At 73.2% G+C, this 113,686-nt stretch carries 102 protein-coding genes (1 of these 102 cut by a window edge); 48 read left to right on the forward strand and 54 right to left on the reverse strand.

Annotated elements, in window-relative coordinates:
- Positions 1–251: 251 nt before the first annotated feature.
- On the forward strand, positions 252–650 hold the full coding sequence (locus M8C17_RS27935) for an RDD family protein (protein ID WP_252419553.1): 399 nt from the start codon (positions 252–254) through the stop codon (positions 648–650).
- A 96-nt stretch (positions 651–746) separates the two neighbouring features.
- Here the strand turns inward: M8C17_RS27935 and M8C17_RS27940 are convergent, their stop codons facing one another.
- Entirely contained in the window at positions 747–1,433 is a 687-nt protein-coding gene (locus M8C17_RS27940) for a DUF4191 domain-containing protein (protein ID WP_252419554.1), read from the reverse strand.
- 206 nt (positions 1,434–1,639) lie between these two features.
- Here M8C17_RS27940 and M8C17_RS27945 point away from each other — a divergent pair, with 206 nt between their 5' ends.
- Positions 1,640–1,810 (forward strand): hypothetical protein, encoded by a 171-nt coding sequence (locus tag M8C17_RS27945; RefSeq protein WP_252419555.1) that lies wholly within the window; start codon positions 1,640–1,642, stop codon positions 1,808–1,810.
- Between the two features lie 122 nt (positions 1,811–1,932).
- On the forward strand, positions 1,933–4,830 hold the full coding sequence (locus tag M8C17_RS27950; protein ID WP_252419556.1) for an AAA family ATPase: 2,898 nt from the start codon (positions 1,933–1,935) through the stop codon (positions 4,828–4,830).
- Positions 4,831–4,845: 15 nt separating this feature from the next.
- On the opposite strand, the gene M8C17_RS27955 is transcribed toward M8C17_RS27950, so the two are convergent.
- Both M8C17_RS27955 and lipA read right to left on the reverse strand, forming a co-directional pair.
- Positions 4,846–6,453: a hypothetical protein gene (locus M8C17_RS27955; RefSeq protein WP_252419557.1), complete on the reverse strand. Its 1,608-nt coding sequence runs from the start codon at positions 6,451–6,453 to the stop codon at positions 4,846–4,848.
- Between the two features lie 62 nt (positions 6,454–6,515).
- Positions 6,516–7,511 (reverse strand): lipoyl synthase, encoded by a 996-nt coding sequence (lipA, locus tag M8C17_RS27960; RefSeq protein ID WP_374559408.1) that lies wholly within the window; start codon positions 7,509–7,511, stop codon positions 6,516–6,518.
- Between the two features lie 458 nt (positions 7,512–7,969).
- Between lipA and aspS the strand changes: the two genes are divergently transcribed.
- Positions 7,970–9,256, forward strand: a complete 1,287-nt coding sequence (aspS, locus tag M8C17_RS27965) for an aspartate--tRNA(Asn) ligase (RefSeq protein ID WP_252419643.1) — start codon at positions 7,970–7,972, stop codon at positions 9,254–9,256.
- A gap of 71 nt (positions 9,257–9,327) precedes the next feature.
- On the opposite strand, the gene lipB is transcribed toward aspS, so the two are convergent.
- Entirely contained in the window at positions 9,328–9,969 is a 642-nt protein-coding gene (gene lipB, locus M8C17_RS27970) for a lipoyl(octanoyl) transferase LipB (RefSeq protein WP_252419559.1), read from the reverse strand.
- A gap of 61 nt (positions 9,970–10,030) precedes the next feature.
- Positions 10,031–11,857 (reverse strand): DUF2079 domain-containing protein, encoded by a 1,827-nt coding sequence (locus tag M8C17_RS27975; RefSeq protein ID WP_252419560.1) that lies wholly within the window; start codon positions 11,855–11,857, stop codon positions 10,031–10,033.
- 207 nt (positions 11,858–12,064) lie between these two features.
- On the opposite strand from M8C17_RS27975, the gene M8C17_RS27980 reads away from it, so the two are divergent.
- Positions 12,065–13,276 carry a PHB depolymerase family esterase gene (locus tag M8C17_RS27980; RefSeq protein ID WP_252419561.1) on the forward strand — a complete coding sequence of 404 codons (1,212 nt, stop codon included), beginning with the start codon at positions 12,065–12,067 and terminating at the stop codon, positions 13,274–13,276.
- 50 nt (positions 13,277–13,326) lie between these two features.
- Here the strand turns inward: M8C17_RS27980 and M8C17_RS27985 are convergent, their stop codons facing one another.
- Both M8C17_RS27985 and M8C17_RS27990 read right to left on the reverse strand, forming a co-directional pair.
- A complete protein-coding gene (locus tag M8C17_RS27985) occupies positions 13,327–14,226 on the reverse strand; it encodes a TIGR01777 family oxidoreductase (protein WP_252419562.1) in 900 nt (299 codons plus the stop codon).
- A gap of 103 nt (positions 14,227–14,329) precedes the next feature.
- A complete protein-coding gene (locus tag M8C17_RS27990; protein ID WP_252419563.1) occupies positions 14,330–15,328 on the reverse strand; it encodes an aldo/keto reductase in 999 nt (332 codons plus the stop codon).
- 56 nt (positions 15,329–15,384) lie between these two features.
- On the opposite strand from M8C17_RS27990, the gene M8C17_RS27995 reads away from it, so the two are divergent.
- Complete coding sequence (locus M8C17_RS27995) at positions 15,385–15,795, forward strand: MerR family transcriptional regulator (RefSeq protein WP_252419564.1); 411 nt, start codon at positions 15,385–15,387, stop codon at positions 15,793–15,795.
- Between the two features lie 25 nt (positions 15,796–15,820).
- Here M8C17_RS27995 and M8C17_RS28000 read toward each other — a convergent pair whose 3' ends face one another.
- The 3 genes from M8C17_RS28000 to M8C17_RS28010 all read right to left on the reverse strand — a co-directional run bounded on the left by M8C17_RS28000 (position 15,821) and on the right by M8C17_RS28010 (position 18,375).
- Positions 15,821–16,327 carry a hemerythrin domain-containing protein gene (locus M8C17_RS28000; protein WP_252419565.1) on the reverse strand — a complete coding sequence of 169 codons (507 nt, stop codon included), beginning with the start codon at positions 16,325–16,327 and terminating at the stop codon, positions 15,821–15,823.
- A gap of 92 nt (positions 16,328–16,419) precedes the next feature.
- Entirely contained in the window at positions 16,420–17,760 is a 1,341-nt protein-coding gene (locus tag M8C17_RS28005; protein ID WP_252419566.1) for a low temperature requirement protein A, read from the reverse strand.
- 45 nt (positions 17,761–17,805) lie between these two features.
- A complete protein-coding gene (locus M8C17_RS28010; protein ID WP_252419567.1) occupies positions 17,806–18,375 on the reverse strand; it encodes a TetR/AcrR family transcriptional regulator in 570 nt (189 codons plus the stop codon).
- 149 nt (positions 18,376–18,524) lie between these two features.
- Between M8C17_RS28010 and M8C17_RS28015 the strand changes: the two genes are divergently transcribed.
- Positions 18,525–19,460, forward strand: a complete 936-nt coding sequence (locus tag M8C17_RS28015) for an SDR family NAD(P)-dependent oxidoreductase (protein ID WP_252419568.1) — start codon at positions 18,525–18,527, stop codon at positions 19,458–19,460.
- Positions 19,461–19,540: 80 nt separating this feature from the next.
- Here M8C17_RS28015 and sucB read toward each other — a convergent pair whose 3' ends face one another.
- A complete protein-coding gene (gene sucB, locus M8C17_RS28020; RefSeq protein ID WP_252419569.1) occupies positions 19,541–21,382 on the reverse strand; it encodes a 2-oxoglutarate dehydrogenase, E2 component, dihydrolipoamide succinyltransferase in 1,842 nt (613 codons plus the stop codon).
- A 66-nt stretch (positions 21,383–21,448) separates the two neighbouring features.
- Positions 21,449–22,840, reverse strand: a complete 1,392-nt coding sequence (gene lpdA / locus M8C17_RS28025; protein ID WP_252419570.1) for a dihydrolipoyl dehydrogenase — start codon at positions 22,838–22,840, stop codon at positions 21,449–21,451.
- Between the two features lie 178 nt (positions 22,841–23,018).
- On the opposite strand from lpdA, the gene M8C17_RS28030 reads away from it, so the two are divergent.
- Positions 23,019–23,348 carry a hypothetical protein gene (locus M8C17_RS28030; protein WP_252419571.1) on the forward strand — a complete coding sequence of 110 codons (330 nt, stop codon included), beginning with the start codon at positions 23,019–23,021 and terminating at the stop codon, positions 23,346–23,348.
- A 62-nt stretch (positions 23,349–23,410) separates the two neighbouring features.
- On the opposite strand, the gene M8C17_RS28035 is transcribed toward M8C17_RS28030, so the two are convergent.
- The gene (locus M8C17_RS28035; protein WP_252419572.1) at positions 23,411–24,985 is read right to left on the reverse strand and encodes a leucyl aminopeptidase; all 1,575 of its coding nucleotides are present in this window, start codon (positions 24,983–24,985) and stop codon (positions 23,411–23,413) included.
- A 162-nt stretch (positions 24,986–25,147) separates the two neighbouring features.
- On the opposite strand from M8C17_RS28035, the gene gcvT reads away from it, so the two are divergent.
- Complete coding sequence (gene gcvT / locus M8C17_RS28040; protein ID WP_252419573.1) at positions 25,148–26,278, forward strand: glycine cleavage system aminomethyltransferase GcvT; 1,131 nt, start codon at positions 25,148–25,150, stop codon at positions 26,276–26,278.
- A gap of 19 nt (positions 26,279–26,297) precedes the next feature.
- On the opposite strand, the gene M8C17_RS28045 is transcribed toward gcvT, so the two are convergent.
- The 4 genes from M8C17_RS28045 to M8C17_RS32055 all read right to left on the reverse strand — a co-directional run bounded on the left by M8C17_RS28045 (position 26,298) and on the right by M8C17_RS32055 (position 32,159).
- Positions 26,298–27,587 carry a DUF2314 domain-containing protein gene (locus M8C17_RS28045; RefSeq protein WP_252419574.1) on the reverse strand — a complete coding sequence of 430 codons (1,290 nt, stop codon included), beginning with the start codon at positions 27,585–27,587 and terminating at the stop codon, positions 26,298–26,300.
- 65 nt (positions 27,588–27,652) lie between these two features.
- The gene (locus tag M8C17_RS28050; RefSeq protein WP_252419575.1) at positions 27,653–28,426 is read right to left on the reverse strand and encodes an adenosylcobinamide-GDP ribazoletransferase; all 774 of its coding nucleotides are present in this window, start codon (positions 28,424–28,426) and stop codon (positions 27,653–27,655) included.
- Positions 28,416–30,329 (reverse strand): bifunctional adenosylcobinamide kinase/adenosylcobinamide-phosphate guanylyltransferase, encoded by a 1,914-nt coding sequence (locus M8C17_RS28055; protein WP_252419576.1) that lies wholly within the window; start codon positions 30,327–30,329, stop codon positions 28,416–28,418. Before M8C17_RS28055 ends, M8C17_RS28050 begins: the two co-directional genes overlap by 11 nt.
- Before the next feature lie 60 nt (positions 30,330–30,389).
- On the reverse strand, positions 30,390–32,159 hold the full coding sequence (locus M8C17_RS32055) for a protein kinase (protein ID WP_308209597.1): 1,770 nt from the start codon (positions 32,157–32,159) through the stop codon (positions 30,390–30,392).
- Positions 32,160–32,305: 146 nt separating this feature from the next.
- Between M8C17_RS32055 and M8C17_RS28065 the strand changes: the two genes are divergently transcribed.
- Positions 32,306–32,506, forward strand: a complete 201-nt coding sequence (locus M8C17_RS28065) for a hypothetical protein (RefSeq protein ID WP_252419577.1) — start codon at positions 32,306–32,308, stop codon at positions 32,504–32,506.
- On the forward strand, positions 32,506–33,303 hold the full coding sequence (locus M8C17_RS28070) for a site-2 protease family protein (RefSeq protein ID WP_252419578.1): 798 nt from the start codon (positions 32,506–32,508) through the stop codon (positions 33,301–33,303). Before M8C17_RS28065 ends, M8C17_RS28070 begins: the two co-directional genes overlap by 1 nt.
- 63 nt (positions 33,304–33,366) lie before the next feature.
- Here the strand turns inward: M8C17_RS28070 and M8C17_RS28075 are convergent, their stop codons facing one another.
- From M8C17_RS28075 to M8C17_RS28085, 3 genes are all read right to left on the reverse strand, one after another.
- Complete coding sequence (locus tag M8C17_RS28075; protein ID WP_252419579.1) at positions 33,367–34,365, reverse strand: aldo/keto reductase family protein; 999 nt, start codon at positions 34,363–34,365, stop codon at positions 33,367–33,369.
- Positions 34,366–34,407: 42 nt separating this feature from the next.
- Entirely contained in the window at positions 34,408–39,267 is a 4,860-nt protein-coding gene (locus tag M8C17_RS28080) for a WG repeat-containing protein (protein WP_252419580.1), read from the reverse strand.
- 381 nt (positions 39,268–39,648) lie between these two features.
- Positions 39,649–40,209 carry a helix-turn-helix domain-containing protein gene (locus M8C17_RS28085; protein WP_252419581.1) on the reverse strand — a complete coding sequence of 187 codons (561 nt, stop codon included), beginning with the start codon at positions 40,207–40,209 and terminating at the stop codon, positions 39,649–39,651.
- Between the two features lie 99 nt (positions 40,210–40,308).
- Between M8C17_RS28085 and M8C17_RS28090 the strand changes: the two genes are divergently transcribed.
- Both M8C17_RS28090 and M8C17_RS28095 read left to right on the forward strand, forming a co-directional pair.
- The gene (locus M8C17_RS28090) at positions 40,309–41,013 is read left to right on the forward strand and encodes an AzlC family ABC transporter permease (protein ID WP_252419582.1); all 705 of its coding nucleotides are present in this window, start codon (positions 40,309–40,311) and stop codon (positions 41,011–41,013) included.
- Entirely contained in the window at positions 41,007–41,315 is a 309-nt protein-coding gene (locus M8C17_RS28095) for an AzlD domain-containing protein (protein ID WP_252419583.1), read from the forward strand. The genes M8C17_RS28090 and M8C17_RS28095 overlap by 7 nt, the downstream gene beginning before the upstream one ends.
- A gap of 7 nt (positions 41,316–41,322) precedes the next feature.
- Here M8C17_RS28095 and M8C17_RS28100 read toward each other — a convergent pair whose 3' ends face one another.
- The 3 genes from M8C17_RS28100 to nadA all read right to left on the reverse strand — a co-directional run bounded on the left by M8C17_RS28100 (position 41,323) and on the right by nadA (position 44,869).
- On the reverse strand, positions 41,323–41,916 hold the full coding sequence (locus M8C17_RS28100) for a DUF3043 domain-containing protein (RefSeq protein WP_252419584.1): 594 nt from the start codon (positions 41,914–41,916) through the stop codon (positions 41,323–41,325).
- A 185-nt stretch (positions 41,917–42,101) separates the two neighbouring features.
- Positions 42,102–43,457, reverse strand: a complete 1,356-nt coding sequence (gene murA / locus M8C17_RS28105) for a UDP-N-acetylglucosamine 1-carboxyvinyltransferase (protein WP_308209598.1) — start codon at positions 43,455–43,457, stop codon at positions 42,102–42,104.
- Positions 43,458–43,669: 212 nt separating this feature from the next.
- A complete protein-coding gene (gene nadA / locus M8C17_RS28110; RefSeq protein ID WP_252419585.1) occupies positions 43,670–44,869 on the reverse strand; it encodes a quinolinate synthase NadA in 1,200 nt (399 codons plus the stop codon).
- 68 nt (positions 44,870–44,937) lie between these two features.
- Between nadA and M8C17_RS28115 the strand changes: the two genes are divergently transcribed.
- From M8C17_RS28115 to M8C17_RS28125, 3 genes are all read left to right on the forward strand, one after another.
- Positions 44,938–46,077, forward strand: coding sequence for a glycerate kinase (locus tag M8C17_RS28115; RefSeq protein WP_252419586.1), 1,140 nt, complete (start codon positions 44,938–44,940; stop codon positions 46,075–46,077).
- 181 nt (positions 46,078–46,258) lie between these two features.
- A complete protein-coding gene (gene erpA / locus M8C17_RS28120; protein WP_074313193.1) occupies positions 46,259–46,627 on the forward strand; it encodes an iron-sulfur cluster insertion protein ErpA in 369 nt (122 codons plus the stop codon).
- A gap of 209 nt (positions 46,628–46,836) precedes the next feature.
- On the forward strand, positions 46,837–47,814 hold the full coding sequence (locus M8C17_RS28125; protein ID WP_252419587.1) for a carbohydrate kinase family protein: 978 nt from the start codon (positions 46,837–46,839) through the stop codon (positions 47,812–47,814).
- A 27-nt stretch (positions 47,815–47,841) separates the two neighbouring features.
- Here M8C17_RS28125 and M8C17_RS28130 read toward each other — a convergent pair whose 3' ends face one another.
- Together M8C17_RS28130 and M8C17_RS28135 are read right to left on the reverse strand one after the other, a co-directional pair.
- Positions 47,842–48,075, reverse strand: a complete 234-nt coding sequence (locus tag M8C17_RS28130; protein ID WP_109820182.1) for a sulfurtransferase TusA family protein — start codon at positions 48,073–48,075, stop codon at positions 47,842–47,844.
- Positions 48,072–49,223: an aminotransferase class V-fold PLP-dependent enzyme gene (locus M8C17_RS28135; protein WP_252419588.1), complete on the reverse strand. Its 1,152-nt coding sequence runs from the start codon at positions 49,221–49,223 to the stop codon at positions 48,072–48,074. Before M8C17_RS28135 ends, M8C17_RS28130 begins: the two co-directional genes overlap by 4 nt.
- Positions 49,224–49,491: 268 nt before the next feature.
- On the opposite strand from M8C17_RS28135, the gene coxB reads away from it, so the two are divergent.
- Positions 49,492–50,463 carry a cytochrome c oxidase subunit II gene (gene coxB, locus M8C17_RS28140; RefSeq protein WP_252419589.1) on the forward strand — a complete coding sequence of 324 codons (972 nt, stop codon included), beginning with the start codon at positions 49,492–49,494 and terminating at the stop codon, positions 50,461–50,463.
- 9 nt (positions 50,464–50,472) lie between these two features.
- A complete protein-coding gene (locus M8C17_RS28145; protein ID WP_252419590.1) occupies positions 50,473–50,898 on the forward strand; it encodes a cytochrome c oxidase subunit 4 in 426 nt (141 codons plus the stop codon).
- A gap of 114 nt (positions 50,899–51,012) precedes the next feature.
- On the opposite strand, the gene M8C17_RS28150 is transcribed toward M8C17_RS28145, so the two are convergent.
- From M8C17_RS28150 to M8C17_RS28165, 4 genes are all read right to left on the reverse strand, one after another.
- Complete coding sequence (locus M8C17_RS28150; protein ID WP_252419591.1) at positions 51,013–51,219, reverse strand: hypothetical protein; 207 nt, start codon at positions 51,217–51,219, stop codon at positions 51,013–51,015.
- A 153-nt stretch (positions 51,220–51,372) separates the two neighbouring features.
- Positions 51,373–52,419 carry an anthranilate phosphoribosyltransferase gene (gene trpD, locus M8C17_RS28155; protein ID WP_252419592.1) on the reverse strand — a complete coding sequence of 349 codons (1,047 nt, stop codon included), beginning with the start codon at positions 52,417–52,419 and terminating at the stop codon, positions 51,373–51,375.
- Between the two features lie 89 nt (positions 52,420–52,508).
- Positions 52,509–52,904, reverse strand: a complete 396-nt coding sequence (locus M8C17_RS28160; RefSeq protein WP_252419593.1) for a hypothetical protein — start codon at positions 52,902–52,904, stop codon at positions 52,509–52,511.
- A 106-nt stretch (positions 52,905–53,010) separates the two neighbouring features.
- Positions 53,011–53,988, reverse strand: a complete 978-nt coding sequence (locus M8C17_RS28165) for a cytochrome c oxidase assembly protein (RefSeq protein WP_252419594.1) — start codon at positions 53,986–53,988, stop codon at positions 53,011–53,013.
- Between the two features lie 108 nt (positions 53,989–54,096).
- On the opposite strand from M8C17_RS28165, the gene M8C17_RS28170 reads away from it, so the two are divergent.
- The 5 genes from M8C17_RS28170 (at position 54,097) to M8C17_RS28190 (ending at position 59,262) form a co-directional block, all read left to right on the forward strand.
- Positions 54,097–54,696: a heme-copper oxidase subunit III gene (locus tag M8C17_RS28170; RefSeq protein WP_252419595.1), complete on the forward strand. Its 600-nt coding sequence runs from the start codon at positions 54,097–54,099 to the stop codon at positions 54,694–54,696.
- Between the two features lie 72 nt (positions 54,697–54,768).
- Entirely contained in the window at positions 54,769–55,605 is an 837-nt protein-coding gene (locus M8C17_RS28175) for a cytochrome c (RefSeq protein ID WP_252419596.1), read from the forward strand.
- Positions 55,606–55,669: 64 nt separating this feature from the next.
- Positions 55,670–56,752 carry a ubiquinol-cytochrome c reductase iron-sulfur subunit gene (locus tag M8C17_RS28180; RefSeq protein ID WP_252419597.1) on the forward strand — a complete coding sequence of 361 codons (1,083 nt, stop codon included), beginning with the start codon at positions 55,670–55,672 and terminating at the stop codon, positions 56,750–56,752.
- The gene (locus M8C17_RS28185; protein WP_252419598.1) at positions 56,749–58,380 is read left to right on the forward strand and encodes a ubiquinol-cytochrome c reductase cytochrome b subunit; all 1,632 of its coding nucleotides are present in this window, start codon (positions 56,749–56,751) and stop codon (positions 58,378–58,380) included. Before M8C17_RS28180 ends, M8C17_RS28185 begins: the two co-directional genes overlap by 4 nt.
- Before the next feature lie 192 nt (positions 58,381–58,572).
- Positions 58,573–59,262, forward strand: a complete 690-nt coding sequence (locus M8C17_RS28190) for a DUF4142 domain-containing protein (RefSeq protein WP_252419599.1) — start codon at positions 58,573–58,575, stop codon at positions 59,260–59,262.
- Positions 59,263–59,334: 72 nt separating this feature from the next.
- On the opposite strand, the gene M8C17_RS28195 is transcribed toward M8C17_RS28190, so the two are convergent.
- From M8C17_RS28195 to M8C17_RS28215, 5 genes are all read right to left on the reverse strand, one after another.
- Positions 59,335–59,622 (reverse strand): Lrp/AsnC family transcriptional regulator, encoded by a 288-nt coding sequence (locus tag M8C17_RS28195; protein WP_074313163.1) that lies wholly within the window; start codon positions 59,620–59,622, stop codon positions 59,335–59,337.
- A 79-nt stretch (positions 59,623–59,701) separates the two neighbouring features.
- Positions 59,702–60,598 carry a sugar phosphate nucleotidyltransferase gene (locus M8C17_RS28200; RefSeq protein ID WP_252419600.1) on the reverse strand — a complete coding sequence of 299 codons (897 nt, stop codon included), beginning with the start codon at positions 60,596–60,598 and terminating at the stop codon, positions 59,702–59,704.
- The gene (locus M8C17_RS28205) at positions 60,595–61,137 is read right to left on the reverse strand and encodes an NUDIX hydrolase (RefSeq protein ID WP_252419601.1); all 543 of its coding nucleotides are present in this window, start codon (positions 61,135–61,137) and stop codon (positions 60,595–60,597) included. The genes M8C17_RS28200 and M8C17_RS28205 overlap by 4 nt, the downstream gene beginning before the upstream one ends.
- A gap of 53 nt (positions 61,138–61,190) precedes the next feature.
- Positions 61,191–62,984 (reverse strand): bifunctional (p)ppGpp synthetase/guanosine-3',5'-bis(diphosphate) 3'-pyrophosphohydrolase, encoded by a 1,794-nt coding sequence (locus M8C17_RS28210; RefSeq protein ID WP_252419645.1) that lies wholly within the window; start codon positions 62,982–62,984, stop codon positions 61,191–61,193.
- 129 nt (positions 62,985–63,113) lie between these two features.
- Positions 63,114–64,868 (reverse strand): DEDD exonuclease domain-containing protein, encoded by a 1,755-nt coding sequence (locus tag M8C17_RS28215; RefSeq protein ID WP_252419602.1) that lies wholly within the window; start codon positions 64,866–64,868, stop codon positions 63,114–63,116.
- Positions 64,869–64,996: 128 nt separating this feature from the next.
- Between M8C17_RS28215 and M8C17_RS28220 the strand changes: the two genes are divergently transcribed.
- From M8C17_RS28220 to M8C17_RS28235, 4 genes are all read left to right on the forward strand, one after another.
- Positions 64,997–66,451 (forward strand): NYN domain-containing protein, encoded by a 1,455-nt coding sequence (locus M8C17_RS28220; RefSeq protein ID WP_252419603.1) that lies wholly within the window; start codon positions 64,997–64,999, stop codon positions 66,449–66,451.
- 187 nt (positions 66,452–66,638) lie between these two features.
- Positions 66,639–66,857 carry a hypothetical protein gene (locus tag M8C17_RS28225; RefSeq protein WP_252419604.1) on the forward strand — a complete coding sequence of 73 codons (219 nt, stop codon included), beginning with the start codon at positions 66,639–66,641 and terminating at the stop codon, positions 66,855–66,857.
- Positions 66,858–67,012: 155 nt separating this feature from the next.
- The gene (locus M8C17_RS28230; RefSeq protein ID WP_252419605.1) at positions 67,013–68,272 is read left to right on the forward strand and encodes a M48 family metallopeptidase; all 1,260 of its coding nucleotides are present in this window, start codon (positions 67,013–67,015) and stop codon (positions 68,270–68,272) included.
- Entirely contained in the window at positions 68,269–69,393 is a 1,125-nt protein-coding gene (locus M8C17_RS28235) for a glycosyltransferase family 4 protein (protein WP_252419606.1), read from the forward strand. Before M8C17_RS28230 ends, M8C17_RS28235 begins: the two co-directional genes overlap by 4 nt.
- A 12-nt stretch (positions 69,394–69,405) precedes the next feature.
- Here the strand turns inward: M8C17_RS28235 and M8C17_RS28240 are convergent, their stop codons facing one another.
- The 7 genes from M8C17_RS28240 to M8C17_RS28270 form a co-directional block, all read right to left on the reverse strand.
- On the reverse strand, positions 69,406–69,921 hold the full coding sequence (locus tag M8C17_RS28240; RefSeq protein WP_252419607.1) for a 1-acyl-sn-glycerol-3-phosphate acyltransferase: 516 nt from the start codon (positions 69,919–69,921) through the stop codon (positions 69,406–69,408).
- Positions 69,891–70,535, reverse strand: coding sequence for a TetR/AcrR family transcriptional regulator (locus M8C17_RS28245; protein ID WP_252419608.1), 645 nt, complete (start codon positions 70,533–70,535; stop codon positions 69,891–69,893). The genes M8C17_RS28240 and M8C17_RS28245 overlap by 31 nt, the downstream gene beginning before the upstream one ends.
- A 199-nt stretch (positions 70,536–70,734) precedes the next feature.
- On the reverse strand, positions 70,735–72,393 hold the full coding sequence (locus M8C17_RS28250; protein WP_252419646.1) for a bifunctional diguanylate cyclase/phosphodiesterase: 1,659 nt from the start codon (positions 72,391–72,393) through the stop codon (positions 70,735–70,737).
- Between the two features lie 79 nt (positions 72,394–72,472).
- Positions 72,473–73,282, reverse strand: coding sequence for an SAM-dependent methyltransferase (locus tag M8C17_RS28255; protein ID WP_252419609.1), 810 nt, complete (start codon positions 73,280–73,282; stop codon positions 72,473–72,475).
- A gap of 188 nt (positions 73,283–73,470) precedes the next feature.
- Positions 73,471–74,139: a response regulator transcription factor gene (locus M8C17_RS28260; protein WP_007072219.1), complete on the reverse strand. Its 669-nt coding sequence runs from the start codon at positions 74,137–74,139 to the stop codon at positions 73,471–73,473.
- Positions 74,140–74,146: 7 nt separating this feature from the next.
- Entirely contained in the window at positions 74,147–75,838 is a 1,692-nt protein-coding gene (locus tag M8C17_RS28265) for a GAF domain-containing sensor histidine kinase (protein ID WP_252419610.1), read from the reverse strand.
- A 14-nt stretch (positions 75,839–75,852) separates the two neighbouring features.
- Complete coding sequence (locus M8C17_RS28270; RefSeq protein ID WP_252419647.1) at positions 75,853–77,667, reverse strand: long-chain fatty acid--CoA ligase; 1,815 nt, start codon at positions 77,665–77,667, stop codon at positions 75,853–75,855.
- 175 nt (positions 77,668–77,842) lie between these two features.
- Between M8C17_RS28270 and M8C17_RS28275 the strand changes: the two genes are divergently transcribed.
- The 6 genes from M8C17_RS28275 (at position 77,843) to M8C17_RS28300 (ending at position 83,206) form a co-directional block, all read left to right on the forward strand.
- Entirely contained in the window at positions 77,843–78,298 is a 456-nt protein-coding gene (locus tag M8C17_RS28275) for an SRPBCC family protein (protein WP_252419611.1), read from the forward strand.
- Between the two features lie 31 nt (positions 78,299–78,329).
- Positions 78,330–79,022: a hypothetical protein gene (locus tag M8C17_RS28280; protein WP_252419612.1), complete on the forward strand. Its 693-nt coding sequence runs from the start codon at positions 78,330–78,332 to the stop codon at positions 79,020–79,022.
- A gap of 78 nt (positions 79,023–79,100) precedes the next feature.
- On the forward strand, positions 79,101–80,048 hold the full coding sequence (locus tag M8C17_RS28285; protein WP_252419613.1) for an ROK family glucokinase: 948 nt from the start codon (positions 79,101–79,103) through the stop codon (positions 80,046–80,048).
- A gap of 11 nt (positions 80,049–80,059) precedes the next feature.
- Positions 80,060–80,764, forward strand: coding sequence for an endonuclease/exonuclease/phosphatase family protein (locus tag M8C17_RS28290; RefSeq protein WP_252419614.1), 705 nt, complete (start codon positions 80,060–80,062; stop codon positions 80,762–80,764).
- 114 nt (positions 80,765–80,878) lie between these two features.
- On the forward strand, positions 80,879–82,285 hold the full coding sequence (locus tag M8C17_RS28295) for an NAD(P)/FAD-dependent oxidoreductase (RefSeq protein ID WP_252419615.1): 1,407 nt from the start codon (positions 80,879–80,881) through the stop codon (positions 82,283–82,285).
- Positions 82,286–82,393: 108 nt separating this feature from the next.
- Positions 82,394–83,206 carry an alpha/beta hydrolase gene (locus M8C17_RS28300; protein ID WP_252419616.1) on the forward strand — a complete coding sequence of 271 codons (813 nt, stop codon included), beginning with the start codon at positions 82,394–82,396 and terminating at the stop codon, positions 83,204–83,206.
- A gap of 18 nt (positions 83,207–83,224) precedes the next feature.
- Here M8C17_RS28300 and M8C17_RS28305 read toward each other — a convergent pair whose 3' ends face one another.
- From M8C17_RS28305 to M8C17_RS28320, 4 genes are all read right to left on the reverse strand, one after another.
- Entirely contained in the window at positions 83,225–84,706 is a 1,482-nt protein-coding gene (locus M8C17_RS28305; protein ID WP_252419617.1) for a trehalose-6-phosphate synthase, read from the reverse strand.
- 170 nt (positions 84,707–84,876) lie between these two features.
- Positions 84,877–85,722 (reverse strand): DUF308 domain-containing protein, encoded by an 846-nt coding sequence (locus tag M8C17_RS28310; protein WP_252419618.1) that lies wholly within the window; start codon positions 85,720–85,722, stop codon positions 84,877–84,879.
- Between the two features lie 1,134 nt (positions 85,723–86,856).
- A complete protein-coding gene (locus M8C17_RS28315) occupies positions 86,857–87,405 on the reverse strand; it encodes a hypothetical protein (protein WP_252419619.1) in 549 nt (182 codons plus the stop codon).
- 142 nt (positions 87,406–87,547) lie between these two features.
- A complete protein-coding gene (locus M8C17_RS28320; protein ID WP_252419620.1) occupies positions 87,548–87,763 on the reverse strand; it encodes an AlpA family transcriptional regulator in 216 nt (71 codons plus the stop codon).
- Between the two features lie 157 nt (positions 87,764–87,920).
- On the opposite strand from M8C17_RS28320, the gene M8C17_RS28325 reads away from it, so the two are divergent.
- From M8C17_RS28325 to M8C17_RS28335, 3 genes are all read left to right on the forward strand, one after another.
- On the forward strand, positions 87,921–88,172 hold the full coding sequence (locus M8C17_RS28325) for a hypothetical protein (RefSeq protein ID WP_252419621.1): 252 nt from the start codon (positions 87,921–87,923) through the stop codon (positions 88,170–88,172).
- A gap of 138 nt (positions 88,173–88,310) precedes the next feature.
- Positions 88,311–89,354, forward strand: coding sequence for a hypothetical protein (locus M8C17_RS28330; RefSeq protein ID WP_252419622.1), 1,044 nt, complete (start codon positions 88,311–88,313; stop codon positions 89,352–89,354).
- Positions 89,355–89,832: 478 nt separating this feature from the next.
- Positions 89,833–90,525 carry a 1-acyl-sn-glycerol-3-phosphate acyltransferase gene (locus M8C17_RS28335; protein WP_252419623.1) on the forward strand — a complete coding sequence of 231 codons (693 nt, stop codon included), beginning with the start codon at positions 89,833–89,835 and terminating at the stop codon, positions 90,523–90,525.
- A 25-nt stretch (positions 90,526–90,550) separates the two neighbouring features.
- Here M8C17_RS28335 and M8C17_RS28340 read toward each other — a convergent pair whose 3' ends face one another.
- Positions 90,551–91,621 (reverse strand): MerR family transcriptional regulator, encoded by a 1,071-nt coding sequence (locus M8C17_RS28340; protein ID WP_252419624.1) that lies wholly within the window; start codon positions 91,619–91,621, stop codon positions 90,551–90,553.
- A gap of 115 nt (positions 91,622–91,736) precedes the next feature.
- Positions 91,737–95,309, reverse strand: coding sequence for an adenylate/guanylate cyclase domain-containing protein (locus M8C17_RS28345; protein ID WP_252419625.1), 3,573 nt, complete (start codon positions 95,307–95,309; stop codon positions 91,737–91,739).
- Between the two features lie 161 nt (positions 95,310–95,470).
- Here M8C17_RS28345 and M8C17_RS28350 point away from each other — a divergent pair, with 161 nt between their 5' ends.
- Positions 95,471–95,668 carry a hypothetical protein gene (locus M8C17_RS28350; RefSeq protein ID WP_252419626.1) on the forward strand — a complete coding sequence of 66 codons (198 nt, stop codon included), beginning with the start codon at positions 95,471–95,473 and terminating at the stop codon, positions 95,666–95,668.
- Positions 95,669–95,753: 85 nt separating this feature from the next.
- Here the strand turns inward: M8C17_RS28350 and M8C17_RS28355 are convergent, their stop codons facing one another.
- On the reverse strand, positions 95,754–96,446 hold the full coding sequence (locus M8C17_RS28355) for a Crp/Fnr family transcriptional regulator (RefSeq protein ID WP_030337710.1): 693 nt from the start codon (positions 96,444–96,446) through the stop codon (positions 95,754–95,756).
- A 294-nt stretch (positions 96,447–96,740) separates the two neighbouring features.
- Between M8C17_RS28355 and M8C17_RS28360 the strand changes: the two genes are divergently transcribed.
- From M8C17_RS28360 to M8C17_RS28380, 5 genes are all read left to right on the forward strand, one after another.
- On the forward strand, positions 96,741–97,238 hold the full coding sequence (locus M8C17_RS28360; RefSeq protein WP_252419648.1) for a polyadenylate-specific 3'-exoribonuclease AS: 498 nt from the start codon (positions 96,741–96,743) through the stop codon (positions 97,236–97,238).
- A 90-nt stretch (positions 97,239–97,328) separates the two neighbouring features.
- Complete coding sequence (locus M8C17_RS28365) at positions 97,329–97,832, forward strand: pyridoxamine 5'-phosphate oxidase family protein (RefSeq protein WP_252419627.1); 504 nt, start codon at positions 97,329–97,331, stop codon at positions 97,830–97,832.
- Positions 97,833–98,001: 169 nt separating this feature from the next.
- Complete coding sequence (locus M8C17_RS28370) at positions 98,002–99,030, forward strand: 6-phosphofructokinase (protein ID WP_252419649.1); 1,029 nt, start codon at positions 98,002–98,004, stop codon at positions 99,028–99,030.
- Positions 99,031–99,101: 71 nt separating this feature from the next.
- Positions 99,102–99,920 (forward strand): pyrroline-5-carboxylate reductase, encoded by an 819-nt coding sequence (gene proC, locus M8C17_RS28375; RefSeq protein ID WP_252419628.1) that lies wholly within the window; start codon positions 99,102–99,104, stop codon positions 99,918–99,920.
- A 56-nt stretch (positions 99,921–99,976) separates the two neighbouring features.
- Positions 99,977–100,327 carry a DUF2203 domain-containing protein gene (locus M8C17_RS28380; RefSeq protein ID WP_252419629.1) on the forward strand — a complete coding sequence of 117 codons (351 nt, stop codon included), beginning with the start codon at positions 99,977–99,979 and terminating at the stop codon, positions 100,325–100,327.
- Positions 100,328–100,437: 110 nt separating this feature from the next.
- Here M8C17_RS28380 and M8C17_RS28385 read toward each other — a convergent pair whose 3' ends face one another.
- Together M8C17_RS28385 and M8C17_RS28390 are read right to left on the reverse strand one after the other, a co-directional pair.
- Entirely contained in the window at positions 100,438–101,085 is a 648-nt protein-coding gene (locus tag M8C17_RS28385) for a class F sortase (RefSeq protein ID WP_252419630.1), read from the reverse strand.
- Entirely contained in the window at positions 101,082–101,951 is an 870-nt protein-coding gene (locus M8C17_RS28390) for a DUF4397 domain-containing protein (protein ID WP_252419631.1), read from the reverse strand. Before M8C17_RS28390 ends, M8C17_RS28385 begins: the two co-directional genes overlap by 4 nt.
- Before the next feature lie 177 nt (positions 101,952–102,128).
- Between M8C17_RS28390 and M8C17_RS28395 the strand changes: the two genes are divergently transcribed.
- Positions 102,129–103,730, forward strand: coding sequence for a glycosyltransferase 87 family protein (locus M8C17_RS28395; RefSeq protein ID WP_252419632.1), 1,602 nt, complete (start codon positions 102,129–102,131; stop codon positions 103,728–103,730).
- A gap of 27 nt (positions 103,731–103,757) precedes the next feature.
- On the opposite strand, the gene M8C17_RS28400 is transcribed toward M8C17_RS28395, so the two are convergent.
- Positions 103,758–104,432 carry an NADPH-dependent F420 reductase gene (locus M8C17_RS28400; protein ID WP_252419633.1) on the reverse strand — a complete coding sequence of 225 codons (675 nt, stop codon included), beginning with the start codon at positions 104,430–104,432 and terminating at the stop codon, positions 103,758–103,760.
- Positions 104,433–104,529: 97 nt separating this feature from the next.
- Here M8C17_RS28400 and M8C17_RS28405 point away from each other — a divergent pair, with 97 nt between their 5' ends.
- On the forward strand, positions 104,530–105,384 hold the full coding sequence (locus tag M8C17_RS28405) for a GNAT family N-acetyltransferase (protein WP_252419634.1): 855 nt from the start codon (positions 104,530–104,532) through the stop codon (positions 105,382–105,384).
- 25 nt (positions 105,385–105,409) lie between these two features.
- Here M8C17_RS28405 and M8C17_RS28410 read toward each other — a convergent pair whose 3' ends face one another.
- Positions 105,410–105,901 carry a glutathione peroxidase gene (locus M8C17_RS28410; RefSeq protein WP_252419635.1) on the reverse strand — a complete coding sequence of 164 codons (492 nt, stop codon included), beginning with the start codon at positions 105,899–105,901 and terminating at the stop codon, positions 105,410–105,412.
- 167 nt (positions 105,902–106,068) lie between these two features.
- Here M8C17_RS28410 and M8C17_RS28415 point away from each other — a divergent pair, with 167 nt between their 5' ends.
- The 4 genes from M8C17_RS28415 to M8C17_RS28430 all read left to right on the forward strand — a co-directional run bounded on the left by M8C17_RS28415 (position 106,069) and on the right by M8C17_RS28430 (position 110,998).
- Positions 106,069–107,682, forward strand: a complete 1,614-nt coding sequence (locus tag M8C17_RS28415; protein ID WP_252419636.1) for a glycosyl hydrolase family 18 protein — start codon at positions 106,069–106,071, stop codon at positions 107,680–107,682.
- A gap of 179 nt (positions 107,683–107,861) precedes the next feature.
- Entirely contained in the window at positions 107,862–108,371 is a 510-nt protein-coding gene (locus M8C17_RS28420) for a nuclear transport factor 2 family protein (protein ID WP_252419637.1), read from the forward strand.
- Positions 108,372–108,451: 80 nt separating this feature from the next.
- On the forward strand, positions 108,452–109,858 hold the full coding sequence (locus M8C17_RS28425) for a class II 3-deoxy-7-phosphoheptulonate synthase (protein WP_252419638.1): 1,407 nt from the start codon (positions 108,452–108,454) through the stop codon (positions 109,856–109,858).
- A 108-nt stretch (positions 109,859–109,966) separates the two neighbouring features.
- The gene (locus tag M8C17_RS28430; RefSeq protein WP_252419639.1) at positions 109,967–110,998 is read left to right on the forward strand and encodes a low specificity L-threonine aldolase; all 1,032 of its coding nucleotides are present in this window, start codon (positions 109,967–109,969) and stop codon (positions 110,996–110,998) included.
- 94 nt (positions 110,999–111,092) lie between these two features.
- Here the strand turns inward: M8C17_RS28430 and M8C17_RS28435 are convergent, their stop codons facing one another.
- Both M8C17_RS28435 and pknB read right to left on the reverse strand, forming a co-directional pair.
- Positions 111,093–111,959 (reverse strand): deoxyribonuclease IV, encoded by an 867-nt coding sequence (locus M8C17_RS28435; RefSeq protein ID WP_252419640.1) that lies wholly within the window; start codon positions 111,957–111,959, stop codon positions 111,093–111,095.
- A gap of 1 nt (position 111,960) precedes the next feature.
- Positions 111,961–113,686, reverse strand: the 3' portion of a protein-coding gene (gene pknB / locus M8C17_RS28440) for a Stk1 family PASTA domain-containing Ser/Thr kinase (protein WP_252419641.1). Its footprint extends 257 nt past the window's final position; the window shows 1,726 of its 1,983 coding nt (coding positions 258–1,983); its start codon lies beyond the right edge, outside the window — the gene reads right to left on this strand; it ends in the stop codon at positions 111,961–111,963.

Below are 113,686 nucleotides of genomic sequence, written 5' to 3' on the forward strand. Positions count from 1 at the left end.
GCACGTCCACTGGGTGGCTAGGCTTCTGGCGACGCTATGGCCGGGGGGTTGCCCGGCCGTGTCTCCTGTGTTTCTGCCGTGTTACGTCCCTCGCGGAGCGTCAGCGACGCACTCCCGCCGCCCTCGGCCTGCCGCGAACGCCGTACCGACTGCGCCAGTGTAAAGACATCTGGTGCGATTGGCCCGATTCAGCACGGAGCGGTGGGCGGCACCCGGAAGCCGAAATCCCGACGCGGATACCCTTGGCTGTTGTGACCAATCCGCACGCCCCGGCAGCGCCCGCCACCGACGCCACCTTCACCCCGCCGAGCCTCGGTCGGCGGTTCGGGGCGCTGATCATCGACTGGGTGCTCTGCCTGCTGGCGGCCAACATCTTCGCCGACCCCGTGCGTGACGGCTGGGCGCCGGTGCTGGTGCTGGTCCTCGTGTACGCCATCTTCCTCGGCCTGTTCGCGCAGACGCCGGGCATGTACATCACGAAGATCCGCTGCGTGGGCTGGGCCGACGGCGGCCGGATCGGGCTGCTCCGAGGGCTCATCCGAGGCCTGCTGCTGGCCCTCGTCGTTCCCGCGCTGATCATGGACGAACACCGCCGGGGCCTGCACGACCGCCTCACCGACTCGGTCATCGTCGACGCGCCCCGCCGCTGATACGCCGGGCGACCGCCGGCAGGGTCGGGGACGCGGTGGAGCCGACAGCAAAGAGCCGGACCCGTGGGGTCCGGCTCTCTGGGGCGTACCGCAGGGTCAGCGGCCCCGCGACTGGCGGAAGGTGCCCGGCGGCCGCATGTTCTTCGGGATCGCGCCCTTGGGCATCTGCGGCCGGGCGGTGAGCGCCTTGAGCCGCTTGTCCAGCGAGTTGACGTCCTTGCCGGAGAGCGCGCGGGGCAGGCGCAGCAGCGTCGTGCGCAGCTTGCGGATCGGCAGCTCGCCCTCGTCCTGCCCGATCACGTAGTCGTGCAGCGGGGCGGAGCCGATCACCTTGGACAGCCGCCGCTTCTCCTGCCCGAGCAGGCCACGCACCCGCTGCGGGTTGCCCTCGGCCAGCAGGATCACGCCGGGCCGGCCGATCACCAGGTGGACCATGTCCATCTGCGTGGTCGAGCTGACGGCCGGGGTCACCCGCCAGTCGCCGCGCATGTTCTCCATGATCTGCGCCGCCGCGCCGGGCTGCCCCTCGGCGGCGTTCATCATCGCCTTGTTGGACCGCAGGTTCAGCACGATCAGCACCGCGAGCAGGACGAACAGGATGCCGATCGGGAGCCAGATCCAGCTCCAGAGGATGACCGCGACCACGGTGAGGGCGAGCGGGATGAGCACCGCGGCGGCGACCAGCGGCGCGAACCACCGGTCCTGCTTGGCGGTGAACTGGAACACCATCCCGATCTGCTTCAGCCGCTGGCCGAACGAGACCTTCTCCTGGGGCTTTGCCATGCCGCAGAGTCTAGTGGGCGCCGCCGGCTTCGTTGATCCGCGTCCGGGTGCCGGCCGGCTGAGTACCTTACGTCGACTCAGACGTTTCCGGCCGGCGCGTAAGGAGGGTGGCGCCGGGGAAGATCAGGCGGTGTGCTCATGCCCGGTCGGGGCCTTCAGGCGAAGAGTCATGGTCAGCAGATGACGACGACCTGAAGGAGCCCGACATGTTCGGCAACGACGCGGAATTCCTGCTCTCCCTGCACCACACGCACGCCGCCGAGCTGCGCGCCGAGGCGGCGGCGGACCGGCTCGCCAGGTCGCTGGCGCGTCGCGTCGGCCACGGTTGGCTGGGCCGGCACCAGCAGGTGTCCCGCAGCAGCGATGCCCGCCGGTGATCGTGACCGTGCCGCCGGCACCACCGGCCGGTGGTGCCGCGCCTGCCGAGACGGCCCCGCCGCCCGGTCACCGCCCGATCGGCGGGGCCGGTGGCGGCGGCCGTCATGGCATGCTCGTTCCCGTGACCGTACGTGCCGCCAGCTCCGTCCTCGTCGGCCGCGACCGGGAGAGCGCGGCGCTGCGCGACGCCCTCTCCCGCGCCCGGGCGGGGGAACCGACCACCGTGCTGGTCGGTGGCGAGGCGGGCGTGGGTAAGACCCGGCTGCTGGAGGAGTTCGCCGGCTGGGCGACCGACACGGGTGCGCGCGTGCTGGTGGGCCAGTGCCTGGAGCTGGGCGAGGCGGGCCTGCCCTTCGCCCCGTTCGCCGCCGCCCTGCGCGCGGTGCTGCGCGCCGACGGTGCCGAGGTCTTCGCCGGCTACGAGGCGGAGTTCGCCCGACTGCTGCCCGAGCTGGGCCGGGCACCGGCGGCGCAGGCGGCACCGGTCGCCGCGCCGCTCACCGACGCCCCGCGCGGCTACCTGTTCGACCTCGTCGCCGAGCTGTTCCAGCGGCTCGCGGACGACCGGCCGCTGGTGCTGACGATCGAGGACCTGCACTGGGCGGACCGCTCCACCCGGGATCTGATCGGCTTCCTGGTTCGGGCCGCCCGGCCGGGTCGGCTGCTGCTGGTCTGCACCTACCGCACCGACGAACTGCAGCGTGGGCATCCCCTGCGCCCCTTCCTGGCCGAGCTGGACCGGGCCCGGGGCGTCGAGCGGGTGGAGGTGGGCCGCCTGGACCGGGACGGCACCGGCGCGATCCTCGCCGACCTGCTCGGCTTCGAACCGGCCGCCCGGGCCGTCGACGACGTCCACGACCGCACCCAGGGCAATCCCTTCTTCATCGAGGAGCTGGCCGTCGCCGGCGACCCGCTCGGCTGCGCGGCACTTCCCGAGACGCTGCGTGACCTGCTGCTGGCCCGCGTGGACCGGCTGCCGGAGCCGGCCCAGCGGGTGCTGCGGATCGCCGCGGCCGGTGGCAGCCGCTTCGCCCACGACCTGCTCGCCGAGGTCGCCGGGCTGCCGGACGCGGAACTGGAGGACGCGCTGCGCGCCGCCGTGGCCGCCCAACTCGTGGTGGCCGACCCGGACGGCGACTACGAGTTCCGGCACGCGCTGGTCCGCGAGGCCGTGCACGACGAGCTGCTGCCCGGCGAGCACGCCCGGCTGCACGCCCGGTTCGCCGCCGCCATCGAGGCCCAGCCCCACCTCGTCGCCGCCGGCCGGGCCCCGGCCGAGATCGCTCACCACTGGTACGCCGCGCACGATCACCCCCGGGCGCTCACCGCCGCGCACGTCGCCGCCGCCGCGGCCGCCGACCGGTACGCGTACGCGGAGCAGCGCCGACTGCTGGAGCGGGTGCTCGAGCTGTGGGAGCTGGTGCCCGACGCCGCCGACCGGCTCGGCATGGACCACCTGGCGTTGCTGGAGCAGACCCTCGACGCGGCCGTCACGGCCGGTGACTTCAGCCGGGCGATCACCCTGACCCGGGCCGCACTGGCCGAAGTGGACGCCGACTCCGCGCCACTGCGCGCGGCCCGCCTGCTGGTTCAGCGGGGGCGGCTGCTGGCCCTGCTCGGAAAGAGCGACGGCAGCAGGGAGCTGGGTGAGGCGTACCGGCTGGCGGTGGGCGGCCCGGCCGGCGTGGAGCGGGTACGGCTGCTCGGTGACATCGCCGCGCACCTGGTGCGGATCGACCCCCCGCAGGCGGCGCAGGTCGCTGCCGAGGCGAGCGCCGACGCCGAGGCGATCGGCGCGGACCTGGCGTTGATGCCCACCCGGATCGCCCTGCTCTGCCACGGCGAGCGGGACCTCGAAAGAGGGCTGGCAGAGCTGCGCCGCGCCGAGTCGGTGGCCCGCGCGGCCGGGGACGCGCCGACCCTGGTGCTCGCCAAGGTGTACCAGTCGGACGTGCTCTGCGAACTGGGCCACTACGCCGAATCCGCGGAGGCGGCCGCCGGCGGCGTGGCCGAGGCGCGTCGGGTGGGCATCAGCCGATCCACCGGGGCGTACCTGCTGTCGAACCGGGCCGAAGCACTGATCGCGCTGGGCCGGTGGGACGAGGCCGCGGCGGTGTGCGCGGAGGCCGCCCGCATCGATCTGTCCGGCGTCACCGAGCTGCACTGGCTCCAGTTGGCCGCCGGGCTGCGGCTGGCCCGTGCCCACCCGGGCGCCGACGAGACGGTCGGTCGGGCGCTGGCCTTCCTCGGTCGGCCCTACCTGTGGCCGAACCATCGGCTACCGCTGCACGAGTTGGGCATCGAGTCGGCGCTGGCAGCCGACGACAAGGTCGAGGCCGTCCGGGTGGCCCACGTCGCGCTGGCGGACGAGAGTCTGCCGCGGATGCCCCGCGAGGGTTGGCCGGTGCTCAGTGCCGCCGCCCGCACCGCCGCCCGCGTGGGCGACCGGGAGCTGGCCGCCGCCGTCGCGGCGCTCGCCGCCGACCTGCCCGCCCGGCATCCGGCCGCGCGGGCGCACGCCGCCCAGGTCACGGCGCTGCTCGCGGCCGGCGATCAGGCGCTGCCGGCATGGCGGGCGGCGGTGGACGCGTGGCGCGTCGACGGGCAGCCGTATCCGCTGGGTCGGGCGTTGCTGGCGCTGGCCGAGGCGGCGGCCGCCGCCGGCGAGCGGGACGAGGTGGCGGCGGCCGTCACCGAGGCCGCCGAGATCGCCCGGCGGCTGGGTGCGACGCCGCTGGCCGAGTCGGCCGCCGTCCTGGCCCGCCGGGTCGGCCTGCGCGGGTCGGGTCAGGTCGGCCCCGGTGCCGAGCTGCTGACCGCTCGGGAGCGGGAGGTGCTGCGCCTGGTCGCCGAGGGACACAGCAACAGCCGCATCGCCGAGCGGCTGTTCATCTCGCCGAAGACGGCCAGCGTGCACGTGTCCCGGATCATCGCGAAGCTGGGTGTGACCAACCGGGTGGAGGCCGCCGCGCTGGCCCACCGCCTCGGCCTGCTCACCGAGCCGGCCGTACCTCGCTGACCGGCGCGCGGGCCGTCAGGCGCGGGGCAGGTAGATCCGCCAGCCGTCGACGGTGACCAGGTCCAGGCTGCCCGGGGCGGCGCGCAGCCGGTCGTCGAGCCGGGCCGCCAGCGCTGAGTCGACCGGCGCGACCCAGGCCGGTGCCGCCGCCCGCTCCACCTCCCGCCGGTACGCGGGGTAACGGTCGAAGCCGGGACGGAGTGTGTCGTCGACGACCGCGCAGACCACGTCCTCCGCGCTGGCGAAGGTGAGCCGGTTGCAGGTCCAGTAGCCGGCGAGCACGTGCCGTACGCCGAGCTGCCGCAGGGTGGTCACCAGCTCGGCGTGCCGGGCCTCGGCGGCACTGCTCGCCGGTGCGGTCTGCGTGGCGCCCCAGGTGGCGTGGGCGGCGGTGCCCACCGTGGCGGCGAGCACGACCAGCGCGACCGTACGGAGTGGCGTCAAACCGGTCGTGCGTCGGGCAGCCGCCCACAGTGGCCAGAGCAGCGCGGGCAGGGAGATGAGCAGGCAGGACAGGTAGCGGGAACTCTCCACCGGGGTGAGCCCGGCGGCACTGCTCACGGTGTACGCGACGAGGGTGACCACCGCGGCCAGCACGAGAGCCAGCCGCATCGCCGGCGCTACCCGGGACGACGGGTCGACCGTGGCGGTGGTCGGCCGGCGCATGGTCCGCCAGGCGGTGCCGGCGGCGACGGCCAGCAGCACCGGCAGTGCCAGCGCCCACCACAGCTGCCAGTCGGCGCACCGCCCCGGCCCGCAGAACCCCATGCCCAACGGCGGGCCGAGCAGCAGCCCGCCGTGCAGCCGGTCCGCCCAGCCCGCGCTGGCGTTCGCCCCGCCGGCGGCGAGCACCGCGTGCAGCGGGTTCCGGCCGGTCAGCAGGCTGTGTACGAGCAGCGGGGCCGCCCCCAGCACGGCGGCGGCTCCGAGCAGCACCCAGGCCGCCCCGCGCACCTCGTGGCGACGGAACGCGACCAGCACCGCCCCGGTGGCCACGACGTACGGCAGCACCAGTGGGTCGACCCAGAGCATCAGCCCGGCCAGGAAGCCCCACGCCCCCCAGCGGAGGAGCCGCCACCCCGGCCGGCCGGCGGCCAGGTCCAGGGCGAGCAGGGCGAGCGCCACCCCGACGGCGTTCATCTCGGGATAGCCGCCGCCGGCGATGAGCTGGTTCTTGACCACCCGGTCGGAGCCGAGGGCGAGCAGCGCCACCACGAACAGCCCGAACCAGCGGTCCCCGGTCAGCCGCAGCGTCAACCGCCAGGCCAGCAGCAGGAAGACGGCGTACAGCAGCAGTGTGGGCAGCCGCAGGCCGAGCAGCGACGGCCCGCCGGCCAGGGCGAACACCGGCGCGGCGAGGTAGGCCTCCAGCGTGCCCATGTACTGCTGGCCGTAGAACCAGACCGGGAAGTTCTCTCCCCGGGCGATGTGCAGCGCGGCCAGGCCCATGGTGGCCTCGTCGCTGTTCGTCGGGGGCGCGGCGTGGCCCAGCAGCCAGAGTCGGTAACCCACCCCGGCGAGCAGGGCCAGCCCGGTGAGCCAGCCGACCAGGCCGAGGCGCGCACCGGGCCGGGGACGCGGTTGACCCGCGCCGCGTGGCTGCTCGCGTACCCCGACGGTCATCGCACGATCATGGCACCCGCCCGCCGGGCGACGGGGCCGCCCGGCCGACAGGCCGGTCGGGGTCAGCCCGCGGTGGCGACCGGGGCGCCGGCGCGGGCGTCGAGCGCCTGCCGGTAGAGCCGGCCGGCCCGGTACGACGAGCGCACCAGCGGCCCGCTCATCACCCCGGCGAAGCCGATCTCCTCGGCCTCCTCGCGCAGCTCCACGAACTCCTCCGGCTTGACCCAGCGGGTCACCGGGTGGTGCCGGGGCGAGGGGCGCAGGTACTGCGTGATGGTGATCAGCTCACAGCCGGCCTCGTGCAGGTCGCGGAGCGCCTGGGAGACCTCGGCCCGCTCCTCGCCCATGCCCAGGATGAGGTTGCTCTTGGTGACCAGACCGTCGGCGCGGGCCTGCCGGATCACGTCCAGCGAGCGGTCGTAGCGGAACGCCGGCCGGATCCGCTTGAAGATGCGCGGCACCGTCTCGACGTTGTGTGCCAGCACCTCGGGGCGGGAGCCGAAGACCTCGGCCAGTTGCTCGGGAACGGCGTTGAAGTCCGGGATCAGCAGCTCGACGCCGCAGCCGGGCTGGAGGGCGTGGATCTGCCGGACGGTCTCGGCGTAGAGCCAGGCGCCGCCGTCGGGCAGGTCGTCACGGGCGACGCCGGTGATGGTGGCGTAGCGCAGCCCCATCGAGACCACCGACTCGGCGACCCGGCGGGGCTCGTCGGCGTCGAACTCGGCCGGCTTGCCCGTGTCGATCTGGCAGAAGTCACAGCGCCGGGTGCACTGGTCGCCGCCGATGAGGAAGGTCGCCTCGCGGTCTTCCCAGCACTCGTAGATGTTGGGGCAGCCGGCCTCCTGGCAGACGGTGTGCAGCCCCTCGCGCGAGACGAGCCCGCGCAGCTGGGTGTACTCCGGCCCCATCTTGGCCTTGACCTTGATCCATGGCGGCTTGCGCTCGATCGGCGTCTCGGCGTTGCGCGCCTCGATCCGCAGCAGCCGACGCCCCTCGGGGGCGGCCGTTGCGGTGCGCGCTGCCTGGCCGGTCGTCGGCGCGGAGTGCTCGATCGTCACGAAAACGAGCCTACGCCGGACGGCCACCGTCTATGTGCGTCAGGCGACCGGCATCACGCCGCGGATGTTGTGACGCCCGACACCGACGGGTCGAAAATACGCGTCACACTCACGTCGGTCGGCTGCTACCGTCACCGGCAACAGCGACGACGGAGCCGAGTAGCGCACCGACCCGCCAGTCCAGAGAGCCGCCGGTGCTGAGAGGCGGTCTGGCGCCGGTGCGCGAAGACCCTCCCGAGCTGCGGGAAGAACGGTTGCGGGGCCTCATCTCCGTGCCCAGTAGAGCCCGCCCGGCTGGCCCCGGTCATCAGGCGACGAACGAGGCTCCCGCTCCGGCGGGGGCGAAGGTGTGGTGGCACCGCGAGGTTCCCGCTCGCCCACACCTCCCTGGGGCTGATGCGACGCTTCGCCTCCCCGGGGCGGCGAAGGCGTCGCGATTGACCGAGGAGCAGCCCACCATGCAACGCGTCCTTTCCCACCACCTGCACCTCCACGTCGGCACGACCGTGCGGATCGCCGGCTGGGTGCACCGCCGCCGGCTGCTGAAGTCGGTGGCGTTCCTGATCGTGCGGGACGCCGCCGGCCTGGCCCAGGTCGTCGTCACCGACCCGGCCGCCCGCGCCGACCTGGAGAAACTCACCGAGGAAACCGTGGTCGAGGTGGTCGGCACGGCCACCGCGAACGGCACCGCGCCCGCCGGGGTCGAACTCACCGACGCGACGGTACGCCCACTCGGCCCGCCCGCCGTGCCGCCACCGTTCGACCTGTACCGGCCGGCGCTCACCGCGAGCCTGCCCACCCAGCTCGACCACGCGCCGACGGCGTTGCGGCACCCCACCCGGTCGGCCGCGCTGCGCGTCTCGGCGGCCGCCGTGGCCGGGTTCCGGGCCACGCTCGACGCCCGGGACTTCGTGGAGATCCACACTCCGAAGGTGGTCAGCTCGTCGACCGAGAGCGGCGCCAACGTGTTCGCCCTGGACTGGTTCGGCCGGCCCGCGTACCTGGCCCAGTCACCGCAGTTCTACAAGCAACTGATGGTCGGCGTCTTCGAACGGGTCTACGAGGTGGGGCCGGTGTTCCGGGCCGAGCCGCACGACACCGTCCGGCACCTCGCGCAGTACACCTCGCTCGACGCGGAGCTGGGGTTCGTCGCCGACCACCGGGACGTGATGCGCGTGTTGCGCGACGTCGTGGCCGGGATGCTGGGCGCGGTGGGCGAGCGGGCCGCGGGTGCACTGGCGACGCTCGGCGTCGAGGCGCCGGCCGTGCCGGCGGAGATCCCGGCGGTGCACTTCACCGAGGCGCTGCGCATCGCCGGCGCACCCGAGGACGAGCCGGACCTCGCGCCCGCCCACGAGCGGGCACTGGGGGAGTGGGCCCGCCGGGAGCACGGGTCGGAGTTCCTCTTCGTCACCGGCTACCCGATGGCGAAGCGACCCTTCTACACCCACCCGGACCCGGCCCGGCCGGCGTACTCGAACGGTTTCGACCTGCTCTTCCGTGGCCTGGAGCTGGTCACCGGCGGGCAGCGGCTGCACCGGCACGCCGACTACCTGGCGGCGCTGGCGGCCCGCGGCGAGCCGGTCGAGCCGTACGCCGGGTATCTGGACGCGTTCCGGCACGGCATGCCACCGCACGGCGGCTTCGCCATCGGCCTGGAGCGCTTCGTGGCCCGCCTGGTCGGCGCGGCCAACATCCGGGAGGTCACCGCGTTCCCGCGCGACCTGCACCGCCTCACGCCGTGAGGAAGGCGCACGGGCCGGGGCGCGATGCCCCGGCCCGTGCGCCGGCCCTGTTTGCTCAGACCTCGACGTGCTCAGACCTCGACGAGGGTGGACAGTCGACGCTCGACCACCGGCAGCACGTCGGCGACGGTGATCGTGCGGCCCAGCTCGGCGGTGAGCGAGGTGACGCCGGCGTCCCGGATGCCGCACGGCACGATCCGGTCGAAGTACGTCAGGTCGCAGTCGCAGTTGATGGAGAAGCCGTGCAGGGTGACGCCCCGGGCCACCCGGATGCCGATGGCGGCCACCTTGCGGGCCGGCCCCCGGTCGTCCTCGGGCACCCAGACCCCGCTGCGCCCCTCGACCCTGCCGGCGGCCAGGCCGAACTCGGCGCACACGTCGATCAGCAGTTCCTCGGTGCGGCGCACGTAGGCGACCACGTCCACCGGGTCGGGCAGCCGGAGGATCGGGTAGCCGACGAGCTGCCCCGGCCCGTGCCAGGTGATCTTGCCGCCGCGGTCCACGTCGACGACCGGGGTGCCGTCCGCCGGCCGGTCCCACGGCTCGGTGCGCTTGCCGGCGGTGTACACGCTCGGATGCTCCAGCAGCAGCACGGTGTCGCCGCGCTCGCCGGCCACCACCGACTCGTGCAGGCGGCGCTGCTCGTCCCAGGCGGCCTGGTATTCGAGCAGGCCGGCACGAACGGCCGTCAGGCCGGAGGTCGTCGTCGTCACGCCCCTCAGCGTAGTCCCGCCAGCGGCTCGGATCCCTGGTGAGCCGCCTCACCGCGGCGGGTCAGGACGACGGAACGCGCCAGAGCCAGACGTCGTCCACCCGTTGCGGTTCCCCGAACAGGGCGGTGGCGGTACGCCGGACCGCCTCCTCGTCGACGTCGAACTTCGCGCCGTGCACCTCGTCGGCGAGGACCACCGTCTCGATCCGCCAGTGCCGCAGGTCGGAGCGCACCTCCCGGATGGTGCCGTCGGTGACGATCGGCACCAGCCCGGTCCGGCCGGCCTGGTCCATCAGCGCGCTCAGGGTGCGTGGCACCGGCCCGATCCGGCCGCGCCCGTCCGGGCCGCCGGGGCCGAGGAAGAACCCACCCGGTATGGCGAACTCACCGTGCCCGTGCGACAGCGCGTACGCCTGCCAGCGCTGACCGTCGGGGTAGATGTCCACGGTCAGCGGCAGCGGGGTGAGCACCCCGCCGGGGGAGACGTACTCCCGCCAGGTGCCGGCCGTGATGAACTGCGGGATGGGCTCCCGCTCGCGGGTCAGCAGCGGGGTGGGCAGCAGCGGCAGCAGGGCCACCGCGAACCCGAGCGCCCAGGCCAGCTCCGTGGAACGGTGCCGGGGTGGCGCGGCGCGTAGTTGATCGACGGTGTACGCCAGCAGCACGCCGATCACCGGCGCGACGACCAGGGCCAGCCGGGCGGGCAGCGCGGCGTTCACCACCGGCAACTGCCCGAGCAGGTCGAACGGCATCGGCAGGTCGGTGCGTCGCCCGTCGACCTTCGCCACCGGGCCGAAGGAGAGCACCGTGAAGATCAGCGCGGTGGCGCCCAGAGCCCAGAGGACGGCCCGGCGGCCGGCGTCGGCGCGCCGCCAGAGCGCGACGAAGCAAACCACGGCGAGCACGAGCAGCGGGATCCCGAAGAACGAGTTCTCCTCGGTCGGGTTCGGCGCCAGCGCGGTGCCCAGCCCGGCCTCGCCGGCCAGCGAGCGGCGCGGGAAGGCGGCGAACGCCGCGATGTCCTCGGAGTGGATCACGGGGTCGAAGCCGGTGCCGTGGAACCGCTGCGGCCCGGCGAAGTGCAGCCACAGCGGGTACGACAGCAGCACGCCGGCCACCACCGCGGTCACCCCGAGCCCGCGCAGGAAGGTGGGCAGCGCGGCCCGCGCCTCGTCCCGGTGCGTCGGGTGCACCGCCCAGACGGCGACGAACACGCCGAGCGCGAGCGCGGTGAAGAACAGGCCCTCGGCGGCGATCGAGAACGCCACCGCGACCGCGACGCCGAGGATCACCCCGTCCCGCAGCCAGTGCCCGGGGCGGCGCAGCGCGAACAGTCGCCAGATCAGCAGCGGCACCAGCCAGCCGGCCGTCCAGTTCAGGTGGGCGTTGGCGTGCGAGACCATGCCGGGGGAGTAGGCGATGAACAACGCGCCGATCCCGGCGGCCAGCCCGCTGCGGACAAGGTGCCGGGAGAGCAGCCAGTACCAGGCCAGCGCGGTGGCGAACAGGTTCAGGGTGAGGATCACCAGGAAGGTCGCCGGCGGCCCGATCAGGTACGTGAGGGGGGCGAAGACCACCGCGTACACCGTGATCGAGGTGTTGACCGCGAGGTTGACCCCGTCCGGGACGTTGATCAGGTACGTGAAGAGCGGGTTGTCCCCGTGGGTGACCGCGTGCCCGCCGAAGGCCAGCAGCCACTCGAAGAGCGCCTGGTCGCTGGAGTTGACGGTGATGGTGCGCAGGTTCGGGTCCCGCCACAGCCCGCTGGTCACCCAGACGGCGAGGGCGAGCGCCACCAGCACGACGATCAGGTCGGCCCGGCGGTCCCGGGCGGCGCGCGGCGGTGACGCGGGTGCGGGCCCGGTGGCCAGCGACGGGGAGGACGGCACGCAGCGGACGTTACCAACCGGACCTGGACCGGCCGGTCAGACACGGAACCTTCGGGCGCACAACCCTCCACGAGTGGGCCGGATCGACAGCACATCTTCATAGAGATGAATGTGTGAGTGTGCCCCATGTCATAGCAACGACACATCGACGTAACGTCTCGGCAACTCGACCGTGACCCAGTTCACAATCCGCCCCGGGAGGCCGCCGTGCGCCGCTCCTCATCCCTGCTCACCCGGCTGACCGGCGTGGTCGCCGGGCTCGTGCTCGCCGCCGCCGGCGTCGTCACCCTCGCCGTGCCCGCCCAGGCCGCCAGCCTCACGGCGGTCGCCAGCTTCGGATCCAACCCCGGCAACCTCGCCATGTACGCCTACCGGCCGGACAACATGCCGGCCAACGCACCCGCCGTGGTGCTGCTGCACGGCTGCACGCAGAACGCGTCCGGCTACTTCACCAACTCCGGCTGGCGCAAGTACGCCGACCAGTGGGGGTTCGCGCTGATCGTGGCGGAGCAGAAGTCCGGCAACAACGCCAACGCCTGCTTCAACTGGTTCGAGACCGGCGACACCGCCCGGGGGCAGGGTGAGGCGTTGTCGATCAAGCAGATGGTCGACCACGCCAAGGCGAACTTCGGGGTGGACGGCAACCGGGTCTTCGTCAGCGGCCTCTCCGCGGGTGCGGCCATGAGTTCCGTCATGCTCGCCACCTACCCGGACGTCTTCGCCGCCGGGTCGATCATCGCGGGCATCCCGTACCGGTGCGCCACCAGCATGGTCAACGCGTTCAGCTGCATGAACCCGGGCACGGACAAGAGCCCGGCCGCCTGGGGCGACCTGGTCCGTGGCGCGTACTCCGGCTACACCGGCCGGCGGCCCCGGGTGGCCATCTGGCACGGCACCTCGGACACCACGGTCGCCCCGCTCAACGGCACCGAGTCGCGGGACCAGTGGACCAACGTGCGCGGGGTCTCGCAGACCCCGAGCAGCACCTCGTCGCTGCCCGGCGGCACCAGCCTGGAGGTGTACGGCAACGACGACGTACGGCTCTACCGGGTCTCCGGCATGGGCCACGGCACCCCGGTCGACCCGGGCTCCGGCGCCGACCAGTGCGGCACCGCCGGCGCGTACTTCCTCGACACCATCTGCTCGACGTACCGGGACGCGCTCTTCTTCGGGCTCAACGGCGGCGGGACCAACCCGACTCCCACGCCAACGGCCACCCCCACCCCGACGCCCACGCCGACCACGCCGGCGACCTGCGTGACCGCCACCAACTACGCGCACGTCACCGCCGGTCGGGCCTACCAGTCCGCGGGCTACGCGTACGCGAACGGCTCCAACCAGCGGATGGGCCTCTACAACACCTTCTACACCAGCGCCCTCAAGCAGACCGGCCCCAACTACTGGGTCGTCGGCTGCTGACCCACCACCGCGCGAGGGCCCTTCCCGACCCGACGGGAGGGGCCCTCGCGTCACGCGGTCAGCGCGGCGTGCAGGGCGGAGGAGAGGTCGGGGTGGTGGTAGGGGTAGCCGGCCCGGGTGAGGACGCCGGGGTGGACGCGGGTGCTGGTGAGTGCCTCGTGGGCGAAACCACCGAGGGCCGCCTTGAGGGCCAGCGCCGGGATCGGGATGATCGCCGGCCGGTGCAACTGCCGGGCCAGTTCCCGCGTGAACTCGGCGTTCGTCACCGGGTTCGGCCCCACCACGTTCACCGGGCCGGCGATGTCGTCGCGGTCCAGCAGGAAGCCGACCGCGTCCAGCCAGTCGGCCATCGAGATCCACGGCAGCCACTGACGACCACTGCCGAGCCGGCCGGCGATGCCCAGCCTGAACGGCAGCAGCTGCGGCTTGAGGAGCCCACCGTCGCGGTGCAGCGGCAGGCCGGTGCGCAGCCGCACCACGCGTACCCCGGCGTCCTCCGCCGGCCGGGTCGCGGCCTCCCAGACCCGGCAGACGTCGGCCAGGAAGCCCTCACCGGCCGGGGCGTCCTCCTCGACGACCCGGTCGCCGGTGTTGCCGTACCAGCCCACCGCCGACGAGTTCAGCAGCACCCGCGGACGGTCGGCGGCCGGTAGCCCGGCGATGGTGATCGCCAGGGTGCTGCTCGTGTCCACCCGGCTGGTACGGATCAACCGCCGGTAGTCGTCGTTCCACCGCTTGTCGCCGACCCCCGCGCCGGCCAGGTTGACCACCACGTCCGACTCGGCGAGGGTCGCCGGGTCGAGCTGCCCGGCGGACGGATCCCACCGCCGCTCCCGCGCGTCGCGCGCCGGCCGGCGGACCAGCCGGGTGACCTGGTGCCCGTCGGCCGAGAGCCGGTCGACCAGTCGGGTGCCGAGGAAGCCGGACGCGCCGGCCAGAAGGATCCGCATGCCCCCATCTTCGCCCAGAACTCCGCCGGCGGATGCGCGAGGACTCCAGAGGGGAAACCAAGCCGATTCTGGTGGCCGGAGCGACCGGGACGGCCCCCGGTGGTCAGGCCACGTGGGCCGGGCGCAGGTCGGCCAGCAGTCGCTCCACCTCGGTGTACGCCTCGGCGCTCAGCGGGCCGAGCGTCAGGGTGGCCAGGTTCTCCTCGGCCTGCGCGACCGTACGCAGACCGGGGATCGGTACGGTGCGCGGGCTGCGTGCCAACAGCCAACCGAGCGCGCCCTGGGCCAGGGTGCGCCCGTCGGCGGTCAGCGCCGCACGGACCTGTTCGACCCGGGCCGCCCAGCGTGGCGTCGGCCGGCCGTCGGTGAACCACTCCAGCCACTCGGGTGCGCGCCCACGTACGTCGTCGGTGCCGACCGCCCGGGTCGACCCGGTGAGCAGCCCCATCGCCAGCGGCCCACGGTTGAGGCTGGCCAGGTCGTGGCTGTCGCAGACCGCCAGCACCGCCGCGTTGTCCCGCAGCACCGACTCGTCGTGCTGGATGGCGGCGCAGTGTGTGCCGGCCGCAGCGAAAGCCTCCGCCGAGGCCGGGTCGTCGGTGCTCCATCCGTACGCCCGGATCTTGCCCTGGTCGACCAGGGCCTCCAGCGTGCCGACCAGGTCGAGCGCGGCGGGCACCGGCAGTGCGTTGATGTGCAGTTGGTAGAGGTCGACGTGGTCGGTGCCGAGCCGGCGCAGCGAGTCCTCCAGGCTGCGCACCGCGAAGGCCGGGCTGGCGTCGGTGCCGAGCGCCCGCCGGGTGGCCTCCTCGCTGACGTTGCCGAACTTGGTGGCGATCACCGCGCTGTCCCGCCGGCCGGCCAGGGCTCGGCCGAGGATCCGCTCGCTGTGCCCGGCGCCGTAGTTGCTGGCGGTGTCGAACAGCGTCACCCCGAGGTCGAGCGCGCGGTGGATGGTGCGGATCGACTCGTCGTCGTCCACCTCGCCCCAGCCGAACGGCTGCCCACCGTCGCCCCAGAGCGGACCGCCGGTCGCCCAGCACCCCATCCCGATCGCGCTCACCTCGATGCCGCTGCGTCCCAGCGTCCGTGTCGTCGTCATGCCGGCCAGCTTCCAACCTGGAGTGCGCTCCAGGTCAAGCACTAGCATCGCGGGACATGAGCGGTTACGCCCCTTCCGAAGCCGCCCGGCGCAGCGGCTTCAGCCTGGACACCCTCCGCTACTACGAGAAGATCGGCCTGCTCGCCGACGTGGGCCGCACGGCGGGCGGCCAGCGGGTCTTCACCGACGACGACCTGAGCTGGTTGGTGCTGTTCCGCTGCCTGCGCGACACGGGGATGCCGATCGCCCAGATGTGCCGCTACGCGCAGCTGGCCCGGGAGGGCGAGCACACCGCCGACCAACGGCGTGAGCTGCTGAAGCGACACGCGGTGCGGGTGGAGGAACAGATGCGCCTGCTCCAGCGTCAGTACGACCACCTCCGGGAGAAGATCCGTTTCTACGAGCGGCTGCCCGGCCCGGCCCCGGAGGCCGGGCAGCCGGCGGAGGCCGCCCGGCCCGTGCCGTAGGTCGGTTCGGGCGGCCGGGCGGCCGTCAGCCGGCGGGTCGCGGCGGCGCGGTCAGGCCGAGGAGGTCCTCGGCGGTTCCGGGCCGGCCGGTGAGCGCGTTCAACGCGGCGACGAGCCGCTTCTCCTCGTACCGGAAATGCGACTCCAGCAGCGCGGCCAGCCCGTCCAGCTCGGCGCGCAGCTGGGCGGCCGGCACTTCCGTCGCGTCGTCCAGCAGCTCCTCGACCCGCGCCAGGATTCCCGCCACCACCTCGTGGTCGACGATCAGGTTGTCGATCACCGGGCGCAGTTCGGGGACCTGGTCGGCCAGGAGCCGGAAGGCGCCGCCGTCCTCGCCGGTGTGGTGGCGGCCGAGGGCGGCGCAGAAGGTGAGGCAGTGGGCCCGCAGATCCCGCGACGGGCGGGCATCGGGGGTGGTGTCGCCGAGGCTCGCCCGGAGGCGGGCGAGTTCCGCGCTGAGCCAGAGGTGGAGCTCGATCATCTGATTGCCGACGGCGGCGAGCCGGCCGGCCGGTGAACCGATTGGGTGCACGTTGATCCCATGCTGTCCCCGCGCCTCCATGCCCACGGCGGCCTTCGTGCCGGGTGCACCGCGACGCTGGGCCGTAGCCTATCCCGGGACGGTCACGGGGTGGTGGGCTCGTCGGGTTCCCTGAGGTCGTGCCAGCGTGCCCGGAAGTCGGCCTCGTGGGCCTCGTGGGTGGTGCGCTCCTCGAAGACGGCGCGGCGCAGCGCGTGCCGGGACCCCGACATCACCAGCACCTCGACGGCCACCAGCGCCACGCAGATGGCGGTGAGGAGGCCGAGTGCGCCCAGCGCCGGCAGGTGCTGCCCGATCGGCAGGGCCGCCACCAGAACCACCAGCACGCCGATCCGGGTCCAGGTGACGGTGTGCAGGGTGCGCAGCTGGAACAGCAGGTTGGCCGCGAGGTAACAGATCACTCCGCCGAACAGCATCGGCACGGCGGGCCCCTCGATCCGTTCGGCGGCTCCGCCGGCCGGGTCGGTGATCTGGTGCAGGATCTCCTCGCTGCCGATCGAGAAGAGGATCACCGCGGCGATCATCGGAAGGTAGAGGTACGCGTACGCGTCGCGGGCCATCGCCACCCGAGGGCTGCCCTCCGCCGCATGCAGGGCGATCCGGGCGGCCGGGCCGACGAAGTCGAAGTGCGCCCACCACAGGGCGGCGGTGAAGAAGATCCCGAGCGTCGCGGCGGCCACCGCCGGCCAGGTGACCGGCTTGCCGACGAGCAGGTTGCCACCCACGCCCACGGAGATCACCGACTCGCCCAGCGCGATGATCAGAATGAGGTCGTAGCGCTCCGTCCAGTGCTCGGCGCTGGTCACCCCCCAGCCCCAGGTGCCGACGATGAAGCCGGTGGCGTACTGGACCAGCACCACGGTGATCCACAGGGCGTCGCGGACCATCGCGGCCCGGTCGGGGTCGGCGATCTGTGGCGGGATCAGGGCGGCGGCCAGCAGCAGCACGATGCTCAGCGCCAGCTCCGGGGCGAAGCGGCGCAGTTGCCGGCGTTCCTGCGGGCTGTCCCGCACCACATGCTGATAGAGGATCATGTGGACGGCCCGGACCACGACGTAGCTGATGGCCACCAGCATCGGGCCGGCGGCGCCGCCCCTCGGGTCGTTGAACGCCTGCGGCAGCGCCAGCGCGAACGCGAACAGGGCGGCCATCGCGATGACCATGAGCACCGGCACGTAACCCTCGCCGAGCCGCACCCGGGTGGCGACCAGGCTGTGCACCACCCAGATCCACCAGAGCACGGCGAGCACCAGGCCGGCGTGCAGCAGTTGCCGGCCGGAGATGTTCGCGGCGGTCGCCCGGGTGATGATGAAGAACGAGAAGACGAAGACGAGGTCGAAGAACACCTCGAACTTGTCCACCCGGGCGCCGGGAGCGATCGGGACGGCCGGACCCAGCCGTCCACGCCGCCGGTAGCCGCCCACGGTCCCACTCTGGCAGCGTCCGGTCCCGCCGGAGGTCGGAACGGGTCAGCTCGTCGGCCGGTGCCGCAGACCGTCCATCAGCAGGTCGAGCAGTCGGTCGGCCTGTGCGCGCTCGCCGGAGGCCAGGGAGATGCCGCTCAGGCCGGCCAGCACGTCGCCGGTTTCGACGTCGGCCCGGAGGGTGCCCGCGGCGATGCCCGCGTCCAGCAGCCGGCCCAGCGCCTCCAGCAGGCGGTCGCGGCTCTGCGCGTACGGGTTGGTGCCCGCGGCGATCACCAGGCGCAGGGCGTCGGACATTCCACGCTTGGTGGTGAGGTAGTCGATGAACCGGGACATCCAGCCTCGGAGCGCCCGATCCGGCGGCAACCGGTCGAGCAGCTCGCGGGAGGCGTCGCAGAGCTTGCCCAGCTCGTTGCGGTACGCCGCCTCGACCAGCGCCTCCCGGGTGGGGAAGTGGCGGTAGAGCGTGCCGATGCCCACGCCCGCCTCCCTGGCGATGGCGTCGAGCGTTACCTCCGGCCCGGGGCGGGAAAACGCCTGGACCGCGGCCTTCAGCAGTCGCTCGCGGTTGCGCGCGGCGTCCGCCCGTAGTGGGCGGGGGCCGGTGTCCGGCACGTCTCCTCCTTGGCTGGTACGGACCGACGGGCGCACCCCGCAGTGGTATCCGGAGGACACTCCGGTTAGTCTCGACCGTAGCGGAGGATCCTCCGCTTCCATCGTAGTGGCGGGCCTGTCGGTCCGCCCCACCCCGACAAGGATGGATCATGACGACGAGCACCCCGATCACCACACCGTTCACCCATGACTCCACCGCCATGGACGTGATCCAGGGCGTGGACCTCGGCGGGCGGCGGGCGATCGTCACCGGCGGGTCGTCCGGCATCGGTGTCGAGACCGCCCGCGCCCTGGCCAGCGCCGGCGCGCAGGTCACCCTGGCCGTCCGCAACACCGACGCCGGGCACCGTGCCGCCGACGACATCACGGCGAGCACCGGCAACGACCGCATCCTGGTCGCCCCACTGGACCTCGCCGACCAGGGCTCGGTGGCGGACTTCGTGGCCAACTGGGACGGCCCGCTGCACATGCTGGTCAACAACGCCGGCATCATGGCCGCACCCGAGATGCGGACCCCGCAGGGCTGGGAGATGCAGTTCGCCACCAACCACCTGGGGCACTTCGCGCTCGCCACCGGCCTGCGCCCGGCGCTGGCCGCCGCCGACGGGGCACGCATCGCCTCGGTCAGCTCCGCCGCCCACCTGCGCTCACCGGTGGTCTTCGAGGACATCCAGTACGAGCGCCGGCCGTACGAGCCGTGGGAGGCGTACGGGCAGTCCAAGACGGCCAACGTGCTCTTCGCCGTGGAGGCGACCCGGCTCTGGGCCGACGACGGCATCGTGGCCAACTCGCTGATGCCCGGGGCGATCCAGACCAACCTCCAGCGCTACGTCACCGAGGAGGAGCTCAACCGGCTGCGCGCGGGCAACGCGGCGGCCTGGAAGACCGTCGAGCAGGGCGCCGCCACCTCGGTGCTGGTCGCCGCGTCGCCACTGATCGACGGAGCCGGCGGGCGGTACTTCGAGGACTGCCAGGAGGCCGGCCTGGCCCAGCCCGGCGAACGGCGCGGCGTCGCCGCGTACGCACTGGACCCGGAGGCCGCCGAGCGGCTCTGGCAGGTCTCGACCCAGCTGCTCAAGGGCTGAGGTCCCGCCCGCTCCACCACCAACGACGAGAAGGGCGCCCCGGTCGACGACCGGGGCGCCCTTCTTCGGTTGGCTCGGGATCAGGCCAGGCCCAGCTCCGACTCGAAGTTGCCGGCCTCCAGCCGCTCCTTGACCGAGGTCAGGAAGCGGGCCGCGTCGGCGCCGTCGATCAGCCGGTGGTCGTAGGACATGGCCAGGTAGACCATCGACCGGACCGCGATGACCTCACCCAGCTCCGGGTCGTTGACCACGACCGGCCGCTTCACCACGGCACCCGTACCGAGCATCGCCGACTGCGGCGACGGCACGATCGGAGTGTCGAAGAGAGCACCCCGGCTGCCCGTGTTGGTCAGCGTGAAGGTCGCCCCGGCCATCTCGTCCGGGGTGATCTTGTTGGCCCGGGTGCGCTCGGCCAGGTCGGCGATCCGCTTGGCGATGCCGCCCATGTTGAGGTCACCGGCGTTGTGGATGACCGGCACGAGCAGCCCGCGCTCGGTGTCCACGGCGATGCCGAGGTGCTCGGCGGCCGGGTAGGTGATCGTGCCGCCGTCCAGGTCCATGCTGGCCTGGATGATCGGGTGGGTCTGGAGCGCCTCGATGGCGGCGAGGGCGAAGAACGGCAGGAAGGACAGCTTCACGCCGTGCTTGGCCTGGAACGAGTCCTTGGCCTGGGCCCGCAGCTTGGCAACCTTGGTGACGTCGACCTCGACGACCGTGGTCAGCTGCGCCGTCTCGTGCAGCGACTGCTGCATCCGCTTGGCGATGGTCGCCCGGATCCTCGGCAGCTTCTCCGTGGTGCCCCGCTTGGCGCTCGGCTGCGGCTTCGCGGCCGGCTTGGCCGGAGCCGCCGACGGTGCCGCGGCGGCCGGCTGCGGCGCGGCGGGAGCGGCCTTGGCCGCCTTCGCCTTCTCCGCCGCCTCCAGCACGTCCTGCTTGCGGATCCGGCCACCCACACCGGTGCCGTTCAGCGAGGACAGGTCGACGCCGTGCTCACTGGCCAGCTTGCGGACCAGCGGCGTGACGTAGCCGGCGGCCTCCTCGCCGCCACCCTGGGCGGGCGCGGTGGGGCGCTGCGGCGCCGGGGTCGGCGCGGACGGCTGGGCGGCCTGCTCGGCCTTCGCCGGCTGCGCGGCCTGCTCGGTCTCCGCGGCCGGCTCGTTGTACGACATGCCGGGGGTCGGCTCCTCGACCTTCGGCTCCGGCTTCGGCTCGGCCTTCGGCGCTGCCGCCGCAGGCTCGGGCTTCGGCTCGGGCTTCGCGGGTGCGGGGGCCGCGCCGGAGACGCCGATGATCGCCAGATCGGCGCCGACGGCGGCCGTCTCGTCCTCGGCGACCTTGATCTCCAGGACCGTGCCGGCGACCGGAGACGGGATCTCCGTGTCGACCTTGTCGGTGGAGACCTCCAGCAGCGGCTCGTCGACCTCGATGGTCTCGCCGACCTGCTTCAGCCAGCGGGTGACCGTACCCTCGGTGACGCTCTCGCCCAGGGCCGGCATCTTCACCGCGGTGCCCTCGCCCGACGAGGCGGCGGCCGGAGCCGGCGTCTCGGTCGGCGCCTCGTCCTGGGCCACCTCGTCGGCGGTGCCCTCGGCGGCGGCCGTCGGCTCGGCGGCCGGCTCGACCGACTCGGCCGGGGCCTGCTGCTGCTCCTGCGGGGCGGCCTCGCCGCCACCGGCCGACTCGCCCTCACCGGCGATGACGGCCAGCTCGCTGCCGACCTCGGCGGTCTCGTCCTCACCGACCACGATCCGGCTCAGCACGCCCGCAGCGGGCGACGGGATCTCGGTGTCGACCTTGTCGGTGGAGACCTCGAGCAGAGGCTCGTCGACCTCGACCGTGTCGCCCTCCTGCTTGAGCCAGCGAGTGACGGTGCCCTCGGTGACGCTCTCGCCGAGCCGGGGCATGGTGACCGATACCGGCATTTTCTCCAGACTCCTTCATTCCCCTAGGGGATCTTCGCCCGTCGCCGGACGCCGCGGTTTGAATGATCAGGCGTGCGCGTGCAGCGGCTTGCCGGCGAGGGCCAGGTGCGCCTCGCCCAGGGCCTCGTTCTGGGTCGGGTGAGCGTGCACGAGCTGGGCGACCTCGGCCGGGTAGGCCTCCCAGTTGTAGATGAGCTGCGCCTCACCGATCAGCTCACCCACCCGGGCTCCGACCATGTGCACGCCGACCACCGGGCCGTCCTCGACCCGGACCAGCTTCACGAAGCCGGTGGTCTTGAGGATCTGGCTCTTGCCGTTGCCGCCCAGGTTGTAGTTGTACGTCTTGACCTTGTCGGCGCCGTACTGCTCCTTGGCCTTCGCCTCGGTGAGACCCACCGACGCCAGCTCCGGGTCGCTGTAGGTGACGCGCGGGATGCCGACCTCGTCGATCACGGCGGGGGTCTGCCCGGCGATCTCCTCGGCGACGAAGATGCCCTGCTGGAAGCCCCGGTGTGCGAGCTGGAGGCCGGGCACGATGTCGCCGACCGCGTAGACGTTCGGCACGCTGGTGCGCAGTCGCTCGTCGGTCAGCACGTAGCCGCGGTCCATCTTGACGCCCTGCTCCTCGTACCCGAGGTTGGCCGTGTTCGGGCCGCGACCGACGGCGACGAGCAGCAGCTCGGCCTCGACGGTCTCACCGCCCTGGATGGTCAGCTTGACGCCGCTCTCGGTCTTCTCGACCTTCTCGAACGGCTTGCCGACCTTAAAGTTGATCTTCCGCTTGCGGAACGCCCGCTCCAGCGCCTTCGACGACTCCTCGTCCTCGGCGGCGACCAGCCGGGGCAGCGCCTCGACGATCGTCACGTCCACACCGAAGGACTTCCACACGCTGGCGAACTCGACGCCGATGACGCCGCCACCGAGGACGATCACCGACGACGGCACCCGGTCCATGGTGAGGGCGTGGTCGCTGGTGATGATCCGCTCGCCGTCGACCTCCAGGCCGGGCAGGCTCTTGGCGTACGAACCGGAGGCCAGGACCACGTTGCGGCCGGTGTAGCGCTTGCCGTCCACCTCGACCACGTTCTTGCCGACCAGCTTGCCGGCACCCGCCACGAAGGTGATGTTCTTCGAGCCACCGACCAGGCCCTGCAGGCCCTTGTAGAGGCGGGAGACCACGCCGTCCTTGTACGAGTTGACCCCGGCCATGTCGATGCCGATCAGCTCGGCCTTCACACCGAACTGCTCCGACTCGCGGGCCTGGTCGGCGATCTCCGCCGCGTGCAGCAGGGCCTTCGTCGGGATGCAGCCGTTGTGCAGGCAGGTGCCCCCGAGCTTGCCCTTCTCGATCAGCGCGACGGAGAGGTCCAGCTGGGCGGCGCGCAGCGCCGCCGCGTAGCCGCCGCTGCCACCTCCGAGGATGACAATGTCGAAGGTTGCGTCGTTCGGCTCGCTCACGCTCAACTCCCAGGTCGCGTCACTGCATCGGGGGTCACGGAGGGGTAACACGGACACACCCCACCTCGGTCATCTTGTCACCACTGGGCACAGGGTGCGTACCGAGGTGCCCAACGACACGTCGGCGACACGTACCCTTGGCACCGATGTCGATGACAGAACATGGGGGAGAGGTCCGGTGGGGTTGTTCCGCCGCCGCAAGCAGGCGCGTGTGCCGAGCCATGACCGCGCCGCCGATCGTGGCGACCTGGACCATCTGGAGAACTTCGTCCGGAGCCGGCGCGGCGTCGAGGCGTTCATCGAGCCGAGGACGACGGTGACCGAGACCACGGTCATCCTGATCGCCGACGACGGGGAGTGGACCCGCCGGCGCATCGACGGCCCGGACGGCGCGCGCCGCTTCGCGTACCGGATGGGCATCCCCGTGTACGACGTGCGGCTGATGGGCTACCCGCAGCGGATGCGCGACTTCAACGAGCGCCGCAAACGCCGCCCCGAGCTGTACTGAGACGACGACCGGGGCGCCTCCCAGCAGGGGGCGCCCCGGTCGTCGTCGAGGTCAGGTGGCGGTCAGCCGTTGACGGCGACGTCCTCCACCAGCTGCACGAGGGTACGGACCGGGACGCCGGTGCCACCCTTGGTCCAGTAGCCGATCGGCTCACCCGAGTGGTAGCCCGGCCCGGCGATGTCGATGTGCGCCCAGGCCACGTCGTCGGTCACGAACTCGCGCAGGAACACGCCGCCCTGCAGCATGTGACCGGCCCGGTCCATCCCGGCGTTGACCTGCGAGATGTCCGCCACCTCGGAGTCCATGCCCTTGCGCACGTCGTCCGGCAGCGGCATCGGCCAGGCCGGCTCGCCGACGGCGTCGCCGACCGTCCGGACCCGCTCGCACAGCTCCGGGGTGCCCATCACGCCGGCCATCCGCTTGCCCAGCGCGATCACCTGGCCGCCGGTCAGGGTGGAGGTCTCGAACAGGTAGTCGGTGCCGTCCTCGCAGGCGCGGGCGATGGCGTCGGCCAGGATCATCCGGCCCTCGGCGTCGGTGTTGAGCACCTCGACCTTCTTGCCGCTGTACATGCTGATCACGTCGCCCGGCCGGTAGCTGGTGCCCGACGGCATGTTCTCCGCCATCGGCAGGTAGGCGTTGACCGCCACCGCCGGCTTGAGCGCGGCGATCGCCAGCATGGCCGCACCCACCGCGGCGGCGCCCGCCATGTCGGACTTCATCTCCCACATGCCCTGCGCCGGCTTGATCGAGATGCCGCCGGTGTCGAAGGTGATGCCCTTGCCGACCAGCGCGACCCGCTTGCCGTTGCCGCCGCCCTCCGGCGTGTAGGTCAGCTTCACCAGCCGCGGCGGGGCCTCCGAGCCCTGCCCGACGGCGATGATGCCGCCGTAGCCGCCGGCGGCCAGCGCCGCCTCGTCCAGCACCTCCACCCCGAGGCCCGCGGCACGGGCGGCGTCGGCCACCGCGTCGGCGAACGACGGCGGACGCAGCTCGTTCGGCGCGGTGTTCACCCAGTCCCGGCTGAGCCGGACCGCGCCGGCCACCGCCTGCGCCCGGCTGATCTCCGCCTGGGCGCCCGCGTCACCGGCGTCCGGCACCGCGACCAGCACCTCGGCGACCGGCTCCCGCCGGGCCGGCTGCGGGCGGGTCTTGTAGCCGGCGAACCGGTACCCGCCGAGCAGCGCGCCCTCGGCGACCGCGCGCAACGCGGCCGGCGCGTCGGCGTCGTCCGGCAGCGGCATGGCCAGCGCCACCTTCGCCGCGCCCGCCAGTGCGCGGATCGCCGCGCCGGCCGCCCGGCGCAGCGTCTCCGGGGCCGGAGCGGCACCCGACGGCTCCGGGCCGAGCCCGACCGCCGCGACCACCGGGGCGGTGACCGTGCCCAGGGTGGCCAGCTTGATCACCTCGCCGGGGCCACCGGTCGCGCCGAGCAGCGCCAGCGTCTCGGTCAGCTTGCCGTCGAACGCGGCGGCGATGCTCTCCGCGCCGCTGGCCAGCAGCAGGGTGCCGGCGAGGCCGCTGGTGGCGCCCTGCTCTCCGGTCTGGCTGTGCACGCCGATCACGATCGCGTCGACGGCGAGCTCCGCCGGGTCGGTGTCGACCAGGCTCAGGATGGTGGTGCGGGGTGATGTCACTGAAGCTACTCCGGGCGGGCCGGGCCGGTCGCGGCGTCGCGTACCGGCGGTGAAGGTCTCCGGCGGAACCTACCCGCCGGACGTCAGGGCTGTCCCGTCGATGGCGCTGACAGGGTCCCGCCGATGCTAACCAGCGGCGTTGCCCCCGGTAAGTTGCCACCCATGACCGACGTGACCTCCGCCGCCGCCGAGACCCGGCTGCGCCGTTCCCCGCTGCACGAGCGGCACACCGCCGCCGGCGCCAAGTTCGCCCCCTTCGGGGGCTGGGAGATGCCGCTGGAGTACGCCGGCGGCGGGGTGCTCAAGGAGCACACCGCCGTGCGTACCGCGGTGGGGGTCTTCGACGTGTCGCACCTGGGCAAGGCCCGGGTGAGCGGCCCCGGCGCGGCCGAGTTCGTCAACGCCTGCCTCAGCAACGACCTGGGCCGGATCGGCCCCGGTCGGGCGCAGTACACGCTCTGCTGCGACGACGCCACCGGCGGCGTGGTGGACGACATCATCGCCTACCTGTACGCCGACGACCACGTCTTCCTCATCCCGAACGCGGCGAACACCGCCGAGGTGGTGCGCCGGTTGCGTGCCGCCGCCCCCGAGCAGGTGACCGTCACCGACGAGCACGAGGCGTACGCGGTGCTGGCCGTGCAGGGCCCGCGCTCGGCGGAGTTGCTGACCACCCTCGGTCTGCCCACCGAGCACGGCTACATGAGCTTCTCCGCCGCCAGCCTGGCCGGGGTGGAGCTGACGGTGTGCCGTACCGGCTACACCGGCGAGCTGGGCTACGAGCTGGTGGTACCGGCCGAGCACGCCGTCACGGTCTGGGACGCGCTCTTCGCCGCCGGCGAGGGCGTCGAGCTGCGTGCCTGCGGCCTGGCCGCCCGGGACACGCTGCGCACCGAGATGGGCTACCCGCTGCACGGGCAGGACCTCTCCCTGGAGATCAGCCCCGTGCAGGCCCGCTCCGGCTGGGCGGTGGGCTGGGACAAGCCGGCCTTCTGGGGCCGCGACGCCCTGCTCGCCGAGAAGACCGCCGGCCCTCGGCGCACGCTGCGCGGCCTGGTGGCCGTCGACCGGGCCATTCCCCGGCCCGGGATGACCCTGCACGTCGGTGACGCGCAGGTCGGCACGGTGACCAGCGGCACCTTCTCGCCGACCCGCAAGCAGGGCGTCGCCCTGGCCCTGCTGGACACCGACGCCAAGCTCGCCGACGGCGACGTCGTGGACATCGAGATCCGCGGCCGCCGAGCCCCCATGCAGATCACCAAGCCCCCCTTCGTCACCCCCTCGGTGAAGTAACCGGGGGTGGGGCCGGGGGTCAGGGGGTGGGGGGTTCGCCGGAGTCCAGGACGGCCTGGGTCCAGCCGCCCTCGATGACGCCGGTGCCGTCCAGCACCGCCCAGTCGACCACGTCGGCCGCCTCCACCACGACCGGGGCGCCGATGCGGACCGAGGGGTCGCTGGCCGCGTCGCTGGCGCTGACACCGACGATCCGCTCCGGGGCGTCCCACGACGTGACACCCGCCCACACGTACTCCGGGCCGTCGTCGCCGGGCAGGCCGTACTTGACCACCAGTTGCGACTCCGCCGGCAGTTGGCCGGCCACGAACCGGGCCCGGGCGTCACCCAGCGCGGCGCGGGCGGTGGCGACCGCCCGACTCATCGCGTCACCGGAGCGGGCGTAGCGCACGTCCGGCTGGATTCCCGCGAACAGCGTCGCGCAGGCGGCCGCGTAGTAGCGCCCGTCGGGACCGGGATGCCCCAGCGGCGGGCGCAGGCTGAGGAACGAGTCGGCCTCCGGGTCGGTCGCCGGGTCCAGCTCCAGGCGCAGCAGCACCGGAGCGGTCGCGCCGTGCTGGTCCGGGTTGCCGTACGCCACCGCGATGTCGTGCCCGGTCACCGTGGCCAGCACCGGCAACTGCACGAACGCCGGCACCTCCTCGCCGTTGAGCCCGTCGGTCCAGTCCCGCAGCAGCCGCCGAGCCGCCCCGGTCATCACCGCACCCCAGGCCCGGGTGAGGTGGTCGGGCACCCCCTGGGTCTGCAACTCCAGCAGTCCGAAGCGGCGCAGGCCCTTGGTGGTGAACCACAGACCCTCCACATCCGAGGAGTACGGCACCAGCACCCAGTCCACCAACCGGATCCGGCCCTGCTCGTCGGGCAGCGAGCGCAGCGCGGTCGCCGGGTCGAGGAACTGGAGGCCGAAGACGTCCACCACGTCGCTGTCGACGGACTCCGCCACCGCCGCCGCGACCGCGCGGGCCGACCACTCGTGCGCCGGCGGCCAGCCCGGCCGGTACTCGGCCTGCACCACCACCAGGTGGCTCGCCGCGGCCAGCCGCGCCAACTGCGCCTCGGTGGCGCCGAACGCGGTGAGCAGATCCGGCGGCAGCTCGGGGAACTCCGTGATCGGCCGGGTGTCCACGCTCATCAGCGGGCTGTCGAGCATCTGTCGGGCCAGGCCGTGCACCGGTTCGGCCAGCCGGCCGGTCAGGGCCGCCACAGCGGTCTTGGGGCTGACCTTCGGCAGCCCGGCCATCGGCACCAGGTAGGTCGCGCTGAGCGACTCCGGAACCGGTACGGGCAGGAAGTCGTCCGTGATGAGCATTCTTGTCCCCCGGTGGCGGCGCCGGTGCTGTCGAGGCGAACGCTACCCGGCCCGCCTCGCCCGGTTCAGCCGGACAGCACCAGACCCAGGTAGACCAGCGTGGTGACCACCTCGACGGTCGCGCCGAGCACGTCGCCGGTGATCCCGCCGAGCCGGCGTACCACGTGGGTGAGCAGCGGCACCGCGACGGCGAGCGCTCCGGCGACGGCCAGTGGCCCCTGCCACGGCCGGCCCGGCACCGCGGGCACCGCCAGCAGCACGACGGCGACCGCGCCGGCGGCCAGCGCCAGCGGGCCGACCGTTCCGGCCACCATGGCTCCCAGGCCGTCCGGCCGGGCCGCCGGTACGCCCCGCCGGCAGGCCACCGTCACGCCCAGCCGCCCGGCGGCGGTCGCCGTGACCACCGCCGCGACGCAGGCGGGCCAGGACCGCCCGGCGAGCTCGGCGAGTGCCGCCGCCTGCACCAGCAGGACCACCACCAGGGCGACCACCCCGAACGGGCCGACGTCCGGCTTCTTCATGATCTCCAGCGCGGCGGCGCCCCGCCGGTACGAGCCGAGCGCGTCCACGGTGTCGGCCAGCCCGTCCAGGTGCAGACCTCGGGTCAGCAGGGCGGCGGCGCCCACCGTCACGCCGGCGGCCACCAGCGGGGGAGCGAGCGCACCGGCCAACAGCAGGACACCGGCCAGCAGCGCGCCGAGCAGCACCCCGACCGCCGGGGCGAGCGCCATCGCGGTGCCCGCCACCGGGCGGTCGATCCGCCCGGCCCGCACCGGCAGGATGCTGAACGTGGTGACCGCCAGCCGGGCCCCCGCGGCGAGCCGCGACTCAGCCGGCACGCCAGCCCGACGCGGCCTGCTCGTCCGCCCCGGTGGTGGCCGGGCCCGGTCCGTCCGGTTCGGGCTCGACGAACTCCGGGTCGGTGTACTCCGGCTCGGTGGGCTCCGGGGCGCCGGACTCCGGCTGCTCGTGGTCCGGCTCTCCGGTGGCCAGCGACGGGTGGACCGGCAGCGCGGCGGCCAGCGCCAGCACCGAGCGCAGCAGCGGGAGCGCGACCAGCGCGTTCGCCCCCTCGCCGAGGTCCAGCCGCAGGTCGAGCAGCGGGGTGATGCCGAGCACGTCGGCGGCCAGCCGCACCGCCGGGTGCCCGCCGTGGTCGGCGAGCAGGCACCAGTGCCGCGCCTGCCCGGCCAGATCGCGGCTGACCATGCCGGCGGCCAGGCCGACCGGCCCGTCCAGCAGCACCGGTACCCGGCGGGCGGTGGCCCCGAGCAGCACGCCGGTGGCGACCGCCACGTCGCCGCCGCCCAGTTCGGCCAGCACGTCCTTGGCGCTGCGCGGGGAGCGACGGGTGCGGTGCAGCGCGTCGCGTACCGTCGCGCAGCGGATCATCCAGGCCGCGTCGTCGATCTCGCCGGAGTCGGTGATCACCCGGCTGAGCACGGCCTGCGGCTCGGCGCCCGCCGTGGCCGCCAGCACCGCCGCGGCGGCCGCCTCGGTGCCGGCGCCGCACGCGCCCAGCACGAGCAGCTCCACGCCGGCGTCGGCGGCCTGCTCGGCCAACCGCCAGCCGTAGCGCAGTGCGGACTCCACCTGCTCCGGGGCGAGCGCCGGCTGGTCCTCGATCGGGGCGGCGGCCGGAGTGTCCACCACCTGCAGGCTGGCACCACTCTCGGCGGCCAGCCGGGCCAGCGCACCCTGGCCGGCGCGGGCCTGCGCGGCCCGGCGCGCCGAATCCCCGGCCACGGCGCCGGCGGACGCCCCGCCGGCGTGGTCGCCGTGCAGCAGCAGCACCCGTACCGAACTCCAGGCGACCGGGGTCGGGGTGCCCTGGGTGGCCGCGGCGAAGCCGACCACCCGGTCGAGCACGCCCAGCCCGGCACCGGGAACGTCGAGGGTGGCCAGCCGGTCCACCGCCTGCGGCCCGGTGTGCTCGTCGGGCATCGGCAGCTCCATGCCGGGCTGGATGACCAGCCCGGTGGCCACCATCGGCAGCGCCATGGTCGGTGCGGCCCAGGGGTTGCCGGGCTCCTGGTTGGGGGCGACCGGCGGCGTGTGGGTCAGCACGTCCGGCAGCTGCACCTCGGGGGTGGGCTCGCTGTCGGCCAGGCTGACGCCGACGGGCGCGGAGACGACCGCCCCGGAGCCGACCGACGCCGTCGCGGTCGCGGTCTCCGACGTGCTCGCGGGTGCGACGGCCGGCTTCAGCCAGACCGGCTGACCGGCGACCACCAGCACCACCGCGTCGCAGGCGTCCGCCACCGCGCGGTTGGCCGCGCCGAGCGCGTCGGTGAACGCCCGGCCCAGCGGCGTGGTCGGCACCAGTGACAGCCCCACCTCGGGGCTGACCAGCACCACCCGTGCCGAGCACCCGCGCAGCGCCTCGGCCAGCTCGGCGATCGTCGCGAGGTCGTCGGCGGGCTGGTGATCCGGGTCGAGCAGCACCGTCACCCAGCCGCCCAGGTCGTCCACGAGCAGCGTCTCGTTGGGCTGGGCGGACTCGAGCACGTCGGCCAGACGCCGCGGGTCGGCGGCGGTCTCCTCGGTGGTCCAGCTGCCCGGCCGTCGGGCGCGGTGCGCCGCGAGCCGGGTCGCCCACTCGGTGTCCTCCGGGTCCCCCTCGGGCGCGGTGGCGAGGTAGCGGACCACCGGCGCGTCGGTGACCAGGGACTCGGCGAACTCGGACTTGCCGGACCGGATACCGCCGAGCACCAGGACCGTGTTCCACCCGTCAACGGACATGCCCGTACCTTAAGGCCGCCCGGTGTCCCGCTGCCTGCCGGCCCGGCGCTCGCGATGTGGTCAGCCGCAGTGTTCGAACCCGCTGCCGTAGCTGACCCCGCCGGTGGCGCCGCCCCACTTCACACACTTTCCGGCAGCGCTGGCCCGTACCGGCCCGGCGTAGTAGTCGAAGGACCCGCTGTCGGTGCTGCGGGTACCCCCCTGCACCTCCAGGTACGCCGAGACCGCCGACCGTGTGCCGACCGCGGTGTCCTTGAGGGTGACCACGCAGTTGGCGCCGCTGCCGGAGTGGTAGAGCAGGTAGACCCGGCCCTTGCGGCGGCCGTCACCGCCGGTCAACGTCGCCGAGTCGATCACCTGGTAGCCGCTGCCGCACGCCTGCGCCGCCGTGTACGGGTTGGGCCGCTCCACCGGGCTGCCACCGGACGTCGGCCTGCTGCTGGCGGACCCGGTGGGTGTGCTCCCCGGTGCCGTGGTGCGGGGGGCCGGGTCACCGCTGGCCGGCGCGCCGGGTTCGCCGCCGGTGCCGGTCGGGTCGGCGGTCGCGCTGCGGCTGGCGCCCGGCGTGCCGCTCGGCCGGAGCCCCGGGGTGGTCGCGTCGCCGCTCGGCGCCGGGACGTCCGAGGCCGACGCGGACTCGCCGGCCAGCGCCGGCGGAAGCTCCCTGCCGCCGGGCTCCCCGTCGGGTCGCAGTACCGCCACGGCCACGGCGACCAGCGCGACGAGGGCGACCACACCGGCGCCGACCAGCAGTGGCAGACGCCGTCCCGCCGAGCCCGGCCGGAGCGCGTCCTCCCGCGTCGGCCGGGTCCCCGTCGGTTCGCTCGCCAGGGCGACGAGGGGACGGGGGTCCGTCGGCGGGGCCGGCGTCGGCGCGGACGGCGGCGCGGGGGTCGGCGACGCGGGGGTCGGGACGGGCGGCGGGGTCGGGATCGGGGCGCCCGGGGTGGGGGCGGCCACCGCCCACGGTGGGCGGGCGGCGAGCGGGATGCTGGCCAGGGTCGCGTCGCGCGCGTCGGCGGCGGCGCCAGCCAGCTCGGCGGCGCTGCCGAAGCGGTCCTCGGGGCGCTTGGCCAGCGCGCGGGCGACCACCGCCGCCACGGCCGGCGGGGTGTCCGCCGGCAGCGGCGCCGGTTCCTCCTGCGCGTGCCGCAGCGCCACGGCGAGAGGGTTGTCCCCGTCGAACGGCGGCTGTCCGGCCAGGCAGAAGTACGCCACCGCGCCGAGCGCGTAGACGTCGGTGGCGGGGGAGACCTGCTGGCCGGTGGCCTGCTCGGGCGACATGTACGAGGCGGTGCCGAGCACCATGTTCGCGGCGGTGAGCCCCGCCATGGTGTTGGAGCGGGCGATGCCGAAGTCGACCAGCACCACCCGACCGTCGGCCTTGATCAGCAGGTTGCCCGGCTTCACGTCCCGGTGCACGATGCCGGCGAGGTGGGCGGTGTGCAGCGCGTCCGCCGCCTGCGCCAGCACCGACATGGTGGTCGCCGGGTCCAGTCGGCCCGTCCCGCGCACCCGGGCGGACAACGGCTCGCCCTCGACGTACTCCATCACCAGGTAGTCGACCCGGCTGCCGTCGGCCAGCACGGCCTGCCCGACGTCGTGCACGGCCACCACGCCGGCGTGCCGCAGCGCCGCCAACATCCGCGCCTCGGCCCGGAACCGGGCGGTGAACTCCGGGTCGGCGACCAGCGACGGCAGCAGCACCTTCACCGCCACCTCGCGTTCCAGCAGCACGTCGGTGCCGCGCCAGACCGCGCCCATCCCGCCCGTCGCCACCCGTTCGCCCAGCCGGTACCGGTCCCCGAGCAGCACTCCCCGTGTCAGCACCGAGCCACCGTACCGGCCCGCGTCGACGGGGATTGATCAACCCGTGGGTCGCGGCCGAGGGCGAGCGAGCGGTCGTTGCGCGCCGGGCCGACTACGCTGGCGAGGGTTCGTCCCACGGGGACATCAGCGGCGAGGGGAGACGCGGCATGGCGTGGAGCTGGCGGTACGAGGGCACGGACGGCCAGGCGGTCGAGGGACCGGCGGAGTCGTTCGGCAGCCAGGCCGACGCCGAATCCTGGATCGGTCAGACCTGGCGGGAGCTCGCGGCGTCCGGCGTCACCTCGGTCGCGCTCGTCGAAGACGACCGGGTGGACTACCGGATGAGCCTGCTGCCCACGGCCGAGTGATGGGCTACGACCGGCCGGGCGGGGAACGGCTGGTGCTCGGGGTGCCACGGGCGGCGTTCCGGCCCAGCCCGGTCTTCCTCGGCCTGGTCGCCCTCTTCGTGGTCAGCGGCGTGCTGACCTGGAAGGGGTACGGCAGCGTCCGGTTCGACGTGTTCCTCTTCGTGGTCTCCGGCTGGCTGGTGTCACTCTGCCTGCACGAGTACGCCCACGCGGTGGTGGCCTTCCGCGCCGGCGACCGGGACATCGCCCACCGCGGCTACCTGACGCTCAACCCGTTGAAGTACACCCACCCGCTGCTGTCGATCGTGCTGCCGGTCGTGGTGGTGCTGCTCGGCGGCATCGGCCTGCCCGGCGGCGCGGTGTGGGTGGACCGGCACGCCATCCCGGGCCGGCTGCGGCACACCCTGGTCAGCCTCGCCGGCCCGGCGACCAACGTGTTGTTCACGCTGGTGCTGGTCGCGGCGATACGGATCGGCGCACCGGCGGGCGGCCCGGTGGAGTTCTGGGCCGGAGTGGCGCTGCTGGCCTTCCTCCAGCTCACCGCGAGCGTGCTGAACCTTCTGCCGGTCCCCGGCCTGGACGGCGGCAACATGATCCAGCCGTGGCTCAACCCGCAGTGGCGCCGGATGTACGACCTGTTCGCCCCGTACGGCTTCCTGCTGCTCTTCGCGCTGCTGTGGAACCCGCGCATCGGCGGCTGGTTCTTCGACGGGGTCTTCGCCGTGGGAGACGCCCTGGGCCTGCCCTCCTGGCTGTACGCGACCGGCCTTCAGCTGATCCGCTTCTGGCAGGGCTGACCCCGCCACACCGATCCAGGGTCTGTCGCCAGACCCTGGATCGGTGCGGTCGAGAGCCGAGCGTTACGGGCGCTGGGCGGGGGACTCGGTCTTCTCCGGGTTCCGCTCCGTCACCGGCTCGACGATCTCGTCGATCGCCTTGAGCAGCTCGGCGTCGAGCTTCACCCCGGCGGCCTTCACGTTGTCGTGCACCTGCTCGGGGCGGGACGCGCCGATGATGGCCGAGGAGACGTTCGGGTTCTGCAACACCCAGGCCACGGCGAGCTGGGCCATGCTCAGCCCGGCCTGCTCGGCCAGCGGCTTGAGCTGCTGGACCCGGGTCAGCACCTCGTCGGTCATGAACCGGGAGATGAAGCCCGCGCCGGACTTCTCGTCGGTGGCCCGGGAACCGGCCGGCGGCGGCTGCCCCGGCAGGTACTTGCCGGACAGCACGCCCTGCGCCATCGGCGACCAGACGATCTGGCCGATGCCCAGCTCCTCGCTCGCCGGCACCACCTCGGCCTCGATGACCCGCCAGAGCATCGAGTACTGCGGCTGGTTGGAGACCAGCGGGATGTGCAGCTCCCGGGCGAGCGGGTGAGCGGCGCGCAGCTGCGCGGCAGTCCACTCGGAGACACCGATGTAGTGCGCCTTGCCGGAGTGCACGACGTCGGCGAACGCCTCCATCGTCTCTTCCAGCGGCGTGCTGTGGTCGTACCGGTGGGCCTGGTAGAGGTCCACGTAGTCGGTGCGCAGCCGGCGCAGCGAGCCGTTGATCGACTCCATGATGTGCTTGCGGGACAGGCCACGGTCGTTGCGACCCGGCCCGGTCGGCCAGTAGACCTTGGTGAAGATCTCCAGGCCCTCGCGGCGCTCGTTCTGCAGCGCCCGGCCGAGCACGTCCTCGGCACGGGTGCCGGCGTACACGTCGGCGGTGTCGAAGGTGGTGATGCCCGCGTCGAGGGCGGCCCGGACGCAGGCGAACGCGGCGTCCTCCTCGACCTGCGAACCGTGGGTGATCCAGTTGCCGTACGAGATCTCGCTGACCATCAGGCCGGAACGGCCCAGGTGTCGGAATTCCATGACCCGACCCTAGCCCCGCTGGTTTACGACCGCCGAACCGGTTCAGAGCACCGGGTTGGCATCGGTGAGCAGCCGGTCGATCTCCGCCAGCACCGCGGCCCGGTCCGGGTGCACCGGGTCGATCAGCGGCTCGCCGCGGCGGTCCAGCGCGCCCCAACGACCGGCGCCGCTGCCCACCAGGAACGCCACCGGGTGGATGACCAGCATCGCGTGTGCCGGCGCGACCAGCACCGAGCCGCCGCGGTCCACCACACCGCGCCGGCCGGCCACGTCGATCACCGCGAGGCCCTCGTCGGTGAAGCCGTCGACCTGCTGGCCGTCGGCCAGCTCGGTCACGAAGCCGTTGTGGCGGGTCGGAACCACGATCCGGCCGGTCCGGTCGACCGCGCCCCACCCCTCGCGCCGTACCGCGGCCACCCCACGACGGAACGGTCGCACCTCGGCGAAACCGGGCGGGACGTGGACCGCGTTGGTGGCGTCGATCGCCTGCCAGCCGTTCGCGCTGTCCGCCACCCAGGCCAGGCCGTCGCTGAACGGACGCGCCGCGCGGTACGTCGGCGGGATCACCGTCGTACCGAGCAGGTTGATCAGCGACCACCGGTCGGTCTCCGGCCGGCGGACCCAGGCCAGCCCGTCGTGGAACGGCTGCACCTCCGCGTACCGGGCGGGGATGATCAGGTCGCCGTCCGCGTCGGTGTAGCCCCACAGCGGTCCGTCCCGCACCGGCAGCGGGGGGCGGTCACGGTCGAGCACCTCGTCCCGACCCCGGGGGTACGGCCCGAAGCCCTGCGCCGTGGCCCGGGCGGTGACCGCGTCGAGGGCCACCCGGATCCGGTCCAGCAGGTCGGGGTCGCCGGCCCCGCGCAGGTCGAGCGCCCACTCGAAGTGCTGGCAGGCCTCCATGAGCCGGCCCTGGTCGTAGCAGGACCGACCGGCGTGTTCGTGCAGCGCGGCCCGCAGCCGGTCGGGCAGCTCGACGGAGTTCGCCTGGGCGAAGAGCTGGTCGGCCTCGGCGAAGTCCCCGCGCCAACGCAGCACGTGGGCCAGCCGGGCCTGGGCCAGCGCCGTCCGGCGCAGCTCTCCGGTGGCCTCGGCGTAGGTGAGGGCGAGCCGGCCGTCGGCCAGCGCGTCGTCGAGGTCGCCGAGGATCCGGGACGCCACCGCCCGCAGGCTGAGCAGCCGAGCCCTGGCCCGGTTGTCGACGGCCGAACCCAACTTCTCGGTCAGCCGCCGCCGGATCGCCCGCAGCTCGTCGGGCTCCGTCAGATCCTCCCGCAGGGTGACCGGGTCGAGCCGCCAGCGGTACGCCCCGAGGACCTGCTCCGGGTCACCCTGGTCGGCCAACGTCCGGCGAGGTGCCGCCGGGGGCGGAGTGTCGGGCGGCGCCGACACCGGCACGTTCTCCTCGGACGACCCGCCCCGCGGCCCGGGAACGGCTCCGGCAGGCGGCGCGGACACCGGCCGTTCGTACGCCGGTGGCCCGGAGACTGGCCGCTCGTACGCCGGCGGCCCGGAGACCGGTGTGGCGACGTCCGGCGGTGCGGAGACGGGCGGTGCGGAGATGGGTTCCGCGGCGACCGGCGGTGCGGCCACCGGCCGTTCGTACGACGGCGGCCCAGAGATTGGCCGCTCGTACGCCGGCGGCCCGGAGATCGGCCGCTCGTACGCCGGCGGCCCGGAGACCGGTGTGGCGACGTCCGGCGGTGCGGAGACGGGCGGTGCGGAGATGGGTACCGCGGCGACGGGCGCTGCGGGCGGCGCGGAGACGGGCGCTGCTGCCGCAGGTGGTGCGGGTGGGGCCGAGACCGGAGGTGCCGAGACGGGGTGTACCGCGTCGTGGTCGGTCGGCGCGGGTCGGTCCGGCGGCCCACCCGCTGCGGGCCGGTCGTCCGGGTGCGTGCCGGCCGCCGGTCCGGCGGTGCTCCAACCGGAGGCCGTGTCCGCCGACGGGTCGTGCGACGAGGCCGACGCCTGGCCGGCCGGGTCGCGCTCGACCGGGTCCGTGGTTCCGTCCGGGGGTGCGGAGACCGGCCGGTCCACCTGGGCGGGGATCGGCGCTTGCGCACCGAACGCGGGCGGCGCCGACGTCGGCTGGTCCACTGGTTCCGGGTCGGCGCGGCGATCGGCCACCCAGGCGGGGGGCGCGCCGGAGGTCGGCGTGTTCGGCGGGCTGGAGACCTGGTGGTCGGCCTCGGTGGAGAGTTCGGTCTGGTGGTGCCCTGTCTCGGTGCTCGGCGTACCGGAGATTGGCTGGTCGGCTTCGGTCGGTGTCGATTCAACGGCGGCCGGCGTGTCGTCGAGCAGGTCGTCCACCGAGCTCCGGGGTGCACCGGAGACCGGGTGGACCGGCGGCGCGGAGACCGGCTGGACTGCCGGTGTGGACACCGGTGGGCCGGGCGGCGCGGAGACCGGTCGGGCGATCGCTCCGTCTGGATCCGGGTCGCTCGCCGCCGCAGGGCGCTGGTCGGCCGCCTCGCCGGGGTGCCGGTCGGTCGTCTCGTCAGCGACGGCTGGTTCGGCGACCGGGGTTGACGGGTCGCGCTCCGTTCCGGTCGGTGCCGGGGACCCGGCTTCGGCGTCGGTCGCCAGTCGATCGTCCGCGGCGTCGGTGGGTGGGCGGTCTGTCGCCGACTCGTCCTGGTCGGAGTCGGTCTGGGCGGGGCTGAACCAGGCGGCCGGTCCACCGGTGACGGGCGTCTCCGCCGGCTCCGGAGCGGGTGCCACGGGCGGTTCCGACGGCGGCGGCGGTACGTACCGGCGTGGCCTGCCGGGGGCGATCGGAAGCGCCGACCCGGCGTCCGTCGCCGTGGGCGTCGGGACCGGGTGTGTCGGTGTTGCCGGCGCCGCGGGTGCCGGGGCCGGAGGTGTCGGTGCGGAAGGCGTCGGTGCGGGAGGCGTCGGTGCCGGCCGAGTGGCCGGGGGATCCGCAACCTGCCAGGTGGGTGGCGGCGCGACCGGTGGACGCGTGTTACCGGTCGAGGCAGGCCGCTCCGGCGCTGTCGGGCGACGGTCGGCCGTCGGGGTGGCGCCCAGTGGCCCGTTGACCGGGCGGCGGTCCGTGGTGGGCTCGCCGCCGTGCCGCTGGTGGTCCGGGCGCTCGTCGGGCAGCGGTGGGTCCACCGGCGCGGGCAGGTACTCCAGCCGGAGTCGGGCGGCCGGCGGACCGGAGACGGGTACGTCCGTCGCCGGGGAGACCGGTGCCGCCGACACCGGCCGGTCCCGATCCGGGCGAGCGGGCGGGATGTGGGCCGCCGGGCGACGCTCGTGATCCGCCGGAGCGGGGGAGACGGGAGCGGGAGAGACCGGTCGGTCCCGGCCGGGTGCCGGCGACACCGGTCGCTCCGGAGAGACCGGCGGAACCGGGGCGGCCCTGCCTGAGGTGGCCTGGGCGGGCGGAGCCGTCGCGGCGGGGCGTGCCGGTCGGTCGTCGTACCGGGACGGCGCGGTCGGCTGCTGTGCGGGCGGCCGCGACGCGACGCCCGGCTCGGCCGTGCGGTGCGGGTCGGCGGTCTGGTGCGGCTCGGCACGGTAGCCCGGCTCGCGGGTGCGGTCGGGGCGTACGGGACCCGGCGGCGGCCAGGGCAGGCCGCCGTCCGGTCGGTGGCCCGGCTGCGGCCGGGGCTCGCGGTAGGCCTCCTCGCGGTAGACCTCCGGCCGGATCTCCTCGCGGGGACGCCGGTCCGGGTACGCCTCGGCTCGGGCCGCCGCGTCGCGGGGTGGCTGCCGGTGCGGGTCGGCGTCGGGTCGACGCCGCTCGTCGTCCCGGCGCGGCTGACCGGGTGTCTCCGGTTCCGGCCGACGGCGGCGTCCATCGTCGGGTGTCTGTGGCGGGCCGACCCGCTCGTCCGGGTGGTACCGCCGCTCGCCGGGTGGACCGGAGTCCGTGCGGGCCCGTGCCGCCGGTCGCGTGTCGTCCGCGGCGCGGTCGGGGTGGCGGGCGTCCCGGTCGGGGCGGCCGTTCTCCTCGGTGACGCGGTCCGGGCGGCGTGCGCTGTCGGCACCGCGATCAGGGCGGCGCGTGTCCTCGGCGGCCCGGTCGGGGTACCTGTCGTCGCGGTACCGCGACCGACCGTCCACGGTGGCCCACTGACCAGCGCCGTCGGCGGCCCAGCCATCGGCCGTCCGGCCGTCGGTGCCGCGGGCGGGCCGGGTGCCGTAGCCGTCGGGGTGCCGGGTGCCGTAGCCGTCGTCGGGGCGCCGGTCGTATCCGGCTGCCGGTCGCTCCGGTGTGCCGCGCCGGCGTGGCGCCTCCTCCGGCTCCGGCACCCAGCCGGGCTGGGCGCGCGGTGCGGGGGACACCGGTGGCGCGGGCCGGTACCCCCGCTCCGGGTCGGCCGGCTCCTGCCGGGGTGGGCGGCTGTCGTACCGCTCGGCGGGCTGGTCCCGGTGCCAGGCGGCCTCCCGGGCCGGTGCCCGCTCCTCGCCGGGGCGCCGGTCGGACCAGGCGGTTCGCCGGTCGGACTCGGGGGAACGACGGTCGTCGCGCCGGGTCGGCTCGGGGAGCGGCCGTCGGTACGGCTCGTGGTCGTAGCGCGCGGCGTCGGCACCGTCGGGCCGGCCGTAGGCGGACGCCTCCACCGGGCGCTCGTCGCTCCGGGACCGCCCGTGGGCGGGCTCCTCGTCGGGCCAGGACCGGCCGTAGGGTGCCGTCTCGGCCGGCTCCTCATCGGACCAGGAGCGGCCGAGGTAGGTGCCGTCGGGGCGGGTGGGCGCGAGCGGAGGCACCTCGGTGCGGCCGACCACGGTCGCCCGGCCGCGCGGCGGCGGGGGCGGCTGGTGGGACAGGCCGATGTCGCCGGGGTAGCGCTGGCCGGGGAACTGGGGATGCCACTCGGTGGTCGGTTCGACCACCCAGGATGGTTCGTTCGGGTCCGGCCACCGGTCGGTGTAGCGGCCGTTCATCCGCCGAGCCCGTCGCCACACCCGGCCGGTCGGCCGCTCCCCGTCGGAGGCGGGCCGTCCGCGAGCGCGACCGGGTGACCGCCGGGCGTCCGGTCGCCGCCTGCCACGCTCCGGTGGCCGGCTCGCGTCCGCTCGCTCACGGCGTTGTCACCTCGTTGCAAATTGTCGCGCTGGGGCCTCGCGTGCCGGTCAAGTCGCCCATTCCGGCAGGGCGTGGCTGCGGATGGAGGGTAACGGCGTGGGCTCTCCCACCGCCACTGTGGCGCCGCCCACGGGCCCAAACGTTATCCCATGGTTTCGGACATTTGGGCCAATAAGCGAAACTGGATTCCGACGCAGGCCCATCTGCCGGTTCGTCGGCGCCGGCGGGACCGCCGGCCTCTAGGGATGTTCCATGATGAGTACGGCGAAGGTGCCGGGCACCAGGGCCTCGTAGCGGTGCGGGGTGTCACCGGGGAACGTGGCGTAGTCGCCGGGGCCCAGCTCGACCATGCCTCCTTCGGGTCCCACCCGCAGCCGGCCGGCTGCGACCACCACGTGCTCGATGCTGCGAGGGGTGTGCCCCTCCGCTGCCCGGACGGCGCCCGGCTCCAGGTCGATCAGGTAGATGTCCCGACGCAGGTGCGCCGCCCCGGCGCTGAGCAGCGTGCCCGTGAAGTCGGCCTGCTCCGAGCGGACGCGTGGCCCTTCGCCGGCCCGAATCACCCGGATGGTGTCGTCGGCCGGCTCCACGAGCCGGCTGAACGGCACACCGAGCGCCACGCCGAGCGCCCAGAGGGTCTCCACGCTCGGGTTGCCGGTGCCCGACTCCAGTTGGGAGAGAGTGGACTTGGCAACGCCCGCCCGGCGGGCGAGCTCGGTCAGCGAGATGCCGACCCGTTCCCGCTCCCGGCGCAGGGCGGCGGCGATGGTGGCCAGGGGTGCGGCCGGCTCGGGAGGCATGCGTTCGCTCCATTGGATCAATGTTCGGTTTGACGAACACCGGCGAGATGTTCAGCATGGTGAACCATGCGTACGGTACAACGAACAGCGATCGGCCGGATGCTTCGTGACGTACTGGCCCTCGGTGCGGCCATGATCGCGGTGGGTGCGTCGTTCGGAGCGGTGGCGGTCGCCGCCGGGTTGCCCGTGTGGGCCACCCTGACCATGTCCGCCGTCCTCTACGCCGGCGGCGCGCAGTTCATGGCCGTGGGCCTGGTGGCCGCCGGCAGCCCGCTGGCCGCCGTACTGGCCGGGCTGCTGCTCAACGCCCGTCACCTGCCGTTCGGCCTCGCCCTGGGCGACAGCCTCGGCCCCCGACTGCGGCACCGGCTGCTCGGCAGTCACCTGCTGACCGACGAGACGACCGCGTTCACCCTGGCCCAACCGGCCGGCGAGGCTCGGCGTCGGGCGTTCTGGCTGGCCGGCACGCTGCTCTTCGTGGCCTGGAACGTCGGCACCCTGCTCGGCGTGCTCGCCGGTGGCGCGGTCGGCGACCCGGCCGCGCTCGGTCTCGACGCCGCGTTCCCGGCGGGACTGATCGCACTGCTGCTGCCGTCCCTGCGCGACCGGGACACCCGGCACGCGGCGCTGGCCGGAGCCGCGCTGGCGGTCGTCGCCACGCCGGTGCTGCCGGCCGGGCTGCCGGTGCTGCTCGCGCTCGCCGGCCCGGCCGCTGTCGCCTTCCGCCGCCGGTCCACTCCGACCGACGCAGCCGGCCCACCGGCGCCTGCCGTCGTCGAGCGCACCGGGGAGATGTCGTGCTGATCGCGGTGATCCTGGCGTTGGCCGCCGGAACCTATGGCTTCCGGTTGGCCGGTGTCCTGCTGCGTGACCGGCTGGACCTGCCCGACTGGTCCCGGCGGCTGTTGCCGGTCGGCGCCGCCGCGTTGCTCGCCGCGCTGGCCGCCACCGCGGCGGTGACCGAGGCCGGGCGGTTCGCCGGCTGGGCACGACCGGCCGGGGTGCTGGTCGGCGTGCTGCTCGCCTGGCGGCGGGTGCCGTTCGTCCTGGTGGTGGTCGGCGCTGCCGCCACCACGGCGGTGCTGCGCCTGCTCGGCGTGGCCTGAGCCGGGATCAGACCTTGTCGCCGATCTTGACCTGGGGGGCCGGGGCGCGCATCCGCCGGAAGGTGATCGACCGCATGACCGCGTAGAGGTAGAGCGAACCCATCCGCTGGCCGGTCTTCGGGAAGCGCTCCCGGACCAGCTTGCCGATCTTGCGGCAGATCAGGATCGAGTCGACGACCACGCCCAGCGCCAGCGCGCCCCAGAGCAAATTGGAGATCAACCGGACCGGCGCCGGCATGGCCGCGTTCGACCCGATCAGCACGATCAGCGCGCCGCCGAAGAACCAGGTGCCGACGGTACGCCGGGAGTCGACCACGTTGCGGGCCAGCAGACGCTCCGGGCCACGGTCGCGGGGGCCGCCCTCGCGGCGGAACTCCGACGCGGCCTCGGCACGCAACTGCCGGCGACGCTCCCGCTCCTCCTCCTTCGTCAGGGGGCGGCTGGGGCCGGCCGGGCGGCGACCGACGGTCGGCCGCTTCGGCGTCTCCCGACCCTTGGCCGGGGTGTAGCCCCGGGACCGCTCGGCGGTCTCCTCGGGGGTCACCGGGGGGACGGCCTCGTCGACGAGGTCGGTGGACTTGCGGCGAAAGAGCGACGGCACGCGGCAAGGGTAGCCAACGGTCCGCGCCCGGTGCACATCGCGGTGCACCGGGCCGACGGCTCCAGGTCGCCGCGCGGCGTCAGACCGGCCTTCATTCGGTCCGGAGCGCCGCCTGGCGGCGCGGAGGCCGAGTTATGGCCGCCAGCCGAGCTGGAGTTGTCGTAGCGAACGGAAGGTGTTCGAGGTTACGGACGCTCGGCGTGCGCGCCGAGGTCGGCGAGCTTCGCCTCGAAGTCCTCGTAGCCGCGGTTGATCAGGTCGACGCCGTACACCCGGGAGGTGCCCTCGGCCGCGAGCGCCGCGATCAGGTGGCTGAAGCCGGCCCGCAGGTCCGGGATGACCAGGTCGGCGGCGTGCAGCTTGCTCGGCCCGGCGATGACCGCCGAGTGCTTGAAGTTGCGCCGGCCGAAGCGGCACGGGGTGCCGCCGAGGCAGTCCCGGTAGACCTGGATGTTGGCGCCCATCGAGTTCAGCGCCTCGGTGTAGCCCAACCGCTGCTCGTAGACCGTCTCGTGGACGATCGACAGCCCACGGGCCTGGGTCAGGGCCACGACCAGCGGCTGCTGCCAGTCGGTCATGAAGCCCGGGTGCACGTCGGTCTCCAGCGCCACGGCGTTCAGTTCGCCGCCCGGGTGCCAGAAGCGGATGCCACCCTCCTGGCCCAGGTCGCCCAGCTTCGGCGGCCGGGCGTCGGTGACCTCGTACTCGCCGCCGACCGACCGGAAGATGTTCAGGAAGGTCATCATGTCGGCCTGCTGCGCGCCGAGCACCTCGACGTGACCGCGGGTGGCCAGAGCGGCCGCCGCCCAGCTCGCCGCCTCGATCCGGTCCGGGATCGGCCGGTGGGTGTAGCCGTGCAGCTTCGGCACGCCCTGGATCTCGATCACCCGGTCGGTGTGGACCTTGATGATCGCGCCCATCTTCTGCAGGATGCAGATCAGGTCGATGATCTCCGGCTCCACCGCCGCGTTGCGCAGCTCGGTGACACCCTCGGCCATCACCGCGGTCAGCAGCACCTGCTCGGTGGCGCCGACACTCGGGTACGGCAGGGCGAACTTCGTGCCGTGCAGCCCGTTCGGCGCCGACAGGTGCAGCCCCTCGGGCCGCTTGTCGACCGTGGCGCCGAACTCGCGCAGTGCCTGCAGGTGGAAGTCGATCGGCCGCGGGCCGATGTGGCAGCCGCCCAGGTCGGGGATGAACGCGTGCCCGAGCCGGTGCAGCAGTGGGCCGCAGAACAGGATCGGGATCCGGCTGGAGCCGGCGTGCACGTTGATCTGGTCGGTGCTGGCGCTCTCCACGTTCGCGGGGTCGAAGACGAGCTCGCCGTCCTCGGTGCCGTCGGTCACCTTGACGCCGTGCAGACCGAGCAGGCCCCGGACCACCTCGACGTCGCGGATCTTCGGCACGTCGAACAGCCGGCTCGGGGTGTCGCCGAGCAACGCGGCGACCATCGCCTTCGAAACCAGGTTCTTCGCGCCGCGCACGCGGATCCGCCCTTCGAGCGGAGTGCCTCCGTGCACGACCAGGACGTCGTCGGTCAACGCAACCTCCAGCGTGTCGGTGCTGTCGTGTTGATGGTGGGGAGCGTGAACCCTGTCGCTACCCAGGATGCGGCCATACTGAAACGGCCCGCTCGCGTCGTCGCTCCGGCAGCATAGCCCTCGGTGACGAAAAAGGACTCGGTCACATCGCCGTGTGTGGCATTAATCGGTGATCCGGCACTTTTGCGTACCAAGGGCGCTACCCAGCGTGATCAGCCGCCGACTGGCGGCGGTGTGACCGCGCCGGGCAGGGCGAGCATCTGGTCGAGGGCCACCCGGGCGTGGTGCGCGGTGTCGGCGTCCACCGTGATCTGGTTGACCACCCGGCCGGCGACCAGTTCCTCCAGCGCCCACACCAGGTGCGGCAGGTCGATGCGATTCATCGTCGAGCAGTAGCAGACCGCCTTGTCCAGGAACATGATCTGCTTGTCCGGGTGCGCCAGCGCCAGCCGGCGGACCAGGTTCAACTCGGTGCCGAGCGCCCAGGCCGAGCCGGCCGGGGCGGCCTCGATGGTCTTGATGATGTACTCGGTCGAGCCGACGTGATCGGCGGCCGTGACCACCTCGTGGCGGCACTCCGGGTGGACCAGCACGTTGACGCCCGGCACCCGCTCCCGCACGTCGTTGACGCTCTCCAGCGTGAACCGGCCGTGCACCGAGCAGTGCCCACGCCAGAGGATCATCTTGGCGTCGCGCAACTGCTCCGGGGTGAGCCCTCCGCCCGGCTTGTGCGGGTCGTAGAGCACGCAGTCGTCCAGCGACAGGCCCATCTCCAGCACCGCCGTGTTGCGGCCGAGGTGCTGGTCGGGCAGGAAGAGCACCTTCGACCCCTGCTCGAACGCCCAGTCCAGGGCGCGCTTGGCGTTCGAGGAGGTGCAGACCACGCCGCCGTGTCGGCCGACGAAGCCCTTGATGTCGGCCGAGGAGTTCATGTACGTCACCGGCACCGTCTCGCCGGCGATGCCCAGCTCGCTCAGCGTGTCCCAGGCGGCCTCGACCTGGCCCAGCACGGCCATGTCCGCCATCGAGCAGCCCGCCGCCAGGTCGGGCAGGATCACCCGCTGGGCGTCGGTGGTCAGGATGTCGGCGCTCTCGGCCATGAAGTGCACGCCGCAGAAGACGATGTACTCCGCGTCCGGACGGGCCGCGGCCTCCCGGGCGAGCTTGAACGAGTCGCCGGTCACATCCGCGAACTGGATCACCTCGTCGCGCTGGTAGTGGTGCCCCAGCACGAAGACCTTGCTGCCCAGCTTCGCCTTCGCCGCCGTGGCGCGGGCCACCAGGTCGGGGTCGCTGGGCGCCGGCAGGTCGCCCGGACACTCGACGCCGCGCTCGGTGTCGGGGTCGCTGCCCCGGCCGAGCAGCAGCAGAGCCGTCGCCGTGTTGGAGGGTTCCACCCAGGTCGAAGTCACGTAGCCCATGGTCCCACAGCGCGAGCGCGCCGCAGCTTCCGTCGGTGTGGGCTGCCACACTGCTCGGCATGCGTGTGCTGCTCTGCCCCGACAAGTTCGCCGGCACCCTGCCCGCACCGGAGGTGGCCGCCGCGGTGGCCGCCGGGTGGCGCACCGTCGCCGACGGTGACGAGCTGCTGATCCGGCCACTCGCTGACGGTGGGCCGGGCTTCGTGGAGGTGCTCGCCGAGGCCCTCGGCGGCCGGCGGGTGCCGGTGCGGACGGTCGACCCGCTGGGCCGACCGGCGGCCGGTGAGATCCTGATCACCGCCGACGGCGCGACCGCCTACCTGGAGAGCGCCCAGGCGTGCGGGCTGCACCTGCTCGCCACCGCCGAGCGCGACCCGAAGGCCACCACGTCGTACGGGCTGGGGCTGCTGGTGGCCGCCGCGGTGGAGAGCGGGGCCCGCACGGTGGTGATCGGGCTGGGCGGCTCCGGCACCAACGACGCCGGCGCCGGCATGCTGGCCGCGCTCGGCGTGACCCCGCTCGACGCCGCCGGGGCGGCACTGCCGTACGGCGGGGCCGCGCTGACCGCGGTCGCGGCGCTGGACGGCGCCGCCCGGCTGCGCGGCGCCCGGCTGGTCGCCGCCACCGACGTGGACAACCCACTGCTCGGCCTGCACGGCGCGAGCAACGTGTTCGGCCCGCAGAAGGGCGCCGACCGGGCCGACGTGCTGCTGCTCGACGCCGCGCTGGAGCGCTTCGCGGCGGTGCTGGAGCGGGACCTGCCCGGCTGCCCGGCGGGCCTCGGCGCGCTGCCCGGCGGCGGTGCGGCCGGGGGCATCGGTGCGACCATCCTCGCCCTGGGCGGTGGCTGCGAGTCGGGCATCGGCCTGGTCACCAGGGCCACTAGGCTGGACGCCGCGCTCGACACCGCCGACCTGGTGATCACCGGCGAGGGGTCCTTCGACCACCAGTCGCTGCGCGGCAAGGTGGTCGCCGGGGTGGCCGGGGCCGCCCGGGACCGGGGGGTCCCCTGCGTGGTGGTGGCGGGGCAGGTGAGCACCGGCCGGCGGGAGGCCGCCGCGGCGGGGGTGACCGACGCGTACAGCCTGGTCGAGCACTTCGGTGGGGAGGAGGGCGGCGGGCTCACCGCCGCGATGAGCCGACCGGCCGACGGGCTGCGCGAGCTGGGCGCCCGGCTGGCCCGGCAGTGGAGCCGCTGAGCGCTCCGGCCGCGCGGGGAGCGTGGCCGCGACCGGGCCGACCTGCGGCGGGGGTCACGCCACGCGGGTGCGTCCGGCCCGGGCGGCGTACGATCGGACATGGACCACAACCGGGAATCACTGGACGGCGCGCGGCGTTGGCCAGTGCGTCCGGACCCATACCGCGCAGGGAGACTTCCACGTGACCACGCCAGCGCAGACCGAGTCGACCGAGGCCAAGGCCCCTACTTCCGTCGTCCTCACCGACGTCGCGGCGCAGAAGGTCAAGGCCCTGATCGAGCAGGAGGGCCGCGACGACCTGCGGCTCCGCGTCGCGGTGCAGCCGGGTGGCTGCTCCGGCCTGCGGTACCAGCTCTTCTTCGACGAGCGTTCGCTCGACGGTGACGTCGTCACCGATTTCGGTGGCGTCGAGGTCGTCGTCGACCGGATGAGCGCCCCGTACCTGTCCGGCGCGACGATCGACTTCGCCGACCGGATCGACGCTCAGGGCTTCACCATCGACAACCCCAACGCGGGCAACTCCTGCGCCTGCGGTGACTCGTTCAACTGAGTCACGCCACGCACCAACGACGACGGGGCCGTCCTTCGGGACGGCCCCGTCGTCGTTGTGCAAGCGGTGACCAGCGCGGATGGGAGCGGTCCCGGGACGGCGCTGCGTGCGCGGTTACTCGCAGGTTGCCGTAGTCCGACCGAGCGGACACTGCCGGGTGGCCGGGCCGGTAGGCTGACCGCGCCCTGCTCCCGACCCCGAGGGTTGACATGAAGATCGCCGTGACCGGCTCGATCGCCACCGATCACCTGATGAGCTTCCCCGGTCGCTTCGCCGACCAGCTCATCGCCGATCAGCTGCACAAGGTGTCCCTCTCGTTCCTGGTGGACGACCTGGTGCTCCGCCGCGGCGGCGTGGCGGCGAACATCGCCTTCGGCATGGGACAGCTCGGGCTGCGTCCGGTGCTGCTCGGCGCGGTGGGTGCCGACTTCGCCGACTACCGCTCGTGGCTGGAGCGGCACGGCGTGGACTGCGACTCGGTGCACATCAGCGAGGTCGCCCACACCGCTCGGTTCGTCTGCACCACCGACACCGACATGTGCCAGATCGCGTCGTTCTACGCCGGCGCGATGAGTGAGGCCCGCAACATCGAGCTGGCCCCGGTCGCCGACCGGCTCGGCGGCCTGGACCTGGTGCTGGTCAGCGCCAACGACCCGGAGGCGATGCTGCGCCACTCGGCCGAGTGCCGTGACCGTGGGTACGCGTTCGCCGCCGACCCCTCGCAGCAGCTCGCCCGGATGCCGGGGGAGGACGTGGTGGCGCTGATCGAGGGCGCCGAGTACCTGATGACCAACGACTACGAGAAGTCGCTGCTGCAGAGCAAGGCCGGGCTGAGCGACGACCAGCTGCTCGACCTGGTCAAGGTGCGGGTCACCACGCTGGGCAAGCACGGTGTGGAGATCGCGGGGCGCGGCATCGACCCGATCCACGTGCCGATCGCGCGGGAGATCCGCGCGGTCGACCCGACCGGTGTGGGCGACGGCTTCCGGGCCGGCTTCTTCACCGCGCTCTCCTGGGGGCTCGGCCTGGAGCGGGCCGCCCAGGTCGGCTCCCTGCTGGCCACGCTGGTCCTGGAGACCGTCGGCACCCAGGAGTACGACGTCCGCCGCGACCTGTTCGTGAAGCGCCTCGCCGAGTCCTACGGCGACACCGCCGCCGACGAGATCCGCCCGCACCTCCTGCCGTGACCTGACACACCCCCGCGCGGGGGTGTGTCAGTGGGCGCGCCGGATGTCGTAGGCGGGGCCGTCGGGGCCGGTGATGGCGGCGACGAACTCCTGGCCGCGCATCCGGCACCAGGCGGGGATGTCCACCGCCGCGGCGGGGTCGTCGGCGAGCACCCGGACCACCGTGCCGACCGGCACCTCGGGCATCCGTCGGGCCGCCGCGATCACCGGCAGCGGGCAGCGCTGGCCACGGCAGTCGAGCACCTCGTCCGGCATCGTCACAGCCCCACCACCCCCGCCTCGGCGCGCAGCCCGGCGACGATGCCGGGCAGTTCGGCGAGGAACCGCTCCACGTCCGCCTCGGTGGTCTCCCGGTGCAGGCTGACCCGGACGTTGCCGTGCGAGAGCACCCCCATGGCCTCCAGCACGTGCGACGGGCGCAGCGTCGACGAGGTGCAGGACGAGCCGGACGACACGGCGAAGCCGCGCCGGTCCAGCGCGTGCAGCAGCGCCTCGCCGTCGACGTACAGGCAGGAGAAGGTCACCAGGTGGGGGAGCCGGTGCACCGGGTCGCCGACCACCTCCACGTCGGGCACCTCCACGGCGACACGCGCCCGGATCCGGTCCACCAGCGGCGCCAGCCGGCTCTCCTGCGCCGCGGCGTCGGCCGCCGCCGCGCGTAGGCTCGCCGCCGCAGCCACCACCGCGGGCAGGTTCACGGCGCCAGGGGTACGTCCGCCCTCCCGCTCGTCGGCCGGCCAGGGTGACTCCCAGCGGGTGCCCTTGCGGACCGCGAGCACCCCCACCCCGGGAGGGCCACCCCACTTGTGCGCGCTGGCGCTGAGCACCGACCAGCCGGCCGGCAGGGGCACGCGCCCGACCGACTGCGCGGCGTCGACGTACAGCGGCACCCCGGCGTCGGCGCACGCGGCGGCCGCCTCGGCGACCGGTTGCACGGTGCCCACCTCGTGACTGGCGGTGATCAGCGCGGCCAGCGCGACGCCGGGGGCCCGGACCGCGTCCGACCAGGCGGTCAGGTCCAGCCGGCCCAGCCGGTCGACGGGTACCGCGTTGGCGGTGCCGCCGGCCGCGACGTGCCGCTCCGCGGCGTGCAGCACCGCCGAGTGCTCGATCGCCGAGTGCACCAGCCTCGACCCGACCCGGTGCCGCGCGGCCAGGCCACCGAGCACCGCGCCGTGCGCTGCCGCCGTACCGCTGGGGGTGAAGGACAGCTCGTCGGCGCGCACGCCGAGCGTCTGCGCGGTGGCCTCGCGGGCGGCGTCGAGCAGTTGCCGGGCACGTCGGGCCTGGGTGTAGAGCTTGCCGGGGTCGGCCCAGCCGTCGTCGAGGGCGGCCAGCAGCGCCTGCCGGGCCACTGGGTGCAGCGGCGCGGCGGTCGCCGCGTCCAGGTAGACCGGGGATGCGCTCACGGTGCCGCCTTCTGTTCGCGACTGCGGGGCTCGCGACCCCGGCTCGCTCCTCGCGCTCACGGTGCCGCCTTCTGTTCGCGACTGCGGGGCTCGCTCACGGATCCCAACGCTATCGCGGCGGTATGCCCCGGATCCCCCCGATGGGGGCGGACAGTGACCCCACCACGGCCGAGGCCGTCATGGTCGAGTAATCTGCGACCGTCGGTGACGCCTTTGCCGCCGGTGCTGAGGAAAGACGCACCGCGGCGCGCTAGGGAGGCAGGACCAGGTGGTCGCAAGGAGTTCGGAGGTACGGTCGTCGGCCGTACGGCACAGCGCTTCCCCGGGGGTCGGTGGACGCCGGCGGCGCGGTGCTGGCCGGGTGGCCGGTCTCGGTCTCGGTGGTGTGGCGCTGCTGGTGCTGCTCACGGGCTGTGACGTCGGTGCGGCTTTCGACGGCTTCGGCTGGCCGCAGGGCGGCATCTCGGCCGAGTCCCGGCGGATGTACGACCTGTGGATCGCCTCCTGCATCGCCGCCCTCGCGGTCGGCGTCTTCGTGTGGGGCCTGATCTTCTGGTGTGTCGTGCGCTACCGCAAGCGTGGCAACGCGCTGCCGGTGCAGACCCGCTACAACATGCCGATGGAGTTCCTCTACACCATCGCGCCGATCCTGATCGTCTCGGTGCTCTTCTACTACACGGCGATCGTGCAGACCGACGTGAACAAGGTGTCGAAGAACCCGGACGTCATCGTCGAGGTCGTCGCGTTCAAGTGGAACTGGCAGTTCAACTACCGCGACGGCCAGGGCGCGGACGCCCGCACCACCGCCTCCACGCTCGGCACGAGCGAGGTCATCCCGGTGCTGGTGCTCCCGACCAACCGGTCCATCCGGTTCGAGGAGACCAGCCGCGACGTCATCCACTCGTTCTGGGTGCCGGAGCTGCTGTTCAAGCGGGACGTCATGCCGGGCAAGATCCGCAATGTGTTCGAGGTCTCCAGTCTGGAGACCGAGGGTGCGTACGTCGGCCGCTGCGCCGAGCTGTGCGGCAGCTACCACGCGTTCATGAACTTCGAGCTGCGGGTGGTCTCGCCGGAGCAGTACGACCAGTTCCTGGCGGCCAAGCAGAGCGGCAAGTCCACGCAGGACGCGCTGACCGAGATCGGTGAGAAGCCGTACGCGGAGACCACGCAGCCGTTCGAGACCCGGCGGACGCAGAGCAACTTCAACCCGGACAACATTCCGGCCGGTACGGGAAGCTGAGGCAGCGGCATGAAGACCGAATGGCGTATCTTCCTGATCATCGCCGCGTTCCTGGCCGGCGCGACGATCCTCTACGGCGCCTGGACCGCCGGTGAGTCCGGCGCCGTCGAGTGGGTGGGCACGGTCGCGCTGCTGCTGTCCTTCCTGCTCTGCACGATGTGTGGCGGCTTCTTCTGGTTCGTGTCCCGCCGGATCGACCTGCGGCCGGAGGACCGGCCGGACGCCGAGATCGCTGACGGCGCCGGCGAGGTCGGCTTCTTCAGCCCGGGCAGCTACTGGCCGTTCGGTCTGGCGCTGGCCGCCGCGATCGCCGGCATGGGCCTGGTGTTCTGGCAGTTGTGGCTGGTCGGCGCCGGTATGGTGGCGGTCGTCTTCGCCGCCTGCGGCCTGCTGTTCGAGTACTACACCGGCACCCGGCGCACCGCCGAGCACTGATCCGACCGGTCGCCGTGGCGGCCGACCCGTATCACCACGAAGGCCCGTTCCCCCGTGGGGGAGCGGGCCTTCGTGGTCGTCGGGGAGCCCTGGCTCTCCGGCCGCTGTCGTGGCTCAGGCGGCGCGGCGGCGGGTGGGCTGGCGGCGTCTGCGGTCGGCCAGTCGGGTGACGCCGAAGGTGAACGTGGCGATCACCACGGCGGCGCCGCAGCCGGTGCAGACCAGCTCGGGACAGTCGGCGCCGTGGCCGTCGACGCAGGGCGGCGCCTCGAACGGTGCCACGCCCTCGCAGACGTCGCAGTAGAGCTCGCGGTCCGACACGGGCGTCTCCTCTCATTACGGGCGGCCCGCCCCCGGAGGCCACAACGGCGCGTAACGGAAGCGGAGAACTACTCGACTGTAGTTTCGCACCCGGGTCCGACATTTCCGCGCGCTCCGCCCAGCGGTAGCCGGCAGGCAGGCACCCGGGTCGGGTCAGGCGGTGGTGGCGGTCTCGATCCAGCGGTCGAGGGTGGCGGCCGCCGCGCCGGAGTCGATCGCCTCGGCCGCGCGGTCCAGGCCCGCGCGCAGCGCCTCGGTCAGGTCGCCGTCGAGCGGGCCCTGGGTGGCCAGCGCCGCCGCGGCGTTGACCAGCACCGCGTCCCGCACCGGGCCGGTCTCGCCGGCCAGCAGGCGGCGGGCCACGCCGGCGTTGTACGCCGCGTCACCGCCGCGCAGGTCGCTGAGGGTGGACCGGGGCACCCCCAGGTCCGTCGCGTCCAGCACGGCCTCGCGTACGGTGCCGCCCTGTGCCGCCCAGACCCGGGTCGGTGCGGCCGTGGTGAACTCGTCCAGCCCGTCCTCGCCGCGCATCACGATCGCCGAGTCGCCGCGGCCGGCGAAGACGCTGGCCATCACCGGGGCCATCCGGGCGTCGAAGCAGCCGACCGCGCCGGCGCGGGGGCGGGCCGGGTTGGTCAGCGGGCCGAGGAAGTTGAAGAAGGTGGGCACGCCCACCTCGCGACGGACCGGGCCGGCGTGCCGCATTCCGGGGTGGAACCGGGCCGCGAAGCAGAACCCGATGCCCGCCTCCTCGACACAGCGGGCGACCTGCTCGGGGCCCAGGTCCAGCGGGATGCCGAGGAACTCCAGCAGGTCGGCGGTGCCGCACAGCGAGGAGGCGGCCCGGTTGCCGTGCTTCACGACGCGGACGCCCGCGCCGGCGACCACCAGCGCCGTCATCGTGGAGATGTTGACCGTGTGGGCGAGGTCACCGCCGGTGCCGACCACGTCGAGCGCGGTGCGGCGCAGCTCCTCGGGGAGCACCACCGGGACCGAGCGAGCCAGCATCGCCTCCACCAGGCCGGCCAACTCGGCCGGGGTCTCACCCTTGGCCCGCAGCGCCACGGCGAAGCCGGCGATCTGCGCCGCGCTGGCCGAGCCGGCCATGATCTCGCCCATCGCCCAGGCGGTGTCGGCGGTGGACAGCTCGTCGCCGCGCAGCAGCGCGTTGAGCAGGTGCGGCCAGGTCCGATCGCCCATGGCGGGCCTCCCGAGCGTACGAAGTGCGGGTGGGCTGGAACCGGCGCCGACTTCTCCGGCGCCGTGGCGGTGCCGGGATGCGGGGGACGTCAGGCGGGTGCGTGCGTCCGCAGCAGCTCGGCCACCGTGCTGCCGGTGGTCACCGGGTCGAGCGGGTGCACCAGCGTCGCGTCGACCTCGGCGTACGCGGCGAGCCATCGGTCGGCGGCGCGGGCGATCACCACGCAGGTCGGGGGAGCGTCGTCCCGGTCGTCCTTGATCTGCCGGGCGATGCCGATGCCGCCGCCCGGGCTGGCCTCGCCGTCGAGCAGCAGCAGGTCGATCTCGTAGTCGTCGACGAGCCGGATGGTCTCGGCGTAGGTCGACGCGTCGACGAACTCGATCTGCAGCCCGGGCGCGGGCCGGGTGCCGACGGCCAGCCGCATCCGGTCACGGACCTGCGGGTCGTCGCTGTAGAGCAGGACGGTGCACTGACGATCGCTCATGGCTGGACTGGCTCCCACCTCGTAGCTGCCCGCCGATCGTACCGGTCGACGTGACGCAGTCGACATCCCGCCCGTCGCCGGGTGCCCGGCGTACCGTCGGCGCAGCTCAGGCGGCCGCGGCGTCGGCGGCGCGCTCGCGCGCCTCCTGGCGGTCCAGCTCGCGGTCGACCCGGCGGGCCTCCCGCTCGGACTGCTTGACCCACTGCACGACCAGCACCGCGAGCATGGTCACACTGACGAACTCGCCTCCGGCCCAGAGGATGCCGCCGGCGAGCACCTGGTCGGCCCAGGGGTCGGCCCAGCCCAGGTTGAGCGAGGGGTACCAGTCGCCGCCGAAGAGCGTGCTGCTCTGCATGATGGTGAGCCCGAGCACGGTGTGGAACGGCACGGAGAGCAGCATCAGCAGCGCCCGCGCCGGGTACGGCCAGCGGCCGGGCAGCGGGTCGAGGCCGAGCAGCGGCCAGAAGAACACGCAGCCGGTCATGATGAAGTGCGCGTGCACCAGCTCGTGCGCCCAGGCGTGTTCCAGGGTGAAGCGGTACAGGTCGCTGAAGTACAGCGCGAACGGATTGACCACGAAGATGGCGAACGCCACCAGCGGGAAGCTGTAGACCCGGGCGACGCGGCTGTGCACGATCGCCAGCAGGCGCTTGCGCGGCCGGAGCGGGAGGGTCCGCAGCGCCAGCGTCATGGGCGCACCCAGCGCGAGGAAGATCGGCGCCACCATGGAGAGCACCATGTGCTGGATCATGTGCACCGACAGCAGCGCGGTGTCGTACGCGTGCAGCCCGCTCACCGTGACCAGCGCGATGCCGCCGAGGCCGGGGCCGAGGAAGAACACCGTCCGGGAGATGGGCCAGCGGTCGCCGCGCAGGCGCAGCCGGTACACCCCGTAGAGGTAGAGGCCGGCGGCGAGCACCAGGCCGAGGGCCAGCCAGCTGTCCAGCCGGGTCTCGGTCAGCACCGTGCCGACGGTGAACGGGGGCGGGGTCGCCTCACCCCCGGCGGCCAGCGCCGGGGTGCCCGCGAGCACCGCGGCCGGGGCGGCCGAGGTCGCGGCGAGGATCGGATCGACGTGCAGCACGCTTTTCAGGCTAGGCCAGGCGAACCGGACCCTGACGCCCGGGCCACGGAAGGCGCAGGTTTGCCACCCCGCTGATCGCCGGCCCCGGTCAGGGGCAATAATGACGGCGTGACTGCGGCCCCAGCCATTGACAAGAGCCGGATCCACTCCCTGACCCGACCCAACATGGTCAGCGTCGGGACGATCGTGTGGCTCTCCAGCGAACTTATGTTCTTCGCGGCGCTGTTCGCGATGTACTTCTCCATCCGCGCGGCTGCGCCGGAGCAGTGGGAGAAGCACACCGAGCACCTGAACATCCCGTACGCGACCACCTTCACCGTGATCCTGGTGCTCTCGTCGGTGACGTGCCAGCTCGGCGTCTTCGCCGCGGAGAAGGGCGACGTGCACGCGCTGCGGCGTTGGTTCACCATCACCTTCGTGATGGGTCTGATCTTCGTGCTCGGCCAGCTCAACGAGTACCGCACGCTGGTGCACGAGGGCGTCAAGATCAACGAAGACGGCTACGGCTCGATGTTCTACCTGACCACCGGCTTCCACGGCCTGCACGTGACCGGCGGTCTGGTCGCCTTCATCATCTTCATGATCCGTACGACCATGGGCCGGTTCACGCCGGCGCAGGCGACCTCAGCGATCGTCGTGTCGTACTACTGGCACTTCGTCGACGTCGTGTGGATCGGGCTGTACGCCATGATCTACTGGCTTCAGTGATCTTGGCGCGTCACGAACCGCGCCGCTGCTCCGTCCCCTGAGACAAGGTCCAACCGGTTAAGGACACAGCTCATGACTTCTGACAACGACCGCCGACGCGGTCTGCTCGCGCGGTTGCGCGGGCGGCCCGCCGCGCGCAGCAGGGGCCGCCGCCGGCTGGGTGCCGCGGTCCGGCTGTTCGCCGCGCTGATGCTCGCCGGCGGCGCCTACACCGTCTTCGCCCCCGGCGCGCAGGCGCAGGACAACCCGCCGCTGACCGGTGCCGCCGCCGAGGGCAAGGCGCTGTTCGACGTGAGCTGTGTGACCTGCCACGGACGCAACGCCCAGGGCGTCGAGGGTCGCGGGCCGAGCCTGGTCGGCGTCGGCGCGGCCTCGGTCGAGTTCCAGGTCAGCTCCGGCCGGATGCCGATGGCCCGGCAGGAGGCCCAGGCGCACCGCAAGCCCCCGCTCTTCACCGACGAGCAGACCCGCCAGCTGGCCCAGTACATCCAGGAGCTCGGCGGCGGCCCGATCGTGCCGGAGGGTGACAACCTCCACGAGGACGCCAACATCGCCGCCGGCGGTGAGCTGTTCCGGATCAACTGCTCGCAGTGCCACGCCTTCGGCGGTGGCGGCGGCGCGCTCTCCTCGGGCAAGTTCGCCCCGAGCCTGCGTCCGGCCAGCGACCGGCAGATCTACGCGGCGATGCTGAGCGGCCCGCAGAACATGCCGGTGTTCGGCGACAACCAGCTTCGGCCGGAGCAGAAGGCCGACATCATCGCCTACATCCAGGAGACGCTGAAGCACGACCAGGACCCGGGTGGGTTCAACCTCGGCCGGTACGGGCCGTCCACCGAGGGTCTGGCGATCTTCCTGATTGGCATCGTGGCGCTCGTCTTCGCTAGCCTGTGGATTGCGGGCAAGTCGTGACCGAGCGGATCATCCGATTCAGTGCTGTGGTGCCGCTCGGCGCCACCCGTAGCGAGGTGACGGCATGAGCACGGAGCACCAGGCCCAGCAGGCCCGGGAGCCGCTCGACATCAACGCGCCCGGGGTGACCCGGTTCGACATCGTCCGCGAGGGTGCGCGCCGGGACGACATCGAGATCGTCCACTACGAACCGCAGGTGCAGCCCGGCACCAAGGCCGAGCGTCGCCTGACCCGGGTCGTGGCCGGGATGTTCCTGATCACCGGCCTGGCGGCGACCGCCTTCCTGGCGATCTACATCTGGTGGCCGTGGCAGTACGAGCCGGGCCGTGGCGGCGACAAGTTCTACACCCCGCTGCTCGGCCTCACCCTCGGCGTCGCGCTGCTCGCCGTCGGCTTCGGCATCCTGACCTGGGGCAAGAAGTTGCTGCCCAAGGAGGTCTCGATCCAGGACCGGCACGAGGGCGCGGTGGACGAGGACAGCCGCACCGTCACCGGCCAGACCATGCTCTACATGGCCGACGAGCTGGGTGTGAAGCGTCGCCCCCTGCTCGGCATCTCGCTGCTGGCCGGTCTCGCGCCGGTCGGCGCGGTGGTCGCGGCGCCGCTGGTCGGCGGTCTGATCTCCCAGCCGCACAAGAACAACCAGATGTTCACCACCGGCTTCGCGGCGGCCGAGGGCGGCGAGCGGGTCCGCCTGGTCCGCGAGGACGGCCGGCCGGTCCGCCCCGCGGACATCAGCAGCGGTGGCCAGCTGACGGTCTTCCCGGGCATCGAGCACGGCGTGAGCAACCAGCACGCCGACTCGCCGACGCTGCTGATCCACCTGCGGGACTCCGACGCACAGGAGTCGCGCCGGGCGAACGAGCGGATCGGCCACGGCGACTACATGTGGGGCAACTACGCCGCGTACTCCAAGATCTGCACCCACGCTGGCTGCCCCGCGAGCCTGTTCGAGCAGCAGACCAACCGGCTGCTCTGCCCGTGCCACCAGTCCCAGTTCCTGATCACCGACAACGCCCGGCCCGTCTTCGGCCCCGCCAGCCGGCGGCTGCCGCAGTTGCCGATCGAGGTGGACTCCGAGGGCTTCTTCGTGGCGAAGTCCGACTACACCGAGACCGTCGGGCCTGATTTCTGGGAGCGGCCATGAAGCGTCGAAAGTTTGACCTTGCGGCGACGCCGGGCAAGGCCGCGGTGGGAGTGGACGACCGCTTCCAGGTGGCCACCCCGCTGCGCCGGTTGCTGAACAAGGTCTTCCCGGACCACTGGTCCTTCCTCCTCGGCGAGATCGCGCTGTTCTCGTTCGTGGTGCTGCTGCTGACCGGTGTGTTCCTGACCTTCTTCTTCGAGCCCGCCATGACCGAGGTGGTCTACGACGGCAGCTACGCGCCGTTGCAGGGCACGCCGATGTCCGCCGCGTACGCCTCCAGCCTGGACCTGTCGTTCGACGTCCGGGGCGGTCTGGTGATGCGGCAGATGCACCACTGGGCGGCGCTGCTGTTCATGGCCGCGATCGTCGTGCACATGCTGCGGGTCTTCTTCACCGGCGCCTTCCGCAAGCCGCGGGAGACCAACTGGATCATCGGCTCGCTGCTGTTCTGGGTCGGCTTCCTGGCCGGCTTCACCGGTTACTCCCTGCCGGACGACGGCCTGTCCGGCACCGGCCTGCGGATCGCCTCGGCGATCATGCTGTCCATCCCGGTGATCGGCTCGTGGCTCACCTCGTCGATCTTCGGTGGTGAGTTCCCCGGCACGATCATCATCAGCCGGTTCTTCATCGCCCACGTGCTGCTCATCCCGGGCCTGCTGGTCGCGCTGATCAGCGTCCACCTGGGTCTGGTCTTCAAGCAGAAGCACACCCAGTGGCCCGGCCCCGGCCGGACCAACGGCAACGTGGTCGGCGAGCGGATGTTCCCGCGGTACGCGCTGAAGCAGGGCGGCTTCTTCATGGTCGTCTTCGGCGTCATCGCGCTGATGGGCGGTCTGTTCCAGATCAACCCGATCTGGCTGTTCGGTCCGTACGAGGCGTGGGTGGTCTCCGCCGCCAGCCAGCCCGACTGGTACGTCATGTTCCTCGACGGCTCGACGCGGCTCATGCCGGCGTGGGAGATCAACATCCCGATCGGCGACGGGTACGTCATCCCGCCGCTGTTCTGGCCGACGGTGGTGCTGCCCGGCATCCTGGTGGGCCTGTCGACGATGTACCCGTTCCTGGAGGCCCGGCACCTCAAGGACCGCAAGAGCCACAACCTGCTCCAGCGGCCCCGCGACGTTCCGGCCCGCACCGCGGTCGGCGCCATGGCCGTCGCCTTCTACGTCGTGCTGACGCTCTCCGGCGCCAACGACGTGATCGCCGACAAGTTCCAGATCAGCCTCAACGCGATGACCTGGGCCGGCCGGATCGGCCTGCTGGTGGCCCCGCCGCTGGCGTACTACGTCACCTACCGGCTCTGCCTGGGTCTGCAGCAGCACGACCGGGAGGTGCTCGCGCACGGCGTGGAGACCGGCATCATCCGGCGCCTGCCGGACGGCCGGTTCGTCGAGGTGCACCAGCCGCTCAGCGCGGCCGACGGGCACGCGGACGGCCACGGCGAGCTGGAGTACGCCGGCTGGGTGGTGCCCAAGAAGATGAACCGGCTCGGGGCTCTCGGCCCGGCGGTCCGGGGCTTCTTCTACCCGATCGAGAAGCCGGTCGAGGCACCGGTTTCGCCGGGCCACCCGCCCGTCGAGGCCCGGCCCGAGCGCGAGGAGATCGGCAGCGGCGAGAGCCGCCGCTGACCCACCGAACGCACCGTTACGTGGCGCCCGCCGGATTTCCGGCGGGCGCCACGTCGTTTCGGCGTCCCCGCCCATCCGGCCAGGAGTCGGACGGGCACGGCGCGACCGGTCGACCCCGCGCGACGGGCGATCGCAGGAATAACCCCGGTGAGCCGGGTATCCGTGCGGTCCAACGTCTCAAGGGGGGGAAGCATGTTGGGTATCAAACGCCTCGGCCTGTTGGCCGCGCTGGTACTGGTCGGCATTGCGCCGGCCACGGCCGCGCAGGCCGCGGCACAGCCGTCGACGCAGGACACCCAGTATCTGCAGGCGGTGCACCAGGTCAACCTGTTCGAGATCACCGCCGGTGACCTGGCCCAGCAGAAGGGCCAGAACCAGGGGGTCAAGGACCTGGGCGCGATGTTGAAGACCGACCACACCCAGCTGGACCAGACGGTGCAGCAGACCGCGTCCCAGCTCGGGGTGGAACTGCCGAACGAGCCCAGCGCCGATCAGCAGGCCGTCATCGACCAGCTGAACAACGCCAGCGGCGCGGAGTTCGACCGGCTCTGGGTGACCAGCGAGCTGGCCGGTCACGTCCAGGCCATCCAGGCCACCCAGACGGAGATCTCGCAGGGCTCCGAGCAGTCGGTGGTCCAGTTGGCCCAGACCGCCCTGCCGATCCTGCAGGCGCACTATGACGAGCTGGTCCAGCTCGCCAACCAGCTGGGCATCCCGGTCCCGCAGGCCAGCGCCAGCGGCACGCCCAGCCCGGGCGGCACGGGCACCGAGTCGCCGGCTCCGGGCGGCACCGGCACCGAGTCCCCGGCTCCGGGCGGCACGACCGAATCGCCGGCTCCGGGCGGCGGCACCACCGAGACGCCGGCTCCGACCGAGAGCTGACGTAGCGGCAGCAGACGGCCGGTCCACCCACGCGGTGGACCGGCCGCCGTGCGTCCGGCACCGGCCTGCGGGTCAGTCGGCGCTGGCCAGGCCGATCGCGAACGCCTCCTCCAGGTCGTGCTGGGAGTACGCGCGGAACGCGATGTGCGACTCGGTGTTGAGCACGCCCGGCACCTTGGAGATGCTGCCCGCGATGACCTGGGCGATCTGGTCGAACTCGCGGACCCGGACGATGGCGATGAGGTCGACGTGCCCGGCCACCGAGTAGACCTCGCTCACGCCGGGAAGGTTGGCCAGGTTCTCCGCAACCTCGGGGATCGCGTCGGTGGCGCAGTCGATCAGCACGATCGCGGTGATCACGGCACATTTCTCCGTTCGTCGGCGTCGTCGCCCATGCTAGATGTTTCCGCCCGGGCCTGGAGGCGGGAGCCGTCGGGGCTCAGTCGTGCGCGGCTGCCGGCACGGTGCAGCCGTCCCCGGCCCGGATCACGTCGCACAGCCGCTCGTCCTCGCGTACCGTCGCGCCCGGCCAGACCACCGTGCGCCGCACGTCGCCGTGCACCCGCGCGCCCGCGCCGACCACCGACTCCACGCAGCGGCCGGTCACCGACGCGGACGGGTCGACCAGGGCGCCGCCCGCCGCCGCGTGCAGGTTGGCCGCCAGGTAGTCGGCCGGGGTTCCGGTGTCGTAGAAGGTGCCCCGGTAGGCGACGACCTCCAGCGCGCCGGCCGCCTCGGCGGGCCGCCAGACCGCGCGTACCAGGTCGGAGAAGACCACCGGCAGGTCACGGACCAGCCGCCAGGGCAGCAGCGAGAAGCCGGCGAAGCTGTGCCCGGCGAAGGTGCCCGGAGCCGTCGGGTCCGCGGCGGGCTGACCCAGCAGGCGTACCCGGTGCCCGTCCCAGCCGTCGAGCAGGGCTGCCACGTCCGGGCCCGGGAGAGCGGCAGGATCGGCGAGGTACGCGTCGGCGTTGCCGACCAGCACCGGCCGACCGTCGATCCAGTCCCGCAGGTTCGCCACCCCGCCGGCGGTGCCCAGCGGGTCGCCGGGCTCGACCGACAGGTGCGCGCGGTCGCCGACGTGTGCGACCACCTGGTCGGCGAGGTAGCAGGCGTTCACCGCGACCCGTCCGGGACCGGCCAGGCCGAGCCCGGCCAGCCGGGCCAGCGCCCGGTCCAGCAGCCGCACGTTGCCCACCGGGCAGAGCGCCTTGGGCACCCGTTCGGTCAGCGGGCGCAGCCGGGTGCCCTCGCCAGCGGCGAGCACCACCGCGCACACCTCCGCCCGCCCGTCGCCCGGCAGGCCGTCAGCCGGCGTGCCGGCTGCCCCGCTCATGGCGTGGTGTCGGGTACCGGTGGCGGAAACTGCCCGGCCAGCGGCCCGATGTCGTAGTAGGCGAGCAGCCGGGCCGTCGGCCAGGTCAGCTTGGGCAGATCGTCGAGCGGGTGCCAGGCGGCCTCGAAGACCTCGGCGCCGTCGACCACCAGCTCGGTGTCGGAGGCGGGCACCTCCGTCTCGAAGACCATGTCCACCCAGCCCTTGGCGTGCACGACCGCGTTCGGCACCGCCGGGCGCAGCCGGGACGGGGGCAGCCGGATGCCGGACTCCTCGTACAACTCGCGGGCCGCGCCGACCACCGGGGCCTCGCCCCGGTCCAGCAGGCCGGCGGGCAGCGACCAGCCCTTGCCCGGCGGCTGGCGCAGCAGCAGCAGACGGCCCGCACCCGCCGCCTCGGCGTCACGGACCAGGGTGACCGCGCCGACGATGTACTTCGGCACGGCCAACCGCACCAGGCGGCGGCGCACCGGTAGGGGCAGCCGGTAGAAAGCCTGGTAGAAGATGGCCCGACCGGTGGCGCGGGAGCGGGGGATCATGACTCCAGGCTAGTGGTCACGAATGTCCCTCGGACGCGCTGGGGCACCGCCGGTCACTGCCGATGGTCGACCAGGTCGATGAGCTGGCGTACCACGGTGTCCGGTTCGATCACCCGGTCGAAGACCGCGACGAGCAGGGTCTCCAGGTCGGGGTAGCCCAGCTCCTCGGAGAGGCGCAGCAGCGGCAGGTCACTGGCGAGACCGCGGTTGTGCTGGCGCAGGGCGAGCCCGATGGTGGCACGGCCGAGGCGAACCTTGTCGCTGATGGTGATGCCGGGCTCGGTGTGCTCGGCGAACCACCGGTTGATCTGCATCTGCGCGTGCGGCGACTTGACGAAGCCGAGCCATTCCCGGCGCGGGCCGCGCGGCGCCACGCCCGCCTCGAAGCCGTTGTCCCCGTCGTTCTCGGTGAAGATCTCGACCACGTCGCCCTCGTCCAGCTCCGAGCTCAGCGGCGCGAGCCGGCCGTTGATCCGGGCGGCGAGGCAGTGGTCGCCGCGCTCGCTGCCCAGCTCGTAGGCGAGGTCGACCGGTGTGGCGCCGGCCGGCAGCACCACCTGCCGCCCGTCGGAGAAGACCTGGATCTGCCCCTCGGCGAGGTCGCAGCGCAGCGACTCGAGGAACTGCGCCGGGTCGGCGGCGTCCGGCTCCCAGTCGAGCACCCGGCGCAGCCAGTCGAGCTGCTCGGCGCGGGCCGCCGCGCTGCTGCTGCCGCTGCGGGGGAAGCGGAAGTCGGCGGCGATGCCGTACTCGGCGGAGCGGTGCATCTCCTCCGTGCGGATCAGCACCTCCACCGTGCGGTCCTGCGGGCCGCAGACGCTGGTGTGCAGGGAGCGGTAGAGGTTGTTCTTCGGCGAGGCGATGAAGTCCTTGAAACGGCCCGGGACCGGTCGCCAGGTGCCGTGGATCGCGCCCAGCGCGGCGTAACAGTCGGTGGCCGGGCCGTCGACCACCACGGCGATGCGCGGCAGGTCGAACGGCGCGGTGTGGCCGCCGGCGACCGTGTCCTTCCAGATCGAGTAGAGGTGCCGGGGTCGGGGGCTCACCTCGGCGTCGACCCGGCTGCGCCGCAGCGCGACCCGTGCCCGCGTGACCACCGACTCGAGGTACGCGTCCCACCCCGGCCGGTCGTGCACGTGCCGGGCCAGCCGGGCGTGCTCGTCGGGCTCCAGGTGCAGCAGCACCACGTCGTCCAGCTCGCGCTTGAGGGTCTGGATGCCCAGCCGGTCGCAGAGCGGGACGAGCACCTCCTGGGTCTTGCGGGCGATCCGTTCCCGCGACGACGCCGAGCGCACGCCGAGGGTGCGCATGTTGTGCAGCCGGTCGGCCAGCTTGATGATCAGCACCCGGACGTCCTTGGCGGCCGCCACGATCATCTTGCGGATCGTCTCCGCCTCGGCGGCCTTGCCGTAGAACGCCTTGTCGAACTTGGTCACCCCGTCGACCAGGTGGGCCACCTCGCCGCCGAAGTCCTCCGAGAGGGCCTGGAGCGTGTAGCGGGTGTCCTCCACCGTGTCGTGCAGCAGCGCCGCCACCAGGGTGGTGGTGTCCATGCCCAGCTCGGCGCAGATCTGCGCCACCGCGAGTGGGTGGGTGATGTACGGCTCGCCGCTCTTGCGGAACTGCCCGCGGTGCATGTTTTCCGCGATGGTGTAGGCCCGGCGCAGCACGGCCGGATCGGTGCCGGCGTGGATGCCCCGATGGGTCCGGACCAGCTGCGTGACCGGATCGGAGTCGGTGGTCGGCCAGGTGAGCAACGACCGCAGCCGGCGGGTCAGCGGTAGCTCACCGGACTGGGTCGGCAGGGCGCCCCCCAGGGCGGCGCCCTGTCCGGCGTCGACGTCCACGAGGGACACCTCCTCACCCCGGCCCCTCGGCCACCGAAACCCGGCGGTCGGGAGCAGGCCCACGAATCGGGCAGGACTGCACTTCTCTAACAGCCTAAGCGAGTCGACGTAGTCCGATCGGTCACTTGGTCATGAGCGTTCGGTCGAGAGTTGGTGGGACCCGCCGTTCTCGGCCTTCGCCAGCAGGTCACGGAACCGCCCCGCACCACCGACCGGCGACGACCAACCGGACGACATCTCCACCAGCCGGGTCTCCGGCCGCTCCAACCAGGACAGGATGCGCTCGGACTCCTCGGCGGTGGCCGCCGGCACCGGACCGTGGCCGCCCGGGACCGTCTCGGCTGTGGCCCGGATGGCGTTGAGCGTGGGTCGCGGGTGGACGTTCGGCGGGGACACCCCCGCCCCGGCGAGCCGGCCGTGCCGCACCAGGGCCAGCTCCCAGCCGCCACGCGCGGCCGGCCGGGCCGCGGCCAGCTCGACGATGCCGGTCAGCGCGGCCAACCGCTGCATCCGGACGGTGGCGCGCAGCACGGCCGCCAGCCGGGACCGCACCACCGCCGCCTCCTCGTAGCGCTGGCCGTCGGAGAGCACGTCGATCCGGGCCAGCAGCGCGTCCACCACCTGCTGCGGGTCGCTGGCGGTCGCGGTGCGGAACGGGGCCGCGGCGCGGTGGTCGTACTCCTCGGGGGTGATCTTGTGCTCGCAGGGCGCCGGGCAGCGACCCAGCTCGGCCAGCGCGCAGGCCGGCGTGACGGTCCGCAGCGAGAGCCGGTGCGTGCACTGGCGCAGCGGCACGGCGTCGTGGAAGCCCGCGGCGGCCAGCTCCGCGGCCCGCCGGGAGGTGAACGGCCCCAGGTAGGCGGTGTCGGTGGGGGAGAGGTCGCGGACGATCGACAGCCGGGGGTACGGCCCGTCGGTCAGCTTGAGCCAGACCATCCGCTCCGGGTACTTCGACCGCCGGTTGTACGGCGGGGCGTGCGCGGCGATCAGCCGCAGCTCGCGGACCTCCGCCTCCAGGGAGTGCGCGCACTCCACGGCCTCGACCCGCTCGGCCGCGGCCAGCATCTCGGAGATCCGGGCGCGCTTCTCGCCGGCGGTGAAGTAGCTGCGCACCCGGGTGGCGATGTCGCCGGAGGTGCCGACGTAGAGCGGCCGCTCGTCGGCGGCCCGGAAGATGTAGACCCCCGGAACCTTCGGCAGCCCCTCGGCGAGGTGCCGCTTGCGGCGCTGCGTCGGAGTGACCGCCCGGGCGAACTCGATGGCGTCGCCGACCGTGTCCACCCGGTGCCCGCCGAGCCGGCCGATCAGGCCGTGCAGCACGTCGACGGTGGCCTTCGCGTCGTCCAGCGCGCGGTGGGTGGGCTGGGTGGCGGTGCGGAAGTAGGCGGCCAGGGTGCCCAGCTTGCGGTTGGGCACCTCGTCGCGGGTCAGCACCCGGCGGGCCAGTGCCGCCGTGTCCAGCACGCGGGGGTTGGGCCACCGGTAGCCGTGCTTGGCGCAGGCGGCCTTGAGGAAGCCCACGTCGTAGGGAGCGTTGTGGGCCACCAGCACCGCGTCGGCGATGAACTCCAGGAAGCTCGGCAGCACCTGCTCGATCGGCGGCGCGGGCACCAGCATGGCCTGGGTGATGCCGGTCAGCACGGTGATGAACGGCGGAATCGGCTGCCCCGGGTTGACCAGGGTTGCCAGCACGCCGAGCTGCTCGCCGCCGCGCACCTTGACGGCGCCGATCTCGGTGATGCCGCCGCCGTCGGGCGCGCCCCCGGTGGTCTCCAGGTCGACCACCACGAAGGTGGTCGCGTACAGCGGCAGCGCCGGGTCCACCCCACCCACCGCCGGGTCGAGACCGGCCAGTGACTCCTGGACGTACTCCGCCTGTGCCATCGGCGGCACGCTAGCGCCACGGTCCGACACTCCCGTCGCAGCGGTCCCACGAGTCACCATGGGGGCTAGGATGAGAGATCGGCTCACTCACCGGGCGGTGGGCCCGGTCGCGGTGGGAGACTTGCCACATGCCCCTCACCGAGCCGTCCGACGACCACCTCCCGCAGGAGGATCCGGTCGCGTTCGACGGTGCCGCGGGCGACCCGGACGACAACGTAGTCACGGGGACATCGGGCACATCCGACCCGGCGACACCGGGCGACGGGCACGCGGTCGAGCCCGAGCCGACCCTGCCCGAGCCGGTCCGTCAGCGGATCGTGGCACTGACCGCCGCGGTGCTGCCCGGGCTGCCCGCCGACGAGGTGCCGGTACCGCTGCGCCGGGTGGCCAAGTTCGCCCCGAACCGGCGGGCCCGGCTCGGCGCGCCCGCCATCGCCGCCCAGCTCACCGCCGATCCGCTGTTCCGGCAGCGGGTCACCGCGCGGGTGCTGGCCGACGCCGGTGACCTCGGCGGGGCCGTGGTCGAGGGCACCGCGCCGGCCGCCGCCGACCCGGTCGAGGTGGCCGCACTGGCCTACCTGGCCCGACCGCGCGGCTGGCGGGAGCTGATCGACGCCAGCGGTGCGGCGGTCCGCGCCGAGGCCGACAGCGCGGTCGTCGCCGAGCTGGTCCGCGAGGCCGAGCAGCGGGCCACCCGCGCCGAGCACGACCGGGCGGTCGCCCGGGTCGAGGCGGAGAAGCTCCGCGACGAGCTCGCCCGCGTCCGGGAGGAGCTGGGCCAGCTCCGCGAGGAGTCCCGGCAGTTGGCCCGCACCCTGCGGGAGACCCAGGCCCGCGAACGCAGGGCCACCGAGCTGCTGGCCACCGAACGCGGCCGGGCCGCCCGCGCCAGCGCCGACGTGGACGCCGAGCTCCGCCGGGCCCGCGCCCGGCTGGCCGAGGCCGAGGCGGCCGCCGGGGTGGCCCGGGCCAGCGCCAAGGAGGCCCGCTCGGTCGACGACGCCCGGCTCTGGCTGCTGCTGGAGACCATCGGCCAGGCCGCCGTCGGGCTGCGCCGGGAGCTGGCACTGGACCCGGTCGACAAGCTCCCCGCCGACTTCGTCGCCGACGCGTTCGCCGAGCAGCCCGGCACCGCGCCGGCCGGCCCGTCCGCGCGTGCCCGGGACACCGACGACCCGGCCCGCCTCGACCAGCTGCTCGCCCTGCCCCGGGCGCACCTGGTGGTGGACGGCTACAACGTCACCAAGCGCGGCTTCGGCGAGATGTCGCTGGAGCAGCAGCGCAAACGCCTGATCACCGGGCTCGGCGGGATCGCCGCGCAGACCGGCGACGAGGTCACCGTGGTCTTCGACGGCGCCGAGCGGATGCACGGGCTGCCGCCGGCGCCGCGCGGCGTACGGGTGCTCTTCTCCCGCAAGGGGGAGACCGCCGACGAGCTGATCCGGCGGCTGGTCCGGGCCGAGCCGGCGGGCCGTCCGGTCGTCGTGGTCTCCTCCGACCGCGAGGTCGCCGACGGGGTACGCCGGCACGGGGCGTACCCGCTGGGAGCCGACTCGCTGCTGCGGCGCCTCGCCCGTTCCTGACGCCCGCTCGTGTCGGCCGTGATACCCCGATATCGCTGATCTGGAGTCGATCTCGCCCTCAAACGGCCGCTCGGGGCGGTTGTCCGGGTTTCTGTCATACCCGGTGGCTAGCGTCGATGTGACCGACGGTGCTCGGCCGGCGACGACACTGTGCCGGCCGTTCATCGCGAACGGATCAGGAGGCGTGATGCTCATCGACTGCGACGGGTGCGCGAGGCGGGCGGACGGATGTTCCGACTGCCTGGTGGCCGCCCTGTTCGACGAGGATTCCCCGACGGCCGGGCTGGCCGCCGCCGAGATCCAGGCGATCGAGGTGTTCGCCCGGGCCGGCTTCGACGTGGACGTGCTGGCCGCGCCCGCACGCCCGGGGGCCGCCCGCCGGCCCGCCCCGCGCCGCGTGGCCTGACCTCAACACCGCGCCCGGAGCGGGCTTTTCGCGGGCCATAGGATGGGCGGTCACGGCGGGAGGAGCGGCCAGATGAGCGGGGTACGACGCGACGACGGCGCGCCTGCCGGCAACGGTGAGGAAGCCCGCGCAGCGGCGGGTACGGCGGTGTGCCGGTGACCCCGCGCGGCTGGGCGCTGCTGACCCTGGCGGGGTTGGCGCTCGCCCTGCTGGTGACGGCCGCGCTGCTCGTCCCGTGGCACCGGCCGCCGGCGCCGCGGGCCGACCAGCTCGCCGCGCTGCGTGACCTGCCCGCCGACCAGGTGGCCCGGGGGCGGGAGTTCCGCGCCGCGTTGCGCCCCGGCGGTTACACGGCGCTCGCCGTGGGGCTGTTGGTCGCCCTCGCGCTCGGGCTGACCCCGCTGGGCAGCCGCCTGGTCGAGCTGATGGGCCGGCCGTTCGGCGGGCACTGGGCCGCGCAGGCGGTGCTCGGCGGGCTGGCCGTGGTGCTCGTCGCCGACCTGGTCACCCTCCCGTTCGCCGCCTGGCGGCAGAGCGTCCTCACCCGCTACGGGCTGAGCACCAACGGTTGGGGCGGCTGGGCGGTGGACCTGCTCAAGTCGTACGCGGTCAGCGCCGTGATCGGTGCGGTGGCGCTGTTCGGCTTCTACGCGGTCATCCGGCTCGCCCCGCGCTGGTGGTGGGCGTTCGGCGCGGCCGGCGCGGCCCTGCTGGTGGTGCTCCTGTCGTTCGTGCTGCCGGTGCTCGTGGAGCCGGTGTTCAACCGGTTCACCCCGCTGGAGCAGGGGCCGCTGCGCACCGAGCTGATCAGCATGGCCGCCCGCGACGGGGTTCCGGTGCGTGACGTGCTGGTCGCCGACGCCTCCCGCCGGACCAGGGCCGTCAACGCGTATGTCTCCGGTCTCGGCCCGACCCGGCGGGTGGTGGTCTACGACACGCTGCTGCGCGAGGCCACCCCCGCCGAGGTGACCGCCGTGGTGGCACACGAGCTGGGGCACGCGAAGGACCGGGACGTCACGGTCGGCACGTTGACCGGGGCGCTGGGCGCCGCCGCCGCGGTGGTGGCGCTCTACCTGCTCGGCTCGTGGGGGCCGCTGCTGCGGCTGGCCGGTGTCGACTCGGTCGCCCAACCGCGCGCGTTCCCGCTGCTGGTCGCCCTGGTCACGGTGGCCGGGCTGCTCGCCGCGCCGGTGCAGGCGCTGATGTCCCGACGGGTCGAGGCGCGGGCCGACGCGCACGCGCTGGCGCTGACCGGCGACCCGGCGGCCTTCGAGTCGATGCAGCGCCGGCTCGGCTCGATCAACCTCGGCGATCCCGATCCGCCTCGCTGGGAGTACCTCTACTCGGCCACGCATCCGTCCACCGTGGAGCGGATGGCCGCTGCCCGCGCGTACGCCCGGGAGGCCGGCCGATGAGCCGCACACTGCTGATCACCAACGACTTCCCGCCCCGCCCGGGCGGGATCCAGTCCTTCGTGCACAACCTGGCGGTGCGCCAGCCGGCCGGCTCGGTGGTCGTCTATGCGTCGAGCTGGCGGGGGGCGGCGAAGTTCGACGCCGACCAGCCGTTCGAGGTGATCCGGGAACGCACCCGGGTGCTGCTGCCCACCCCGCTGATCGCCCGCCGGGCGGCCCGGTTGGCCCGCGAGTACGACTGCGACACGGTGTGGTTCGGGGCGGCCGCCCCGCTCGGCCTGCTCGCCGCCGGTCTGCGCCGGCGGGCCGGGGTGCGCCGGGTGGTTGCGCAGACCCACGGCCACGAGATCGGTTGGGCGGCGCTGCCGGCCGCCCGGCCGGCGCTGCGGCGCATCGGTCGAGGTGTCGACGTCACGACCTACCTGGGCGAGTACACCCGCACCCGGCTGGCCCGGGTGCTCGACGGGCTGACCGAGCTGCGCCGGCTGGCGCCCGGGGTGGACGTGGACACCTATCACCCGACCGTCGACGGCGAGCAGGTCCGGTCCCGGCTGGGGCTGGCCGACCGGCCGGTGGTGGTCTGCGTGTCCCGGCTGGTGCCGCGCAAGGGACAGGACATGCTGATCCGGGCACTGCCGGAGATCCGCCGCCGGGTGCCCGACGCGGCGCTGCTGATCGTGGGCGGCGGCCCGTACCGGGCGACCCTGGAGAAGCTGGCGCGGCAGGCCGGGGTGGAGCGGGACGTGGTCTTCACCGGTTCGGTGCCGGCGGCCGAGTTGCCGGCGCACTACGCGGCCGGCGACGTCTACGCGATGCCCTGCCGCACCCGCAACCGTGGTCTGGACGTGGAAGGGCTGGGCATCGTCTACCTGGAGGCGTCCGCGACCGGTCTGCCGGTGGTGGCCGGCGACTCCGGCGGCGCACCGGACGCGGTCCGCGAGGGGGAGACCGGCTACGTGGTAGGCGGCCGGGACGTCGCCCAGCTCGCCGACCGGGTGGCCCGGCTGCTCGCCGACCGGGATCTGGCCCGCCAGTTGGGCGCGGCCGGTCGGGCGTGGGTGGAGCGGGAGTGGCGCTGGGAGGCGCAGGCGCAGCGGATGGCGGCTCTGCTCGCGGGTTGACCGCCGGCCCGTTCAGCCGGTGGGCTCCGCGCGTCTGGGGGCGTAGCGGGGGACGTACTCCTGGCCGGTGAGCCGTTGGATGGCCGCCATCACCTCGTCGGTGAACGTCCGGATGTCGCGTGGACCGTTGATCCGGCCGGCGACCGGGATCGGCGGGCCGAACCGCAGGGTGACCGGGTGCCGGCGGGGCCACCGCGCGTCGACCGGCAGCACCTCGGCGGTGCCGAGCGCACCGACCGGGACGATCGGCACCCCGGCGTCGCGGGCCAGCCGGGTCATGCCGGTCCGGCCCCGGTTGAGCCAGCCGCCCGGGCCGCGGCCGTTGAAGTACTCGACCTTCGCCCAGAACGTGACGTGCCGTGGCGCCGCGCAGACGAGGAACAGCTCGTCGGCGACGGAGAGGTGGTTGCCGGCGAGGATCGCGCCGCCGTGCCGGGGCAGGTGCTCCAGCCCTTCCACGCGGGGCCGCCAGCCCAGCCGCAGCGTCGCGCCGACGGTCAGCTTGGTGAGGTCGTACAGCAGGGGCACGGGCCCTCCGTTTGAGGCGGGTGGACGGTTCGTTCGGGAGCGGGGCCGAGGTGGGCGTCCAGGGCGGCGCGCAGCAGGTCCCCGTCGTCGGTGGCGCCGGTGGCCAGCGGCAGGCTGCCCCAGGCCCAGAGCTGGGCGATGCCGTGCAGGTTGGCCCAGAGCGCGCCGGCCAGCACCGGGGTCGGCGCGTCGGTCGGCCGGCGCAGTTGGGCCACCAGGTCGGTCAGGACGGCGAACAGGGGCAGGCTCGTCTCGCGCAGCCGGAGCCGACCGGTGGCGAGCAGGTCGTGCCGGAACATCAGCTCGAACATGCCGCGGTGGGCGGCGGCGAAGTCCAGGTACGTCCGGCCGAGCGCGGTCAGCCGGGCGCGCGGGTCGCTGCCGGCGTCGCGCATCGTCTCCTCGACCCGGGCGGTGAGGTCGGCGAAGCCTTCCCGGGCGATGGCCGAGAGCAGGTCGACGTGGGTGGGGAAGTAGCGGCGTGGTGCGCCGTGTGAGACGCCGGCCCGGCGGGCGATCTCCCGCAGCGACACCGCCGACTGGCCCTCGCGCAGCACCAGGTCCACCCCGGCGGCCACCAGCCGCGCCCGCAGCCCCGTCTCGTCCGCGTCCATAGACACTGTCTACCAGGCAGCGTAGACGGTGTCTACCGGCGGTGCGTGATCTGCGGGATCAAGCTGCCCGTGCTGCCGGTGCCGCCCGGGTCTCGGTGGCGGTATACCTCTGAGTCATCTAAATACCTCTGAGGAATACCGCCTTCAATCGACCTGGCCGCCTGCCGCCTGCACCCGGCGTGGCGAGTGAGGCGCGGTGTCAGCGGATGAGGGCCAGGATCCGGTCGGCGGGGGCCGGCCGACCGAAGTGCCAGCCCTGGGCGGCGTCACAGCCGATCGCCCGCAGCCGCTCGGCCTGCCCGGCCGTCTCCACACCCTCGGCGGTGACCGTCAGGTCCAGGGCGTGCGCCAGCGACACCAGCGAGGCGAGGATCCGCTCGTCGGTGCGCCCGACCGCCGGCGACTGCAGGCCCGCCACGAACTCCCCGGCCACCTTCAGTTCGGTCACCGGCAGGTCCCGCAGGTACGCCAGGTTGCTGTAACCGGTGCCGAAATCGTCGATGGCGATCCGCACCCCGAGGTCGGCCAGCACCCGCAGGGCACGCACCGGCTCCTCGGCGGTGCTCATCATCGTGCTCTCGGTGATCTCCAACTGGAGCCGCTCCGGCGGCAGGCCCGTCTGCGCCAGCAGGGCGCAGACCTCCTGCACCAGCCCCGGCCGGTGCACCTGCCGGACCGCCAGGTTGACGCTCACGAACGGCGCCGCCGTACCGCCGGCCGACCAGGCCTTCGCCTCGCGGCACGCCTCGGCCAGCACCCACCCGCCCAGTTGCACGATGAGACCGGTCTCCTCGGCCAGCCCGATGAAGCTGTCCGGCCGCAGCACCCCCAGCTCCGGGTGGCGCCAGCGGACCAGAGCCTCCACGCCGATCAGCCGCCCGTCGCGCAGTGACGTCAGCGGCTGGTAGTCGAGGTAGAACTCGCCCCGCTCCAACGCCGCCGGGATGGCCGCGGAGAGCGCGTACCGGGCCAGCTCGCGCCGGTTGCGCTCGGCGTCGTAGAGCGCCCAACGCGCCCCGCCGGCCGACTTCGCCCAGTGCAGGGTGCTGTCGGCGGCCCGCATCAGGTCACCGGGGTTGGCGCCGGCCACCTGCCGCTCGACGATGCCCAGGCTCGCCGAGACCTGAAGCTCGTGCCCGTCGACCAGCGCCGGTGTCCGCACCGCCTCCAGCGCGGCCTCGGCCACCTTCACCATGTCGTCGGTGCCACCGGTGCTCTCCACCAGGATGACGAACTCGTCCCCGCCCAGCCGGGCGACCAGGTGCTCACCGAGGGCCTCGCACAGCCGCTCGGCCACCGTGGTCAGCAGCCGGTCACCGATCTGGTGCCCCAGGGTGTCGTTGACGACCTTGAACCGGTCCAGGTCGAGGAAGCACACCCCGATCCGCCGCGCGCCCCGGCCCGGCTCGTTCAGCGCGGCGGTGAGCCGCTCGGTGAACAGCGTCCGGTTGGGCAGGCCGGTGAGCGGGTCGTGGGTGGCCTGGTGGCGGAACCGGGCCTCGCTGGCCCGCAGCGCACGCTCGGCGTGCGTCCGGGCCATCATGGCGGCCCGGCGGATCGACTCCTGCTCGTCGAGCGTCCGGTCGCGCAACGCGCGGGCGTAGCCGGTCGCCACGGCGGCCAGCAACCGCGCCATCCGGTCCTCGACGTCCTCGGCCACCAGGCCCAGGTCGCGCACCAGCCGGAGCTGGATGACCTCGACGGTACGGCCCAGCCCCTCCGCGGACGCGATGTGCGCCGCGACCATCTCGGCGCCGACGCGGTGCCCGGCGCGCAGGTCGAACGGCTCGGCGAGCAGCGCACCGGCCAGTTGCCCGGTGAGCCGGTGTAGCAGGCTTTCGAGCTGTGCCTGGGTCATCGGCAGGTAGCTGGTCCCGGAGACCGCCTTGGCCCACGCCCGGGCGAACGTGCCCGGGCAGGAGGTCGCACCGGGCGACTCAGCCACCGAGCCGCCCGACGCCGCCCATGAAGACCGCGCGCTCGGCGTCCTCCGCGCTCTCCGGGGTGTCGGGTCGCCACTCCGGAACCCAGACCACACCTGGGTCGACCAGCTCGAACCCGTCGAAGAGCGCGGTCAGTTCGGCCCGGCTGCGGACCCACAGCGGGTTGTCGGTACGCCGGTAGACCCGTTCCGCCTCGGCCCGCTCGTCCCGGCTGCGCCCGTCGTCACTGGCCTGCGACAGCACCAGGTAGCTGCCGGGGGCCAGCGCGTCGCGCAGGGTCCGGAGCAGCTCCGCCGGTCGGTCCTCGTCGGAGACGAAGTGCAGCACGGCCACGACCATCACGGCCACCGGCTGGTCGAAATCGAGCAGGCCGCGCACGCTCGGGTCGGCCAGGATCTTCTCCGGGTGCCGCAGGTCCTCCTGCACCACCACGGCGCGCTCGTTGCCAGCCAGGATCTCGCGGCTGTGCGCGACCGCCACCGGGTCGACGTCCACATAGACCACCCGCGACTCCGGGTCGATCCGCTGGGCGATCTCGTGCACGTTGCCGACGGTCGGGATCCCCGAGCCGATGTCCAGGAACTGCCGGATCCCGGCCTCGGCGAGGTGGTGCACCGCCCGACGCAGGAACGCCCGGTTGGCCTGGGCCATCAGTGGCGCCTCCGGCACCGCGGCCACCATCGCCTGGGCCGCGGCCCGGTCGGCGGCGAAGTTGTGCGACCCGCCGAGGTAGTAGTCGTACATCCGGGCGACGCTCGGGCGCTCGATGTCGATCGTCTCGGGTGCCCAGTCCGGCCGCTGCATGCGCTCACCCCTAGTCCGCGACGCGGGCACCGTCGCCCGCGCGGGTATTGTGCCCCCGCCGTGCCCGCCAGACCATAGCCTGCCGCCCACCTCGCCGCCGACCTCGGTCGATACGCGACGGTCCGCGCCCGCCCGGAGGCTGGCGCGGACCGTCGGTCGCGCTGTCCCGCTCGGCGAGCGGGCGCAGGTCAGAACTTCGGGGCGTCCGGCGCCTCGAGCAGACCGAGCCGCAGCGCGGTCATCAGCGCCTGCGCCCGGTTGGCCGCACCGAGCTTCTCGTAGAGCTTGGAGATGTGCGTCTTGGCCGTGGACTCGCTGACGAACAGCTGCTTGGCGATGCCCGCCACGCTCATCCCGTCGGCGAGCAGTCGCAGCACCTGACCCTCGCGGGGGGAGAGCTGCGGACCGGACGGGGCGAGACGGCGCTTCATCGCCTCGGCCAGGTCGGCCGCCGTGAACGCGCTGGGGGAGGAGGCGGCGTGCCGGGCGGCGGCCACCACCTCGTCGGCCGGGGCGGTCTTCGGCACGAACGCGCTCGCGCCGGCCTCCAGAGCGCCGAAGAGCTGGTCGTCGCCCGCGTACATGGTCAGCACCACGATGCCCATCGACGCGCTGGACTTGCGCAGCGCGCGGGTGGCCTCCAGGCCGCTGCCGTCGGGCAGTCGCAGATCCATGATCACCACGTCCGGCTGGAGAGCGCCCGCCTGACGGACCCCCTCCGCCGCCGTGGCGGCCTCACCGACGACCTCGAACTGGCGATCCCGCTCGAAGGCGTGTCGCAGGCCCTTGCGAATCAGGTCATGATCGTCGACAAGGAGGACCTTGGTGCGAGTGGCCGGTGTCGGACTTGTGGTCATCCTCGGGTTACTCCCCTTCTGGTGCTGCGCTACCGCGCACGTTATCGCGCCGGGACGAGGAGCCGAGGACGACCGCCACGGTCGTGCCGCTCGGTTGCCGCGGCCTGATCTCCAACCGGCCCCGGATACGTTCCGCCCTCTCGGCCATGATCGCAAGACCGTACCGCCCGTCGGGGCGCTGGTCAGCCATGCCCTGACCGTCATCCGACACTTCAATTTGCGCGTACGGGGGGTCCACCTCGCACGTGACCCACAGATTCGACGCTCCGGCGTGCTTGCGCGCGTTGGTCACCGCCTCCTGCGCGATGCGCAGCAACTCGGCCTCCGTGGCCGCCGGAAGCCGCGCGGTGGACTCGTCCAGCGACAGGTGCACCCGCAGCCCGCCGGACGCGCCCACGGTGCGCGCGTACTCGGCGATCGCCGCGGCCAGCCCGCCCTGCCGGTCGACCTCGCTGCGCAGCTCGAACAGGCTCAGCCGCAGCTCGGTGATCACCCGGGTCACCTCGCCGCGCAGCGTACGCAGTGCCTCGGCGGTCTCGTCGGCGTCGTCGAAGACCGTGGCCAGGGCGTTGTCGATGCCGTAGCCGACCATCACCAGCTCCTGTGCCACCCCGTCGTGGATCTCCCGGGCCAGCCGCTGCCGCTCCTCGTTCGTGGCCAGCGAGCGGACCTCGTCGAAGAGCAGCGCCGCCTCCAGCCGCAGCGCGGCCGGACGGGTCAGCGCGGTCACCCGGGACACCACCGGCGGCGGGTACGCCTGCGCGACGTCCGCCTCCAGCACCACCAGCCCCACCGTGCGCACGCCGGCGGCCAGCGGGACGATCAGCGCGGAGACGTCGCCACCCCGGTGCGAGCGGGACTGCGAGCGGGTGGCGGTCTGTGCCTGTTGGCTGGCCCACGCGTCGGCGATGGCCGAGTCGGCGTCGAGCGTCGTCTCCCAGTCCACCCGGTCCACGCCGGCCTGGGCGAGCACCACGAGCCGGCCGCCGCCGCTGGCCGACAGCACCGCGCCCCGGTCCGCCCGGGCCACGGTGCGCAGCTCCTCCAGCAGGTGCTCGGAGATGCCACCCGGGTCCAGGGTCGCCCCGGGAAGTTGGCGGGCCACCGTGCGCAGCTGGGTCAGCAGACGGGTCGCCTCCGCGTACGGCTGGGGCTTGCCCTCACCGCGTACCGCCATCACCCGGTGCAGCGTGCCGGCGGCGTAGAGCCCCAACGCGGCCAGGATCAGCCACTGCGCGCAGACCGCCAGGTAGCCCGGCTGGCCGAGCTGACGCCCGTCGCCGACCTCGGTCAACGCGCCGCTGACCAGCAGGGTGCCGGCGGTGACCGCGAGCAGGGCGGCGCCCTCCCGGAACCGGCGGCGCAGGGCGGTGACGGTCACCGGCACGGCCAGGTACGGCAGCACCGCCGAGGCGCCGAGCCCGTCGACCGTGCCGCCGATCGACGCCACGGCGGCCACCTGGCTCGCGGCCAGCCCCAGCACGAGCACCTCGGCGACCCGGCTCAGCGGGCCGATCAACCGGTGCTGGGGGGCGAGCAGCGCGGGCAGCCCGGCGACCGCCAGGAGCGCGATCCACCAGAGCTGGCTGACGTCGTGGGTGGCTAACAGGGTCAGGACGGCCACCAGCGCCAGCATCACCAGGCGGGCTGCCGCGGCGAGGGGATGCGGGTGCGGTGCGGCGGATGTGGATGCGGGCACGTGACGGATGGTAGTCAGCCCCGGTAGATATCGGCGATCTCCGCCGCGTACGTCTTGTGGACGACCTGGCGCTTGACCTTGAGCGACGGGGTCAGCTCGCCGGTGTCCTCGGTGAAGTCGCGGGGCAGGACCTTGAACACCTTGATCGCCTCGGCCTTGGAGACGGCCTGGTTGGCGGTGTCGATCGCGGACTGGATCTCCTTGCGCAGACCCTCGTGCTCGCGCAGCTCCTCGACCCGGGTGTCCGGGGGCAGGTCGGCGCTCTCCAGCCACCGGGGCAGCGCCTCCTCGTCGACGGTGACCAGCGCCGCGATGAACGGCTGCCGGTCGCCGACGACGACGCACTGGCTGATCAGCGGATGCGCCCGGACCAGGTCCTCCAGCACGGCCGGGGCGACGTTCTTGCCGCCGGCGGTGACGATCAGCTCCTTCTTGCGGCCGGTGATGCTGAGATAGCCGTCGTTGTCGAGCTGGCCCAGGTCGCCGGTGCAGAGCCAGCCGTCCGGCCTGATCGTCTCGGCGGTCGCCGCCTCGTTGTGCCAGTAGCCCTGGAAGACGAGGTCGCCGGCGATCAGGATCTCGCCGTCGTCGTCGATCCGCACGGTCACACCGGGCAGCGGGCGGCCGACGGTGCCGATCCGGGTGGCGGTGGGCAGGTTCGCCGCGGCGGCGGGGGAGGTCTCGGTCAGGCCGTAGCCCTCCAGGATCGTCACCCCGATACCGCGGAAGAAGTGACCCAGCCGGGCGCCGAGCGGCGCGCCGCCGGAGATGGCGTCCCGGCACCGGCCGCCCAGCGCGGCGCGCAGCTTGCGGTAGACCAGCCGGTCGAAGACCGCGTGCTGCGCGCGCAGCGCCAGGCCGGGCCCTCGCGAGGTCTCCAGCGCCTCGCTGTACGCGATGGCGACGTGCTCGGCCCGGGCGAAGATGCCGCCCTTGCCGTCGGCCTCGGCCTTCTGCTTCGCCGCGTTGTAGACCTTTTCGAACACCCGGGGCACGGAGAGCACGAAGGTCGGCTTGAACTCCTGTAGCTCGGCGACCAGGTTCTTGGTGTCGGCGCAGTGCGCCATGGTGGCCCGCGCCTGCACCACCCCGATCTGGATGAGCCGGGCGAAGGCGTGCGCCAGCGGCAGGAAGAGCAGGGTGGCCGCGCCGGCGTTGAACAGGTTCGGCAGCACCGGCACCGCGTTGGCGATGTCGGCGTACATGTTGCGGTGCGTCAGCATGCAGCCCTTGGGCCGGCCGGTGGTGCCGCTGGTGTAGATGATGGTGGCCAGGTCGGCGGAGCGGATCGCGCCGCGTCGCTGCTCGACCTCGGTCAGCTCGACGGCGGCACCGGCGGTCACCAGCTCGTCGACCCCGCCGAGGTCGATCTGCCAGACCTGGTTGAGCTCGGGCAGCCGGTCCCGGACGCCGGCCACGAGAGCGGCGTGGTCGGCGGTCTCCACCACGACGGCGACCGCGCCGGAGTCGGAGAGGATCCAGGCGGCCTGCTCGGCGCTGGAGGTCTCGTAGATCGGCACGGTGACCGCGCCGGCCGCCCAGATCGCGTAGTCCAGCAGCGTCCACTCGTAGCGGGTCCGGCTCATCAGCGCGACCCGCTCGCCCGGCTGGATGCCGGCGGCGATCAGGCCGCGGGCCACTGCCGCCACCTCGTCGCGGAACTGCAGGCAGGTCACGTCGACCCAGACGGCGCCGGTGCCGTCGGCGGTGGGGGTGGAGCGGGCGAACTGCACGGCGTCCGGCGCGACCTCGGCGTTCTTCCATACCGGGTCGGTGAGGTTGGCGGCGTCGCCGACGGTGACGATCGGCGGAACGGAGAACTCGCGCACCTGCACTCCCTCGTGCTCGCACTGGCCGGACGGGCCGCCACCGTGGGTGTCGGCTGTGTCGAAACTTACCCGGCCACCAGGTCGGGTGTAGTAGGCAGGCTGCCCGGTGGGGCGTTGCGGCGCGTGGCGGGGGCGGCGCGGCCCGTGGCCGGTGCCCGCCGGGTAGCCTCCCCCCATGGCGGACACCTCCACCCAGTCGATCATCATCGGCGCCGCACCGGACCGGGTGACGGCGGTCATCTGCGACTTCGCCCGCTACCCCGAGTGGACCGAGGCGGTGCGCCACGCGGAGGTCATCGAGGAGTACGAGGACGGCTACGCCAGCCAGGTGCGCTTCACCATCGACGCCGGGGTGATGGCCGACGAGTACGTGCTCGCCTACGAGTACGCCGAGGACCTGTCCCGGATCGAGTGGCGCCTGGTCGCGCCCTCGAAGATGCAGAAGAGCCAGCGCGGTTCGTACGACCTGGTGGGTAACGCGGACGGTGGCACCACGGTGACGTACACCCTGGAGGTCGAGCTGTCCGTGGGAATGCTCGGCATGTTTCGGCGCAAAGCCGAGAAGATGATCATGGACACCGCGTTGAAGCAGCTCAAGCGCCGGGTAGAAGCAGCCGGTGCGGCGCAGTGACGCGTCCCGCGGCACGGTAGAGGAGCCGACCATGGGCGGAACGGATCCGGGTTCGGCCCGGGAAGAGGCGGAGCGGCTGGTCGCCACCCTGCTCGCGGGAGCCCGCATGGCCTCCGCCGGGTCGGCGGGCGGCGCGTGGGGCCCGCTGGGCGGGATGGTGGCCGGTGTCCTCGGTCACAGTGTCACCCCGGGCGGTCGGCCCGGCCCCGGTGGTGGTTTCGCCACCGGTACTCCCGAATGCTGCATCTGCCCGGTCTGCCGTGGCATCGCCGCGTTGCGTGACCCCAGTCCCGAATTCGCCGAACGGCTCGCCACCGGCGCCGGGGACCTCGCGGCGGGCGTCGCCAGCCTGCTCCGCGCGTTCGCCCCGGCCGAGCCGCCCGCCGCCGACCCCGACGCGCCCGCCGACCCGACCCGGCCCGCGCCCGCGCCGGCTGCCGGCACACCGGTCCCGGATCCCACCCCGGCCGGCACTTCCACCGAAGCCGGCGACGATCACGTGTGGCGCGATGCCACCCGCACCGGGCATGATTCTCAGCCGGCGCCGGAGCGGGACGTCTGGTCGGTCGCCACTCGGACGGCAGACCCACCCGCCCCGGCCGCCGCACCACCCGTCGACGAGGCCGGGCCGGTGTCCGCACCGGCAGCGACCAACCACAGCGCGGTGCCCGCCTCGCGGGTGCCCGACGACACCGGCGCGTACGCGCCGGGCGACGGCGCCTGAGCGCGGAAGCATCCACGACCCGGACCGGCGTGCCGCCGGCGCGCGGGCCGGACAGCACAGCAGAGGGGAGCGGCAGCGGTGACGCTGACCATCGGAGTCGACGTCGGTGGCACGAAGGTGGCCGGCGGTGTCGTGGACGACACCGGCACGGTCCTCGTGCAGACCCGACGGGACACCCCCGCCGATGACGTCGGCAAGACCCGTGACGTCATCATCGAGGTGGTCGGCGAGCTGGCTGCCGGGCGGACGATCGAGGCGGTCGGTATCGGCGCGGCCGGCTGGATCGACGCCACCCGCTCGACGGTGCTCTTCGCCCCCAACCTCGCCTGGCGCGACGAGCCGCTGCGCGAGTACGTCGGCACGGCCGTCGGCCTGCCGGTGATCGTGGAGAACGACGCCAACGTGGCCGCCTGGGCCGAGTTCCGCTACGGCGCCGCCCGGGCCGCCGACGACTCGATGATCATGTTCACCATCGGCACCGGCGTCGGTGGCGGCATCGTCCTCGGCGGCGAGCTGATGCGCGGCGCGCACGGCGTCGCCGCGGAGCTGGGCCACATGCTGGCCGTGCCGGACGGGCACCAGTGCGGCTGCGGGCGGCTGGGCTGCATCGAGCAGTACGCCAGCGGCAGCGCCCTGGTCCGCTTCGCCCGGGCCGGTGCCCGGCAGGAGCCGCACCGGGCCACCGCGCTGCTGGAGCTGGCCGGCGGGGAGGCCGAGGCGATCACCGGCCCGATGGTGACCACCGCCGCCCAGGGCGGCGACCCCGTCTCCGCCGAGGCGTTCGCGCAGATCGGCCGCTGGCTGGGCACGAGCCTCGCCGACATGGCGCAGATCCTCGACCCGCAGACCCTCGTGGTCGGCGGCGGTGTGATCGACGCCGGTGACCTGCTGCTCGGCCCGACCCGCCGCTCGTACCTCGACGCGCTCTCCCAGCGGGGACGGCTGCCGGTGGCCGAGGTGCTCCCGGCGGAGCTGGGCAACAGCGCCGGCGTGATCGGCGCCGCCGACCTGGCCCGACGGATCTGAGGCCGGCCGGGATGGACCAGGCTGCCGGCGTACCGCTGCGCGTCGTCTCGTACAACATCCACAGCCAGCGCGACGACACCGCCGCGCTGGCGGCGGTGGTCCGGGCCGCGTCGCCGGACGTGGTGATCGTGCAGGAGGGGCCCCGCCGGTTCCGGTGGCGGCAGAAGTCCGCCTCGCTGGCCGAGTCGTTCGGCCTGGTGGTGGCCGCCGGTGGGCTGCCCGCGCTGGGCAACCTGCTGCTGACCAGCCTGCGGGTGCAGGTGCTCGGCAGCCGCTGCCAGCGCTTCCCGCTCACCCCCGGCCGGCACCTGCGCGGCGCCGCGTACGCCGACTGCCGCGTCGGCGGCGCCCGGTTCACCCTCGCCGGCTCGCACCTGTCCACCGACCCGGCCGAGCGTCCCGCGCAGGCCGCCGAGTTTCGGCGCGGGCTGGACGCGGCGAGCAGCCCGGTGGTGGCGGGAGCCGACCTGAACGAGGGCCCGGACGGGCCGGCCTGGGCCAGCGTGGCGCACGGGCTGACCGACGCCGCGGTGGCGGCCGACCGGGCGGACCGGCTCACCTATTCCTGCGCCGACCCGCGCCGGCGCATCGACGCGCTCTTCGTCGACCCGCGGATCACCGTCGTCGACTACGACGTGGTGGACACCCCGCAGACCCGGCGGGCCAGCGACCACTTCCCGGTCCTGGTCGACCTGCTGCTGCCCGCCACCGACTGACCCCCACCGGCCCGACCCGTCGATCCGGCCCGCGCCGGGGCTGGACATCCGGCTCCGTTGTGGAGAGGATTTCGCGGCGACCGGCACGTGTGCCGCACAAAAGGAGATGTCCCGGTGTCCACCTCCACCGACCATGGCCGGCCCGACCCGGAGGCGACCCCGTCCGCGCTGGGCCGCGACGACCGCCCGGTCTCCGACCGGGGCGACACGGTCTGCGTCATCGGGGCCGGGGCCAGCGGCCTCACCGCCATCAAGAACCTGCGCGAGCACGGCTTCGGCGTGGACTGCTACGAGCGGGAGACCGGCATCGGCGGTGCCTGGAACTGGCGGCACGACCGCAGCCCGGTGTACGCCAGCACCCACCTGCTGTCGTCGAAGCCGTTCACCCAGTTCCCCGACTTCCCGATGCCGGACTCCTGGCCGGACTACCCGCACCACAGCCAGCTGCTGTCGTACTTCGAGCGGTACGCCGACCACTTCGACCTGCGTTCGCACATCTGGTTCGGCACCGAGGTGATCCGGGTCGAGCCGGCCGCGGGCGACCGCTGGGACGTGACGACCCGCTCCACCGGCGGGTACGGGCCGGAACGCACCTCGCAGTACGCCGCCGTCGTGGTCGCCAACGGTCACAACTGGTCGCCGAAGCTGCCCCGGTACGAAGGGTTGGAGCAGTTCCGCGGCGAGATCATGCACGCCTCGTCCTACAAGGACCCCGCGCAACTGCGCGGCAAGCGGGTGCTGGTGGTCGGCGCCGGCAACACCGGCTGCGACATCGCCGTGGAGGCCGCCCAGCAGGCGTCGCGCTGCTGGCACTCCACCCGGCGTGGCTACTGGTACGCGCCGAAGTACGTGCTCGGCCGTCCCGCCGACCAGGTCAACGACGCCCTGCTGGCGATGCGGGTGCCGCTGCGGGTGCGTCAGTGGCTCTACCACTGGACGCTGCGGCTGACCGTCGGCGACCTGACCCGTTTCGGCCTGCCCAAGCCCGACCACCGGGTGTACGAGACGCACCCGATCGCGAACAGCCAGCTCGTCTACTACGTGGGCCACGGCGCGATCGGCCCGGTGCCGGACGTGGCCCGGTTCCACCCGTACGCCGTGGAGCTGGCCGACGGCCGTGAGATCGATCCCGAGCTGGTCATCTTTGCCACCGGCTATCTGCCGCGCTTCGAGTTCCTCGACGCGTCGGTGTTCGGTGACAGTGCCGGCGTGGGCCGGCCCACGTTGTGGCTCAACGCGTTCACTCCGGGGCATCCGACGCTGGCGGTGGCCGGGCTGGTCCAACCGGACTCCGGGCTGTTCACCCTGTCGCACTGGCAGACGGTGCTCTTCGCCCGGCTGCTGCTGGCCCGCCGGGACCGGCCGGAGCGTGCCGCGGCGTTCGCGCAGAAGGTGCGGGACCGGGCTGGGGAACGCTACTCGGCGCACGTCAAGGACAGCAGCCGGCACTGGTTCGAGGTCGGTCACGCCGACTACCTGCGCGCCGTCGAGCGTGCCCTGCACGACCTGGAGGGCAAGTGAGCGCGAGGAGTGAGCTTGCGAGCCCCGCAGTCGCGAACGAAAGGTCGGCCCGGTGAGCGCGAGGAGTGAGCTTGCGAGCCCCGCAGTCGCGAACGAAAGGTCGACCCGATGAGTGAGCTGCGGATCATGCGGGGTCGGGAGTGGTCCCGGCCGGTCCGGCCGGCCCGGCGTGAGGTGCTCAGCGCCACTCCGGAGCTGGAGGAGGGGCGGCCGCCGCTGCTCTTCGTCCCCGGGTTCGGCCACGGCGCGTGGGCGTTCGCCGAGCACTGGCTGGGGCACGCGGCGTCGCGGGGGTTCCCGGCGTACGCGATGAGCCTGCGCGGGCACGGCGCGAGCGAGGCCGCGCCGGAGGCGACGCTGCGCGCGTACGCCCACGATGTGGTCCAGGTGGCCGCGGGCCTGCCGCGTCAGGCGGTGCTGGTGGGGCACGGCGCCGGGGCGCTGGTGGTGGCGCACGCGCTGGCCCGCTACCCGGCGCGGGGCGCGGTGCTGGTGGCGCCGGTGTTCGGCGGTTGGGGAGTGCTGGGTGCGGCGCTGCGCCGCAACCCGTCCGGCACGCTGCCGGCGGTGTTCGGCGGCCCGCTACGGCTCAGTCGTGGCCAGCTCTTCAGCCGCGAGCTGCCCGACGAGGAGGCCCGGCGGCACGTCGCCCGGCTCGGTCGGGCCGGCCGGCGGGCGCAGTGGGCGCTGCTGGGCGCGCCGGACGCCGAGCCCGCCGTGGGTGCGCCGCCGGTGCTGGTGTTGGGCAGCCCGGATGACCGGGTGGTGCCGACGTCGGCGTTGAACGGGGTGGCCCGGCGGTACGGGTCAGCGCCGTTGCTCTTCCCCGGGATGGGGCATGACCTGATGCTGGACGCGCGCTGGGCGGAGCCGATCGACGCGATTCTGGACTGGTTGGAGAAGGAGCCCGCGACGCGCTGAGCTGCCGGCGCCCGCCGGTCAGCCGCCGGCGTGGTGGGTGGCGGGGGTGGCCCGGCTCGCCGGGTGTGGCACCCGGGCGGTGCCGTCGGTGCTGGTCAGGCGGCCGACCAGCGCGCCCGTCTCGTCGAGCGCGCTGAGGTAGGAGCCGGCCCAGGCTCGGATGTCGTGCTGGTGCAGGTAGGCGCGCATGGCGCGCATCCGCTCGGTGACGTCGGCCGGGCTGGCCCGCAGCGCCGTGCGCAACCCCTGCTTGAGCCCTTCCAGGTCGTGCGGGTTGACCAGGTACGCCTGGGACAGCTCGGCGGCGGTGCCGGCGAACTCGCTGAGCAGCAGTGCGCCGGAGTCGTCGACCCGGGCGGCGACGTACTCCTTGGCGACGAGGTTCATCCCGTCGCGCAGCGGGGTCACCGCCATCACGTCGGCGACCCGGTAGAGGGCGGCCAGTTCGGCCCGGTCGAAGGGCTGGGTGAGGTAGTGGATGGCCGGTTCCCCGACCCGACCGAACTCGCCGTTGATCCGGCCGACCTCGCGCTCGATCCGTTCCCGCAGGATCTGGTACTGGCCGACGCGCTCCCGGCTCGGCATGGCCACCTGCACCAGCACCGTGTCGCGGACCTTGACGTCGCCGTTGGCGAGCAGCTCGCTGTATGCCTTGAGCCGCTGCTCGATGCCCTTGGTGTAGTCCATCCGGTCGACGCTGAGGATGACCTGCCGGGGGTCGCCGAGGTCCTGGCGCAGCCGGCGGGCACGGGCCGCCACGTCGGGGCGGGCGGCGAGCGCGGCCATCTCGGCGGTGTCGATGGAGACGGGGAACGCGCCGATGCGCACCACCCGGTCGTCGATCCCGATCCGCCGGTCGGTGGCCGGCAGCTCCAGCACCCTGGTCACCAGTTGGGCGAAGTTGTGCGCCGCCTGGGCGCGCTGGAAGCCCACCAGGTCGGCGCCGAGCATGCCGCGCAGCAGTTCGGCCCGACGGGGCAACTGCATGAACAGCTCCGGTGGTGGGAACGGCACGTGCAGGAAGAACCCGATGCGCAGGTCCGGTCGGAGGTCACGGAGCAGGCCGGGGACGAGTTGCAGGTGGTAGTCCTGCACCCAGACCACACCGCCCGGTTCGGCCGCCTCGGCGGTGGCCTCGGCGAAGCGCTGGTTGACCCGCTGGTACGCCTCCCACCAGCGACGGTGGTGCTGCGGCTGCTCGACGGCGTCGTGGTAGAGCGGCCAGAGGGTGGCGTTGGCGAACCCCTCGTAGTGGTCACGCAGGTCCTCGCGGCTGAGCGCGACGCTGTGCATCCGGACGCCGTCCACGTCGGGCAGGGCGGGGGCCGGCCCGGTGCCGCCGGCCCAGCCGACCCACGTCGCCGGTGTGTGCCGCAGCAGGGGGTGCAGCGCGCTGACCAGCCCTCCTGGGCTGCGCCGCCATTCGCAGGCCCCGTCGGGCGCCACGCTGTCGTCGATGGGAAGGCGGTTGGCCACCACCACGAGGGAACTCTGTCGCATCTCGGGCATTCCGATCAGCAGAGGACTGACCGCCACGAAGATGGGAAAGCCGGTCAGTCAGCGAGGGAAGTGACGTACGGCGGTATTCCTACTGACAGTAAGTTACACCACTGTTACGCCCCGGGCGGGGCGTCGTCGTCCCGGGATGCGGTCGGCGGAACGCCCCGACGTCAGACGACCGCGCCGTTGTCCGGGTCGTCGTCGTCCTCGTCGCCGGGGCGCAGCCGCCAGATCAGCGTGACGAAACCGGCCAGGATGCCGGTGAACCCGAACAGGGTGACCGCCGAGCGGTCCACCGGGAGCAGCGACGGGAACAGGAACAGCACGAACCCGAGGACCACCGCGAGCGTGCCGACCACCGCGTACTTGGAGACCCGGGGCAGCGGCGGCGGTGGCGGCGGGTGGTAACCCTCGTCCTCGTCCTCGTCGTCGGGCAGGTCGGCGCCGAACGTGTCCAGCCCGTCCAGCAGTGACGGCTCGTCCGGCCGGGTGCCACGCCCGACGGAGATGCCGGAGATGTCGGTGGCGGACGGTAGCCGGCGGACGTCGGTGGCGGTCGGGCCGGCCTCGTCGGCGCCGGTGCGGCCCAGCGGACCGGTGGCCGGCTCGTCCCGGTCGTCCACGTCCTCCGCGGCCGGCCACGGGTGCTCACCGACGGTCGAGGTGCTGTGGAAACCGGCCACGATCCGCGCCCACTCGGCGTCGATGTCCGGCTCGTCGCGGGCCGGCGGTTGCTCGGGGGCCGTCTCGTCGGCGAGCTGGGTCAGGTAGTCCCGCGCGGTGGTCAGGTGCGAGCGGTCGACGTAGAGCCGGTCGACCGGCCGGGCCGGGACGGTGGTGGTGCGGGTGACCGGGTTGAGGTCGGCCGAGGGTTGGAGGTAGGCGGCGATCCCGCCGGCGGCCAGCACGTCCAGCAGGTGCTCGCCGACGCGCGGATCGACGTCGCCGACGACGGCGTACTCGCTCGCGTCGAGCCCGTTGTCCCGCCGTCCCCGGCGGGCCCCACCCGCTGACACCCGGACATCCTCCTCAACGCGCCTTCGGCGCGGCCGCCCCTGCCCCTCGGCGTCCGTCCGCACGCCGTGCTCTGAATCGTGACACGTCGGGGGCCGGTTCCGGGAGTGCGTTGTGTCGCGTCTTCCAAAGTCAGAGCCCTGCCGCTGGTCGCGGCGGAGGCTCTTTGTCGGTTTTTGCTAATCCCTTGCTAACAGAAGGTCTCAGCAGGCGGCGCTGCTCACCTTCTCGCCGACCGCCCGCATGACCTCGCCGTGCTTCTCCTGGGACAGGCGGGCGTACCGCTTGCCGGTGAACGCCGGGTTGGTGTGCCCATCACCTTCGACAAGACCGGCATCGACACGTCAGCGTTGAGCGCGATCGACGCGAACGTGTGTCGCAGGTCATGGAACCGCAGCCGGGGGAGCCCCGCCTGCTCGGTGCGCTTTCGGAACGCCCGCCCGACCGGGTACGTCCCCTCACCTCGTGAACAAGAGGCGATGGTCCGGCGGTACATCGCCGAGCAGCAGCAGCAGACCGAGCGGCTTCTACCCTCGCCCGCTGAGATGCTGCGGCGGGACCTGGAGATTAACGAGCGCGGAATGCGGCAGGTGCTCGGCAGCAGCGAAGACGGCCGGAGTGGGCGCGGGAGGCAGCCGAGAAGGAGCCGGCCGGCAGTTACGCGCCGGAGGTCCCGCGCGCCCCGTGGCTGACAAGGGCGGGCGGCCGTGTGGGGCGGAATCTCGACCGGGAGCCGGTGCCGCCTCCCGAGGGTGGGGCGGCGCGGGCTGCCCGGGTTCAAGACGACCAGGACGAGGAGTGATGACCATGGGCAAGGTAGTTCGGGGCGTCAGTGTTCGACGAGGGCGACCCCGCTGGGCAAGGTCCAGCCGACGGAGGACGTTGCGGCGGCCGGTCGGGCGCTGGAGCGGGACCGCTCGGCCAAGGACTCGGCGAATGCCCGTGGCCTTGAGGCGCACACGCGGACGGTCGAGGGCAGCAGACGACCGCCTGACCGGCATAGACTCCGGCCCCCGCCCCTGTTGCTTCTTCCAGCAGGGCGGGGACCGGTCTGTGTCGCCGAAGGGCGGTCCACCTGTCCCCGTCCCGCATGGGTTGGACGATCTGCGACTGCCCGCCGGGGAGATCTCCTGAGATCAGTCCGACAGATCCGGGTCAGCCATCGCGGCACGGAGGCAAGACTGCAACTCGGACAGGTCTCGATGTATGCCGATAATGAATTGGCTGTCAGCATCCAAGTAGGGCTGGCCCTGGGGAGTGTGGTTCGGACTGCCTTCGTACAGCTCCCAGTACAGGCTCTCCTCCGACTGGCGCAGCCGGTACCACGCATCCCGTACGGATTTCGGGGCTAAAAGCTTGACCTGTGCGGTGAGCTTTTCGTGGTGGATTAGGCCGTCTGCTCCTCTGGCTTTGGTGATGCCAAGTTCGTCGGTGACCGCACCCAACGTCTCCTCGAAGTTCTGCGAGTACTCGGCCAGATCTACATAGAGCTTGATCCGCAGCTCGCGAAGCCGATCGGCCCTCTCGCGCTGCCAGCGGATCTCGTCAATCTCTCGTTCCCTTCGCCACCGCTCGTCCTCCCGCTTCTTGCTCGCCCGTTGGGTGAGCCAAGCTGCGGTCACGGTGCCACCGACGCCAGCCGCAGCCACGACGATCGGCACCCACAAGGGAGTGCTTGCTTCCATCTCTTCAGTTTGGCGCTTGCCGACGACCCCCTGCGCTTCCGGTGGGGTCGTCGTGGGGTCTCCCGTGGCTCCCGGCGGCCTTCCGCCGCCCAGGGCGGGGTCGGCCTGCCGGGGGCGGGGGGCTTCCGAGGCGGGTCGGCTGTTACTCGGCTTCGTCGCCGTCGGTGACTCGGGGTGGCCGGTGTTCGGTGATCCACGCTTCAACGTCGACACGCAGCCAGACGGTCATGCCATGCAGGCGCTGGAATGGCTCGGGGAAGGTCGGGTAGCGCACGAGCTGGCGCATCCGGGTGCGGCTCACGCCGAGCAGCTCTTGCAGCTCGTGTGGACCGACCAGCGGCCCCGGGACCTCACCCACAGGTGGACCGTATTGGCGACGCTACTGCCGGATTGGGTCTACCTACTTGCGCAGACCCATTTGGGTGGCCAAAGTAATCCCGTGGTGACCGTCCGGTGGAGAACCCGAGACCCGGCGCGTGGTCGCCCACCTCACCACCAACTGGAGGGAGTGGCACGTGGACCAGGGCACCGAACTGGAGTGGTTGCGCGAGCGGGTCAAGGGTTTGGAGACCGCATTGCAGTGCTCGCGGCGGGAGTTGATCGACATGCGGTGTCGGTTGGCGTTGATCGCCCGGGTGGCCGAAGACCTTGAACGGGCGAAGCGGGCTCCCGGGGTGGCGTTCGGTGCGATCAACGCGGCGTTGTACTCGGAGCCGTCGACCATGCGCCAGGTGCACCGGCATCTGTCGCGGCGGCGGCCGATGTAGGGCGAGCTGTCCTGCCCCGGCTGATGCGGACGGCGAATTTTGTCGCACCCTGCAGGTAGCGTGGTCGGTCGATGTGGCCAACGCCGAGGGGGCAAGGTGGGCAATAGCTTCAAGCCCAACCGGAAGGGGTTTCGGGACTTGCAGCGCGATCTGCAGAAGCAACTCGACAAGTACCCGGTCCGGATACCGGTCCAGGGGGAGATCGCCGGGGGCGGGGGCATCGCCAGCGGCGGCGGCAACGGTGCTGGCGGGGGGTCGGTCACCGGGTCGGAGTTGGAACTCGTCGCAGGTTGGATCGTTGACTGGATCTACGAGGGTTCGAAGAACGGGCCTGGCTATCCGTCGGCCATCGGCTCGTTGATCGACAAGCTCGGCTTAGGCGACTTCCGTCCTCGGGCCGAACCGCAGATCGACGTGGCAATCGACTTCCTCAAGGGCAGGGGGTGCGTCGATGAGATGAGGCTGATGGGTGGCGGCGGCCTTGACCGGATGATCAAGCTCACCGAGATCGGCCGTACCGAGGCGGTGGCCCGGCTGGAGCGTCGCAAGGACAGTCGTGCTCGCCGTATGGCCTGCCGGGACGCGGTCCTGCGGTGGGTGTACGAGCGGGACGCCAACGGTGAGTCGACTGAGATCGCCGAGATCGCGACCAGCCCGTACGGCTGGTTCAACGGGGAACTGTTCGGCGCGGCGGACCTGGTGGGTGCGGTCCAGTTCCTGCGGGAGCGGCGGCTGTTGGGCGGGACCGACGAGACCCCGACTATCGAGCCGGCCGGGACTGAGTGCATCGAGCAGTACGGAGGGGTTGTGAGCTACCTGAACCGGGGCGACGGCGCGGGCGTGAACGTCACCGTGATGGGCGACAACAAGGGCCAACTCGCGGTGGCGAACCGGGACGTCGCCCAGAACCAGACCAACACGAACGACGCCCAGGTGTTGACCGTGTTCGCGGAGGCGCTGCGGGAGTTCGCCCGACTGCTGCCTGAGGACCAGCAGCCGCAGTACGAGACGGTCGCCGCTGAACTGGAGCGGGAGGCGGCCAAGGACGAGCCCGACAAGGGTTGGGTCCGGTCGCTGCTTGCTCGGGGGAAGGGCCTGCTGGAGGGTGCGCCGGAAGACCTGCAGCACCTCGCTCAGGTCGCGAAGATCGGGTTTGACCTCTTCGGCCAGGGCCTCGGCTGAGGTTGAGCACCAGCCCACGGTGCTAAGCCTGGTGCTAACAGACCGCGAGGGACGGGTTGGTACGGAGCGGTACCGGCCGGGATCGGCAGGGGACGGAGACGCACGTCCGGGCGTTGCGAGGCACGGAGGGGGACGGGCCGGGACCGCAGACGCCCCCTGAATCGTGACACGTCGGGGGCCGGTTCCGGGAGTGCGTTGTGTCGCGTCTTCCAAAGTCAGAGCCCTGCCGCTGGTCGCGGCGGAGGCTCTTTGTCCGTTCTTGCGAGGGGCGCGGCAGGGGACCGGCCGGCCGCCGCCCCGGAGGTACGTGGGTATCTCGGGCCGAGCGCCTCCGAAAGCCGGCCCGAGGATGTCCGAAGCCGGCCCGAGCGTCCGTTGTGGTGGGGCTCCGCGCTTCGTAGGCTCGTCGCGACGGCGGCCCCGCCCGGCGGAGCACGGGCGCGGGCGCCGTCGTCACCACGCCACGGGAAGGACGCCGGTGCTGTACTGGCTGTTGAAGTACGTCATCCTCGGTCCGCTGCTCAAGCTGATCTTCCGGCCACAGGTGGAGGGCCTGCACCACATACCGGCGACCGGGCCGGTGATCCTGGCCAGCAACCACCTCTCCTTCTCCGACTCGATCTTCACGCCGCTGATCACCCCTCGGAGGGTCACCTTCGTGGCCAAGGCCGAGTACTTCACCGGCAAGGGGATCAAGGGCTGGCTGACCAGGATGTTCTTCGTCGGCACGGGCACCATCCCGGTGGACCGCTCCGGCGGCCGGGCGGCCCGCGCCGCACTGGACACCCAGCTGCAGGTGCTGCGTACCGGGGGAGTGGCCGGCATCTACCCGGAGGGGACCCGGTCCCCGGACGGGCGGCTCTACCGGGGCAAGACCGGTGTGGCCCGGCTCGCCCTGGAGAGCGGCGCGCGGGTGGTGCCCGTGGTGATGCTCAACGCCGACGAGATCCAGCCGCCGGGCAAGCTGATCCCCAAGGTCGCCCGCGTGAAGATCCGCTTCGGCGCTCCGCTGGACTTCTCCCGCTACGCCGGGCTGGCCGGCGACCGGTTCGTCGAACGCGCCGTCACCGACGAGATCATGTACGAGCTGATGGAACTTTCCGGCCGCGAGTACGTCGACATCTACGCGCAGAAGCTCAAGGAGCGTGTCCCCGCGCCGGTGGCCGCCTGACCCGGGGTGACCGGAGGCGTCGCGGCTAGGTCGCGACGACGTCGGCGACGACGCAGGCGATGTTGTCCGGTGCCCCCTCGGCGTACGCGAGTGAGATCAGCCGCTGCACGGTCTGCTCGGGATCACCCGCCCCGGTCAGGGCCGTGCGCAGCGCCGCGCGGTCCACCACGGCGGACAGACCGTCGGAGCACAACAGGTAGCGGTCGCCGGCCAGGGCGGTGCGCAGTGCCAGGTCCGCCTCGACATGGTCCCCGCCGGCTCCCAGTGCCCGCACCAGCAGGGCCCGCTGGGGATGCGCCGCGGCCTCGTCGCGGCTGAGCTTGCCCTGGTCGACCTGTGACTGCACCCAGGTGTGGTCCTGGGTGAGCTGGAACAGCTCACCGCCGCGCAGCAGATATGCCCGGGTGTCGCCGATGTGCACCAGGGCCAGTTGGGAGCCGCGGCGCAGCATCGCGGTCAGGGTGGTGAACGGCTGGTGATCGTCGGTCGCCGCCCTGAACACGGTCCGATCGGCCTCGCTGACCGCATCGGCCAACCTGGTGAGCAGTTCGGCAGCCGGCACGTCGACCAGCTCCAGCGGCTTGAGGGCGTCGATGGCCGCGCTGCTGGCGGCGGCACCCCCGGGCCCGCGTGCGCCGTCGGCGACCGCCAGCAGGACATCGCTGGCGTAGGTGGCGTCCTCGTTGCTGTCGCGCCCGGTCCCGGTGCTACAGCCGGCGGCGTGGCGGATGCCGAGGGTGGGGTTGGCGTCGGACATGGTGGTTCCCCTTCCCGACAGGTGCTCGACGAGGAAGGTGGTGAGGCGTCCGCGGGCCGCCGTGTCGGTCACGATCCGCTGCCAGTACGCGTGGATCGCCTCGGCCGCCGCGGCGGGTTCCAGGCCGCAGACGACGCGGATCTCCGCCAGCGGCATGCCGATGCGGCGAAGCTGGGCGATCAGCCGGGCCCGGTCCAGCTGGTCCGGCTCGTAGAGCCGGTAACCGGAATCAGGGTCGACCGCGGCCGGCGGCAGCAGTCCGAGCTCGTCGTACAGGCGCAACGCCTTCGGCGTCAGCCGCGCCGCGCGGGCGAACGCACCGATGGTCAGCAGCCCCACGTCGACATCCTCCTCGTACCGGTCACGGCGACCGGTACGAACCAGGCTGGAGCTTGCCCAAAGGGAAAGGTCAAGGGGCGTGGACGAACCCGTCCCGGTGCCCGGCCCGCAACGGTCAGGAGGCGAGAGTGGGGGAGGCCGCGGCGGTCGGGAAACCGGCGAGGGTGAGCAGGCCCGGAGCCCCGTTGCGCGCGGCGAACACCCGGACGTCGGCCAGCGCGCCCTGGAGGCCGATGCGGTCGCCGGCGCGTTTCAGTTCCGCCGCGGCGAACGCCAGCGCCAGGATCTGGTCGGAGACGTCCGGTATCCGGCCGTAGATCTCGGCTCCGGCCAGGTGCAGCTCGGCGGCCCGCTCGTGGTCGCCGTCGGCGGCGGCCACCGCGGCGGTCACCGTCCGCAGCGCCGCCTCCGACCAGGGCGTACGGTGCCCGACACGGTCGAGCATCGTGCGCACCCGCACCGCCGCCTCCCGGCCCGCGAGGCTCGCCGCGTACGCCGCCGCCGCGATCCACTCCCCGCTCGCCAGGGCCGGCACCGCCGACCAGGAGGCGTCCAGCTCGTCGATCAGCTCTGCCGCTTCCGCCTCGTGGCCCTGCAACGCCCGGCACAGCGCGGCCATGCCGAGCATCGTCCAGTGCAACCGGTGGAACCCGCTGCTGCGCGCCGTGTGCAGCGCGGCGGCGACGTCGTCGTGGTGCCCGGGACCGGCCGGTCGCCCGGCGGCGGCGTTCCCGGCCGGCGGGACCGGGTGGCCGCGCAACACCAGCAGGCAGGAGCGAAGGCCCCGCACCTGCATGTCCCAACTGCCGGTCGGGGTGTCCACGAACGCCTCCGCCGCGGTGAGCAGCCGGCCGAAGTCGCCCTCGAACCAGGCCCGCATCGCCTCGGCGGAGTAGCTGGTGGTCAGGGTCTGCCCGCTGGCGGTGCGGGCCGGCGCGGCCGAGAGCAGGGCGTCGGAGCGCAGCCAGTCGCCCTCCTCCCGGATCGCCCACGCGAGGTTCTGCGTCGCCCGGGGCAGCGCCAGCAGTTGACCGGTGCGGCTGAACTCGACGATCGCGTGCAGCTCGTCCAGGCCCACCCGGTCGCCCGACTGGTAGCGGGCGGTGGCCGCGGTGATCCGGGCGTTGGTGCGGGTCTCGGTCAGACCCAGCCGCTCGGCGATCTCCGCCGCGGTGTCCGCCGCCGCCACGGCCGGGTCCCCCTCGTAGTTGAGCATGTGCAGGCGGCCCAGCTCGGCGTACGCGTCCGCCTTCTGGGGGGTGTCCGGCAGCGGCTCGAACAACTGCACCGCGCGGTCCAGGCAGGCCAACGCGTCGCGCCGGTCGGCGCGCAGCCAGGCGGCCTGGCCCAGCAGCGTCCACGCGCGGGCGGCGCAGGCGTCGTCGCCGTGCGCCAGCAGCCGGTCGGCGAGCGCGTGCACCTGCTCCGGGCCACCGCCGGAGAGGAACTCGTTGCCGTCCCGGTAGAACGAGATCTCGGTGCTCAGCAGCTCCAGCTGGAGCCGGCCCACCGGGTCACTGTCGTCGGCCAGGCCGAGCGCCCGGCCGGCGTGGCTGGCCGCGGCCTCCAGCCCGTGCAGGGCGTACGCCCGGCGGGCCGCCCGGTGCAGCGCCCGCCGCGCCGGCCCGGCGTACCGGCGGACCTGCATGCCGAGCGACCGGGCGATCTCGTGGGCAGCCCAGCGGTGGTGGGCGAGCACCTCGGCCAGGTCGGTGTCGCGGCTGTGGGACAACGCGTCGAGCCAGTCGGCGGCCCGCTCGTGCCGGGCCACCCGCTCGGTGCGCGGCAACCGCTGGTAGCAGACGTCGCGCACCAGCACGTGCCGGAACCGGAACTCCGCCTGCCCGGCCATGGTCGACGCCGCCTGCTCGTGCACGAAGTCGCGCTGCTCCAACCGGCGCAGTGAACGCTCGACCGACTCGACCGGCTGCCCGAGAGCGGCGGCCACCGCGCCCGGCCAGAACTGCACCCCGACCACCGAGGCGGCCAGCAGCACGGCGCGGTCCTTGGCGTCCAGCAGGTCCACCCGGTTGGCGATCACCGCGTGCACGCTCTCCGGCATGCTCAGCTCAAGCTGCTTGTCCAGCGACCAGCCCCGTCCGGACTGGCGCAGCGCGCCCTGCTCGATCAGCATCCGGACGTACTCGTGGGCGTAGAGCGGGTTGCCGCCGGCCACCTCGATCAGCGGGCTCAGCATGTCGGCGGAGAACGCGGCCTGGCCGAACATGTGCGCGTACAGCGCGGCGATGCCGGTGTCGCGCAGCGGCGGCAGGGTGATGGTCACCGAGCCGGTGATGGTGCCGGCCCAGCTCGGGTCGCGGTCGACCAGCTCGGGACGGGCGGTGCAGAGCAGCAGCAGCGGCACCTCGCGGGCCGCCGCGCCGAGCAGCTCCACGAAGCGCAGCATGGCGTCGTCGGCCCAGTGCAGGTCCTCGAAGACCAGCACGGTGGGGCGGCGGGCGGCCAGCGCCAGCAGAAAGCGCCGCCACGCCGACTCCGCCTCCTCGGCGGGCAGCGGTGTGCCGGGCAGCCCGACCAGGGGCCGGAGCGCGTCCACCACCCGGGCCCGCTCACCCGGGCCGATCAGCTCGCCGACGGCCGCGGCCAACCGTTGCGCCGCGCTGCTGGCCGGGTCGGTGTCCAGGATTCCGGCCTCGGACTTGACGATGTCGGCCAGCGCGGCGAACGTGACGTTCTCCCCGAACGGCGGGCAGCGCCCCGTCCGCCAGGTCAGCGGCTCGTCGACCAGCCGACCGGTGTGCCGGTGGAGTTCCCGCAGCAGCCGGCTCTTGCCGATGCCGGCCCGGCCGAAGATGGTCACCACCTGCGGCAGCCGGTCGCGCAGCGACCGGTGCAGGGCGTTGACCAGCATGCCCAGCTCGTGTTCCCGGTCGACCAGGGGCGTGGTGTCCGGCTCCTGGTCGGTGGGCTGGCGGCGCAGCGGGGACAGGGCGAGCCACACCTCGGTCGGCGACGACCGGCCGCGCAGGGTGACCGGCGGCTGCTCCTCGTAGCGGATCGCGTCCTTGGTCAGCGCGTGCGTGGTGCCGCACACCAGCACCCCACCCGGCGGCGCGACCGACTGCATCCGGGAGGCCGTGTTCACCACGTCGCCGGCGACGATCGCCTGCCCGCCGTCGCGGGCGGCGGCCACGTCGACCAGCGCCTCACCGGTGGCGACCCCCACGCGGAACCGCAGCTCGGTGCTGCCGGTCGGTGCGAACCGGGTGAGCACCCGTTGCAGCTCCAGCCCGGCCCGTACGCAGCGCAACGCGTCGGTCTCGGTGGCGATCGGCGCGCCGAACAGCGCCATCACCGCGTCGCCGATGTACTTCTCCACCACGCCGCCGTACTGCCCGACGACCCGTCGGGCGGCGGAGAAGAAACCGGTCTGCATGCCGCGGACCTGCTCGGGATCGGCCCGCTCGACGTACGGGGTGAAGTCGATCAGGTCGACGAAGAGCACGCTCACCCGGCGGCGGTCCTCCTGCGGGCTGACGGCGGCCGGTCGGTCGGCGCCCGGGCGGGGCGACCCGCACGACGTGCAGAAGGTGACGTCGGAGGCGAGCGGCCGCAGGCAGTGCGGGCAGACCGCACCCAACTCGGCGCCGCAGCCACCGCAGAAGCGGTCGCCGTCGGCGGCCGTACGTCCACAGCGCCCACACTGCGCGGCGATGACACCCTCCACTGGCGAACCGGCTGACGCCCACGGCGTCCCGTCAGTGGAAGTATCACCGCCGGCGCGGCTGTCAGGTACCGGGCTGTTGGTTTGTGGACAGTCCACCGAGGGGTGGACGCATTAGATTCAGGCGGCCACATCTCGATCAGCGACCACAGGGGGACAGGCCAATGGTGTACGTCAAGTTGGAGAGCGACTGGACCGACGGCAACGGGGTCAGCCACTCCGCGGGTGAGTCGGTGGACGTCGACGCCGCCACCCTCGCCAGCCTGCAGGCCGAGGGCATCGTCATCGAGCAGTCCCACGGGACGGGCGGCGACGGCAAGAGCCCGGACAAGTGGGCCGGTCCCGGCAGCTCCGGGGTCTGACTCAGCGCCTGACGCGACGACGAGGCCGGGTCACCCACGGGTGACCCGGCCCTGTCGTGTCCGTTGCGGGGTGTCGAGCTGAGGGTCAGCGGTCGTTCATGCCGGCGCGCCGGCGCAGCGCGGCCACGTCGGTCACCACGATCCGGCGCCCCTCGGTGCGCAGCCAACCACGACTGGCGAACGAACCGATCGCCTGGTTGACGCTCTGCCGGGAGCCGCCGGCCATCTCGGCGAGCTGGCTCTGGTTGAGCTCGATCGTGATCATCGGTGCCTGGCTCTCGCCGGCCAGCCGGACCAGCGTCTTGGCCACGCGACCGGGCAGGTCGAGGAAGACGTGGTCGGCGTTCTGCTCGGTGAGCCGGCGGATCAGCCCGCCCAGCGAGCGCATCACCGCGTCCAGGATGCGGGGGTTGGAGTGCACCAGCTCCATGAACGCCCCCCGGGACAGCGCGAGCGCCGCGCAGTCCTCGATGGCCTCCGCCGAGGCGGACCGGGTGGACGCGTCGAGCAGGGAGACCTCGCCGAGCACGTCCGGCGGACGGATCACCGACAGCACGGCCCGCTCACCGGTCGGTGCGGTGCGGAACACGGCCACCGCGCCGCGACGCAGCACGATCAGCGACTCGCCGGGGTCGTTCTCCACGAAGAGCAGCTGCCCCTTGCGGTAGGTGCGCGGGACGGCGGCGGCGATGACCCGTTGCCGCACCTCGGGCTCCAGCCCCGCGAACATCTCGACACCCGTGAGCGCGTCACCCGGCTCCGGCAGGCGAACCTCCACGGCCCAACCCCTCCCCGGTCAAGGACCACAACTCGCTCACCGGGCGAACCTGCTGGCCCTGACAAGGTGAACTGACACCGGTTCGGCGTCCGGTAGCGGTACACATCAGATCATGACGGTCCGGTCGCTTGCTGTACACCCCTCGAAGCACTTCCGTGACCGTCGCGAGCTGCGGCGTACCGCTTTGCAGGGGTGCGGATCCGGGTCGGCGGCACGGGTCCCCGCTGGCCCGGGCCGCGCCGACCGCCGGCCCCGCCGAGCGCCGCCGCGGGGTGGTGGGCGAGGATGGCTGGAATGGTCTACCGCTACTTCTACGACTGCGAGTTCATCGAGGACGGCCAGGTCGTCGACCTCGTCTCGATCGGTGTCGTCGACGAGTACGGCCGCGAGTTCTACGCGGTCTCCACCGAGTTCGACGACTCCCGCGCCGTGCCCTGGGTCCGGCGCAACGTGCTGGACAAGCTGCCGTCGCCGGCCGACCGGGCGTGGCGTTCGCGGGAACGCATCCGCGACGACCTGTACGACTTCCTCGTCGAACCGGTCCGGGACCGACCGGGGGAGCAACTGGAGCTGTGGGCCTGGTACGCCGCGTACGACCACGTGGTGCTCGCTCAGCTCTGGGGTGCGATGCCGGCGCTGCCCCGGGAGATCCCGCGGTTCACCAAGGAGTTGCGGCAGCTCTGGGACGACCGTGGCCGGCCGACGCTGCCGGACGCGGACGCGGCCCGGCACGACGCACTGGTCGACGCCCGGCACAACCTGGCCCGCTGGCGGGCGATGACGGCCCGCTGAGCGGCTTCATCCGTGTTGGCCGTGCCGCTGGAGGTTTGACCGGTTCTGTCCCGGGCAACGGTTCGACGAGTCGAGCCGAGGGAGACTGCCATGAGCAACGAGCCGACCACCGCGGCCGAGGCCCGTGCCCGGGTCACCGAGCTGGCCCGCGCCGCGCGGATCTGCATGCTCACCACGATCGCCCTGGACGGGCGGCAGGTGAGCCGGCCGATGGGGCTCCAGGAGGCCGAGTTCGACGGCGACCTGTGGTTCTTCGCCTACGACGACTCGGCAAAGGTCCGCCAGATCCGGGTGAACCCGGAGGTCAACGTCGCCTTCTCCGACCAGAAGCACAACTCCTGGGTGTCGATCTCGGGCACGGCCAACGAGGGGTTCGACCGGTCCCGAGCCGAGCAGTTGTGGAGCCCGGTGCTCAAGGTGTGGTTCCCGGACGGGCTGGACACCTCCGGCCTCACGATGATCAAGGTGCACGCCAGCTCCGCCGAGTACTGGGACTCGCCCAGCAGCACCGTGGTCAACCTGCTCGGCTTCGCCCGGGCGGCCGTCACCGGCCAGCCACCGAACCCCGGCGAGAACCACGAGGTGACCTACTGACCGCGACCGGTGGCGGGTCGCTCCGGGGCGCGCTGTCGCCGCACAGGCAGGCCGACTACAGTGCGCAGTGACGGCCCGCCCCGGGCCGGCAACGGCGCCGAGGTCTGACCTGACACATATCCTGGGGCATATCGGGCTTTACCTGATGCTCCAGGAGGATGAGCGGATCATGCGTATCGGCGTGCTCACCGGCGGCGGCGACTGCCCCGGTCTCAACGCGGTCATCCGGGCGGTGGTCCGCAAGGGCGTCGCCACCTACGGTCACGAGTTCGTGGGCTTCCAGGACGGTTGGAAGGGCCCGCTGGAGGGTCTGTCCCGGCCCCTGGGTATCGCCGACGTGCGCGGCATCCTGCCCCGCGGTGGCACCATCCTCGGCTCGTCCCGGACCAACCCGTTCAAGATCGAGAACGGCGTCGAGCGGATCAAGGACAACCTCGCCTCGCAGGGCGTGGACGCGCTCATCGCGATCGGCGGCGAGGACACCCTCGGCGTGGCCACCAAGCTCTACGAGCTGGGCGTGCACGTGGTCGGCGTCCCGAAGACGATCGACAACGACCTGGGCGCCACCGACTACACCTTCGGCTTCGACACCGCGGTCAACATCGCGATGGAGGCCATCGACCGGCTGCACACGACTGCGGAGAGCCACCACCGCACCCTGGTCGTCGAGGTGATGGGCCGGCACGCCGGCTGGATCGCCCTGCACGCCGGCCTGGCCGGTGGCGCCAACGTGATCCTGCTGCCCGAGCGTCAGTTCGACGTCGACCAGGTGGCCGGCTACGTCGAGAAGCGCTTCCAGCACCAGTACGCCCCGATCGTGGTGGTCGCCGAGGGCGCCCAGCCGCTGGACGGCCAGATGGTGCTCGCCAACCAGGAGCTGGACTCGTTCGGTCACGTCCGCCTCGGCGGCATCGGCCAGTGGCTGGCCGAGCAGCTGGAGGCCAAGACCGGCAAGGAGGCCCGCACCGTGGTGCTGGGCCACATCCAGCGCGGTGGCACCCCGACGGCCTTCGACCGGGTGCTCGCCACCCGGCTCGGCCTGCAGGCCATCGACGCCGTCAACGAGGGCGACTGGGGCAAGATGGTCGCGATGCAGAGCACCGACATCGTCCGGGTGCCGCTGGCCGAGGCCACCCGCGAGCTGAAGACCGTCCCGCTGGAGCGGTACGCCGAGGCCGAGGTCTTCTTCGGCAGCTGATCGACGGTCGGCGGCGCGGCGGGCCTGCGGGTCCGCCGCGCCGCGACCCGATGCGAGGGGGTACGGCCGAGATGTCAGCCGGGGTGCACACGGTCGCGGTGATCGGCGCGGGCAAGATCGGTGAGCTGATGCTCTCCGGGCTGCTGCGCTCGGGATGGCCGGTGGACCGGCTGCTGGCCACCGCCCGCCGACCGGCCCGCGCCGAGGAGCTGACCGCCCGCTACGGCATCCGTGTTGTCGACAACGCGGCCGCCGTGGACGAGGCGGCGGTGCTCGCCATCTCGGTGAAGCCGCAGGACGCGGCGACGCTGCTCGACGAGATCGGCCCCAAGGTGCCCGCCGACAAGCTGGTCATCTCGCTCTGCGCGGGGCTTCCCACCAGCTTCTTCAGCCGCCGGCTGCCCGAGGGCACCCCGGTGGTGCGGGTGATGACCAACACCCCGGCGCTGGTCGACGAGGCGATGACGGCGATCTCGGCGGGCGCGTACGCCACCGGGGCGCACCTGGCGCTGGCCGAGGAGATGTTCAAGCCCCTCGGCCAGACGATCCGGGTGCCCGAGTCGCAGCAGGACGCGGTCACCGCGCTCTCCGGCTCCGGCCCGGCCTACTTCTACCTGCTGGTCGAGGCCATGATCGACGCCGGGATCCTGCTGGGGCTGCCCCGGCAGGTCGCGCACGAGCTGATCGTGCAGACCGCGATCGGCTCCGCGGTGATGCTGCGTGACTCCGGCGAGCACCCCGTCAAGCTGCGCGAGGCGGTCACCTCGCCGGCCGGCACCACCATCTCCGCCATCCGTGAGCTGGAGAAGCACGGCGTACGGGCGGCCCTGCTCGCGGCGCTGGAGGCCGCCCGGGACCGCGCCCGGGAGTTGGCCGCCCAGGCCGACTGAGGCGGTCGCGGGCCGCGGGGTCCTGTACCGCCCGGCGGGTGCCGCATACTGGCCGGGTGTTCACACTCGCCCAGGCCCGGCACCTGGTGGCCACCCTGCAGCCGCGTGTCGACGAGTTGATCCGGCTCCGGGCCGACCTCGCCGAGCTGCGCGTCGACCTGGCCGACCACGGCGTCAGCGCGCTCGGTGGGCTGGCCGAGGTGAAGGGTCTGGAGGCCCGGCTGCACGCCGTCGTCGACGAGCTGCACCAGCACGACATCCAGGTCAAGGGCATCGCGCCGGTGCTGCTCGACTTTCCCGGCGAGCGGGCCGGCCGCGCCGTGCTCTGGTGCTGGCTGGAGGGGGACTCCGACGTGCGCTGGTACCACCGGGCCGAGTGCGGCTTCGCCGGCCGCCGCCCGGTCTGACGCCGCTGCCGGCGCGGACCGCCGGGCAGGAGTCCACGATCCACTCGGGATGCCGGAAACCGGGGCATCCCGGCGAGCCGAACACCCCGACATCCTTGAACCCGAGGTGATCAGGTCGCTTCGGCCACCGCGAACACCACCACGTTGTCCCGGTAGTGCCCGCTCCGTCGGTCGAAGTCACCCCCGCAGGTGACCAGGCGCAGCTCCGCACCGGGCGTCGGCCCGTAGACCGCCGCCGTGGGGAAGCGGTCCTTGCGGACCCGCAGCGACCCGGTCACCCGGAACGACAGCCGCTGCGCGCCGCGCCACACCTCCACCCGGTCACCGGGTCGCAGCTCACCGAGCCGGGCGAACACCGCCGGGCCGCGCCGCGAGTCCAGGTGCCCGGCAAGCACCGCCGGACCGGTGTCGCCGGGGGCCGGGCCACCGCCGTACCAGCCGGCAACGCCGAAGTCGTCCGGCGGGACCAGCGCACCCGCGCCGTCCAGGCCCAGCACCGTGAGCGATGAGTCGACGCCGATGCGCGGCACGCGTACCCGGGTGGGTGGACCCTGCGGCGCGGGCGCGACGGCCACCGACGGGCAGCCGTCGGTGCAGCCGGGGTGCCAGCTCGCCACCGGCGGCGGGCTGCCGGTGCCGGCCAGCCCGACCCCGGTGCCGGCGGCCAGGCAGACCGCCGCACCGGCCGCGACGAGCGCGGCCAGCGGCACCCGGCGGTCGCGGTGCCGCCGAATCGACAGGTCCGGCCCGGCGCTCACCAGGTCGTGCGCCGCCGCCGACGCCAGAGCAGCAGGGCCACCGCGCCGGCCGCCGCGGCCAACCCGCCGGCCACCAGGGGGTACGCGTCCAGCCCGGTCCCGGCGGTGCCGCCGGCGCCGGTGTCCACCCCGCCGGCCGGGACGACAGTGCCGCCCTCGGCGTCGCGTCGCAGCTCGGCCGTGAGCCCGCCCTGCTTGGAGTCGAGCACCAGCAGCGAGTAGACCGCGCCGCCGGTCAGCCGCACCTCGGCGTCGGTGCTCGTGCCACCCGCGCCCGTCAGCCGCAGACGCCAACTGCCCGGCTCGACCTGCTGGTATTCGGTCGTGGTGGCGAACTGCACTCCGTTGGCGATCGTCGGGCCGTCGGCGGCCGCCACGTCGAGCACCGGGGTCCGCACCGACGCCTGCACCACCCGCACCTTGGCGCGGCCGTCGCTGGGGGCGCTGAGGTCGTCGTTGAGCACCCGCAGGCCGAGGTCGGCGTGCCGGCCGACGCCGGCCACCGTGTAGGCGTCGCCGCTGGTCACGGCCACCTCGGTGGTGAGCACCGGCGGGTCGGTGGCCGGGGCGCCGGCCTCGCGCATCGCCACCGCGTACCGGCCGGGAGGCAACGACAGGTAGTCGGAGACCACGCCGTAATCCACCCCGGGGAAGACCTGCGGCTTCGCGGCGTCCGGCGCGGCCAGGTAGACGTCCACCGCCGGGGTGTCGGGGGAGAGGTGGGCGAGTCGGACGTATCCGACGGTGTCCACGCCGGTCGCGGCACCGGCCGGCATCGGCGTGCCGGCGGCGGCGAGAGTGGTGCCGAGCAGGAGAGCGCCGGTGCCAGCCAGCAGCCGGCGGGGTGCGGTGCGGAGCGTGTGCATGTCGCCTCCGGGGGGCACGTTCGGTGAGCGGGCGGCAACCCAGGGGAACAGAGTCCCGTGTACAGGACTGCGGCGCAAGTTGCCGAACCGATGTTTTTGTCGCCGTCCCGGGAGGCAGACGCGGCGCCGGCTGTGCCGGGGCCACCGCAGGCCGTCGTACTCCCTTATTCTCGGTCGATGCGGGATCGCCGGGTGGCGCTGGCGTGGACGGCGTTCGTCGTCGTCGCGGTGGTGTCCTGTGTGCTCGTGCTGCGGCGCGAGGACCGGCTCTCCGACCTGCACATCTACTACGGCGCACTGTCCGATCTGCACGCCGGCAAGCCGCTGTACGGGTACGTGGCGGAAAACGGCGGGCCGTTCACCTACCCGCCGTTCGCCGCCCTCGTGCTGGGGCCGATCACCGCCGTCAGCGAGGGCGTCCTGCAAGGCTTCTGGCTGGTGGCGACGTGCGCGGCGGTCGTCGCCATCGCCGCGTCGGTCGGTGTCGCGCTGACCACCCGGCGCTCCCGCCGGCCGCTCGTCGTGGCGGTCGCGGCCACGGTGCTGATGCTCTCCGCGCCGGTGCAGAGCAACCTGCGCTTCGGCCAGGTCAGCATCTTCATCGTGCTGATGGCGCTGCTGGACGGCATGGGCGTCCTCCCACCCCGACTGCGCGGGATGCTGGTCGGTGTCGCCGCGGCGATCAAGCTGACCCCGCTGCTGTTCGTGGTCTACTTCCTCGCCGTCGGGCGCTACCGCGACGCCGGCCGCGCGGCGGCGACGTTCGTGGCCTGCGCGGGGCTCGCCGCGATCGTGCTGCCTGGCGAGAGCTGGACCTACTGGACCGAAGCCGTCCGGCAGACGTCCCGGATCGGCAACCTCGCCTCCCTGGGCAACCAGTCCCTGCACGGGGTGCTGCTGCGCGTCGGCGTCGACGAGTCGACGCTCCCCCCGCTCTGGGCCGGCCTGGTCGCGCTGATCTGCGCGGCGGCGCTGCTGCGGGCCCGGCAGTTGACACGGCAGGGCCGTCCCGGGCACGCCGCGGTGCTCGTCGGCTGCGCCACCGTGGCCGCGTCCCCGGTGTCCTGGACCCACCACCAGGTGTGGCCGGTGCTCGCCGCGATGCTGCTGATCGGCGCGTCTGGCGTCACCCGGCGGGCGGCCGGGGCGGCACTGCTCGCCGCCATGGTCGTCTCGTTGGGTGCGGTGCTCAGCCCGATCTCGACACGGCCGGGCGTGCAGTTCCTCTTCGAGAACGCCCGCGCCGTCGGCGTGTGTCTGCTGTGCCTCGTCGGCTTCGGCGGCGTCGCCGTCGCCGCCCAGCGCACGAGCAGACGACCGGCCGCCGGGCGGGCCTGGCTGCGGGTGGGCGTCACGGCCACGGTGGCGGTCGCCTTCTTCGCCGTGCAGCCGCTACCGGCCGGGGCCGACCCCACCTTCAAGGCGTACACCCTCGACGACGTGGTCAACCCGCGATACTTCTTCGTCTGCCGGGGCCCGGCCGAGTGCGCCGCCTACGCCACCGACGCGCCGGTCACCTTCGGCACCCGCGCCGAGAAGACGAAGGTCCGGGTCAACGGTGTGGTCTCCCCGCGGGTGACCCGCCTGGAGTACTACTCGGCCCCGGGCGGCGCGCCCCGGGCCATTCCGCTGCTCGCCGCCTACCCGGGTACGCGGACGTTCTCGTTCCGGTCGGCGACCATGGCCGAGGGACGGCTCGTCGCGTACGCCTCGGACGGCCAGCCGATCGCCAGCTACGACGACGAACTCGCCGCCGCCCTCCGTACGACCACCCGCTAGGCGGTCACTGGAGGGCGGCGGCGGTGTTCAGCGGGTGGCGGCGGCCAGGGCGGCGCGCAGCCTCTCGGCGTCGCCCGGTGCCGGGTGCTCCCAGTCGGTCGGGGAGGCGGAGTAGAGCGTCCCGTACGCCGGGGTGTCCGGCTGGTAGCGCCACCCCTCGGCGAGCGAACCGGCGTCCACCGCGTCGTAGCCGATCCGATCAAGGAAGGCCGTCACCTCGGCCTTCGCGGCGGGGTCGTCGCCGGCGATCGCGAGAGCGCTGCGGTCGGGGGCGCCGGACGGCCGGGGGAGGGCGGCCAGGCCCTTGAAGTAGATGTTGTTGAAGACCTTGACGATCCGGGCCTCCGGCAGGTGCTGCTGGAGCAGTTCGCTGCTGGTGATCTCGCCGGCGTCCAGCTCCGGGAAGTTCCCGTCGCGCTGCGGGTAGTAGTTGTTGGTGTCCATGACGACCTTGCCGACCAGCGGCTCCACGGGCACCGCCCGGTACGCCTTCAGCGGAACGCTGACCACCACGAGGTCACCGACCTGCGCCGCGTCCTGTGCCGTGCCGGCGCTGGCGTGCGCGCCCAACTCGTTGACCAGGTCGGTGAGCGTCTCCGGGCCCCGCGAGTTGCTCAGCACCACGTCGTAGCCGGCGGCCACCGCCAGTCGGGCCACGGTGCCGCCGATGTTGCCACTGCCGATCAGTCCCACAGTTGTCATGCTCGTTCCCAACTCCGTCCACCCTCGACGCATTCCCGACCGGCACGGTGGGTTATTCCGGTTGCCCGCCGTCGGTCGACTGCGCAGACTGCCGGGCATGCGCTGTCTCGTCGAGGATCTCGCGACCTTCGCCGTCACGGCGGGCGCCTGGCTGCGCCGCGAGCCCGTCCTGCACAACGTACTGCTCACGCTGGTCGCCGACCGGCTCTCCGGGGACGTGCCACTCTCCGGTGACGAACGGTTCGTGCGGGTTGCCGACGGCGGCGCCACGGTGGGTGCGGTGGTGTGGACACCGCCGCGGGGGCCCCTGCTCGGTGCGGCGCCGCCGCCCGCGGCGCGGGCGCTGGCCGAGCACTTCGTCCGGGCGGCGCCGCCGCTTGTCGAGGTGCACGGCCCGGTTCCGGCAGTGGCGGAGTTCGCGCAGCGGTACGCCGAACGCGCCGGCCTGATGGCCGTACCCGGAACCGCGCAGCGGATCTTCCAACTGGACGCGGTCCGGCCGCCGACCGGCGTGCCCGGACGCGCCCGCCCGGCAACCCTCGCGGACCGGGACCTGCTGGTCGAGTGGGCCGCCGCGTTCCTCGTCGAGACGGCGCCCGGCGGCCCGCCCGTCGACCTGTCCGGGCAGGTGGACGCCCGCCTGCCGCACGGGGACCTGCTCTGGCTCTGGGAGTGTGCCGGCGCTCCGGTCTCGACGGCCTGGCTGAGCCGGCCGGTGGCGGGCGTGGTCCGGGTCAGCGGCGTCTACACACCACCCGAGCAGCGCGGACACGGCTTTGCCAGCGGCTGCGTCGCGCACGTCAGCCAGTACGCACTGACCGCCGGCGCGACCAGGTGCACCCTCTACACCGACCGAGCGAATCCCACCAGCACCCGCATCTACCAGACCCTCGGCTACCACCCGCTGGCGGAAGCGACCCAGTGGCGCTTCCCCGCGCCCTCCGATGTGTGATCACCGCGGTTGAGGGCGGTGTGCGTCAGGTTGGGGGCAGCACCTTTTCGACGGCGGCGCGCAGGTCGTCGGCGGTGGGTTCGACCGTCGGGGCGAACCGGGCGGCGACTGTGCCGTCCGGGGCGACCAGGAACTTCTCGAAGTTCCACCGGACGTCCCCGGTGTGCCCGTCGGCGTCCGGGGTGTCCACGAGCGCCGCGTAGAGCGGGTGCCGGTCGGGGCCGTTGACGTCGACCTTCTCGGTCAACGGGAAGGTGACCCCGTAGTTGACCTGGCAGAAGTCGCTGATCTCGGCGGCGCTGCCCGGCTCCTGCCCGGCGAACTGGTTGCAGGGCACGCCGAGCACCACCAGGCCCCGGTCGGCGTAGGAGTCCGCGAGAGCCTGCAGGCCGGCGTACTGCGGGGTGAGGCCGCAGCGGGACGCGACGTTGACCACCAGCAGCGCCTTGCCCCGGTAGCGGGCCAGGTCGGCGGGGCCGCCGTTGAGGGCGTCGATCGGGATGTCGAAGACGGTCATGGCCCGAGGCTACGCGTCGCACCCGAGGGGCCGCTGCCGGGCGGGAGCCGTCGCACTCCACGCACCAGGAGAAATCGAAACATGCACATCTTGACGAAGTGATGACGCCGTGAGTACCGTCTCACCATCTCTTTTGGAAAGTTTCCTAACAGTTCGGGAGACGCCTCATGAAAAGATCGCTCCGCCGGGCCCTCTGGGCCGGTGCCGTGGTCGCCGTGGCCGTCACAGCGGTGCCGATGACCACCGCGTTCGGCGCCGGCACGGTCACCACCACGTTCACCAAGGCACAGGACTGGGGGACCGGTCACGAGACGAGGGTGACCGTCACCAACGGGTCGAGTGCCACGGTCAGCACCTGGCGCATCGAGTTCGACCTGCCGTCGGGCACCACCATCAGCAGTTCCTGGGACGCCGACGTGACCAGCAGCGGCAACCACTACGTCGCGGTCAAGAAGAGCTGGGCCGGCGGGATCGCCCCCGGTGCCTCGTTCAGCTGGGGCTACAACGGCACCGGCGCCTACAAGGCGCCGCTGAACTGCACCATCAACGGCGCGGCATGCGGCGGTGGCACCCCTCCGCCCACCACGCCGCCGCCGACCACGCCGCCGCCCACCACCCCGCCGCCGACCACGCCACCGCCGACCACCCCGCCGCCGACCAATCCCGGTGACAAGAAGGTCGTCGGCTACTTCGCCGAGTGGGGCGTCTACGGCCGCAACTACCACGTCAAGAACATCCAGACCAGCGGCTCGGCCGCCAAGCTGACCCACATCCTGTACGCCTTCGGCAACACCACCGGCGGCCGCTGCGCCATCGGTGACAGCTACGCCGACTACGAGAAGGCGTACACCGCGGCGGACAGCGTCGACGGCGTCGCCGACACGTGGGACCAGCCGCTGCGCGGCAGCTTCAACCAGCTGCGCAAGCTCAAGCAGATGAACCCGCACCTCAAGGTGATCTGGTCCTTCGGCGGTTGGACCTGGTCCGGCGGCTTCACCCAGGCCGCGCAGAACCCGGCCGCCTTCGCCGAGAGCTGCTACAACCTCGTCGAGGACCCGCGCTGGGCGGACGTCTTCGACGGCATCGACGTCGACTGGGAGTACCCCAACGCCTGCGGCCTGACCTGTGACACCAGCGGTCCGAACGCGTTCAAGAACGTGATCAGCGCGCTGCGGTCGAAGTTCGGGTCCAACGCCCTGGTCACCGCCGCGATCACCGCGGACGGCAGCAACGGCGGCAAGATCGACGCCACCGACTACGCCGGTGCCATCGGCAACCTCAACTGGCTGATGCCGATGACCTACGACTACTTCGGCGCGTTCAACGCCCAGGGCCCCACCGCCCCGCACTCGCCGCTCACGTCGTACACCGGCATCCCGCAGCAGGGCTTCAACTCCGACGCGGCGATCCAGAAGCTCAAGAGCAAGGGCGTACCGGCCAACAAGCTGCTGCTCGGCATCGGCTTCTACGGCCGGGGCTGGACCGGCGTCACCCAGGCCGCCCCGGGCGGCAGTGCCACCGGTGCGGCGCCGGGCACCTACGAGGCTGGCATCGAGGACTACAAGGTCCTCAAGAACACCTGCCCGGCCACCGGCACGATCGCCGGCACCGCGTACGCCAAGTGCGGCAGCAACTGGTGGAGCTACGACACCCCGTCGACCATCAACGGCAAGATGACGTACGCGAAGAATCAGGGCCTCGGTGGCGCGTTCTTCTGGGAGCTCTCCGGTGACACCAGCAACGGCGAGCTCATCGGCGCCATCAAGGGCGGTCTCGGCTGAGCCGAGGGCCGACGCACCACCCACACGGCGGGGAGGGGCCCGCACCGTCCCTCCCCGCCCGTGACGTAGCGGCCCGGTCGACGCCCAGCGTCGGCCGGGCCGCCGGCGTTGGGCGGGTCGACCCGGATGTGGCAGACTCGCGGCTCGGCAGTTCGATGTCCCCGTCGACGGAGGTGGCCATGCGCTCGACCCACCGCAGGCTGGCCGTGACCGCCGCCGCGCTGGTGCTCCTGCCGCTCGCCCTGGCCGGTTGCGGGCTCGGCGGTGGCGGCGAGGAGCCGGCCGCCAGGCCCGATCGTGCCCCCGCCGAGGAGGCCGCCACCCGTTCCCGCGAGCGCGTGCAGGCGTACCTCGACGCGATGACCGCCAAGGACGTCGCCGCCGGCCGCAGCCAGCTCTGCGCGCTGCTGCACGACGGGTTCGACCTGAGCGCCACCGGCCCCAACGGCGACTTCGCCGACCACTTCCAGGTGCCCGAGGCGGCCATCACCGACATCCGGTCCGGCCCACGCGGCCAGGAGGTCAGCGTCTCGGTCTCGGTCACCGCCGGCAAGCGCACCGTCACCCGACCGCTGGTGTTCACCGTCACCCGCGACGGCGGCGACTGGTGCATCGCGGGGGAGGCGCCGGGTGGTGCCCCGGCCGCCGGCGCGACGCCGACCGGCGTCGTCCCCTCGCCCGCGTCCTGACCCCGCGCCGGATCTCCCACCGTGCGGAACCGTCCCCCTCGCCGCCCGGGCGTGCCCATGGTCGCCGTACGCTTTCTGTCATGCGCCATGAGTGGCATCAGCTGAGCCATCCCGCCGTGAGCAGCCCGGGCCTGCAGACCAGCCGGCCGACCATCGACTCCGCCGAGGACGCGGCCCTCGGTCTGGACCGCTGGCGGGAGCTGCCCCGCGAGCAGACCCCGCCGTGGTCCGACCCGGCCACCGTCGCCGAGGTCTGCAAGGTGCTCGACACCGTGCCGTCGGTCGTCGCGCCCTACGAGGTGGACCAGCTCCGGCAGAAGCTGGCCCTGGTCTGCGAGGGCAAGGCGTTCCTGCTCCAGGGCGGTGACTGCGCCGAGACCTTCGCCGACAACACCGAGAGTCACCTGCTGGCCAACGCCCGCACGCTGCTCCAGATGGCGATCGTGCTCACCTACGGCGCGTCGCTGCCGGTCGTCAAGGTCGCCCGGGTCGCCGGGCAGTACACGAAGCCCCGCTCACTGCCCACCGACGCGCGCGGCCTGCCCGCCTACCGCGGCGACATGATCAATTCGCTGGAGGCCGATCCGGCCGCCCGGGTCGCCGACCCGCAGCGCATGATCCGGGCGTACGCCAACTCGGCGGCGGCCATGAACATGCTCCGGGCGTACCTCGCCGGAGGACTCGCCGACCTGCACGCGGTGCACGACTGGAACAAGGGCTTCGTGAAGAACTCCCCGGCCGGGGAGCGCTACGAGGCGATCGCCCGGGAGATCGACCGGGCGCTGGCCTTCATCCGGGCCTGCGGCATGACCGACGACGAGGCCCTGCGCACCGTCACCCTCTACTGCTCCCACGAGGCGCTCGCCCTGGAGTACGACCGGGCGCTCACCCGGGTCTCCGACCGCCGGGCGTACGGCCTCTCCGGGCACTTCCTGTGGGTCGGCGAGCGCACCCGGCAGATCACCGGCGCGCACATCGACTTCATCTCCCGGATCGCCAACCCGATCGGCGTCAAGCTCGGCCCGACCACCTCGCCGGACGAGGCGATCGAGCTGTGCGAGAAGCTCAACCCCGACAACGTCCCCGGCCGGCTCACCCTGATCAGCCGGATGGGCAACCACCGGGTGCGCGACGCCCTGCCGCCGATCGTGGCCAAGGTCACCGCGGCCGGCGCCAAGGTGGTCTGGCAGTGCGACCCGATGCACGGCAACACGCACGAGTCGTCCAACGGCTACAAGACCCGGCACTTCGACCGCATCGTCGACGAGGTGCTCGGCTACTTCGAGGTGCACCGGGGGCTGGACACCCACCCCGGTGGCCTGCACGTCGAACTGACCGGCGAGGACGTCACCGAGTGCCTCGGTGGTGCCCAGGGCATCGAGGACCTCGACCTGCCCGACCGGTACGAAACCGCCTGCGACCCGCGACTCAACACCCAGCAGTCGTTGGAGCTGGCCTTCCTGGTGGCGGAGATGCTCCGTGGCTGACGCGAGGAGTGAGCTTGCGAGCCCCGCAGTCGGCAGCCGTAGGGATAATCGTGGCTGACGCGAGGAGTGAGCTTGCGAGCCCCGCAGTCGGCAGCCGAAAGGACAATCGTGGCTGACAATTTCGTGGACCTGCGGTCCGACACGGTGACCCGGCCGACCCCGGGCATGCGGGAGGCGATGGCCGCCGCCGAGGTCGGTGACGACGTCTACGGCGAGGACCCGACCGTCAACGCGCTGGAGACCGAGGTCGCCGCGCTGTTCGGGCACGAGGCGGCGCTGTTCGCCCCGAGCGGGTCGATGGCCAACCAGATCGCCCTGCAACTGCTGGTCCCGCCCGGCGACGAATTGCTCTGCGACGCCGACGCGCACGTCGTCACGTACGAGATCGGCGCCGCGGCCGCGTACGGCGGGATCTCCTCGCGGACCTGGCCTGCCGTCGGCGCGGACATCGACCCGGAGACGGTCGCCGGGATGATCCGGCCGGACGGCTATTTCGCCGTCCCCACCCGGGCGATCGCCGTCGAGCAGACCCACAACCGGGGCGGTGGCGGGGTGATCCCGCTGTCCACGCTGCGGGAGCTGCGCCGGGTCTCCGACGACGCGGGGGTCGCGCTGCACTGCGACGGCGCCCGGATCTGGCACGCGCACGTCGCCGACGGGGTGCCCCTGATCGAGTACGGCCGGCTCTTCGACACGTTGTCGGTCTGCCTCTCCAAGGGCCTCGGTGCACCGGTCGGCTCGCTGGTGGTGGGCAGCAGGGACAAGATCGAACGCGCCCGGCTGATCCGCAAGCGGATGGGCGGCGGCATGCGTCAGGCCGGCATCCTCGCCGCCGCCGGCCGGTACGCGCTCGCGCACCACGTCGACCGGCTGGCCGAGGACCACGCCAAGGCCGCCCGGCTCGCCGAGGCGGTCGCGCCGTTCGGCGTGCTCGCCACCACGGTCCGCACCAACCTGGTCCCGCTGGACCTCACCAAGCACGCGCTGGACGCGCGCTCCCTGGCCGCCGCCGCGCGCGCCGAGGGCGTCCTGATCTCGGTGCTCGGCCCGCGTACCGCCCGCCTGGTCACCCACCTGGACCTCGACGACGCCGGCATCGACCGCGCCACCAAGGTCCTGACCAAGGTCCTCTCCGCCTGATCCCCCCGCCCCCCGCACTGCCTGGATTGATCAAGAGGTTTGCGTCAGGTTCCGGTCTCCGGATGACGCAAACCTCTTGATCAACAGGGTGGATTTAGGGGCGGAGGCGGGTGAGGGTGGCGATGTCGGCGGCGTGGCCGAGCTGCTTCTCGCTGGGGGTCTCCACGACGATCGGGACGCCGGCGGTGGCCGGGTGGGCCATCAGCTCGGCGAAGGCGGGCTCGCCGATGGTGCCCTTGCCGATGTTCTCGTGCCGGTCCCGGGTGGAGCCGCACAGGTCCTTCGAGTCGTTGGCGTGCACCAGCCGCAGCCGGTCCGCTCCCACCGTGGCCACCAGCGTGTCCAGGGTCGCCGTCATCCCGCCCTCGGCGGCCAGGTCGTGCCCGGCGGCCCAGGCGTGGCAGGTGTCGAAGCACACCCCCAGCATGGGGTGCCGGTCCACCGCGTCCAGGTACGGCCCGAGCTGCTCCACCCGGGAGGCGAGCGACCGCCCGCCGCCCGCGCTCGGTTCGACCAGCAGCATCGGCCCGCCGACCTCGGCGGCCCAGTCCAGCAGCGGCAGCAGCTCCTGGCGGACCTGCCGCATCGCCGCCTCGGCGTACCCCTCGTCGACGGAACTGCCCGCGTGGAACACCACCGCCCGGGCGCCGATCGCGACGCCCCGACGCAGCGCGTGCGCCAGCGTCTGCGTCGACCGCTCGACGGTGGCCGGTGTGGGCGAGCCCAGGTTGACCAGCAGCGAGGCGTGGATGAAGGCGGGGATGCCCCGCTCGGCGCAACCGTCGCGGAACAGCGCGTCCTGCGCCGGGTCGCCGGCGGGCAGCGCCCAGCCCCGCGAGTTGGAGACGTAGACCTGCACCACCTCGGCGCTGGTCGCGTCGGCGTACGGCAGGGCGGCCTTGGCCAGCCCTCCGGAGGTGGAGGTGTGCGTGCCGACAGGTCGGGAGTGGGTCACCGGCATCTCAGAGACACCCGATGGTGACCTGGGTGCCCGGCGGCACCTGCGAGTTCTCGCCCGGGTTCTGGAACCGGACCACGGCGTTCGGGTTGAACTGGATCGCCACCGGGAAGCCCTGACTCTCCAGCACCTGCTTGGCCTGCGGGCAGGGCAGGTCGACCACCCGGGGCACCACCACCAGCGGCGGACCCTTGCTGATCTCCAGCTTGACCTCGGTGCCCTTCTCCACGCCGGAGCCGTCGGCTGGGCTCTGACCCAGGATCTCGTCCTTGGGCTTGTCGGAGTCCTTGTACGTCTCCACCGGCACCAGGTTGAGCTGGGCCAGGGTCGCCCGGGCATCGGTCAGGCTCTTGCCGACGAGGTTCGGCACCGACACCGGCGCCCGACCCCGGCTCAGGATGAGGGTGATCTTCGCGCCCGGTTTGACCTCGGTGCCCACCTTGGGGGAGCTGTCCACCACGACACCGGCCGGCAGGCTGTCGTCGTAGCGTGCGGTGCCCTTGGCCACCACCAGCTTCGCGTTGACCAGGTCCGCCTCGGCCAGCTCGAACTCCTTGCCGATCACGTCCGGCACCGGGAAGCGCTCCGGGCCGAGGGAGAGGGTCAGCGTGATCGTGCCGCCCTTGACGATCTTGGTGGTCGACGTCGGGTCCTGCCCCAGCACGCTGTCCTTCGGGGCCTTCTCGTCGTAGCGCGGCTCGTCAAAGGCCAGGGTGAGCCCGGCGCGGTCGGCCTGCGCCTGCGCCTCGGCCTTGCTCAGACTGACCAACTGCGGGGCGGCCGTGTAGCGGCCGACGCCGAACCACCAGCCGCCGACCGCGGCCATCAGACCCAGCACGACCACCACGGCCGCGACCGCCAGCCGGCCCTGCGGGTTGCCCATCACCGTGCTGCGCAGCTCGGCGAGCCGGGACCACGGGCTCTCCGCCGGCTCCGGGGCAGCCCGCCGCCGACCCGGCCCCTGGCCGCCCTCGGGCAGCCGGGCCCAGGACGGGCGTTCGGCCGGACGGACCGTGGCGACCATCATCGTCGGCTGGGAGACCGGCGGCTCGTCGGTCACCCGGCGCAGCACGGCGGTACGGCTGTTGGCGTCGCCCAGGTTCTCCCGGGCCGCCTGCACCTGGGCCAGCAGCGCACCGGCGTCGGCGGGCCGGGCGTCGGGATCGCGTCGGGTGGCGCGCTGCACCAGGTCGTCGAGGACCGACGGCAGGCCGGGGACCAGCGTCGAGGGCGCCGGTACGTCCCGGTCGACGTGCTGCCAGGCGACGTCCACCGGGCGGTCCCCGTCGTAGGGCACCCGGCCCGTGAGCATCTCGAACAGCACGATGCCCGCCGAGTAGACGTCCGTGCGCGGATCGGCCCGGCCCTCGGTGACCAGCTCCGGGGCGACGTACGCCACGGTGGCCATCAGCTGGTTGCCCTGCTCCTCGTCGGCGCTGGCCTCGACAGCCCGGGCCAACCCGAAGTCGGCCACCTTGACGACGCTGTCCACCAGGTTGGCGACGCCACCGGTGGGCGCCTCGGCGACCAGCACGTTCTCCGGCTTGACGTCGCGGTGCACCAGGCCGGCCCGGTGCGCGGCGGCGATCGCGGCGAGCATCTGCTCGGCGATGGCCAGCACCTCGTCGGGGTTGAGCCGGCGTCGCTCGGCCAGCACGTCGCGCAGCGTACGGCCGCGCACGTACTCCATCACCAGGTACGGCAGGCCGGCGTGGGTGCCCTGGTCGTAG

It is taken from the genome of Micromonospora sp. RHAY321 (genome assembly GCF_023896955.1).
GTDB lineage: Bacteria > Actinomycetota > Actinomycetes > Mycobacteriales > Micromonosporaceae > Micromonospora.

What these genes read in the sequence shown, in the direction of transcription:
- M8C17_RS27940 (WP_252419554.1), bottom strand. Translation starts at nt 1,433, where the DNA reads ATGGCAAAGCCCCAGGAGAAGGTCTCGTTCGGCCAGCGGCTGAAGCAG.
- M8C17_RS27945 (WP_252419555.1), top strand. Translation starts at nt 1,640, where the DNA reads ATGTTCGGCAACGACGCGGAATTCCTGCTCTCCCTGCACCACACGCAC.
- M8C17_RS27955 (WP_252419557.1), bottom strand. Translation starts at nt 6,453, where the DNA reads ATGACCGTCGGGGTACGCGAGCAGCCACGCGGCGCGGGTCAACCGCGT.
- aspS (WP_252419643.1), top strand. Translation starts at nt 7,970, where the DNA reads ATGCAACGCGTCCTTTCCCACCACCTGCACCTCCACGTCGGCACGACC.
- M8C17_RS27985 (WP_252419562.1), bottom strand. Translation starts at nt 14,226, where the DNA reads ATGCGGATCCTTCTGGCCGGCGCGTCCGGCTTCCTCGGCACCCGACTG.
- M8C17_RS27990 (WP_252419563.1), bottom strand. Translation starts at nt 15,328, where the DNA reads ATGACGACGACACGGACGCTGGGACGCAGCGGCATCGAGGTGAGCGCG.
- M8C17_RS27995 (WP_252419564.1), top strand. Translation starts at nt 15,385, where the DNA reads ATGAGCGGTTACGCCCCTTCCGAAGCCGCCCGGCGCAGCGGCTTCAGC.
- M8C17_RS28015 (WP_252419568.1), top strand. Translation starts at nt 18,525, where the DNA reads ATGACGACGAGCACCCCGATCACCACACCGTTCACCCATGACTCCACC.
- sucB (WP_252419569.1), bottom strand. Translation starts at nt 21,382, where the DNA reads ATGCCGGTATCGGTCACCATGCCCCGGCTCGGCGAGAGCGTCACCGAG.
- gcvT (WP_252419573.1), top strand. Translation starts at nt 25,148, where the DNA reads ATGACCGACGTGACCTCCGCCGCCGCCGAGACCCGGCTGCGCCGTTCC.
- M8C17_RS28045 (WP_252419574.1), bottom strand. Translation starts at nt 27,587, where the DNA reads ATGCTCATCACGGACGACTTCCTGCCCGTACCGGTTCCGGAGTCGCTC.
- M8C17_RS28055 (WP_252419576.1), bottom strand. Translation starts at nt 30,329, where the DNA reads ATGTCCGTTGACGGGTGGAACACGGTCCTGGTGCTCGGCGGTATCCGG.
- M8C17_RS28065 (WP_252419577.1), top strand. Translation starts at nt 32,306, where the DNA reads ATGGCGTGGAGCTGGCGGTACGAGGGCACGGACGGCCAGGCGGTCGAG.
- M8C17_RS28070 (WP_252419578.1), top strand. Translation starts at nt 32,506, where the DNA reads ATGGGCTACGACCGGCCGGGCGGGGAACGGCTGGTGCTCGGGGTGCCA.
- M8C17_RS28075 (WP_252419579.1), bottom strand. Translation starts at nt 34,365, where the DNA reads ATGGAATTCCGACACCTGGGCCGTTCCGGCCTGATGGTCAGCGAGATC.
- M8C17_RS28080 (WP_252419580.1), bottom strand. Translation starts at nt 39,267, where the DNA reads ATGAACGGCCGCTACACCGACCGGTGGCCGGACCCGAACGAACCATCC.
- M8C17_RS28085 (WP_252419581.1), bottom strand. Translation starts at nt 40,209, where the DNA reads ATGCCTCCCGAGCCGGCCGCACCCCTGGCCACCATCGCCGCCGCCCTG.
- M8C17_RS28090 (WP_252419582.1), top strand. Translation starts at nt 40,309, where the DNA reads ATGCTTCGTGACGTACTGGCCCTCGGTGCGGCCATGATCGCGGTGGGT.
- M8C17_RS28115 (WP_252419586.1), top strand. Translation starts at nt 44,938, where the DNA reads ATGCGTGTGCTGCTCTGCCCCGACAAGTTCGCCGGCACCCTGCCCGCA.
- M8C17_RS28125 (WP_252419587.1), top strand. Translation starts at nt 46,837, where the DNA reads ATGAAGATCGCCGTGACCGGCTCGATCGCCACCGATCACCTGATGAGC.
- M8C17_RS28145 (WP_252419590.1), top strand. Translation starts at nt 50,473, where the DNA reads ATGAAGACCGAATGGCGTATCTTCCTGATCATCGCCGCGTTCCTGGCC.
- trpD (WP_252419592.1), bottom strand. Translation starts at nt 52,419, where the DNA reads ATGGGCGATCGGACCTGGCCGCACCTGCTCAACGCGCTGCTGCGCGGC.
- M8C17_RS28160 (WP_252419593.1), bottom strand. Translation starts at nt 52,904, where the DNA reads ATGAGCGATCGTCAGTGCACCGTCCTGCTCTACAGCGACGACCCGCAG.
- M8C17_RS28175 (WP_252419596.1), top strand. Translation starts at nt 54,769, where the DNA reads ATGACTTCTGACAACGACCGCCGACGCGGTCTGCTCGCGCGGTTGCGC.
- M8C17_RS28180 (WP_252419597.1), top strand. Translation starts at nt 55,670, where the DNA reads ATGAGCACGGAGCACCAGGCCCAGCAGGCCCGGGAGCCGCTCGACATC.
- M8C17_RS28185 (WP_252419598.1), top strand. Translation starts at nt 56,749, where the DNA reads ATGAAGCGTCGAAAGTTTGACCTTGCGGCGACGCCGGGCAAGGCCGCG.
- M8C17_RS28190 (WP_252419599.1), top strand. Translation starts at nt 58,573, where the DNA reads ATGTTGGGTATCAAACGCCTCGGCCTGTTGGCCGCGCTGGTACTGGTC.
- M8C17_RS28200 (WP_252419600.1), bottom strand. Translation starts at nt 60,598, where the DNA reads ATGAGCGGGGCAGCCGGCACGCCGGCTGACGGCCTGCCGGGCGACGGG.
- M8C17_RS28205 (WP_252419601.1), bottom strand. Translation starts at nt 61,137, where the DNA reads ATGATCCCCCGCTCCCGCGCCACCGGTCGGGCCATCTTCTACCAGGCT.
- M8C17_RS28215 (WP_252419602.1), bottom strand. Translation starts at nt 64,868, where the DNA reads ATGGCACAGGCGGAGTACGTCCAGGAGTCACTGGCCGGTCTCGACCCG.
- M8C17_RS28220 (WP_252419603.1), top strand. Translation starts at nt 64,997, where the DNA reads ATGCCCCTCACCGAGCCGTCCGACGACCACCTCCCGCAGGAGGATCCG.
- M8C17_RS28225 (WP_252419604.1), top strand. Translation starts at nt 66,639, where the DNA reads ATGCTCATCGACTGCGACGGGTGCGCGAGGCGGGCGGACGGATGTTCC.
- M8C17_RS28235 (WP_252419606.1), top strand. Translation starts at nt 68,269, where the DNA reads ATGAGCCGCACACTGCTGATCACCAACGACTTCCCGCCCCGCCCGGGC.
- M8C17_RS28245 (WP_252419608.1), bottom strand. Translation starts at nt 70,535, where the DNA reads ATGGACGCGGACGAGACGGGGCTGCGGGCGCGGCTGGTGGCCGCCGGG.
- M8C17_RS28250 (WP_252419646.1), bottom strand. Translation starts at nt 72,393, where the DNA reads ATGACCCAGGCACAGCTCGAAAGCCTGCTACACCGGCTCACCGGGCAA.
- M8C17_RS28255 (WP_252419609.1), bottom strand. Translation starts at nt 73,282, where the DNA reads ATGCAGCGGCCGGACTGGGCACCCGAGACGATCGACATCGAGCGCCCG.
- M8C17_RS28260 (WP_007072219.1), bottom strand. Translation starts at nt 74,139, where the DNA reads ATGACCACAAGTCCGACACCGGCCACTCGCACCAAGGTCCTCCTTGTC.
- M8C17_RS28275 (WP_252419611.1), top strand. Translation starts at nt 77,843, where the DNA reads ATGGCGGACACCTCCACCCAGTCGATCATCATCGGCGCCGCACCGGAC.
- M8C17_RS28280 (WP_252419612.1), top strand. Translation starts at nt 78,330, where the DNA reads ATGGGCGGAACGGATCCGGGTTCGGCCCGGGAAGAGGCGGAGCGGCTG.
- M8C17_RS28290 (WP_252419614.1), top strand. Translation starts at nt 80,060, where the DNA reads ATGGACCAGGCTGCCGGCGTACCGCTGCGCGTCGTCTCGTACAACATC.
- M8C17_RS28300 (WP_252419616.1), top strand. Translation starts at nt 82,394, where the DNA reads ATGAGTGAGCTGCGGATCATGCGGGGTCGGGAGTGGTCCCGGCCGGTC.
- M8C17_RS28305 (WP_252419617.1), bottom strand. Translation starts at nt 84,706, where the DNA reads ATGCGACAGAGTTCCCTCGTGGTGGTGGCCAACCGCCTTCCCATCGAC.
- M8C17_RS28315 (WP_252419619.1), bottom strand. Translation starts at nt 87,405, where the DNA reads ATGGAAGCAAGCACTCCCTTGTGGGTGCCGATCGTCGTGGCTGCGGCT.
- M8C17_RS28350 (WP_252419626.1), top strand. Translation starts at nt 95,471, where the DNA reads ATGGTGTACGTCAAGTTGGAGAGCGACTGGACCGACGGCAACGGGGTC.
- M8C17_RS28360 (WP_252419648.1), top strand. Translation starts at nt 96,741, where the DNA reads ATGGTCTACCGCTACTTCTACGACTGCGAGTTCATCGAGGACGGCCAG.
- M8C17_RS28365 (WP_252419627.1), top strand. Translation starts at nt 97,329, where the DNA reads ATGAGCAACGAGCCGACCACCGCGGCCGAGGCCCGTGCCCGGGTCACC.
- M8C17_RS28370 (WP_252419649.1), top strand. Translation starts at nt 98,002, where the DNA reads ATGCGTATCGGCGTGCTCACCGGCGGCGGCGACTGCCCCGGTCTCAAC.
- proC (WP_252419628.1), top strand. Translation starts at nt 99,102, where the DNA reads ATGTCAGCCGGGGTGCACACGGTCGCGGTGATCGGCGCGGGCAAGATC.
- M8C17_RS28390 (WP_252419631.1), bottom strand. Translation starts at nt 101,951, where the DNA reads ATGCACACGCTCCGCACCGCACCCCGCCGGCTGCTGGCTGGCACCGGC.
- M8C17_RS28395 (WP_252419632.1), top strand. Translation starts at nt 102,129, where the DNA reads ATGCGGGATCGCCGGGTGGCGCTGGCGTGGACGGCGTTCGTCGTCGTC.
- M8C17_RS28400 (WP_252419633.1), bottom strand. Translation starts at nt 104,432, where the DNA reads ATGACAACTGTGGGACTGATCGGCAGTGGCAACATCGGCGGCACCGTG.
- M8C17_RS28405 (WP_252419634.1), top strand. Translation starts at nt 104,530, where the DNA reads ATGCGCTGTCTCGTCGAGGATCTCGCGACCTTCGCCGTCACGGCGGGC.
- M8C17_RS28410 (WP_252419635.1), bottom strand. Translation starts at nt 105,901, where the DNA reads ATGACCGTCTTCGACATCCCGATCGACGCCCTCAACGGCGGCCCCGCC.
- M8C17_RS28415 (WP_252419636.1), top strand. Translation starts at nt 106,069, where the DNA reads ATGAAAAGATCGCTCCGCCGGGCCCTCTGGGCCGGTGCCGTGGTCGCC.
- M8C17_RS28420 (WP_252419637.1), top strand. Translation starts at nt 107,862, where the DNA reads ATGCGCTCGACCCACCGCAGGCTGGCCGTGACCGCCGCCGCGCTGGTG.
- M8C17_RS28425 (WP_252419638.1), top strand. Translation starts at nt 108,452, where the DNA reads ATGCGCCATGAGTGGCATCAGCTGAGCCATCCCGCCGTGAGCAGCCCG.
- M8C17_RS28435 (WP_252419640.1), bottom strand. Translation starts at nt 111,959, where the DNA reads ATGCCGGTGACCCACTCCCGACCTGTCGGCACGCACACCTCCACCTCC.